The 109,305-nt window shown below is 69.1% G+C and carries 113 protein-coding genes and 1 pseudogene (1 of these 114 only partly in view); 41 read left to right on the top strand and 73 right to left on the bottom strand.

The features are described 5' to 3' along the window. The 4 genes from ACFFII_RS09095 to pheS form a co-directional block, all read right to left on the bottom strand. On the bottom strand, positions 1-864 hold the 5' portion of the coding sequence (locus ACFFII_RS09095; RefSeq protein WP_377698571.1) for a M10 family metallopeptidase. Its footprint begins 735 nt before the window's first position; the window shows 864 of its 1,599 coding nt (coding positions 1-864); its start codon is at positions 862-864; the stop codon falls past the left edge of the window. Positions 865-972: 108 nt separating this feature from the next. Next, positions 973-3,378, bottom strand: coding sequence for a phenylalanine--tRNA ligase subunit beta (gene pheT / locus ACFFII_RS09090; RefSeq protein WP_377698570.1), 2,406 nt, complete (start codon positions 3,376-3,378; stop codon positions 973-975). After that, positions 3,375-4,028: a hypothetical protein gene (locus tag ACFFII_RS09085; RefSeq protein ID WP_377698569.1), complete on the bottom strand. Its 654-nt coding sequence runs from the start codon at positions 4,026-4,028 to the stop codon at positions 3,375-3,377. The genes pheT and ACFFII_RS09085 overlap by 4 nt, the downstream gene beginning before the upstream one ends. A 20-nt stretch (positions 4,029-4,048) precedes the next feature. Beyond that, entirely contained in the window at positions 4,049-5,131 is a 1,083-nt protein-coding gene (gene pheS / locus ACFFII_RS09080) for a phenylalanine--tRNA ligase subunit alpha (RefSeq protein WP_377698568.1), read from the bottom strand. 221 nt (positions 5,132-5,352) lie between these two features. Between pheS and ACFFII_RS09075 the strand changes: the two genes are divergently transcribed. Further along, on the top strand, positions 5,353-6,762 hold the full coding sequence (locus tag ACFFII_RS09075) for an alanine/glycine:cation symporter family protein (RefSeq protein ID WP_377698567.1): 1,410 nt from the start codon (positions 5,353-5,355) through the stop codon (positions 6,760-6,762). Positions 6,763-6,825: 63 nt separating this feature from the next. Here the strand turns inward: ACFFII_RS09075 and rplT are convergent, their stop codons facing one another. From rplT to pyk, 4 genes are all read right to left on the bottom strand, one after another. Then, the gene (gene rplT, locus ACFFII_RS09070) at positions 6,826-7,209 is read right to left on the bottom strand and encodes a 50S ribosomal protein L20 (protein WP_377698566.1); all 384 of its coding nucleotides are present in this window, start codon (positions 7,207-7,209) and stop codon (positions 6,826-6,828) included. A 14-nt stretch (positions 7,210-7,223) separates the two neighbouring features. Beyond that, positions 7,224-7,424, bottom strand: coding sequence for a 50S ribosomal protein L35 (rpmI, locus tag ACFFII_RS09065; protein WP_090751848.1), 201 nt, complete (start codon positions 7,422-7,424; stop codon positions 7,224-7,226). 120 nt (positions 7,425-7,544) lie between these two features. Continuing rightward, positions 7,545-7,769 carry a hypothetical protein gene (locus ACFFII_RS09060; RefSeq protein ID WP_377698565.1) on the bottom strand — a complete coding sequence of 75 codons (225 nt, stop codon included), beginning with the start codon at positions 7,767-7,769 and terminating at the stop codon, positions 7,545-7,547. A 34-nt stretch (positions 7,770-7,803) separates the two neighbouring features. After that, positions 7,804-9,252 (bottom strand): pyruvate kinase, encoded by a 1,449-nt coding sequence (gene pyk, locus ACFFII_RS09055; protein ID WP_377698564.1) that lies wholly within the window; start codon positions 9,250-9,252, stop codon positions 7,804-7,806. A 100-nt stretch (positions 9,253-9,352) separates the two neighbouring features. On the opposite strand from pyk, the gene ACFFII_RS09050 reads away from it, so the two are divergent. Continuing rightward, positions 9,353-10,117, top strand: a complete 765-nt coding sequence (locus tag ACFFII_RS09050) for an N-formylglutamate amidohydrolase (RefSeq protein ID WP_377698563.1) — start codon at positions 9,353-9,355, stop codon at positions 10,115-10,117. 134 nt (positions 10,118-10,251) lie between these two features. Here the strand turns inward: ACFFII_RS09050 and ACFFII_RS09045 are convergent, their stop codons facing one another. The 7 genes from ACFFII_RS09045 to ruvC form a co-directional block, all read right to left on the bottom strand. After that, positions 10,252-12,447, bottom strand: a complete 2,196-nt coding sequence (locus ACFFII_RS09045) for a primosomal protein N' (RefSeq protein ID WP_377698562.1) — start codon at positions 12,445-12,447, stop codon at positions 10,252-10,254. Positions 12,448-12,525: 78 nt separating this feature from the next. After that, a complete protein-coding gene (locus ACFFII_RS09040) occupies positions 12,526-12,681 on the bottom strand; it encodes a hypothetical protein (protein WP_377698560.1) in 156 nt (51 codons plus the stop codon). Beyond that, positions 12,678-13,094 carry a PaaI family thioesterase gene (locus tag ACFFII_RS09035; protein WP_377698559.1) on the bottom strand — a complete coding sequence of 139 codons (417 nt, stop codon included), beginning with the start codon at positions 13,092-13,094 and terminating at the stop codon, positions 12,678-12,680. The genes ACFFII_RS09040 and ACFFII_RS09035 overlap by 4 nt, the downstream gene beginning before the upstream one ends. Beyond that, complete coding sequence (gene ruvB / locus ACFFII_RS09030; protein ID WP_377698558.1) at positions 13,087-14,112, bottom strand: Holliday junction branch migration DNA helicase RuvB; 1,026 nt, start codon at positions 14,110-14,112, stop codon at positions 13,087-13,089. Before ruvB ends, ACFFII_RS09035 begins: the two co-directional genes overlap by 8 nt. After that, complete coding sequence (htpX, locus tag ACFFII_RS09025) at positions 14,109-14,996, bottom strand: zinc metalloprotease HtpX (protein WP_377698557.1); 888 nt, start codon at positions 14,994-14,996, stop codon at positions 14,109-14,111. The genes ruvB and htpX overlap by 4 nt, the downstream gene beginning before the upstream one ends. A 13-nt stretch (positions 14,997-15,009) precedes the next feature. Further along, positions 15,010-15,696, bottom strand: coding sequence for a Holliday junction branch migration protein RuvA (gene ruvA / locus ACFFII_RS09020; RefSeq protein WP_377698556.1), 687 nt, complete (start codon positions 15,694-15,696; stop codon positions 15,010-15,012). Then, positions 15,693-16,187: a crossover junction endodeoxyribonuclease RuvC gene (ruvC, locus tag ACFFII_RS09015; protein ID WP_377698555.1), complete on the bottom strand. Its 495-nt coding sequence runs from the start codon at positions 16,185-16,187 to the stop codon at positions 15,693-15,695. Before ruvC ends, ruvA begins: the two co-directional genes overlap by 4 nt. 124 nt (positions 16,188-16,311) lie before the next feature. On the opposite strand from ruvC, the gene ACFFII_RS09010 reads away from it, so the two are divergent. The 6 genes from ACFFII_RS09010 to ACFFII_RS08985 are packed head-to-tail and all read left to right on the top strand — an operon-like array spanning position 16,312 to position 22,200. Further along, a complete protein-coding gene (locus tag ACFFII_RS09010) occupies positions 16,312-19,140 on the top strand; it encodes a monovalent cation/H+ antiporter subunit A (RefSeq protein ID WP_377698554.1) in 2,829 nt (942 codons plus the stop codon). Between the two features lies 1 nt (position 19,141). Beyond that, positions 19,142-19,489 carry a Na+/H+ antiporter subunit C gene (locus ACFFII_RS09005; protein ID WP_090751871.1) on the top strand — a complete coding sequence of 116 codons (348 nt, stop codon included), beginning with the start codon at positions 19,142-19,144 and terminating at the stop codon, positions 19,487-19,489. Next, on the top strand, positions 19,486-21,039 hold the full coding sequence (locus ACFFII_RS09000) for a monovalent cation/H+ antiporter subunit D (protein WP_377698553.1): 1,554 nt from the start codon (positions 19,486-19,488) through the stop codon (positions 21,037-21,039). The genes ACFFII_RS09005 and ACFFII_RS09000 overlap by 4 nt, the downstream gene beginning before the upstream one ends. Further along, positions 21,036-21,527 carry a Na+/H+ antiporter subunit E gene (locus tag ACFFII_RS08995; RefSeq protein WP_377698552.1) on the top strand — a complete coding sequence of 164 codons (492 nt, stop codon included), beginning with the start codon at positions 21,036-21,038 and terminating at the stop codon, positions 21,525-21,527. Before ACFFII_RS09000 ends, ACFFII_RS08995 begins: the two co-directional genes overlap by 4 nt. Positions 21,528-21,529: 2 nt before the next feature. Beyond that, positions 21,530-21,799 carry a K+/H+ antiporter subunit F gene (locus ACFFII_RS08990; RefSeq protein WP_377698795.1) on the top strand — a complete coding sequence of 90 codons (270 nt, stop codon included), beginning with the start codon at positions 21,530-21,532 and terminating at the stop codon, positions 21,797-21,799. Beyond that, a complete protein-coding gene (locus ACFFII_RS08985) occupies positions 21,796-22,200 on the top strand; it encodes a Na+/H+ antiporter subunit G (RefSeq protein ID WP_377698551.1) in 405 nt (134 codons plus the stop codon). The genes ACFFII_RS08990 and ACFFII_RS08985 overlap by 4 nt, the downstream gene beginning before the upstream one ends. Positions 22,201-22,206: 6 nt before the next feature. On the opposite strand, the gene ACFFII_RS08980 is transcribed toward ACFFII_RS08985, so the two are convergent. From ACFFII_RS08980 to fsa, 3 genes are read right to left on the bottom strand one after another with little or no spacing between them, the layout of a single operon-like run. After that, positions 22,207-23,151 carry a tyrosine recombinase XerC gene (locus tag ACFFII_RS08980; RefSeq protein ID WP_377698550.1) on the bottom strand — a complete coding sequence of 315 codons (945 nt, stop codon included), beginning with the start codon at positions 23,149-23,151 and terminating at the stop codon, positions 22,207-22,209. Continuing rightward, positions 23,148-23,858, bottom strand: a complete 711-nt coding sequence (locus tag ACFFII_RS08975) for a DUF484 family protein (protein WP_377698548.1) — start codon at positions 23,856-23,858, stop codon at positions 23,148-23,150. Before ACFFII_RS08975 ends, ACFFII_RS08980 begins: the two co-directional genes overlap by 4 nt. Then, positions 23,855-24,511 (bottom strand): fructose-6-phosphate aldolase, encoded by a 657-nt coding sequence (gene fsa, locus ACFFII_RS08970; RefSeq protein WP_377698547.1) that lies wholly within the window; start codon positions 24,509-24,511, stop codon positions 23,855-23,857. The genes ACFFII_RS08975 and fsa overlap by 4 nt, the downstream gene beginning before the upstream one ends. 132 nt (positions 24,512-24,643) lie before the next feature. Here fsa and ACFFII_RS08965 point away from each other — a divergent pair, with 132 nt between their 5' ends. Next, entirely contained in the window at positions 24,644-25,171 is a 528-nt protein-coding gene (locus ACFFII_RS08965; RefSeq protein WP_377698546.1) for a TIGR00645 family protein, read from the top strand. 15 nt (positions 25,172-25,186) lie between these two features. Here ACFFII_RS08965 and folD read toward each other — a convergent pair whose 3' ends face one another. Next, positions 25,187-26,065 (bottom strand): bifunctional methylenetetrahydrofolate dehydrogenase/methenyltetrahydrofolate cyclohydrolase FolD, encoded by an 879-nt coding sequence (folD, locus tag ACFFII_RS08960; protein WP_377698545.1) that lies wholly within the window; start codon positions 26,063-26,065, stop codon positions 25,187-25,189. Continuing rightward, positions 26,055-26,363 (bottom strand): chorismate mutase, encoded by a 309-nt coding sequence (locus ACFFII_RS08955; protein WP_377698544.1) that lies wholly within the window; start codon positions 26,361-26,363, stop codon positions 26,055-26,057. The genes folD and ACFFII_RS08955 overlap by 11 nt, the downstream gene beginning before the upstream one ends. Before the next feature lie 115 nt (positions 26,364-26,478). Between ACFFII_RS08955 and ACFFII_RS08950 the strand changes: the two genes are divergently transcribed. After that, positions 26,479-27,675, top strand: a complete 1,197-nt coding sequence (locus tag ACFFII_RS08950) for a methyltransferase domain-containing protein (protein WP_377698543.1) — start codon at positions 26,479-26,481, stop codon at positions 27,673-27,675. Between the two features lie 47 nt (positions 27,676-27,722). Here ACFFII_RS08950 and ftsH read toward each other — a convergent pair whose 3' ends face one another. The 19 genes and pseudogenes from ftsH to ACFFII_RS08855 all read right to left on the bottom strand — a co-directional run bounded on the left by ftsH (position 27,723) and on the right by ACFFII_RS08855 (position 46,958). Beyond that, positions 27,723-29,615 (bottom strand): ATP-dependent zinc metalloprotease FtsH, encoded by a 1,893-nt coding sequence (gene ftsH, locus ACFFII_RS08945; RefSeq protein ID WP_377698542.1) that lies wholly within the window; start codon positions 29,613-29,615, stop codon positions 27,723-27,725. Positions 29,616-29,678: 63 nt separating this feature from the next. Then, entirely contained in the window at positions 29,679-30,938 is a 1,260-nt protein-coding gene (gene tilS / locus ACFFII_RS08940) for a tRNA lysidine(34) synthetase TilS (protein WP_377698541.1), read from the bottom strand. Continuing rightward, positions 30,928-31,806: a tetratricopeptide repeat protein gene (locus tag ACFFII_RS08935; protein ID WP_377698539.1), complete on the bottom strand. Its 879-nt coding sequence runs from the start codon at positions 31,804-31,806 to the stop codon at positions 30,928-30,930. The genes tilS and ACFFII_RS08935 overlap by 11 nt, the downstream gene beginning before the upstream one ends. After that, entirely contained in the window at positions 31,806-32,318 is a 513-nt protein-coding gene (locus ACFFII_RS08930; protein WP_377698538.1) for an OmpA family protein, read from the bottom strand. Before ACFFII_RS08930 ends, ACFFII_RS08935 begins: the two co-directional genes overlap by 1 nt. A gap of 14 nt (positions 32,319-32,332) precedes the next feature. Further along, complete coding sequence (tolB, locus tag ACFFII_RS08925; protein WP_377698537.1) at positions 32,333-33,706, bottom strand: Tol-Pal system beta propeller repeat protein TolB; 1,374 nt, start codon at positions 33,704-33,706, stop codon at positions 32,333-32,335. A gap of 50 nt (positions 33,707-33,756) precedes the next feature. Then, positions 33,757-35,367 (bottom strand): cell envelope integrity protein TolA, encoded by a 1,611-nt coding sequence (tolA, locus tag ACFFII_RS08920; protein ID WP_377698536.1) that lies wholly within the window; start codon positions 35,365-35,367, stop codon positions 33,757-33,759. Then, positions 35,360-35,812 (bottom strand): ExbD/TolR family protein, encoded by a 453-nt coding sequence (locus ACFFII_RS08915; RefSeq protein ID WP_377698535.1) that lies wholly within the window; start codon positions 35,810-35,812, stop codon positions 35,360-35,362. The genes tolA and ACFFII_RS08915 overlap by 8 nt, the downstream gene beginning before the upstream one ends. Beyond that, complete coding sequence (gene tolQ / locus ACFFII_RS08910; RefSeq protein WP_377698534.1) at positions 35,812-36,504, bottom strand: protein TolQ; 693 nt, start codon at positions 36,502-36,504, stop codon at positions 35,812-35,814. The genes ACFFII_RS08915 and tolQ overlap by 1 nt, the downstream gene beginning before the upstream one ends. A gap of 98 nt (positions 36,505-36,602) precedes the next feature. After that, positions 36,603-36,998: a tol-pal system-associated acyl-CoA thioesterase gene (gene ybgC / locus ACFFII_RS08905; RefSeq protein ID WP_377698533.1), complete on the bottom strand. Its 396-nt coding sequence runs from the start codon at positions 36,996-36,998 to the stop codon at positions 36,603-36,605. A gap of 120 nt (positions 36,999-37,118) precedes the next feature. Beyond that, positions 37,119-37,730, bottom strand: a complete 612-nt coding sequence (locus ACFFII_RS08900) for a hypothetical protein (RefSeq protein ID WP_377698532.1) — start codon at positions 37,728-37,730, stop codon at positions 37,119-37,121. A gap of 35 nt (positions 37,731-37,765) precedes the next feature. Continuing rightward, entirely contained in the window at positions 37,766-38,395 is a 630-nt protein-coding gene (locus ACFFII_RS08895; RefSeq protein WP_377698531.1) for a 3-oxoacid CoA-transferase subunit B, read from the bottom strand. Beyond that, on the bottom strand, positions 38,395-39,132 hold the full coding sequence (locus ACFFII_RS08890; RefSeq protein ID WP_377698530.1) for a CoA transferase subunit A: 738 nt from the start codon (positions 39,130-39,132) through the stop codon (positions 38,395-38,397). Before ACFFII_RS08890 ends, ACFFII_RS08895 begins: the two co-directional genes overlap by 1 nt. Positions 39,133-39,357: 225 nt before the next feature. Next, the gene (topA, locus tag ACFFII_RS08885) at positions 39,358-41,964 is read right to left on the bottom strand and encodes a type I DNA topoisomerase (protein WP_377698529.1); all 2,607 of its coding nucleotides are present in this window, start codon (positions 41,962-41,964) and stop codon (positions 39,358-39,360) included. A gap of 147 nt (positions 41,965-42,111) precedes the next feature. After that, the gene (locus tag ACFFII_RS08880; RefSeq protein ID WP_377698528.1) at positions 42,112-42,753 is read right to left on the bottom strand and encodes a DUF4142 domain-containing protein; all 642 of its coding nucleotides are present in this window, start codon (positions 42,751-42,753) and stop codon (positions 42,112-42,114) included. Between the two features lie 81 nt (positions 42,754-42,834). Beyond that, positions 42,835-43,689, bottom strand: a complete 855-nt coding sequence (locus ACFFII_RS08875) for a ferredoxin--NADP reductase (protein WP_377698527.1) — start codon at positions 43,687-43,689, stop codon at positions 42,835-42,837. Between the two features lie 42 nt (positions 43,690-43,731). Further along, the gene (locus tag ACFFII_RS08870; RefSeq protein ID WP_377698794.1) at positions 43,732-44,151 is read right to left on the bottom strand and encodes a DUF934 domain-containing protein; all 420 of its coding nucleotides are present in this window, start codon (positions 44,149-44,151) and stop codon (positions 43,732-43,734) included. A 108-nt stretch (positions 44,152-44,259) separates the two neighbouring features. Next, a pseudogene (locus ACFFII_RS08865) lies at positions 44,260-44,982 on the bottom strand (phosphoadenylyl-sulfate reductase); the annotation flags it as partial. Next, complete coding sequence (locus ACFFII_RS08860; protein ID WP_377698526.1) at positions 44,975-46,639, bottom strand: nitrite/sulfite reductase; 1,665 nt, start codon at positions 46,637-46,639, stop codon at positions 44,975-44,977. The pseudogene ACFFII_RS08865 and the gene ACFFII_RS08860, both read right to left, overlap by 8 nt. Next, a complete protein-coding gene (locus ACFFII_RS08855) occupies positions 46,632-46,958 on the bottom strand; it encodes a DUF2849 domain-containing protein (protein WP_377698525.1) in 327 nt (108 codons plus the stop codon). The genes ACFFII_RS08860 and ACFFII_RS08855 overlap by 8 nt, the downstream gene beginning before the upstream one ends. A 124-nt stretch (positions 46,959-47,082) precedes the next feature. Here ACFFII_RS08855 and ACFFII_RS08850 point away from each other — a divergent pair, with 124 nt between their 5' ends. The 3 genes from ACFFII_RS08850 to ACFFII_RS08840 are packed head-to-tail and all read left to right on the top strand — an operon-like array spanning position 47,083 to position 49,837. After that, positions 47,083-47,571: an Lrp/AsnC family transcriptional regulator gene (locus ACFFII_RS08850; protein ID WP_377698524.1), complete on the top strand. Its 489-nt coding sequence runs from the start codon at positions 47,083-47,085 to the stop codon at positions 47,569-47,571. 39 nt (positions 47,572-47,610) lie between these two features. Next, positions 47,611-48,315, top strand: coding sequence for a CDP-alcohol phosphatidyltransferase family protein (locus ACFFII_RS08845; RefSeq protein WP_377698793.1), 705 nt, complete (start codon positions 47,611-47,613; stop codon positions 48,313-48,315). Between the two features lie 55 nt (positions 48,316-48,370). Further along, on the top strand, positions 48,371-49,837 hold the full coding sequence (locus ACFFII_RS08840) for an ABC transporter substrate-binding protein (RefSeq protein ID WP_377698523.1): 1,467 nt from the start codon (positions 48,371-48,373) through the stop codon (positions 49,835-49,837). A 39-nt stretch (positions 49,838-49,876) separates the two neighbouring features. Here the strand turns inward: ACFFII_RS08840 and ACFFII_RS08835 are convergent, their stop codons facing one another. The 3 genes from ACFFII_RS08835 to ACFFII_RS08825 all read right to left on the bottom strand — a co-directional run bounded on the left by ACFFII_RS08835 (position 49,877) and on the right by ACFFII_RS08825 (position 52,810). Then, complete coding sequence (locus ACFFII_RS08835) at positions 49,877-50,947, bottom strand: transglycosylase SLT domain-containing protein (protein WP_377698522.1); 1,071 nt, start codon at positions 50,945-50,947, stop codon at positions 49,877-49,879. Positions 50,948-51,128: 181 nt separating this feature from the next. Beyond that, positions 51,129-51,860 carry a hypothetical protein gene (locus ACFFII_RS08830; protein WP_377698521.1) on the bottom strand — a complete coding sequence of 244 codons (732 nt, stop codon included), beginning with the start codon at positions 51,858-51,860 and terminating at the stop codon, positions 51,129-51,131. A 146-nt stretch (positions 51,861-52,006) separates the two neighbouring features. Beyond that, positions 52,007-52,810 carry a L,D-transpeptidase gene (locus ACFFII_RS08825; protein WP_377698520.1) on the bottom strand — a complete coding sequence of 268 codons (804 nt, stop codon included), beginning with the start codon at positions 52,808-52,810 and terminating at the stop codon, positions 52,007-52,009. Positions 52,811-53,145: 335 nt separating this feature from the next. Between ACFFII_RS08825 and ACFFII_RS08820 the strand changes: the two genes are divergently transcribed. Continuing rightward, a complete protein-coding gene (locus ACFFII_RS08820) occupies positions 53,146-53,439 on the top strand; it encodes a GlsB/YeaQ/YmgE family stress response membrane protein (RefSeq protein WP_090751951.1) in 294 nt (97 codons plus the stop codon). Between the two features lie 81 nt (positions 53,440-53,520). Here the strand turns inward: ACFFII_RS08820 and ACFFII_RS08815 are convergent, their stop codons facing one another. After that, complete coding sequence (locus tag ACFFII_RS08815) at positions 53,521-53,889, bottom strand: aminopeptidase P family N-terminal domain-containing protein (protein ID WP_377698519.1); 369 nt, start codon at positions 53,887-53,889, stop codon at positions 53,521-53,523. A 104-nt stretch (positions 53,890-53,993) separates the two neighbouring features. Between ACFFII_RS08815 and ACFFII_RS08810 the strand changes: the two genes are divergently transcribed. The 5 genes from ACFFII_RS08810 to ACFFII_RS08790 all read left to right on the top strand — a co-directional run bounded on the left by ACFFII_RS08810 (position 53,994) and on the right by ACFFII_RS08790 (position 59,393). Then, on the top strand, positions 53,994-55,625 hold the full coding sequence (locus ACFFII_RS08810) for an MFS transporter (protein ID WP_377698518.1): 1,632 nt from the start codon (positions 53,994-53,996) through the stop codon (positions 55,623-55,625). 34 nt (positions 55,626-55,659) lie between these two features. After that, a complete protein-coding gene (locus tag ACFFII_RS08805) occupies positions 55,660-56,598 on the top strand; it encodes an ABC transporter permease (RefSeq protein ID WP_377698517.1) in 939 nt (312 codons plus the stop codon). Continuing rightward, positions 56,595-57,425 (top strand): ABC transporter permease, encoded by an 831-nt coding sequence (locus ACFFII_RS08800; RefSeq protein WP_377698516.1) that lies wholly within the window; start codon positions 56,595-56,597, stop codon positions 57,423-57,425. Before ACFFII_RS08805 ends, ACFFII_RS08800 begins: the two co-directional genes overlap by 4 nt. After that, positions 57,422-58,987 (top strand): dipeptide ABC transporter ATP-binding protein, encoded by a 1,566-nt coding sequence (locus ACFFII_RS08795; RefSeq protein WP_377698515.1) that lies wholly within the window; start codon positions 57,422-57,424, stop codon positions 58,985-58,987. The genes ACFFII_RS08800 and ACFFII_RS08795 overlap by 4 nt, the downstream gene beginning before the upstream one ends. A 67-nt stretch (positions 58,988-59,054) precedes the next feature. Further along, a complete protein-coding gene (locus ACFFII_RS08790; RefSeq protein ID WP_377698514.1) occupies positions 59,055-59,393 on the top strand; it encodes a TFIIB-type zinc ribbon-containing protein in 339 nt (112 codons plus the stop codon). Between the two features lie 127 nt (positions 59,394-59,520). On the opposite strand, the gene ACFFII_RS08785 is transcribed toward ACFFII_RS08790, so the two are convergent. Next, on the bottom strand, positions 59,521-60,489 hold the full coding sequence (locus ACFFII_RS08785; RefSeq protein ID WP_377698513.1) for an L-malyl-CoA/beta-methylmalyl-CoA lyase: 969 nt from the start codon (positions 60,487-60,489) through the stop codon (positions 59,521-59,523). Positions 60,490-60,657: 168 nt separating this feature from the next. On the opposite strand from ACFFII_RS08785, the gene ACFFII_RS08780 reads away from it, so the two are divergent. Then, the gene (locus ACFFII_RS08780; RefSeq protein ID WP_377698512.1) at positions 60,658-61,518 is read left to right on the top strand and encodes a D-amino-acid transaminase; all 861 of its coding nucleotides are present in this window, start codon (positions 60,658-60,660) and stop codon (positions 61,516-61,518) included. A gap of 46 nt (positions 61,519-61,564) precedes the next feature. Here the strand turns inward: ACFFII_RS08780 and ACFFII_RS08775 are convergent, their stop codons facing one another. The 19 genes from ACFFII_RS08775 to rplO all read right to left on the bottom strand — a co-directional run bounded on the left by ACFFII_RS08775 (position 61,565) and on the right by rplO (position 78,310). Then, positions 61,565-62,443, bottom strand: coding sequence for a calcium-binding protein (locus ACFFII_RS08775; protein WP_377698511.1), 879 nt, complete (start codon positions 62,441-62,443; stop codon positions 61,565-61,567). Positions 62,444-62,467: 24 nt separating this feature from the next. Further along, the gene (locus ACFFII_RS08770; RefSeq protein WP_217629639.1) at positions 62,468-63,211 is read right to left on the bottom strand and encodes an amino acid ABC transporter ATP-binding protein; all 744 of its coding nucleotides are present in this window, start codon (positions 63,209-63,211) and stop codon (positions 62,468-62,470) included. A gap of 48 nt (positions 63,212-63,259) precedes the next feature. Beyond that, entirely contained in the window at positions 63,260-64,717 is a 1,458-nt protein-coding gene (locus tag ACFFII_RS08765) for an amino acid ABC transporter permease (protein WP_377698510.1), read from the bottom strand. Position 64,718: 1 nt separating this feature from the next. After that, positions 64,719-65,978 (bottom strand): amino acid ABC transporter permease, encoded by a 1,260-nt coding sequence (locus ACFFII_RS08760; protein ID WP_377698508.1) that lies wholly within the window; start codon positions 65,976-65,978, stop codon positions 64,719-64,721. A gap of 119 nt (positions 65,979-66,097) precedes the next feature. Next, complete coding sequence (locus ACFFII_RS08755) at positions 66,098-67,123, bottom strand: amino acid ABC transporter substrate-binding protein (protein WP_377698506.1); 1,026 nt, start codon at positions 67,121-67,123, stop codon at positions 66,098-66,100. A 129-nt stretch (positions 67,124-67,252) separates the two neighbouring features. Beyond that, positions 67,253-68,002 carry an ATP12 family chaperone protein gene (locus ACFFII_RS08750; RefSeq protein ID WP_377698505.1) on the bottom strand — a complete coding sequence of 250 codons (750 nt, stop codon included), beginning with the start codon at positions 68,000-68,002 and terminating at the stop codon, positions 67,253-67,255. Continuing rightward, positions 67,999-68,655 (bottom strand): HAD-IA family hydrolase, encoded by a 657-nt coding sequence (locus tag ACFFII_RS08745; protein WP_377698504.1) that lies wholly within the window; start codon positions 68,653-68,655, stop codon positions 67,999-68,001. The genes ACFFII_RS08750 and ACFFII_RS08745 overlap by 4 nt, the downstream gene beginning before the upstream one ends. Then, positions 68,652-69,689: an RluA family pseudouridine synthase gene (locus ACFFII_RS08740; RefSeq protein ID WP_377698503.1), complete on the bottom strand. Its 1,038-nt coding sequence runs from the start codon at positions 69,687-69,689 to the stop codon at positions 68,652-68,654. Before ACFFII_RS08740 ends, ACFFII_RS08745 begins: the two co-directional genes overlap by 4 nt. Next, positions 69,686-70,051 (bottom strand): fluoride efflux transporter CrcB, encoded by a 366-nt coding sequence (crcB, locus tag ACFFII_RS08735; protein WP_377698502.1) that lies wholly within the window; start codon positions 70,049-70,051, stop codon positions 69,686-69,688. The genes ACFFII_RS08740 and crcB overlap by 4 nt, the downstream gene beginning before the upstream one ends. Positions 70,052-70,082: 31 nt before the next feature. Beyond that, positions 70,083-71,408 (bottom strand): replication-associated recombination protein A, encoded by a 1,326-nt coding sequence (locus ACFFII_RS08730; protein WP_377698501.1) that lies wholly within the window; start codon positions 71,406-71,408, stop codon positions 70,083-70,085. Between the two features lie 57 nt (positions 71,409-71,465). Next, a complete protein-coding gene (locus ACFFII_RS08725) occupies positions 71,466-72,059 on the bottom strand; it encodes an acyl-homoserine-lactone synthase (RefSeq protein WP_090751987.1) in 594 nt (197 codons plus the stop codon). Positions 72,060-72,132: 73 nt separating this feature from the next. Continuing rightward, positions 72,133-72,744: an autoinducer binding domain-containing protein gene (locus tag ACFFII_RS08720; protein ID WP_090751990.1), complete on the bottom strand. Its 612-nt coding sequence runs from the start codon at positions 72,742-72,744 to the stop codon at positions 72,133-72,135. Positions 72,745-72,939: 195 nt separating this feature from the next. Further along, positions 72,940-73,365, bottom strand: a complete 426-nt coding sequence (gene rplQ, locus ACFFII_RS08715; RefSeq protein WP_090751992.1) for a 50S ribosomal protein L17 — start codon at positions 73,363-73,365, stop codon at positions 72,940-72,942. A gap of 161 nt (positions 73,366-73,526) precedes the next feature. Then, a complete protein-coding gene (locus ACFFII_RS08710; RefSeq protein ID WP_377698500.1) occupies positions 73,527-74,543 on the bottom strand; it encodes a DNA-directed RNA polymerase subunit alpha in 1,017 nt (338 codons plus the stop codon). A gap of 118 nt (positions 74,544-74,661) precedes the next feature. Further along, positions 74,662-75,051, bottom strand: coding sequence for a 30S ribosomal protein S11 (gene rpsK / locus ACFFII_RS08705; protein WP_036704563.1), 390 nt, complete (start codon positions 75,049-75,051; stop codon positions 74,662-74,664). Between the two features lie 15 nt (positions 75,052-75,066). Then, the gene (rpsM, locus tag ACFFII_RS08700) at positions 75,067-75,435 is read right to left on the bottom strand and encodes a 30S ribosomal protein S13 (protein ID WP_090751997.1); all 369 of its coding nucleotides are present in this window, start codon (positions 75,433-75,435) and stop codon (positions 75,067-75,069) included. A gap of 151 nt (positions 75,436-75,586) precedes the next feature. Further along, complete coding sequence (locus tag ACFFII_RS08695) at positions 75,587-76,279, bottom strand: adenylate kinase (protein ID WP_377698499.1); 693 nt, start codon at positions 76,277-76,279, stop codon at positions 75,587-75,589. 22 nt (positions 76,280-76,301) lie between these two features. Further along, the gene (secY, locus tag ACFFII_RS08690) at positions 76,302-77,672 is read right to left on the bottom strand and encodes a preprotein translocase subunit SecY (RefSeq protein ID WP_377698498.1); all 1,371 of its coding nucleotides are present in this window, start codon (positions 77,670-77,672) and stop codon (positions 76,302-76,304) included. 146 nt (positions 77,673-77,818) lie between these two features. Further along, a complete protein-coding gene (gene rplO / locus ACFFII_RS08685) occupies positions 77,819-78,310 on the bottom strand; it encodes a 50S ribosomal protein L15 (protein ID WP_377698497.1) in 492 nt (163 codons plus the stop codon). A gap of 197 nt (positions 78,311-78,507) precedes the next feature. Here rplO and ACFFII_RS08680 point away from each other — a divergent pair, with 197 nt between their 5' ends. The 11 genes from ACFFII_RS08680 to napH all read left to right on the top strand — a co-directional run bounded on the left by ACFFII_RS08680 (position 78,508) and on the right by napH (position 87,797). Next, complete coding sequence (locus ACFFII_RS08680) at positions 78,508-79,356, top strand: LysR family transcriptional regulator (RefSeq protein WP_377698496.1); 849 nt, start codon at positions 78,508-78,510, stop codon at positions 79,354-79,356. A 214-nt stretch (positions 79,357-79,570) separates the two neighbouring features. After that, entirely contained in the window at positions 79,571-80,407 is an 837-nt protein-coding gene (locus ACFFII_RS08675) for a methylamine utilization protein MauF (protein ID WP_377698495.1), read from the top strand. Positions 80,408-80,516: 109 nt separating this feature from the next. Next, on the top strand, positions 80,517-81,860 hold the full coding sequence (gene mauB / locus ACFFII_RS08670; RefSeq protein WP_377698494.1) for a methylamine dehydrogenase (amicyanin) large subunit: 1,344 nt from the start codon (positions 80,517-80,519) through the stop codon (positions 81,858-81,860). Positions 81,861-81,865: 5 nt separating this feature from the next. Next, positions 81,866-82,423: a MauE/DoxX family redox-associated membrane protein gene (locus ACFFII_RS08665; protein WP_377698493.1), complete on the top strand. Its 558-nt coding sequence runs from the start codon at positions 81,866-81,868 to the stop codon at positions 82,421-82,423. Between the two features lies 1 nt (position 82,424). Continuing rightward, positions 82,425-83,024, top strand: coding sequence for a methylamine dehydrogenase accessory protein MauD (gene mauD, locus ACFFII_RS08660; RefSeq protein WP_377698492.1), 600 nt, complete (start codon positions 82,425-82,427; stop codon positions 83,022-83,024). Between the two features lie 46 nt (positions 83,025-83,070). After that, a complete protein-coding gene (mauA, locus tag ACFFII_RS08655) occupies positions 83,071-83,640 on the top strand; it encodes a methylamine dehydrogenase (amicyanin) small subunit (protein WP_377698491.1) in 570 nt (189 codons plus the stop codon). A gap of 61 nt (positions 83,641-83,701) precedes the next feature. Then, positions 83,702-84,097, top strand: coding sequence for an amicyanin (locus ACFFII_RS08650; RefSeq protein ID WP_377698490.1), 396 nt, complete (start codon positions 83,702-83,704; stop codon positions 84,095-84,097). An 18-nt stretch (positions 84,098-84,115) separates the two neighbouring features. Further along, entirely contained in the window at positions 84,116-84,991 is an 876-nt protein-coding gene (locus ACFFII_RS08645) for a methylamine utilization protein MauJ (protein WP_377698489.1), read from the top strand. Next, positions 84,985-86,184 (top strand): cytochrome-c peroxidase, encoded by a 1,200-nt coding sequence (locus ACFFII_RS08640; RefSeq protein ID WP_377698488.1) that lies wholly within the window; start codon positions 84,985-84,987, stop codon positions 86,182-86,184. Before ACFFII_RS08645 ends, ACFFII_RS08640 begins: the two co-directional genes overlap by 7 nt. A gap of 27 nt (positions 86,185-86,211) precedes the next feature. Continuing rightward, positions 86,212-86,874, top strand: a complete 663-nt coding sequence (napG, locus tag ACFFII_RS08635) for a ferredoxin-type protein NapG (RefSeq protein ID WP_377698487.1) — start codon at positions 86,212-86,214, stop codon at positions 86,872-86,874. Beyond that, positions 86,871-87,797: a quinol dehydrogenase ferredoxin subunit NapH gene (napH, locus tag ACFFII_RS08630; protein ID WP_377698486.1), complete on the top strand. Its 927-nt coding sequence runs from the start codon at positions 86,871-86,873 to the stop codon at positions 87,795-87,797. Before napG ends, napH begins: the two co-directional genes overlap by 4 nt. Here napH and ACFFII_RS08625 read toward each other — a convergent pair. After that, complete coding sequence (locus ACFFII_RS08625) at positions 87,757-88,572, bottom strand: CoA transferase (RefSeq protein WP_377698485.1); 816 nt, start codon at positions 88,570-88,572, stop codon at positions 87,757-87,759. The two genes, napH and ACFFII_RS08625, sit on opposite strands and share 41 nt — an antisense overlap. Before the next feature lie 120 nt (positions 88,573-88,692). Between ACFFII_RS08625 and ACFFII_RS08620 the strand changes: the two genes are divergently transcribed. Beyond that, positions 88,693-89,442 (top strand): SDR family oxidoreductase, encoded by a 750-nt coding sequence (locus ACFFII_RS08620; RefSeq protein WP_377698484.1) that lies wholly within the window; start codon positions 88,693-88,695, stop codon positions 89,440-89,442. A gap of 1 nt (position 89,443) precedes the next feature. Further along, positions 89,444-90,349 carry a 2-dehydro-3-deoxygalactonokinase gene (locus tag ACFFII_RS08615; protein WP_377698483.1) on the top strand — a complete coding sequence of 302 codons (906 nt, stop codon included), beginning with the start codon at positions 89,444-89,446 and terminating at the stop codon, positions 90,347-90,349. A 190-nt stretch (positions 90,350-90,539) separates the two neighbouring features. On the opposite strand, the gene ACFFII_RS08610 is transcribed toward ACFFII_RS08615, so the two are convergent. The 5 genes from ACFFII_RS08610 to ACFFII_RS08590 form a co-directional block, all read right to left on the bottom strand. Further along, entirely contained in the window at positions 90,540-91,274 is a 735-nt protein-coding gene (locus tag ACFFII_RS08610; protein WP_377698482.1) for an SDR family oxidoreductase, read from the bottom strand. Next, complete coding sequence (locus ACFFII_RS08605; protein ID WP_377698481.1) at positions 91,271-92,035, bottom strand: GntR family transcriptional regulator; 765 nt, start codon at positions 92,033-92,035, stop codon at positions 91,271-91,273. Before ACFFII_RS08605 ends, ACFFII_RS08610 begins: the two co-directional genes overlap by 4 nt. Next, a complete protein-coding gene (gene denD, locus ACFFII_RS08600) occupies positions 92,032-93,003 on the bottom strand; it encodes a D-erythronate dehydrogenase (RefSeq protein WP_377698480.1) in 972 nt (323 codons plus the stop codon). Before denD ends, ACFFII_RS08605 begins: the two co-directional genes overlap by 4 nt. 54 nt (positions 93,004-93,057) lie before the next feature. Then, complete coding sequence (locus ACFFII_RS08595) at positions 93,058-94,200, bottom strand: fumarylacetoacetate hydrolase family protein (RefSeq protein WP_377698479.1); 1,143 nt, start codon at positions 94,198-94,200, stop codon at positions 93,058-93,060. 65 nt (positions 94,201-94,265) lie between these two features. Then, on the bottom strand, positions 94,266-95,513 hold the full coding sequence (locus ACFFII_RS08590) for an SMP-30/gluconolactonase/LRE family protein (protein WP_377698478.1): 1,248 nt from the start codon (positions 95,511-95,513) through the stop codon (positions 94,266-94,268). A 121-nt stretch (positions 95,514-95,634) separates the two neighbouring features. Between ACFFII_RS08590 and ACFFII_RS08585 the strand changes: the two genes are divergently transcribed. The 4 genes from ACFFII_RS08585 (at position 95,635) to ACFFII_RS08570 (ending at position 99,696) form a co-directional block, all read left to right on the top strand. After that, positions 95,635-97,416 carry an IlvD/Edd family dehydratase gene (locus tag ACFFII_RS08585; RefSeq protein ID WP_377698477.1) on the top strand — a complete coding sequence of 594 codons (1,782 nt, stop codon included), beginning with the start codon at positions 95,635-95,637 and terminating at the stop codon, positions 97,414-97,416. 30 nt (positions 97,417-97,446) lie between these two features. Next, positions 97,447-98,181 (top strand): SDR family oxidoreductase, encoded by a 735-nt coding sequence (locus ACFFII_RS08580; protein WP_377698476.1) that lies wholly within the window; start codon positions 97,447-97,449, stop codon positions 98,179-98,181. Then, positions 98,181-98,948 (top strand): SDR family oxidoreductase, encoded by a 768-nt coding sequence (locus ACFFII_RS08575; RefSeq protein ID WP_377698475.1) that lies wholly within the window; start codon positions 98,181-98,183, stop codon positions 98,946-98,948. Before ACFFII_RS08580 ends, ACFFII_RS08575 begins: the two co-directional genes overlap by 1 nt. Positions 98,949-99,030: 82 nt before the next feature. Next, positions 99,031-99,696 (top strand): GntR family transcriptional regulator, encoded by a 666-nt coding sequence (locus ACFFII_RS08570; protein ID WP_377698474.1) that lies wholly within the window; start codon positions 99,031-99,033, stop codon positions 99,694-99,696. 93 nt (positions 99,697-99,789) lie between these two features. Here the strand turns inward: ACFFII_RS08570 and ACFFII_RS08565 are convergent, their stop codons facing one another. From ACFFII_RS08565 to ACFFII_RS08550, 4 genes are all read right to left on the bottom strand, one after another. After that, positions 99,790-100,665, bottom strand: coding sequence for a carbohydrate ABC transporter permease (locus ACFFII_RS08565; protein WP_377698473.1), 876 nt, complete (start codon positions 100,663-100,665; stop codon positions 99,790-99,792). A 10-nt stretch (positions 100,666-100,675) separates the two neighbouring features. Continuing rightward, on the bottom strand, positions 100,676-101,611 hold the full coding sequence (locus ACFFII_RS08560; RefSeq protein ID WP_377698472.1) for a carbohydrate ABC transporter permease: 936 nt from the start codon (positions 101,609-101,611) through the stop codon (positions 100,676-100,678). Positions 101,612-101,664: 53 nt separating this feature from the next. Then, positions 101,665-102,993: an ABC transporter substrate-binding protein gene (locus tag ACFFII_RS08555; RefSeq protein WP_377698471.1), complete on the bottom strand. Its 1,329-nt coding sequence runs from the start codon at positions 102,991-102,993 to the stop codon at positions 101,665-101,667. A gap of 64 nt (positions 102,994-103,057) precedes the next feature. Continuing rightward, on the bottom strand, positions 103,058-104,116 hold the full coding sequence (locus tag ACFFII_RS08550) for an ABC transporter ATP-binding protein (RefSeq protein ID WP_377698470.1): 1,059 nt from the start codon (positions 104,114-104,116) through the stop codon (positions 103,058-103,060). A 254-nt stretch (positions 104,117-104,370) separates the two neighbouring features. Between ACFFII_RS08550 and ACFFII_RS08545 the strand changes: the two genes are divergently transcribed. The 4 genes from ACFFII_RS08545 (at position 104,371) to uvsE (ending at position 109,211) form a co-directional block, all read left to right on the top strand. After that, on the top strand, positions 104,371-106,026 hold the full coding sequence (locus ACFFII_RS08545; protein ID WP_377698469.1) for an alpha/beta hydrolase: 1,656 nt from the start codon (positions 104,371-104,373) through the stop codon (positions 106,024-106,026). Further along, positions 106,023-106,874: a dienelactone hydrolase family protein gene (locus ACFFII_RS08540; protein ID WP_377698468.1), complete on the top strand. Its 852-nt coding sequence runs from the start codon at positions 106,023-106,025 to the stop codon at positions 106,872-106,874. Before ACFFII_RS08545 ends, ACFFII_RS08540 begins: the two co-directional genes overlap by 4 nt. Before the next feature lie 158 nt (positions 106,875-107,032). Continuing rightward, a complete protein-coding gene (locus ACFFII_RS08535) occupies positions 107,033-108,094 on the top strand; it encodes a single-stranded-DNA-specific exonuclease RecJ family protein (protein WP_377698467.1) in 1,062 nt (353 codons plus the stop codon). Beyond that, entirely contained in the window at positions 108,087-109,211 is a 1,125-nt protein-coding gene (gene uvsE / locus ACFFII_RS08530; RefSeq protein WP_377698466.1) for a UV DNA damage repair endonuclease UvsE, read from the top strand. The genes ACFFII_RS08535 and uvsE overlap by 8 nt, the downstream gene beginning before the upstream one ends. The last annotated feature ends 94 nt before the right edge of the window (positions 109,212-109,305 follow it).

Genomic DNA, 109,305 nt, shown 5'->3' with positions numbered 1-109,305 from the left:
GGCCGCGCCATTGCCGACGATCGTGTCCGCGCCAGCGCCACCGGTCGCATCCTCGATCATCGTGTCGGGGGCGATCTGCATGTTGCCCACCGCGCCCATCACGTTGGAAAATGCGCCTGGCGTCAGGTCGATCCGCTGCGCCGCGCTTGTGCCCGAGAAGTTCACCGCGTCCCGCCCGCCGTGGTCGGCGATCAGGAAGGTCGCCCCTGCCCCCAGACGCGCCGCCGCGTCCAGCGAGCCGCCTGCGTTCGAGTTCACGCCATAGGTCGTGTTGCCCATGTGCATGTTCGAGGCGCCATACATCTGCCGCAGCGCCAGATAGTCGGCCAGCATCGGGGTCAGGTGATAGGCCTTGGTCGCGTTGACCCAGGTGTTCTCGTTCTGGTCGAAATAGGACATGATGCTCATCTGCCAACTGTCGTTGGCGATGGCGGACTGCCTGAACTCCTCGACCCGGTCATAATCCTGCGGGTGGCCCAGCCCGAGGGCGTGCAGGGTTTCGTGCACATAGGTGCGGAAGGCAAAGCTGCCGTAACTGTCGCCCGGCTCGACCCGGTCGGCCGCGATCCGCACGGTCGCGTTGTTGATGGTGGTCCCGGAATAGGTCGTGCGCGTGTTGGCGCCCGAGCCCTCGTGGCCATAGGTGATCTTGGCCGAGCCCGCCGTTTCGCGGAAGTTCAGCCCGGTCATCCGGGCGATCTCGGCCAGCGCATTGCGGGCCAGGCTCTGTTCCTGCGCGGTCAGGGCGGTGATGTTGACGGTGATGGCGCCGTCCGAGCCCGGCCGCATGGTGCGGATGGCGCCTTCCCCGTAATTGCTGGTCATCAGGCGTTGAGCGAACTGCTGGGCGGTCAGAACCTGCATGGCTGAATCCTTCCGGTCGTGGCGGACCCAAGCCTAGGCAGGGATGACCCGGCCCGCCAACCTGTGATTGCGATCTTGGTTAATCATCTACCAAGGCGCGAACGACCCTCAGCCGCGCAGGGTTCCTCCTGTGGCCTTGCCCACTTTCTCGACGATCTTCGCCGCAACCGCCTCGATCTCGGCATCCGTCAGGGTCTTGCCCTTCGGCTGCAGGCGGACGGTCAGGGCGATGGACTTCTTGCCGGGGCCCATCTGCGCCTCGGCCCGCTCGCCCTTGAACTCGTCAAAGACGGTGACGCGCTCGACAAGCGCCTTGTCGGCGCCCTGGGCGGCGTTGACCAGCGTCAGGGCCTCGACACGGTTGTCCACGACAAAGGCGAAGTCGCGTTCCACGGCCTGCAGGTCGCTGATTTCCAGCGCCGGGCGCGTGGGGGTCTTGACCTTCGGCAGCGGGATATTGGCGAGGTGGACTGTGAAGGCGACCGCCGGTCCCTTGACGTCCAGCGCCTTGAGGATGCGGGGGTGGACCTCGCCGAATGTCGCTAGCCGCTTCGGCCCCAGCGCGATGTTGCCGGCGCGGCCGGGGTGCCACCAGCCGTCGAGCTTGCGGTCAACCTGCGCGCGGGCGGGCGCGCCGATGGCGGACAGGATCGCCTCGGCATCGGCCTTGGCGTCATAGATGTCCACTGCCCGGCGCGAGCCATGCGGGTCGCGCGCGGCACTGGCGCCGACCAGCAGGCCTGACAGCTGCACTGCCTGCTCGCCCGGCTCGCCGCCGGAAAAGACCGGGCCGACCTCGAAGAGCGCCAGGTCCATGAAGCCGCGCGCCTGGTTGCGCGCCGCCGCGGCCAGAAGGCCGGGCAGCAGGTCGGGACGCAGGTGGGTCATCTCGGACGAGATCGGGTTCTCGATCCTGACCGCGTCCGAGCCGCCGCCGAACAGCGCGGCCGAGGGCTGGTCGATGAAGCTGTAGGTCACGCATTCATTGTAGCCCAGCGCCGCGGCCATCCGCCGGGCGGCGGATTCGCGGCGCTGCAGCGGCGTCAGCACCGGCTGCGGCACACCCGCGCGGGGGCGTGGCAGCGGCTGGCCCTGCAGGCGCGAGAGGCTGGCGATGCGGGCGATTTCCTCGACCAGATCGGCCTCGCCCTGCACGTCGGGGCGCCAGGAGGGCACCTGGGCCATGTCGCCCTCCAGCCGGAAGCCGAGGGCCTCCAGCGTGGCGCGCTGTTCGGCTTCGGGGATCTCAAGGCCAACAAGGCTCTGCGTCCGCGCGGGGTCCAGCCGGTAGGCGCGGGCATGGTCGGGGGCGGCGCCCGCCTCGACCACATGGCTCGGCTCGCCGCCGCAGAGGTCGAGGATCAGCCGCGTCGCCAGTTCCAGCCCGTCACGGGTGAAAGCCGGGTCCACGCCGCGTTCGAAGCGATAGCGGGCGTCCGAGTTGATCTTCAGCGCCCGGCCCGTCGCGGCAATGCCGATGGGCTGCCACCAGGCGCTTTCCAGGAAGACATCGACGGTCTCCTCGGTCACGCCCGAGGCCTCGCCGCCCATGATCCCGGCGAGGCTTTCGGGGCCGTTGTCGTCCGCGATCACCAGGTCGCCCGCGCGCAGGGCATAGGTCTTGCCGTCCAGCGCGAGCAGGCTCTCGCCCTCGGCCGCGCCGCGCACGGTCAGGTCGCCCTGCACTTTCCCCGCGTCGAAGACATGCAGCGGGCGGTTCAGGTCGAAGGTGAAGAGGTTGGTGATATCCACCAGCGCTGAAATCGGCCGCAGACCGATGGCGCGCAGGCGGCTTTGCAGCCAGTCCGGCGAGGGGCCGTTCGTCACGCCCCGGATCAGCCGGCCCGCGAAATGCGGGGCACGGTCCAGCACGTCCGTCTCGATCGTCACGCCGAGGGGGCTGTCGAAGCTGCCCGCGACGGCCTGAACCTCCAGCGGCTTCAGCGTGCCCAAGCCCCGCGCGGCGAGGTCGCGGGCGATCCCCCGCACGCCCAGCGCGTCGGGGCGGTTCGGGGTGATCTTGATGTGGATCATCGGGTCGATCTTTTCCGGCGCGTTCTCGGCCAGCCAGTCGATGAAACGCTGCCCGACCTGACCCGAGGGCAGCTCGATGATGCCGTTGTGCTCGTCCGAAAGCTCAAGCTCGCGTTCCGAAGCCATCATGCCGTGGCTCTCGATCCCGCGGATCTTGCCGACGCCGAGGGTGGTGTCGATGCCCGGCACATAGTCGCCGGGTTTCGCCAGCACGCCGACCAGCCCCGCCCGCGCATTGGGCGCGCCGCAGACGACCTGCTTCTCGCCCTCGTCGGTCGCCACCCGCAGCACCCGCAGCCGGTCGGCGTCGGGATGCGGCTCGGCATGCTCGATCCGGGCGATGGTGAAGGCGGAAAGCTTGCCGGCGGGATCGACGACCTCCTCGACCTCGAGCCCGAGGTCGGTCAGCGCGTCGGTGATCTCGGTCAGACTCGCCGTGGTGTCGAGATGGTCACGGAGCCAGGAGAGGGTGAGTTTCATTTGTCATTCCCACGTTTCACAACAGGCTCCACGCCCCAGTTGTCGCAAAAACCATTTACGGCAGCAGGCAACATAAATTTCCGCGCAGAAAATTCACAGGTTGAGATCGAAAATACCATCATCGCGGCAGAGGTGACCGTCACAAGGCCTCCCAGAGAACTAAACCTATGAAGCCTTTCCTTTACCAAAAGATCGTCCATCAGGTCTTGTTGAAGCTTCAACTGCACATCAAAATCTCGCTTGCCGCCAAATTTGCGCAGAACTTTTCGTAGACTATAATTATCCAGCTGACGCACACCTACAACAGCAGCCGCCAAAAAGATAATTTCGAATGCCAAAAATATTGAGTAAAGCATTGTTCGGGGCGTACCGGCTTCACCGCTCAACGAGGAAAACAAGAACCCAGCAAAAAATGTATGCACAGCAACCATAGCTGCATTCTTGGCTTCAACTTTCTTCAAAGTACCAAGTAATATTTCATGCTCGGCGGGAGTTAAGGGCACAAAAGAGGATAGGGACGAGGAAACTTGCATTGTGCCTTTAGCACGCACATAACCACTCAACCTCATCCTAAGCAACTCATACTTATCTTGCTCAGCGGGGTCTAAGCAGAGCATTAGTAACAGTATTGCCAGAAGAAACCACGCCATCAGAATGAGCGCAAGAATTGTCACTTACTTAACCCACCACTGACACTCGGCACATCCCCCGCCGCAAACCCGTAATGCCGCAGCCAGCGCAGATCGCTCTCGAAGAACGCCCGCAGGTCGGGAATCCCGTATTTCAGCATCGCGATCCGGTCGATGCCCATGCCGAAGGCGAAGCCCTGCCACTCGGATGGGTCGATCCCGCCGGCCTGCAGCACCTTGGGATGGACCATGCCCGAGCCGAGGATTTCCAGCCAGCTTTCCCCCTGCCCGATCTTCAACTGGCCGCCGGACCAGTCGCAGCGGATGTCCACCTCGGCCGAGGGCTCGGTGAAGGGGAAATGCGAGGCGCGGAAGCGCAGCTCGACCTCATCGACCTCGAAGAAGGCACGGCAGAATTCCTCCAGCGTCCATTTCAGGTTGGCCATCGAGATGTCCTTCCCGATCGCCAGCCCCTCAACCTGGTGGAACATGGGCGTGTGGGTCTGGTCCATGTCCATGCGGTAGACGCGGCCGGGGCAGATGATGCGCAGGGGGGCGCCCATCGCCTCCATCGCGCGGATCTGGACGGGCGAGGTATGGGTGCGCAGGACATGGGGCGGGCGGGTGTCTCCTTCCGCGCGGGCCATGAAGAAGGTGTCATGCTCCTGCCGCGCGGGGTGTTCGGGCGGGATGTTCAGGGCGTCGAAGTTGTACCAGTCGGATTCGACCTGCGGGCCCTCGGCCACCGCGAATCCCATGTCGGCGAAGATCGCGGTGACCTCGTCCATGACCTGGGACACGGGGTGGATGGTGCCCTGCGGGCGCGGGCGGCCCGGAAGCGTGACGTCCAGCCACTCGCCCGCAAGCCGCGCCTCCAGCGCCGCGTCCTCCAGCGCCAGCTTGCGGGCGCGCAGGGCGGCGTCGATCTCGTCCTTGACGCGGTTCAGGGCGGCGCCGGTGGTCTGGCGCTCCTCGGGGGTCATGCGGCCCAGCTCGCGCATCATCAGCGCGATCTCGCCCTTCTTGCCGAGGGCCGCCAGGCGGACCTCCTCCAGCGCGGGGGCGTCGGCCGCCTCGGCGACGCGGCCAAGCCAAGTTGAACGCAAGCTGTCGGGATCGGTCATCGGGGGGCCTCGCGGGAATTGCGGGGCGGACCTAGCACGGGGGACGCGCGGTTTCTAGCGCGGCGTGGCGCGCAGCCGGACGCCGCTGTCGGGGCGCAGCGTCAGGATCATCCGCAGCGCAGATCGCCCGGCCCCGCCGTCGTTCGGGGCGTCTGCGCGGTTGCAGCGGCGCCCGCAAGCTGTCACGCCTGCGTGATGGCACCCTTGGGACGGAGAGACCCATGCTCGACCCCATCATCGACGCGATCAACGGCGTTCTGTGGAATTACGTGCTGATCTACGGGCTGATCGCCGTCGGCATCTATTTCACAATCCGCCTGCGCTTCATCCAGTTCGTCCATTTCGGCGAGATGCTGCGCTGCACATTCAGCCGGACCGAAAAGGACGCGGACGGGATCTCGCCCTTCCAGGCGCTGTCGGTCAGCCTCGCCAGCCGGGTCGGCACCGGCAACATCGCGGGCGTGGCGGTGGCGATCACGCTGGGCGGCCCCGGCGCGGTCTTCTGGATGTGGGTCGTGGCGCTGGTCGGCATGGCCACGGCCTATGCGGAATCGGCGCTGGCACAGCTTTACAAGGTGCATGGGCCGCACGGCATGTATCGCGGCGGCCCTGCCTTCTACATCGCCAACGGGCTGAAGCTGCGCTGGCTGGCCGCGCTGTTCGCGGTGGCCCTGCTGATCTCCTTCGGGCTGGTGTTCGAGGCGGTGCAGGCCAATTCCATCGCCGAGGCCTGGGAAACCTTTGGCGTGCCGCGCTGGGTCACCGGCGTGTCGCTGGCCTTCTTCACCGCGATCATCATCTTCGGCGGCATCCCCCAGATCGCCAAGGCGGCCGAACTGATCGTGCCCTTCATGGCCGGGGCCTACCTTCTGGCCGCGGCCTGGATCTTCGCCACCAACATCGCCGAGGTGCCGGGCGTGCTGGCGCATATCTTCCGTCAGGCGCTGGGGCTGGAGCCTGCGGTCGGCGGCGTCGCGGGCGGCATGGCCGCGGCCATGCTGAACGGGGTCAAGCGCGGGCTGTTCTCGAACGAGGCGGGGATGGGCTCGGCCCCGAACATCGCGGCGGTGGCGACGCCCGACCCGCATCACCCCGCGGCGCAGGGCTTCGTGCAGTCGCTGGGGGTCTTCATCGACACGATCCTCGTCTGCACGGCGACGGCGGTGATGATCCTGCTGTCGGGCGCGGTGCCCTCGGCGGAACTGACCGGCGTCGCGCTGACGCAGGCCGCGCTGGGCGAGCATTTCGGACAGACCGGCATCTATTTCGTCGGACTGGCGATCCTGTTCTTCGCCTTCACCTCGATCATCGGCAACTATGCCTATGCCGAGAACGCGCTGGTCTACCTGGGCTTCGGCGACAGGGGCATCTTCGTGCTGCGGCTTGCCGTGCTGGGCATGGTGATCTGGGGCGCGCTGCAGGCGGTCACCACGGTCTTCAACTTCGCGGATGCCTCGATGGGGCTGATGGCGACGATCAACCTGATCGCCATTGTGGCGCTGTCGGGGGTCGTGGCGCGGATCACCCGCGACTATGTCACCCAGCGCCGCATGGGACGGCGGCCCGAGTTCCACCTGTCCGCCCATCCCCAGCTGGCGGATCGCGGGGTGGACAACGACATCTGGCGCTGAGGCTGGAAACGAAAGAACCCGCGCCTCGGCGCGGGTTCGATGCATTCCATCCTGTCCGAAGGATCAGGCGGCGACGGTGGCCGGGGTGTCGGCGGCGGCCTTCGCCTGGGCCACGATGGCGTTGAACGCCTCGGGCTCGTGCACGGCCAAGTCGGCCAGGACCTTGCGGTCCACCTCGATCCCCGCCTTCGACAGGGCGGCGATGAAGCGCGAATAGGTCATCTCGGCATCGACCGCGCGGACGGCGGCGTTGATGCGGGCGATCCACAGCGCGCGGAAGTTCCGCTTGCGGGTCTTGCGGTCGCGGGTCGCATACTGCAGCGCCTTGTCGACAGCCTGGGTGGCGGTGCGGAAGTTGCGCGAACGGTTGCCGTAATAGCCCTTGGCGGCGTCAAGGACCTTCTTGTGGCGGGCGTGGGTGACCTTGCCGGATTTAACGCGGGACATGGTTCAGATCCTTCTCAGCGGTCGTAGGGCATGTATTTCTTGACGATCTTCGCGTCCTGGTCGGACAGGATCATGGTCCCCGTCACGTCCCGGATGAATTTCGTCGAGCGCTTGATCATGCCGTGGCGCTTGCCCGCCGGGCCTGCCTTGACCTTGCCGCTTGCCGTCATCGAGAACCGCTTCTTCGCCGCGGCCTTGGTCTTCATCTTCGGCATTTTCTTCTCCTTGTCAGAGTGAACGCGCGACTCGGCAATGCCAACCGGCCGGCCGCGCGGGACGTGTGGAAGCGCGCCTGATAGCGGCGCGCAGGCAGGATGGCAAGCGGAAGTTGCGGCCTACAGCCGGACCTGACCCGCCAGAAGGCGCTGCCAGGCCTCGCCCAGGTCCTGCACCCGGAAAGGCGTCGGGTCCATCCAGGCGCCCAAGAACAGCGCCGCCGCCCCCAGGACAAAGGCGATGGCCGCGCCGCGCGGCGGCTCGATCCGGGCCAGCGAGACGATCGCCAGGATGACCGACACCGCCATCAGCGCGGTGCCCAGCAGGATAAGGACGTCGGACATGGGATCGAACTCGTGCAGAAGGCGGGCCGCCCCGTCACTCGGGGTCGGTGCTGGATAGCAACAGCTCGTCGCAGGATGCAACGCGAAGAATGTTCGTGGACCCCGCGGTGTTGAAGGGCACGCCCGCGATCACGATGACCTTCTGCGTGCGATCCGCGAAGTCGAACTCCTGCGCGGCGTTCACGGCGTTCAGCACCGCCTGCTTGAAGCGTTCGAGCGCGGGCGTGCCCACGCAATGCGCCCCCCAGACCAGCGCCATGCGCCGCAGCACGGCAGGCTCGGAGCTCATGGCGATGATCGGCACCTTGGGTCGTTCGCGGGCGACCAGCCGCACAGTGGTCGAGGACTGGGTATAGGCGCAGATGGCGGCGATGTCGGTCGTTTCGGCGATCTCGCGCGCGGCCACGGCCATGGAATCGGCCACGCTGGTGCGGTTGTCGGTCCCGCGCGAGCCGTCGATGATGATCCTGTAGGTCGGGTCGCTCTCGACCGAGCGGGCGACGTTGTCCATCGTCGCCACCGCCTCGACCGGATAGCGCCCCGCCGCTGATTCGGCCGACAGCATGACGGCGTCGGCCCCTTCGTAGATAGCGGTCGCCACGTCGCTGACCTCGGCCCGGGTGGGCATGGGGCTTTCGATCATCGATTCCAGCATCTGGGTCGCCACGATCACGGGCTTGGCCGCCTGCCGGCAGGCCCGGACCAGGCGCTTCTGGATCGGCGGCACCGAATGGACCGGCAGTTCCACGCCAAGGTCGCCCCGCGCGACCATGATCCCGTCCGAGACCTTCAGGATGTCGGCAAAGCATTCGACCGCTGCGGGCTTTTCGATCTTGGACAGGATGGCCACGCGGCACTTCGCCAGCTCGCGCGCCTCGATCACGTCCTCGGGGCGCTGAACGAAGGACAGCGCCAGCCAGTCCACGCCCAGTTCGCAGGCGAACTCAAGGTCTGCCCGGTCCTTGTCGGACAGGGCCTTCAGCGGCAGCACCGCGTCAGGGACGTTCACGCCCTTGCGGTTCGAGATGGTGTCCCCCGCCGTCACCACGCAATCCGCGAAGTCCGGCCCGCAGCTTTCGACCCGCAGGCGGATCTTGCCGTCGTTGACCAGCAGCCGCGAGCCGACCTTCAGCGCCGCGAAGATCTCGGGATGGGGCAACTGCACGCGGCGGCTGTCGCCCGGCGCGGGATCGAGGTCGAAGCGGAAGCGGTCGCCCTCCGCCAGCTCATGCGGGCCGTTGGCGAAGGTGCCCACCCGCAGCTTGGGTCCCTGCAGGTCGGCCAGTACGGCGATGGGACGGCCCAGCTCCGCCTCGACCGCGCGGATCGCGTCATAGCGGGCCTTCTGCTCGGCATGGTCGCCGTGGCTCATGTTCAGGCGGAAGACGTCGGCGCCTGCCTGGAACAGCGCGCGGATCGTGGCCAGGTCGCTGGACGAAGGCCCCAGAGTCGCCACGATCTTCACGTTGCGGTGTCGTCTCATCTGCCGGTCCCTTCCCATCATGTTTGCGCTATCGTCTACCTGTCGGCGGCCGCACGGGCAACTGGCGCGGTCCTGTCGCGGGACGTATACCGCCCCCATCATGAACGCGCATGACAGCAATCCGATCGACGCCCCGCCCTTCACCATCGAGGGAGACAACCGCCCCTCGCGCTGGCTGGTCACCTGCGACCATGCCACGAACCGCGTGCCGCCATGGGTGAACGGCGGCGATCTGGGCATCGCCGCGCAAGACATGGCGCGCCACATCGCCTGGGACGTCGGCGCGGCGGGGCTGGCATCCGTGCTGGCCCGCAGGCTGGACGCGCCGATGATCCGGTCGGACTTCTCGCGCCTCGTGATCGACCCCAACCGGGGCGAGGACGACCCGACTCTGCTGATGCGGCTGTACGACGGCACGGTGATCCCGGCGAACCGCAAGGCCGACGCAGCAGAACGGGAACGTCGCCTTGACCGGCTGTATCGTCCCTATCACCGGGCACTGGCGCGGCTGGCCGCCACCCACCCGGCGCGCGCGATCTGCGCGGTCCACAGCTTTACCCCCCAATTGAAGGGGCGCCCGCCGCGGCCATGGCTGGTAGGTATCCTCTACTCGCACCGCGACGAGCGGCTGGGCCCCGCCATGGTCCGCGCCTGCCGCGCCCAAGGGTGGATCACCGGCGACAACGAGCCTTACAGCGGCCACCTGGAGGGCGACTCCATCGACACCCACGCGCTGGCCCATGGCCGGCCCAATGTGCTGGTCGAGGTCCGGAACGACCTGATCCGCGATGCCGAGGGGCAGGAGTTCTGGGCCAGCCGCCTTGCCCCGGTGCTGGAGTCGGTGCTGGCGGAAAGCGGGGCGTAAGGCTGGGCTCTGCCCCGATCGCCACCGCCGTGGCCTTCCTCGCTGAGAACGGTCCACTGGACTGTTTTCCCGGCGCCCGGAAGCCGGCGTGCGGCCAGTGAGGCCTTGCCCTGCTGGAAACGGGCCTCAATGCCTCACAAGAAGCTCTGCGGATCGATGTCCACCGCAAGCCGCAGGTTCGTCGGTGCCTTGGGCGCAGCCGCCAGCCATGCGGCGATGGCCGATTGCAGCGGCGCCTGTCGGGGCGCACGCACCAGCATCCGCACCCGGTAACGCGCGCGGACCCGCGCGATGGGGGCGGGGGCGGGCCCGAACAGTTCGGCCCCGATCTCGGAAAGCGGCGCGGCGCGGCGGGCGAGTTCCTGCGCATAGGCCTCGACCACCGGCTGGTCGGGGTGGGACAGGATGATCCCCGCAAGGCGCGCAAAGGGCGGCATCCGGGCCGCGTGGCGGGATTCGGCCTCGGCGTTCCAGAAGGCCTCGTCGTCGCCCGACAGGATGGCGCGGATCACCGGATGCTCGGGCTGGTGGGTCTGCAGCAGCGCCACGCCGGGGCGGTCGCCCGCCTGACGGCCCGCCCGGCCCGCGACCTGCCGCATCAGCTGGAAGGACCGCTCGGCCGCCCGCAGGTCAGCCCCCTGCAGCCCGAGGTCCGCGTCGATCACCCCGACCAGCGTCAGCGCCGGGAAGTTGTGCCCCTTGGCGACGATCTGGGTGCCGATGATGATGTCGGCCTCGCCAGCCGCGATATTCGCGATCGTCTCCTTCAGCGCGCGGGCCGAGGTATAAAGGTCCGAGGACAGCACCACCGCACGCCTTTCGGGAAAGCGTTCCGCCACCTCCTCGGCCAGCCGCTCGACGCCGGGGCCGATGGCGGCGAGCTTTCCTTCCACCTCGCAGGCCGGGCAGGCGACCGGGATCGGCTTCGTCGCGCCGCACTGGTGGCAGATCAGGCGCCGCTGGAAGCGGTGTTCCACCATCCGCGCGTCGCAGTCGTCGCAGCCGATCTGGTGCCCGCAGGCCCGGCAGGTCGTCACCGGCGCATAGCCTCGGCGGTTGAGGAACAGCAGCGACTGCTCGCCCCGCTCCAGCCGCTCCTCGACCGCCCGGCCGAGGGTGGGCGAGATCCAGCGCCCCGAGGGCAGGTCCTCCTTGCGCTGGTCGATGGCGGCCATCTCGGGCAGTTCCGCCTCGCCATAGCGGGCGCGCAGGTCGACGCGGCGATACTTGCCCGTCGCCGCATTCACCCAGGTTTCCACCGAGGGCGTGGCCGAGGCCAGCACCACCTGCGCCCCCTCGATGCTGGCGCGCAGCACGGCCATGTCACGGGCGCTGTAATGGACCGTCTCGTCCTGCTTGTAGGAACTGTCATGTTCCTCATCGACGACGATCAGCCCGAGGTCGCGGAAGGGCAGGAACAGGGCCGAGCGGGCGCCCACGACCACGCCCACCTCGCCGCGCCCCGCCATGTGCCACAACCGGCGGCGTTCGGTGCGGGTAATGCCGCTGTGCCACTCGCCGGGACGGGCGCCGAAGCGGGCCTCGACGCGGTCGATGAACTCGGCCGACAGCGCGATCTCGGGCAAAAGGACCAGCGCCTGCCGGCCCATGCGCAGGGTCTCGGCCACGGCCTCCAGATAGACCTCGGTCTTGCCCGATCCGGTGACGCCGCGCAGCAGCGTTGTCGCATAGCCGCCGCCCCGCAGGCCCGTCCGCAGCGTCTCGGCCGCCACTGCCTGATCGGGGGCGAGCGGCTTTCCGGGCAGCGAAGGGTCCAGCCGCGGATAGGGCGAGTCCTTCGGGGCCTCTGTCTCGACCAGCGTGCCCGCAGCAACCAGCCCCTTGACGACCGACGTGCCGACGCCCGCCAGTTGCGCCAGTTCCGAGGGCGCGAAGCCCGCGCCGCCATGCTCCTCGATTACCCGCAGGACGGCGGCCCGCGCCTCGGTCATCCGCTCGGGTGCAGGGCCCACGCGATGGACGACGCGCCGGGCGGCGGGCGGCTGGTCGAGGTCGGGCGCGCGCAGCATCATACGCAGCACCACCGGCAGCGGCGTCAGGGTATAGTCGGCGGCGCGCTGAATGAACTCCAGCACCCCCTCGCCGAAGGGGGCCGCGTCCACCAGCCGGGCGACGGGCCGCAGCTTCGACGCGTCGAAGTCGCCCATGCCCTTGCCCCAGACCACGCCCAGCACCCGGCGCGGACCCAGCGGCACGACGACCAGTTGCCCCAGCAGCACGCCCCCCTCGGGCGAGAGGTAGTCGAGCAGGCCCACGGGCTCGGTCGTCAGCACCCCGATGCGGGCACCCTGGGGGAAATGCGTGGTCATGAACTCCTGCGGATGGCGGGCGGCAACACCTACCTAATCATGTCGCCGCGCCCTGTCAGGGGCGAGGTCCCCGAGGCGTCAGATGTCCGACAGGAAGAAGCGCTTGAACACGAAGGCGCAGGCACCGACGCCAATCACGGCCAGCAGCATCTGTCCGGTGCTGAAGGCCCAGATCGTCAGGGCGAAGACGATCGCGGTCACGGCAAAGCGCAGGATCAGGGGCCAGTCGCTCATGGTTCGACCGGGACCATGGTGCCCAGCAGGGTGGCGACGTGCTTGCGGCCCTTCTCGCCTTCCGCGAACACGTCAGACGCCACCGCGACGATGCGGCGGCCGGGGCGGATCACGCGGCCCTCGGCCACGAGGCGGTCGCCCACGGCAGGGGACAGCAGGTTGATCTTCATCTCGACCGTGACGACCTCGGCCCCTTCTGGCAGGACGGACAGCGCCGCATAGCCGGCCGCCGAGTCGCCTATGGCGAAGGCCAGCGCGGCATGGGCAAAGCCTTGCTGCTGCAGCACATGGTCCGCGATGGGGGCGGCGATGCGGGTGCGGCCCTCGGCGGCCTCCTCGAGCTCCGCCCCCAGCGTCTGCATCATCGTCTGCTTCGCAAAGCTGCCCCGCAGCCGCGCTTCCACGTCATTCATCGAACAATCCTGCCTGCGCGGCCTTGGGCATATCCAGCCCCAGGTGCCGCCACCCGAGTTGCCCCAGCATCCGGCCACGGGGCGTGCGCATGATCAAGCCCTGCTGCAGCAGGTAGGGCTCGATCACCTCCTCGATGGCGTCGCGGCTTTCCGACAGCGCGGCCGACAGCGTCTCGACCCCGACCGGGCCGCCGCCGTAATGCTCGGCCATCAGCGTCAGATAGCGCCGGTCGGCCGAGTCGAGCCCGAGGTCGTCCACCCCCAGCCGCGTCAGGGCCATGTCAGCGAGTTCCCGCGTCAGCCGCCCGTCGCCTTCCACCAGCGCGAAGTCCACCACCCGGCGCAGCAGGCGGCCCGCGATGCGGGGGGTGCCGCGGGCGCGGCGGGCGATTTCCTGCGTGCCATCAGGCTCGGCCTTGATGCCCATCAGCCGGGCGCCCCGGGCGACGATCAGGTCCAGTTCATCGACCGTATAGAACTGCAGCCGCGTGGGAATGCCGAAGCGGTCGCGCAAGGGCGTCGTCAGCAGGCCCAGCCGGGTCGTGGCGCCCACCAGCGTGAAGGGCTGAAGCTCGATCCGCACGGTGCGCGCGGCCGGTCCCTCGCCGATCACAAGGTCCAGTTCGAAATCCTCCATCGCTGGATACAGGACTTCCTCGACCGCCGGGTTCATCCGGTGGATCTCGTCGATGAACAGGACGTCGCGCGCCTCGAGGTTCGTCAGGATCGCGGCGAGGTCCCCCGCCCGCGCCAGCACCGGCCCCGAGGTCATCTTGAAGTTCACCCCCAGTTCCCGCGCCATGATCTGCGCGAGCGTCGTCTTGCCGAGGCCCGGAGGCCCATGGAACAGCGTGTGATCCATCGCCTGCCCCCGCATCCGCGCGCTGTCGATGAAGACGCGCAGGTTGGCGCGGGCCTCGGCCTGGCCGATGAATTCCTCCAGCTTCTGTGGGCGAAGGGCGCGGTCCTCGGCCTCGCCTTCCATCCGCTCGCCGCGCAGGGTCGGGTCGGGCGTCATCCGCGGCGCACCGGCGGGACCGAGCTGCGGGTGACGGGCGAGGCCGCGGGCGCCACCTGCATCCGCGCCAGCAGGTCGATGCGTTCCTGCGTCGAAGGGTGGGTCGAAAAGAGCTGATCCATCCGCAGCGCCCCCAGCGGGTTGATGATGAACATGGACGCCGAGGCCGGGTTGCGCTCCGCCGGGATATTGACCGTGCGCCCCGCCGCATTGGCGATCTTGGCCAGCGCCGATGCCAGCGCCATCGGATTGCCGCAGATCTCGGCCCCCGAGCGGTCCGCCACATACTCCCGCGACCGCGAGATCGCCATCTGCACCAGCATCGCCGCCAGGGGCGCGAGGATCATGGCGAGGATGCCTCCCAGTGCCCCGCCGGGCCGGTCCCGGTCGCCCGTGAACAGCATGATGTTGCCCAGCATCGCGATGGCGCCCGCCATGGTGGCGGTTACGGTCATCGTCAGGGTGTCACGGTGCCTGATATGGGCCAGTTCATGCGCGATCACGCCCGCGAGTTCGTCACGGGTGAGGATCCGCAGCAGTCCCTGCGTCACCGCCACGGCCGAGTTCTCGGGATTGCGCCCGGTGGCAAAGGCATTGGGCTGCTCGGTCGCCAGCACATAGACGGCGGGCATCGGCAGCCCCGCGCGGTCGGCCAGCTGCCGGACCATGCGCACGAGGTCGGGTGCCTCGGCCTCGGTCACCGGCATGGCGCCATGCTGGCGAAGCACCGCCTTGTCGCTGTTCCACCAGGCCCAGATGTTGCCCACCCCGGCGACGACCAGCGCAAGGATTGCTCCACCCTGCCCGCCGATCAGCCAGCCCATTCCCATCAGCAGCGCCGTCATTGCCGCCATGAGGAGGAAGGTGCGCGTATTCCCGTGCATCGCCGAAGCCCCCTTATTCCTTGGGCGCCAGTGACTTGAGCGCCGCGCGGATCAACGCGGCCGTGCCGGCGCCGGGTTCCCGGGCCGAGGCCTCGGCCACGGCCGTCGCCGCCTCGGATGGACCGTAGCCCAGGTTCGTCAGCGCCGAGAGCGCATCGGCGGACGCCGCCGCAGAGCTGGGCGCCTTCGCAGGGGCGGGCGCCGGAGCGGCGGCGGGCACGCCGGGTTCGATGCCCGGCTCGTCCGCATCCAGGACCGCGCCCGCGTCCACCGTCAGCGCCCCGCCCATGGCGATGATCCCCGGCGCCTTGTCCTTCAGTTCCAGCACCACCCTTTGCGCCAGCTTCGGCCCCACGCCTGGGGCACGCCGCACCGCCGCCCAGTCGCCCAGCGCGATGGCGCGGCCCAGGCCCTCGGGCCCCAGTGTCCCCAGGATCGCGAGCGACGCCTTCGCCCCGATTCCCTGCACCGAGGTCAGCAGCCGGTGCCATTCCTTTTCCAGCAGCGTCGGAAAGCCGAAAAGCTGCAGCAGGTCCTCGCGCACCAGCAGGTCGGTATAAAGCGCCGCCGCCTGGCCCACGGGGGGCAGGCTGGCGGCTGTGCGCTCGCTCACATGGACGATGTAGCCGACGCCCCGCACGTCGATCAGCACGTGGTCGGCGGCACGGTGCAGGATCAACCCGGCGATGCGCCCGATCATGCGACGACCTTGATGCGCAGGCTGCGGCTTTGCAGGTGGCGCGCGTGGCAGATGGCGATGGCCAGCGCGTCCGCCGCGTCCGGGCCTGCCAGTTCCACGCCGGGCAACTGGAAGCGGACCATGTGCTCGACCTGCTGCTTCTGCGCGTGGCCGACGCCGACGATGGCCTTCTTGACGGCGTTGGGGGCATATTCCCCGACGGCGATCCCCGCCTGTGCGGGCGCCAGCAGCGCGACCCCGCGCGCCTGCCCCAGCTTCAGCGTGCCGACCGCATCCTTGTTGACAAAGGTCTGTTCCACCGCCGCGGCATCCGGCTGATGCGCGGCGATCACCGCGACCAGCCCCCGGTGCAGATCGCACAGCCGCGCGGCGAGGCTTTCGCTGTTGGACCGGATGATCCCGTTCGCCACGTGCCGCAGGCGCGAGCCGTCCGCGACGATGATCCCCCAGCCCATGTTCACCAGGCCGGGATCGATGCCCAGAACCTTCATGCCCGTCCCTTCGGCCCTGTTTTCCCAAGGGCTAGCACGAAGCGCGAACATCGCAAAGCCGGTTTCGTCAATTGCTTGACAGCCGGCGGCCCACTTGGGACACCCCCTCAAATCTGAGGAGCCCATGTCCCCAGCCCTGATCGCCGTTCTTCCGTTCCTGGGTGCCCTGCTGCCCAGCCTCATGGTCCGCTCGGGCCGCAGTTCTGCCGCCATCGCCTGCGCTGCCGTCACTGCCGTCGCGCTTCTGGGATTGCTGCTGCACATCCCGACCGTGCTGGCAGGCGGGATTGTCTCCACGCGCCTGCCCTGGATGCCCCAGATCGGGCTGAACGCGGATTTCATGCTGGACGGCCTTGGGCTGCTGTTCGGGATCCTGATCCTCGGGATTGGGCTGCTGATCATCCTTTATGCCCGCTTCTACCTGTCCGAGAAGGACGCGGCGGGTCCCTTCTTCACCTACCTGATGCTGTTCCAGGGCGCGATGACGGGCATCGTGCTGTCGGACAACATTCTGATGATGCTGGTCTTCTGGGAACTGACATCACTCTCGTCATTCCTGCTGATCGGCTTCTGGAAGCACCTGCCCGAGGGGCGGCAGGGCGCGCGCATGGCGTTGACCGTGACCGCGCTGGGCGGACTGGCCATGATCGCGGGCTGCCTGATGCTGGGGCAGGTCGCGGGGTCCTATCGCCTGTCCGAGATCATCGCCCAGCGCGAGGCCGTCCAGGGCTCGGATCTCTACCTTCCGGCGCTGCTGCTGATCCTGCTGGGGGCCTTCACCAAGTCGGCGCAGTTCCCGTTCCATTTCTGGCTGCCGCGGGCGATGGCCGCGCCGACTCCGGTCAGCGCCTACCTGCACTCGGCCACGATGGTGAAGGCGGGAATCTTCCTGATGGCGCGGCTGTGGCCTGCGCTGTCGGGCACGCCCGAATGGTTCGGGATCGTCGCCACCGCTGGTCTTGTCACCATGCTGGTCGGCGCGCTGATCGCGCTGTTCCAGGACGACCTCAAGGGACTGCTGGCCTATTCCACTGTCAGCCATCTGGGGCTGATTACCATGCTGCTGGGCTTCGGCACCGAAGCCGCCGCCACCGCCGCCATGTTCCACATCACGGCCCATGCCAGCTTCAAGGCCGCGCTGTTCATGGGCGCGGGTATCATCGACCACGGGACGCATACCCGCTCGATCCGCCAGCTTGGCGGCCTCAGGTCCCTGATGCCGCTGACCTTCGGCCTGATTCTGGTCGCCTCGCTGTCGATGGCGGGCATCCCGCCCTTCAACGGCTTCCTGTCCAAGGAGATGATGCTTGAACAGGCCGCGGCCCAGGCCGGCCAGGGCAGGGGCTGGGCCATCGGCGCGCTGGCAACCCTGGCCGCGCTGGCCTCGGTCGCCTATTCGCTGCGGCTGGTGGCGCATGTCTTCCTGGGACCGGCGCGCGATGATTATCCGCACGCGCCCCATGACCCCGGCCCCGGCCTCTGGGCAGGACCGGCGCTGCTGGTGGGGCTGGTCGTGGTCACGGGGCTGTTCCCGAACGCGACGCTGGGCTGGCTGGTCGCCGCCGCTGGCAGCGCCGTCACGCAGACCCCGCAGCATCCGCATTTTGCGCTGTGGCACGGCCTCACCCCGGCGCTGGCGATGTCGGCGCTGGCCATCGGGGGCGGCGTCCTGCTGCTGCGGCGCTGGCACCGGGCGGACAGGCTGCGCCACCACCTGCCCCGGCCCGACGCCAAGCGCGCCTTTGACGCCGTCGAGCGCGCCGTCGCCCGCATCTCGCGCGGCTTCACCGACAGCTTCACCAACGGGTCCATGTCGCGGGCGCTGGCGCTGCTGATGCTGACCTGCGTCATCTGCGGCTTCGCGGCTTGGCACACCGGCCTCACCCGCCCGGACCTGAGGCCCATGCTGCCGGTCACGCCCGTGGCGCTGATGGGCTGGGTGCTGATGCTGGTGGCGACCGGCACAATGGTCGCCCTGCACCGCCGCCGCATCCTGGCGCTGGTGCTGGTCGGCATCGTCGGGCTGATCGTGTCCTGCACCTTTGTCTATTTCTCGGCCCCCGACCTGGCCCTGACCCAGATCACGGTCGAGGTCGTCACGGTCATCCTGATGCTGCTGGCGCTGAACTTCCTGCCCAAGCGCACGGTGCTGGACACCAGCAATGTCAAGCGCGGCGCGGACGCCTTTGTCGCGGCGCTGGCGGGGCTGGGCGTCGGCATCCTGGCCTATGCCATCCTGCGGCGCGACTTCGCCTTCCCCTCGATCTCGGGCTACATGGTCGAGAACAGCTACAAGCTGGGCGGGGGCGACAACGTCGTCAACGTGATCCTTGTCGATTTCCGCGGCTTCGACACCTATGGCGAGATCACCGTCCTGGGCATCGCGGGCCTTGCGATCTTCGCCATGACCCAGGCGCTGCTGGGAGGCCGCGCCTCGGCCCGGCTGCGCGGCTGGATCAGCGAGATGCGCCGCGCGGGCGACCGCCACCCGCTGATGCTGGTGGTGGCGACGCGGGTGCTGATGCCCCTGTCGCTGGTGGTGGGCCTTTACATCTTCCTGCGCGGGCACAACGCGCCGGGCGGCGGCTTCATCGCGGGCCTTGTCGTGTCGGTGGCGCTTGTCATGCAGTACATGGCCTCGGGCTATGCTTGGGCCATGGCGCGGCAGAACATCCCCTATCACGCGCTGATCGGACTGGGCGTGCTGGCCGCCGGCATCACCGGCGCGGGCGCCTGGTTCGCGGGGATGCCCTTCCTGACCTCGGCCTATGGCTATGTCCACCTGTGGGGCGTCGATCCGGTCGAATGGGCCACCGCCATGGGTTTCGACACCGGCGTCTTCCTGGCCGTCGTGGGCGCGGTGATGCTGGCGCTGAACTCGCTGTCGCGCATTGCCCGTGCGGCCGGACAGGAAACCGCCCCTTCCGACACCCCGCAGAAAGGGAGCCGCTGAGATGGAGTTCCTGCTGGCCTCGGCCATCGGCTGCCTGACTGCCGCCGGAGTCTACCTGACCCTGCGCAAGCGCAGCTTCGCCGTCGTCCTCGGCATGACGATGCTGAGCTATGCGACCAACCTGTTCCTTTTCGCGACCGGACGGCTGGTGATCGACCGCCCGCCGATCCTGAGCGAGGCGGCGCAGGGCTATACCGATCCCCTGCCGCAGGCGCTGGTGCTGACGGCCATCGTGATCTCCTTCGGGATGACGGCCCTGGTTGTGATGATGGCGCTGGGGGCATTCGTCGAAGGCGGCGACGACCGCATCGACCTGCCCCGCCGCGACCGCAGGGGGCCGCGCGCATGAACCACTGGCTTGTCGTCCCGGTGGTCCTGCCCGCCTTCGTGGGTCCGCTGATCGTTCTGGGAATGCGGCGCGACCTGCTGCTGCAGCGGGCGTTCAGCACCGCCGCCACCGCCGCGCAGCTTGCTCTGGGCGTCTGGCTGATGGTCCAGGCGCTGGGCGGCGAGGTGCAGGTCTATCGACTGGGCAACTGGGCCGCCCCCTTCGGCATCGTGCTGATGCTGGACCGGCTGGCCGCGCTGATGCTGGTGCTGGCCGCGCTGGTCGGGCTGGCCGTCCAGCTTTACGCCATAGGGTCCGGCTGGGACCGCCGGGGCTGGCATTTCCACGCGCTGTGGCAGTTCCAGCTGATGGGGATCAACGGCGCCTTCCTGACCGGCGACGCCTTCAACCTGTTCGTCTTCTTCGAGATCCTGCTGATCGCCTCCTACGGGCTGATGATCCATTCGGGCGGAGAGCTGCGGCTGCGCGCGGGCGTCCAGTATGTCATCTACAACCTCGCCGGGTCGTCGCTGTTCCTGGCCGCGCTGGGGACGATCTATTCCGCGACCGGCACGCTGAACATGGCGGACCTCGCGCTGCGCGTGGCGCAGATGCCCGCAAGCGACACGGCGATCCTGCGGGTGGGCGCGGTGCTGCTGATGCTGGTCTTCGCGATCAAGGCCGCGCTGGTGCCGCTGCATTTCTGGCTGCCCTCGACCTATGCGCGCGCGCCCGGGCCGGTGGCCGCGCTGTTCGCCATCATGACCAAGGTCGGCATCTACGGGATCATCCGCTTCTTCACCCTGGTCTTCCCGGCCGACAGCGTGATCGAGCGTTTCGCCGCCGACATCCTGCTGCCTGCCGCCCTTGTCACGCTGATCGTGGGACAGCTGGGCGTTCTGGGCTCGCGCCACCTCGGGCGCATGGCGGCATTCGCCGCGCTGGGCTCGGTCGGCACGCTGATGGTCGCGGTCGCGCAGTTCCGCCTGCCGGGGCTGACGGCGGGGATCTGGTACATGGTCCATTCCACGCTGGCCACCGCCGCGCTGTTCCTGGCCGTGGACCTGATCGCCACCCGCAGGCAGGGCGGCAGCCAGTGGCTGCGGGTCGCGCCCCCCATTGTGCAGGCGGGGATCGTGGCGGCGCTGTTCTTCGCGGCGGCCATCGGCATCGCGGGCCTGCCGCCGCTGTCGGGCTTCCTGGGCAAGCTCGCGGTCCTGCAGTCGGTGCGCGACGCCGAAGGGGTGGCGGCGATCTGGGCGATCATCCTGGTCACCTCGCTGCTGGCCATCGCCGGGCTGACGCGGGCGGGCTCGCTGGTCTTCTGGAAGTCCCATGCGACGCAGGACGCCCCGTCTCCGCAGGCCGAGCCGGACGAGCCCCCCCATGACGCCACGCCGGTTTCGGCGCCGCTTGCGCTGGCCGCCACGGCGGCGCTGGTCGCGGGAATGGTGCTGCTGACCGCCTTTGCCGGGCCGATGATGCGCTATGCCGACGCGACCGCGCGCCAGCTGATCGACCCCGAGCCCTATATCGCAGCCGTGCTGCGCGACCAGGAGGGCGTGAAATGATCCGCCGCATCCTGCCCCATCCTGCCCTGTCGCTGGCCGTCGCGCTGATCTGGCTGCTGCTGGTCAACCGCTTCGCCTGGGGATCGCTGGTCTTCGCCCTGGCGCTGGGACTGGTGATCCCGATCGTGACCGAGCCCTACTGGCCGGGCCGTCCCCGCCTGCGCAGCCCGCGCCGCATCCTGGGCTATCTGGGCATCGTCATCCATGACATCGTCAAGGCCAACATCGACGTGGCCCGCATCGTGCTGTTCATGCCCAAGGCCGATCTGCGTCCCTGCTGGCTGGTCGTCCCGCTGGAGCTGACCGCGCCCGAGGCTGTCGCTGTCCTGATGGGCACCATCACCCTGACCCCCGGCACCGTCAGCTGCGACCTGGCCGAGGACGGGTCCGCCCTGCTGGTCCACGCGCTGCACTGCCCCGACCCGACCGCCACCGTGGACGAGATCAAGACCCGCTACGAGGCCCGCCTGAAGGAGATCTTCCGATGAGCATCCTAGACGCCGCCCTGTGGTTCGCCTTCGGCTGCTTCGCGCTGGCGCAGCTTCTGTGCCTTTACCGCGTTGTCCGCGCGCCCGGATTCAGTGACCGGGTGCTGGCGCTGGACACCATGACCATCAACATGATCGCGCTGATCACGCTGTTCGGCATCCAGCGTGGCTCGGGCTTCTATTTCGAGGCGACGATGCTGTTCGCCATGGTGGGCTTCGTGTCCACCGTGGCCTTCGCCAAGTTCATCCTGCGCGGGGACATCATCGAATGATGGCGCTGGCGGACATCCTGATCGCGGCCCTGCTGGTGGCGGGCGGGGTCTTCGGCCTTGTCGGCGCCTGGGGGCTGGTGCGGCTGCCCGACATGATGACGCGCCTGCACGGGCCGACCAAGGCGGCGACGCTGGGGGTGGGCTCGGTCCTGATCGCCTCGATGGCCTTCTTCTGGCTGCACCACGGCCATTTCAGCTGGCACGAGTTGCTGATCGCGATCTTCGTCTTCCTGACCTCGCCCATTACGGGGCTGGTCGTCGCCAAGGCGCACATGCACCTGTCCTGGAAGCCCGAGGAACTGCCGCAGCCCCCCTCGGGCGCCGAATGGGCGACCTGGGGCAAGGGCGCCGAGACGAGCCCCATCGTCACCGTCCCGGATGATGCCCCGGGCCGCGAGTGAAGGCCCTCAGCGCCGCGGATGCGCGGCGCGGTGGACGGCCAGCAGATGCGCGTCGTCCACGCCGGTATAGACCTGCGTCGTGGACAGGCTCGCGTGCCCCAGAAGCTGCTGGATCGTGCGCAGGTCGCCCCCGGCGGCCAGCAGATGCGTGGCGAAGCTGTGGCGCAGCGCATGGGGCGTCGCGGTTTCCGGCAGGCCCAGCGACTGGCGCAGCGAGGCCATGGCGCCCTCGATGGCGCCTGCATAAAGCCGCTTGCCCTTGATCGTGAAGAACAGCGGCCCGTCAGGGGTCAGCGGAAAGGGGCAGATCCGCAGGTAGCCCGCGACCGCCTGGCGTGCGGCGGGCAGGACGGGCACCATCCGCTCGCGCCCGCCCTTGCCGCGGATCACGAGCGAATCTTCCATCGGCCAGTCGCGCCCGTTCAGCGCCAGGGCCTCGCCGATGCGCAGGCCCAGCCCGTAAAGCAGCGTCAGCACCGCCATGTCGCGGGCGGCGATCCAGGGCGTCGGATGCCGATCTCCCGCGAGATCGAGGACGGCGCGCGCCTGTTCCACCGGGATCGGGCGCGGCAGGCTGCGGCGATAACGGGGGCTGCGGGCCGACAGGGCGCGGCTGGCGTCGAAGCCCTCGCGGTCGCTGATCCAGCGCAGGAAGCTGCGGATCGCGGACAGGCGACGGGCAAGGCTGCGGGCCGACAGGCCCCGCGCCCGTTCGGCGGCGGCAAAGGCGCGCAGGTCGGACTGGGTCAGCGCGGCCAGCGCTTTGGGCAGGGCAGGCGTTCCGTGATAGCTGCCCAGGAAGGACAGGAAGGCCAGCAGGTCGCCCTGATAGGCGGTGATCGTATGCTCGGACCGGCCGCGCGTCCCGCGTTCGCTGTCCAGCCAGCGGGCCAGCGCGTCCGACATGGCCGGGGCCAGCGCCAGGGGCGGCACCGGACCCTGCCCGCTCATCCCCGAAGCCAGCCGATCAGGACCAGCCGGAAGACCTGCGCGAAGAAGCGCAAAAGGTCCGTGCCCTGCGCGGGCGAGAACCGCCCCGTGTCGCGCGAGCCCATGACCAGCAGCGCGGGCCTGCGGCCGGGGCCAAGGTCCAGAGGCAGCAGCGCCTCGGACCGGACCTCGGTGCCGTGGACGGCCAGCGTCTCGGGGCTGGCACGGCGCAGCACGATGTCATCGCCGCGCGGGGCCTTGCGGCCCGCCGCGATCAGCCGCCCGATGCTGCCCGCCGGAAGCACCACAAGTGGCCCCGTGTCGGAGGGAGCCGCGTCCTCGGGCGATTCCATCACCAGCTTCAGCGTCTCGACCCGCAGGATCGGGGCCACGTCCGTTTCCAGCGTCTCGAGGAAGCCCGGGAAATCCATCGGCTCAAGCAGCGACAATACCGCCCGATGGATCGTCTGCGTGCCCGCCTGGTTTTCATAGGCCGCCGAGATCACGCTTTCATGCGCCGATTCAAGCCGGTCGAGCCGATGCTCCAGCGCCTGCATGGCGCGGCCCCGGATGTCGATGACATTCTCGCCCAGTTCCGCCTCGCGCGCGGCCACCAGCGCCCGCATCAACTCGCGGTCGCCGAGGATCAGCGCCGGCTCGGCCAGCAGCCGGTCGCGCGTGCCGGGGTCCAGCGCGACCTCGGGCGTCCTGTCCAGGGCCTCGGTCACAGCCCGATCTTCTGGCCGGTCTTGGCCCAGTCGGCGTTGAACTGGTCCAGCCCCTTGTCCGTCAGGACATGGTTCGCCATCGCCTTGATGACGGCGGGCGGCGCCGTGATCACGTCCGCGCCGATACGGGCGCATTCGATGATGTGGTTCACCGACCGGATCGAGGCGGCGAGCAGGTTCGTCTCGTAACCGTAGTTGTCATAGATGCGGCGGATGTCGGCGATCAGCTCCATCCCGTCCAGGCCGATGTCGTCCAGACGGCCGATGAAGGGGCTGATGAAGGTGGCGCCCGCCTTGGCCGCCAGGATCGCCTGCGCGGGCGTGAAGCACAGGGTCACGTTGACCATGTGGCCCTCGTCCGTCAGCGCCTTGCAGGCTTTCAGGCCGTCCCAGGTCAGCGGCACCTTGACGGTGACGTTGGGCGCGATCTGCGCCAGGTGCTTGCCCTCGCGGATCATGCCTTCCGCATCCGAGGCAACGACCTCGGCGCTGACCGGGCCGGGGACCATCTCGCAGATCTCGCGCGTGACCTCGGCGATGTCGCGGCCCGACTTGAGGATCAGCGAAGGGTTGGTCGTGACGCCGTCCACCATGCCCAGTTCGTGCAGTTCGCGGATGGCGGCGATGTCGGCGGTATCGACGAAGAATCTCATGGCGCGGTGGCCTCCTGACCTTTGGGTTGCGCGTGGTGTAGACCAGATCGCCCCAGCCGAAAAGCCCGGCGCGGGCTTGCCTCCGGCGAGGCCCGCCCGTATCTGCCCGCGAAAACCGGGAAAGGGACCCCCATGGAAAAGGCCTTCGAGCGGCTGATCTTCGCCTCGCGCTGGCTTATGGCGCCGATGTATCTGGGGCTGGTCGCCGTGCTGGGAATGATGATGGCGGTGTTCCTGCGCCAGACCTTCTACTATGTTCCGCAGGCGCTGACGATGTCGGCGGAAACGGCGATCCTGGCCGCGCTGTCGCTGATCGACCTGACGCTGGCGGCGAACCTGCTGCTGATCGTGATCTTCTCGGGCTACGAGAACTTCGTCTCGCGTCTCGACGTGGGCGAGGACGCCGAGCGGCCGGGCTGGATGGGCACGGTCGATTTCTCGGGGCTGAAGATGAAGCTGATCGCCTCGATCGTGGCGATCTCGGCCATCGACCTGCTCAAGCGCTTCATGGAACTGGGGCGCCCCGGCATCACGCCGCTGGGCGACCGCGAGCTGCGCTGGCTGGTCATCATCCACGTCGTCTTCGTGGTCTCGGGCCTGCTGATGGCGGCAATGGACTGGCTGATCGCCCGCAGCGGAAAGAAATACGGCGGCCAGTAAGGCCGCCCCCTTTCGTCAGGGTGTCAGGCCTTCGGGTTCCGGCAGGCCGTTCACCCGCGCCGTGGCGGTCAGGGTGTTGGCCAGCAGACAGGCAATGGTCATGGGACCGACCCCGCCCGGAACCGGGGTGACGGCCCCCGCGACCTGGCGCACGGATTCGAAGTCCACGTCGCCGACCAGCCCGTCCTCGGTGCGGTTGATGCCCACGTCGATCACCGTCGCGCCCGGCTTGATCCAGTCGCCCTGCACGAAGCGCGCGCGGCCCACCGCAGCCACGACGATATCGGCGCGGCGGCAGAGGTCGGGCAGATCGCGCGTCCGCGAATGGGCCACGGTCACGGTCGCGTTGTCGGCCAGCAGAAGCTGCGCCATCGGCTTTCCGACGATGTTCGACCGCCCGATCACCAGCGCGTCCTTGCCCGCAAGCGAACCCAGCCGATCCCGCAGCAGCATCAGGCAGCCCAGCGGCGTGCAGGGCACCATCGCTTTCTGCCCCGTGGCGAGCCGCCCGGCGTTCAGCACCGTGAAGCCGTCCACGTCCTTTTCCGGCGCGATGGCGTTGATGACCGCCGCCTCGTCCATGTGCTTCGGCAGGGGAAGCTGCACGAGGATGCCGTTGACCTTCGGATCGTCGTTCAGCTGCGCGATCAGGGCCAGCAGGTCGTCCTGCGACGTTTCAGGGGGCAGGCGGTGCTCGAAGCTTTCCATGCCGACCTCGACGGTGGCCTTGCCCTTGCTGCGGACATAGACCGACGAGGCGGGGTCCTCGCCCACCAGCACCACGGCCAGGCCCGGCGTGACGCCGTGATCGGCCTTCATCGCGGCGACCGCCGTGGCGATGCGGCCGCGAAGGGCGGCGGCAAAGGCCTTTCCGTCGATCAGGTCAGCGCTCATCGGCTTCCCCCAGCTGGCGGGCTTCCTGGGCGATGAAATGCTCCATCATCAGGCGCCACAAGGCTTCGGCCAGGTCGGGGTCGTAGCCCGTCGCCTCGGCGTTCCGGCGGGCCTTGGCGGCGACCTCCTCGACGCGTTCGTCGATGCGGGCAGGCAGGCCGGCCCCGGCCTTGATCTGGGCCGCGCGGTCGATCATGCGCGAGCGCCGGGCGAGAAGGTGCGCAAGCTCCAGGTCAAGCGCGTCAATGGCGGACCGCAGGGCGGTCATGTCGCTCAGATGCATCAGGTCATCGGTCATGCGCCGCCTCATGCCCTCTGCGCGGGAACGGTGCAAGGCCGGCAAGCACGGCCCTTGCATCATGACGGAAATGCGTCACCTTCCTGACGATCAATCTCAGCCGGATGACAGAACCATGACGCTGACAGTGCTGACCGGGGCCGCGGGGGCGGGAAAGACCTCCGAGGTCATCCGCATCATCAACGACCTGCGCGAGCGCAAGCAGAGATCCTTCCTGATCGCCACGCTGGACGGTGGCACGGTGCGGCCCGCGCTTGAAAAATTCGACATGATCAATGCCCGCAACGGGCGCAAGGCGCGCGTGGACTTCAAGGGCCATGCCCCCGAGATCCGGGCCTTCATCGGTGCCCGGACAACCGCCCCCTCGACCTTCGTCTTCGACGAGGCGCAGCGCTTCGGCCACGACTTTGCCGAGGACTGGATCGCCCTGTCCGAAGCAGGGCACCGGATCATCGTCTCGACCCCCTCCGGCCAGCAGCTTGAACGCCTGCGCGCGGCCGGGGCCACCGTCACCCGGATCCGCAAGATCTGCGACCTGATGGCGGACGGCGAGGCCACCACCATCATCCGGCTGCCGGGAGGGGACGGAACCATCTCGGTCTGCCCCCGCTGCGCGGCGCAGCTGCAGGCACAGGCCCGCACCCACCTGCGCGAGCGCCTGATCGCCAGCGCCCCCGGGGCCGGCTCGGTCCAGATCTATCAGCCGATCGACAGCGACTTCCCCGAATTCGCCGGCCTCGAGCCGATCCGCGCCGACAGCGCCACCCGCGCCGGGATCATGGCCGAGTTCGTCGGCAAGCACGTCGACCTGACGGACGCGGGGCAGAAAAGCTACATCGACGTGGGCTGCAACAGCGGCTTCTTCTGCAAGCGGATGGCGGACCTCGGCCTGCGCGCCACGGGCATCGACGTCGCGCCGAACGACATCGAGATGGGCCGGGTGGCGGACAGCTACATCTACAACCGGCATCTGGACCTGCAGGTGCAGAACGCGCTGACCTGGGTGCCCGAAGTGATGGCAGAACACGACGTCGCCTCGACCTTCAGCGTCTACCAGTGGCTCTTCGACAAGCATGATGCCGAGGCGGTCCATCGCTCGCTGCGGGCCCTGATGGCCAAGACCCGCAAGCTGTTCTTCTTCGAGATGGGCTATACCGAGGAAGCGCATTACCGCGACCGCCTGGGACTGCGCATCGACCGCGAATGGTGCCTGGCGCAGATGCGCGAGCACGGCGGCTTTGCCGATATCGTGACTTATGGCGCTGGCTGGAACGGGCTGAAGCGCGACTTCTTCGTCGGCATCAAGCCCTGAAACGAGAAACCCCGGCCGAAGGGCCGGGGTCGGGTCGCGTGACGGGTTCAGGCCGTGGGCACGGGCGCCGGGCCGCTGCTGGCCGGGGGGATGCGCGGCACGGCCGGCACCGCCGGGATGGCCGAGCTCGGCGTGTCGTCGTCGCCGCCCAGCTGCTCGCCCCGGATGACCTTGCCGATCTCCTCGCCGGTCAGGGTCTCGTATTCCAGCAGGCCCTTGGCGAGGCGCTCGAACTCCTGCTCCTTTTCCAGCAGGATGCGGCGGGCGGTCTGGTAGCCTTCCTCGATCAGGTCGCGGACTTCCTGCTCGATCAGCTCCTTGGTCTTGGTGGACACCGAGAAGCCGCCGGTGTTGCCCTGATAGCCCTCATGCGCCTCGGCATAATCCACGGCGCCGACCTTGTCGGACATGCCCCAGCGCATCACCATCGCGCGGGCCAAGGCCGAGGCCTGCTGGATGTCGCCGGCCGGGCCGTTGGACACGCCTTCCTCGCCATACTTGATGATCTCGGCGGCCTTGCCGGCCATGGTCATGGCGATCTTCTGCTTGGCCTCGTCCTTGTGATAGTTCAGCCGGTCCATCTCGGGCAGGCTGACCACCATGCCCAGCGCCCCACCGCGCGGGATGATCGTGGCCTTGTAGACAGGATCGCACTTCGGCAGGGACAGCCCGACGACGGCGTGACCGGCCTCGTGATAGGCGGTCTTTTCCTTCTGCTCGGGCGTCAGGACCATGCTGCGGCGTTCGACACCCAGCATCACCTTGTCCTTGGCGTTCTCGAAATCCTCCATCGTGACAAAGCGGCGGCCGATGCGCGCGGCCATCAGTGCGGCCTCGTTCACGAGGTTCATCAGGTCGGCGCCCGAGAAGCCGGGGGTGCCGCGCGCGATGATCCGCAGGTCCACGTCGGGGCCCTGCGGCACCTTGCGGGCATGGACGTTCAGGATCTTCTCGCGGCCCTTGATGTCGGGGTTCGGCACGTGGATCTGGCGGTCGAAGCGGCCAGGGCGCAGCAGCGCCGGGTCCAGCACGTCCTTGCGGTTCGTGGCGGCGATGATGATGATGCCCTCATTCGCCTCGAAGCCGTCCATTTCCACCAGAAGCTGGTTCAGCGTCTGCTCGCGTTCGTCATTGCCGCCGCCGATGCCGACGCCCCGGGCGCGGCCCACCGCGTCGATCTCGTCGATGAAGACGATGCAGGGGGCGGATTTCTTGGCCTGCTCGAACATGTCGCGCACGCGGCTGGCACCGACGCCCACGAACATCTCGACGAAGTCCGAGCCCGAGATGGTGAAGAAGGGCACGCCCGCCTCGCCCGCGATGGCGCGCGCAAGCAGCGTCTTGCCGGTGCCCGGAGGGCCGACCAGCAGCGCCCCCTTGGGGATCTTGCCGCCGAGGCGCGAGAACTTCTGCGGGTTGCGCAGGAACTCGACGATCTCCTCAAGCTCCTCCTTGGCCTCGTCGATGCCCGCCACGTCGTCGAAGGTGACGCGGCCGTGCTTTTCCGTCAGCAGCTTGGCCTTGGACTTGCCAAAGCCCATGGCCCCTCCCTTTCCGCCGCCCTGCATCCGGTTCATCATGAAGATCCAGACGCCGATCAGCAGGATGAAGGGCAGCCAGACGCCCAGCAGGGACATGAAGCCCGACTGCTGCTGGCGCTCGACCTTCACCTCGACGCCGTTGTCGATCAGCCGGTCGGCCAGGTCCTCGCCCACGGGGCGGACGGTCGAATAGCGGCGGCCGTCGGTGCCGGTCACGATGACGGTCTCGCCATCAATGGTGGCCGCCGTGACCTGGTCGTTCTCGACCCTCTGGATGAAGTCGGAATAAGCGATCTGGGTGCTGTTCATCTGCGCGCTGTTGCCGCCGAAGGCGTTGAACAGGGCCAGGATCATCAGGAACAGGACCACCCAGAAGGCGATGTTGCGCGCGTTGCCCAAGGGCGTTGTCCTCCGAGGGATGGAAGTCTTTCCCCGTGAAAATAGGGGCTGGAGCCCCCTGTATCAATGCGCTCGCAAGATTGCGAGGAAGTCGTCAACTCCGCGCAGCGGCAGGGCGCCGACAGGCGAGGGGTCGAGCAGCGGCAGGATGACCCTTTCGCCAAGGATCACGGCGGGCGAGGAGGCCAGCGCCATGCGCGGCAAACCTGCCGCCCGCCAGTCGCGTCCGGCCAGCGCGGCTTCTCGGGCGGCGGTCACCACCGCATCGTCGGGCAGTCCCGTCAGGCGCCAGCGCCGGTCCCAGAGGACCTCGGATGCATTCCCTTTGACCCGATTACCTTCCGGCCCCGGCCGGGCGCTGCTCCGGGCGGCGGCGGCGGGTTCGCGGATGAACTCGACCATTTCGCCGCGCGTGCGGGCGATCACCCCGTCCAGCGTGCCCTGCCCGCCTGCCGCCATTGCCTCGATCAACCGCGCGACATCCGCGCCGCGCGGCGGATAGTCGGCGCCCGTGATCCAGCGCAGCGCCGCCACGACCAGACGCCGCCTGATCTCGGGGCTTGCTTCCATGACATGCCGGGGCAGGCGCAGCATACCGCGATCCGCCTGCGCGCCCTTGGCGGCGGCCACGGCGGCTTCGGCGAGGGCCGTGCGGGCCTCGGCCAGGTTCCCGGCCGAGCGGGCCAAGGCCTCGATTGGCAGGTTCAGGGCGGCGATCGCCTGACGGACGCGGACACGCTCGTAGGCCCGGTCCTCGTTCGATGGATCCTCCACCCATGCGATGCCGCGCCCCGTCAGCCAGTCCCGCAGGGCCTTCCGCCGCAGCCCCAGCACCGGCCGCAGCCAAAGCGTTCCGTGCTGCTGGCGCAAGGGAGCCATGCCCGACAACCCGTCCAGCCCCGCGCCGCGTCCCAGCCGCATCAGCAGGGTTTCCGCCTGGTCGTCCTGCGTGTGCCCCAGCGCCACCGCCGGAAGGTCCTGCGCCCTGGCCCAGCCTGCCAGCAGGTGCATCCGCGCCCGGCGGGCGGCATCCATGACATTGCCCGCGACACCCTCATGCTGCCAGGTCAGGACGGCATGGGGCAGACCCAACCCCTCGGCCATCCGCCCGACCCACGCCGCCTCGGCGGCGGCTTCGGGCCGCAAGCGATGGTCCACGGTGGCGGCCTCGATCCGCACCCCCCGGGCACGTGCCCATTCATGGGCCATGTGCAGCAGCGCGATCGAGTCGCTGCCCCCCGAGACGGCGATGCCCAGCGCAGGCAGGCCGCCCGCGAGCCGATCGAGCTCAGTGGAAAGGACGTCCTGCGGCTCAGCCGCCATCGGCCTCCGCCGCCTCGCAGCCGGCCGAGACCATGCGGCGCGCGGCCTCCTCGGCCTGTGGCGTGCCGGGAAAGCGCGCGGTCAGTTCGACCAGATAGACGCAACCCTCCGACGGCGGGCGCCCCGCTGCTGATACCCGCGACAGGCCCAGCAGCGTGTCGGGCGCACGCGGGCCGGTCGGCTCGGCGGCAAAGGCCTGCAGCCAAGCGGCGGCGGCGCCCTTGGGATCGTTTGCGCTGTCCAGGGCCGCACCCTTGAGGAACAGCGCCTCGGCCGCGGCGGGGCTGCCGGCATGGGTTTCGGCGAAGCGGCCGAACAGTTCGGCCGCGCGGGTGAAGTCGCCCGCCTGCATCGCCTCGCGCGCGTGGCCCAGGTCGGCCTCTTCCTCGGCGGTCAGCGGCGCATCGGGGGCCACCGGCGCCGGACCGCCCAGCGAGGGCTGCAGCATTCCCCCGGCCGCATCCGCCTCGCCCAGGGTGGGTGTGGTCAGTGCGCCCAGGTCGCAGCCTTCCTCCATCTCGCACAGGCGGAACTCGATGTCGCCGATGCGGTTGGTGCCGTCGCGCACGACGCCGTCGATGCGGTGCTTCAGCCGCTCGGTTTCGCCGGTCAGGCGGGTGATCTCGCGCTCCATCGCGTTCATGCGGTCGATGGCGCTGTCGCCGCCTGCCGCGCGGAAGCCCTCGGCGCCCGAGGCGTTCAGCTCGGCACGCAGCGCGCGCAGCTCGGCCCCGACAGCGCGCAGATCGGCGCGCAGGTCGGCCAGTGTCCGGCCCGAGGGCGCGGCAGCCGCCGGGGGCGCGGCCTCCTGCGCCAGCGCGGGCGCCGCCAGCGCAAGAGCCGCGCCAAGGAGCAATGCGCGCAGCATCAGACGCCCGCCCCCGGTGCGACCACAGTCACCGCGCGGCGGTTCTGAGCCTGGCAGGCAGGGTCCGAGCAGACCTCGATCGGCCGTTCCTTGCCGAAGGAGCTGGTGCGGATGCGCCCCGCCTCGACCCCTTGCGAGATCAGGTATTCCTGCACGGCGCTGGCTCGGCGGGCTCCCAGGGCGAGGTTGTATTCCCGCGTCCCCTGTTCGTCCGAATGACCCTCGACGATCGAGGAGAAGCTGCCGTTCCGCTTGAGCCACTCGGCCTGACGCACCAGCGTCGCCCGCGCGGTGCCGTCCAGCGCCGCGTCGTTTTCGGGGAACAGCACGGTGTCGCCGGCGGTGCGGCGGAAATCCTCGGCCGTGACGCCGGGCAGGCTGCCGCCGGGCAGCGTGCCGGTATAGCGGCTGCCCGCATAGGGGTCCGTGACCACGGCCGGCGGCGGGGCCTGGGTGCAGGCGCCAAGTCCGGCAAGGACAAGGGCGGCAACGGCGATTCGAAGGCCGGTCATCGGGGGCAAGCTCCTCATGGCAAAAGCGGTCCCCAGTCGGGGTCGGAGGCGGCACCCTCGATCGAGAGGGGGCGCATGTTCCGGCCGGTCACGTCCACCGAATGCAGGCGCGGGGTGCCGTCGCCGCCCGGCGTCTGGCGCGTGAACATGACGACGCGGCCATTGGGGGCCCAGGTCGGACCCTCGTCAAGGAAGGATTCCGTCAGCAGCTTTTCCTCGGTCCCGTCAGGCCGCATCACGCCGATGTGGAACTTGTCGCCGTTTCGCTTGGTGAAGGCGATCAGGTCGCTCGTGGGCGACCAGGCAGGGGTGCCGTAGCTGCCCTCGCCGAAGCTGATCCGCGCGGGCTCGGCCGAGCCGTCTGCGGGCATGACATAGATCTGCTGCGTGCCGGACTGGTCGCTTTCAAAGACGATCTGCCGTCCGTCGGGGGAAAAGCTGGGCGAGGTCTCGATGGCCGCCGTTTCCGTCAGCGGGCGCTCGGCCCCGGTGGCCACGTCCATCTGCCAGATGTCGGTGTTGCCGCCCTTTTCGCGCGAATAAACGATCCAGCGGCTGTCGGGCGAGAAGCGGGGCGCGAAGCTCATGGTGCCCGCCTCCTGCTTCAGCGGGCGGGACTGGACGGTGGCCACGTCCATCAGCATGACCTGCGGCATCCCGTTGCCGAAGCTGGTGTACAGAAGCTGCGATCCGTCCGGCGAGAAGCGGGGCGAGACGACCAGCGCGCTGTCGTCCGTCACCCAGATCGGGTTCGCGCCGTCATAGTCCATGATCCCGATGCGCTTGAGCCGCGCATCCTTGGGCCCGGTTTCCGACACAAAGGTCACGCGGCTGTCGAAATACGGCCCCTCGCCCGTGATCCGGGCATAAACCTGGTCGGCCAGCTTGTGGGCGACGCGGCGCCATCCGGCCTCGGGGGCGTCGAACTGCATCCCGTCGCCCAGCGGCTGGCCAGAGAAGACGTCGAACAGCCGGAACCGGGCTGTCACCTGCCCGTCGCGAACCGCCACCGAGCCCAGGATCAGCGCCTCGGCATTGATCGCGCGCCAGTCGGGGTAGGCCACCGGATCGTCGAAGCCCGAAGGCCGCGCCACATGGGCCGAGGCGGGAATTTCGCGGAACAGGTCGGTGCCGGTCAGGTCGGCGGTCACGACCTCCTGGATGCGGGCAGCCATGTCGGCCGCGCCCCCCTCGTCGAAGAAGGGCGCGATGGCGATGGGCATCGCCTCGACTTGCCCGCCCGTGATCTCGATCCGCAGCGGGCCCTCGTCCTCGGCGGCAGGCAGGACCGGGGGCGCGGCCGCATCCTGCGCGGCGGCGGGTCCGGCCAGGACCACGGCGGCGGCAAGGGCAAGCGAAAGGCGGGTGAGAGAGGCGGAGAACGGCATGGTGCGCAAAGCCTAACCTGTTTGGGATGCGATGGAAATGCGGGCCATCTTCACCGGATCGAGGGGCCGCCCTGAGGGCGGAAGTCGATGATCGTGTCACGCCAGCGGCCGTATTTCTCGGCCGGCAGGTTGAAGCCGCCGCCCTGCAGGGCGCAGCGCAGGATCGCGCGGCGTGCGGCCTCGAAGGCCTGCGCGGCGGCCGCGTCCGAGCCGCCGTCGAAGCCGATCATCCGCACGCTGTCGGTTTCGGGCATCCCGTCGGCGGACATCGAGAACTGCACCGAAACCGCCGTCCGCTGCGCTTCGCGCGACAGCGAGCCGATGTTCCAGCAGGCCTCGATCTGCAACCTGAGCCCGTCCTTTTCCCCCTGCGACAGGGGCGGACCCAAGGCGGCGCGACCGCCGCCGCCTTCCTCGACGGCACCGGGCAGGTCCAGCGCCTCGTTCAAGGCCGCCATCAGCGGGTCGGCGTCCTCGGGGGCCTGCCGCGCGGCCTCGGCCTCCTCGCGGGCCTGCGCCTCGGCACGGGCGCGGGCGGCCTCCTCCTCGGCGCGGGCGAGCACCTCGGCGGCCTGGGCAGCGGCGGCTTCCTCCTCGGCGCGGCGGCGCGCCTCCTCGGCCTCGCGCTCTTCGGCAAGGCGGCGGGCCTCGGCGCGCTGGGCTTCCTCGGCCAGCCGCTGCTGCTCGGCCCGGCGGGTGGCGGCCTCGGCACGTTCACGGGCCTCGGCCTCGCGCCGCTCCTGCTCCTGCTCCTGCCGCTCGGCCTCCAAGGCGGCCTGCCGTTCCGCCTCAAGCGCGGCCTGGGCCTCAGCTTGCGCACGAGCAGCTTCCGCGGCAGCGGCCTCGGTTGCGGCGCGCTCGGCCTGCTGCCGCGCGGCGGCCTCGGCGGCGATGCGGGCCTGCTCGGCGGCAAGGCGCTCGGCCTCCAGCGCTTCCTGCGCCTGCCGCTGGGCCTCGGCCTCAGCCTCGGCCTGCCGGGCTGCTTCCTGCCGTGCGGCTTCCTGCCGGGCCGCTTCGGCGGCCGCGATCCGCTCGGCGCGGCGCTGGCGGGCGGCAGGAACGTCGAAGGGCGCGTCCGAGGTCATCAGCACCGGCGGGGGCGGCAGCGCGGCAGGGGCCGCCGCCTCGGCCGCGGGAGAGGAAAGGGGCGGGGCCGCCGCGACCCTCGGCAGTTCGGGCGGCAGGTCCAGCGCTGCCGGGGGCGGCGCCTCGTCCTGTGCCTGCGGGGGCTGCTGCGGCATGGGCGCGACGGTGGCGACAGCCACGGGGGTCTGCGGCACCTGCAGGTCGGACAGGTTCGGCGCGGCCTCGCCTGCGAACTCAGGCGCGGGCAGCGCCTGAGGGTCGGCGTTCGGCGCAGGCGGAGCCATGGCGACAGGTCCGCCCGCAATCGCCTCGGCCGAAGGCGGGCGCGGCTGGGCGGGCGTGACCGCCGCCTCGGCCCCGATGGGACCCGAGCCGCGCGCGGCGGCGGCCATCGATTCGAACTCGGTCGCCGACATGGTTTCCACGGGCGACATCCGCAGCGCGGGTGCCTGCGGCGGGCGGAACAGCGCGCCGCCGACCGCCACCCAGGCAATCAGGGCCGCGTGCGCCACGCCCGAGACCCAGGCGCCGATCCGGCGCTCTCGCGCCTCGGTGGGGGGGAACGGATCAGCCATCCATCCGCGGGCCGCCCGAATCGGTGACCAGCACGATGTCGCGGAAACCGGCCGCGTTCAGCGCGCCCATGACCTCCATCACGCGCGCATAGGCCACGGCCCCGTCGGCGCGCAGGTAGATGCGGCTCGACTGCCGCTCGGCGGCGACGGCGCGCAGGCGGGGGACCAGCTCGCCCGAGGGCACCTCGGTCGTCATCAGGACCAGCGGCCCCTCGGCGGGCAGCGAGATGGTCAGCGGCTCCTCGGGCTCGGCCGTGACGGCCTCGGCCGCCGTGCGGGGCAGTTCCAGTGGCACGCCCACGGTCAGAAGGGGGGCGGCCACCATGAAGATGATCAGCAGCACCAGCATCACGTCCACGAAGGGCGTGACGTTGATTTCCGCCATGGGCGCGTGACGCTGGCGCCCGTGGCGGCTGAGCTTGCGCCGCGCGATCCCGCCCGCCATCACGCGTCCTCGACCTGGCGCGACAGGATGGTGGCGAATTCGTCGGCGAAGGCCTCGTGACCGGCGCTGATGCGCTCGGCATCCGAGGAAAGCTTGTTGTAGAAGATCACGGCCGGGATCGCGGCCAGCAGGCCCAGCGCGGTGGCGACCAGCGCCTCGGCGATGCCGGGGGCCACGACGGCAAGGCTGGTATCCTGGCTCAACGCGATGCCCTCGAAGGCGGTCTTGATGCCCCAGACGGTGCCGAAGAGCCCGATGAAGGGGGCGGTCGATCCGACCGTCGCCAGGAAGGGCAGGCCGCGCGTCAGGCGGTCGCCCTCGCGCCCGATGGCCACGTTCATGGCGCGTTCAACCCGCTGCAGGACGCCCGCGATCAGGCCGCCGTCGTCGCGCTGCGAGCGGCGCCATTCGGTCATGCCGGCGGAAAAGATCCGCTCGGCCGGGCCGCCCGCGCGCCCGTTCATGCGGTCGAAGACGTCGTCCAGGGGCTCGCCCGACCAGAAGCGCCGCTCGAAGCCCGAAGCGTCACGACGGGCCGCGGCATGGACCATCAGCTTCTGGATGATCAGCGCCCAGGACCAGACCGAGGCCAGGACCAGCAGCACCATCACGATCTTGACGGTGAGGCCCGCGCGCAGGAACAGCGCGATCAGCGAGAAATCGGCCGGCGCGCCGATTGCGAGGTTATCCATCGAGACTTGCCTGTTCTTGCGCAGTTCCGCGCGTTTGCCATCATCCTATCGAGGAAGGCCATTCAAAAGGTCAACACAGTTCCGTGCGGCGGCGGCTGTCAGCCGGCCAGCGCGGCCCGGACCGCCGGGGGCAGGCGATGGGGCCGCATGGTCCGCAGATCCACGCAGACCACGGTGACGCGGGCCTGAAACAGCGCCTTTTCGTCGCGTTCCACTGCCTGCAGAACGGTCACGCGCGGTCCCGTGGCCTGTTCCAGCGTGGTCACGACCTCGAGCTGGTCGTCGAAGCGGGCCGGACTGAGGTAGTCGGCCTCGACCCGGCGGACGACAAAGGCCAGGTGCGAGTCCTCCAGCAGGCGCTGCTGGTCCACGCCCGCCGCGCGCAGCCATTCGCTGCGGCCGCGTTCGATGAACTTGAGGTAGTTGGCGTAGTAGACGATCTGCCCGAGGTCGGTGTCCTCGTAATAGACGCGGATCGGGAAACGGTGAGTCATTCGCGGGGCCCCTGCCGGTTTGGGTCAAGGGTCAAGCATGTCCGGCGGCGGAAGGGAACCTCGGGCAGAAGGAAGGGGCTCTGCCCCCGCCGCCCTGCGGACGGCTCCCCCGGGATATTTTCACGAAGAAGAAGGTGCCTGGAGCCGCGCGGCCAGGCGCAGGGCGTGGCTGGGGTCGCGGGCGCAGGCGGGCAGCAGGGGGTCATAGGCCGCGCGGATCAGACCGGCGAGCGGCCGCGAGGGCGTCACCGGATGCGCCCAGGTCAGAAGCGTGTTGACCGCCACGGACTCGGCCAGCTGCGCGGGGTGGGACTGGCCCAAGGGCCCGCCGAGGCGCAGGAACGCAAAGGCGGCGCGGATGCTGCCGTCGGGGTCGAAGCGGAACAGGCGATACTGGTCGGCCCCCTGCCCTGCCAGCCGCTCGGGCAAACCCTGCATCCCCGTCAGGCGGTCGAGGTCGGGCAGTTCCGCCAGTTCGTCCCAGTCGCGGACGGCGAAGACCATGAGGTTTGCGCCCATCTCGGGGTCGGTCTCGGCCATGGGGTAGCGGGCATGGGCGAAGACGGCTGCGATGGCGGCGCGGAAGACGGAAAGCGAGGCGTCGTCCAGCCCGAATACCACGGGGGCGACCGGCCGGCCCCAGCGGGCGCAGAGGAAAGCGCCGCCGGGCGCGGTGAACAGCGCGGCGATCCGGTCAGGGGTCAGCGTCACGCCATCGTCAGCGGGCCGCATGAACGGCCCGCCGAGGGTTGCAGGGGCTATGCCGGTCAGCCGACAATCGTCGCCTCGGTGGCGGCGCGCAGCTCGTCCTCGGTCACGCCATCGGCGACCTCGACGATCTTCAGCCCGCCTGGGACGACGTCCAGGACGCCCAGATTGGTGATGATGCGGTCCACCACGCCCTTGCCGGTCAGCGGCAGGGTGCACTGGCGCAGCACCTTGGATTCGCCGGCCTTGTTGGTGTGGTCCATGACCACCACCACGCGCTTGACGCCCGCGACGAGGTCCATCGCCCCGCCCATGCCCTTGACCAGCTTGCCGGGGATCATCCAGTTCGCGAGATCGCCGTTCTCGGCCACCTCCATCGCGCCCAGGACCGCCATGGCGATCTTGCCGCCACGGATCATGCCGAAGCTGGTGGCGCTGTCGAAATAGGCGGAATGGGGCAGCTCGGTGATCGTCTGCTTGCCGGCGTTGATGAGGTCGGGGTCCTCCTCGCCCTCATAGGGGAAGGGCCCCATGCCGAGCATCCCGTTTTCCGACTGCAGCGTCACGTGGACGCCCTCGGGGATGTAGTTCGACACCAGCGTCGGGATGCCGATGCCGAGGTTGACATACATGCCGTCCTCGAGTTCGCGCGCGGCGCGCGCCGCCATCTGGTTGCGGTCCCAGGCCATCAGGCTTCCTCCCCTTGCGCGGCGGGCGCAGTGTTCTGATCGGCGCGCTTGCGGACGGTGCGCTGCTCGATCCGCTTCTCGTGCTCGCCCTTTATGATGCGGTGGACGTAGATGCCCGGCAGGTGGATGTGGTCCGGGTCGATCGAGCCGGCCGGGACGATCTCCTCGACCTCGACGACGCAGACACGGCCGCAGGTGGCGGCGGGCACGTTGAAGTTGCGCGCGGTCTTGCGGAAGACGAGGTTGCCGGTCTCGTCGGCCTTCCAGGCCTTGACGATGGCGAGGTCGGTCACGATCCCGCGCTCGAGGATGTAGTCCTCGCCGTCGAAATTCTTGACCTCTTTCCCCTCGGCGATGACCGTGCCGACGCCGGTCTTGGTGTAGAAGCCGGGGATGCCCGCGCCACCCGCCCGCATCCGCTCGGCCAGCGTGCCCTGCGGGTTGAACTCCAGCTCGAGCTCGCCCGAGAGATACTGGCGCATGAATTCGGCGTTCTCGCCCACGTAGGAGGACTGCATCTTCCGGATCTGCTTGCTGTCCAGCAGGATGCCCAGGCCGAAGCCGTCGACGCCGCAGTTGTTGGACGCGACCGTCAGGTCCTTGACGCCGGACTTGTGGATGGATGCGATCAGCAATTCCGGGATGCCGCAAAGGCCGAAGCCCCCGGCCGCGATGGACATGCCGTCCTTCAGCAACCCTTCCAGCGCGGCATCCGCGTTGTCGTAAATCTTGCGCATGGTCCCCCCGTGCAAACCTTTCGGGGGGTTCTGCACGGGGGGGGCGCAGGTGTCAACGAACGAGGGGACGCCGGGCAGGTATCACCCCCGAACGGCGAAGGTATGGACGAACGCCGCGCGCGTTGAAAACACGGGCCTTTCTGCGGCCGCGATGACGGGCAGGCCGGCGCATCCGCGCCGGGAGGGTCTGCCGCCTTCGGTGCGCGACCTGCCCGGCAATCAGCCCTAGGCTGCTTCGTCCGGGCCGGCAGCCTTCCGGGCCGAGGCCTTCTTTGTGGCCGTGCCTGCGGCCTTCTTCGCCGTCGGCTTCTTCGCGGCGGCGGGTTTCTTCGGCGCCTTGGACTCGGCTGTCGCCCGCGCGGTCTTCTTGGCCGGCTTGCCCTTCGAGGCCTTGGCCGCGATCAGTTCCAGCGCTTGGTCCATCCTCAGCGACTCGGGTGCCATGTCGCGCGGCAGGGTGGCGTTGATCTTGCCCCATTTCACGTAGGGGCCGAAGCGGCCGCTCAGCACCTGCACGGCGCCGCCATCGGGGTGCTCGCCCAGTTCCGCAAGCGCCGCCGCCGGGGCCGCACGCCCGCGCTGGGGCTTTGCGGCCAGCACCTCGACCGCGCGGTTCATGCCGATGGTGAAGACCTCGTCCACCTCGGGCAGGTTGGCGTATTTTGTCCCGTGCTTGATATAAGGGCCGTAGCGGCCGATCCCGGCCTCGATGGTCACGCCGTCCTCTGGGTGCGGCCCAATCTCGCGCGGCAGGTTCAGCAGCATCAGCGCCTTTTCCAAGTCCATCGACGCAGCGTTCCAGCCCTTGGGGATGGAGGCGCGCGGGGGCTTGGGCTGTTCCGCCGTCGCTTCGCCGCGCTGGACGTAAGGCCCGAAGCGGCCGTTCTTCAGGCTGATCTCGATTCCCTCGGGGTCCAGGCCTAGGATGGCATCGCCCATGGCCTCGCCTTCCGCGCCGGAAATCGGGCGGGTGTAGCGGCAGTCGGGATAGTTGTTGCAGCCAATGAAGGCCCCGCCCGAGCGCGCGGTCTTGAGGTTCAGCCGCCCCTTGCCGCAGAGCGGGCATTCCCGCGGATCGCCCCCGTCGGCGCGCGCCGGGTAGAGATGCGGAGCCAGCGCTTCGTCAATCGCCTCCAGCACCTCGGTGATGCGAAGCTCGCTCGTGCCCTCCAGCGCGGCGGTGAAGTCGCGCCAGAAGCGGCGCAGGACCTCGCGGTACTCCCGCTCGCCCGAGGAGATGTCGTCGAGCTCGCCTTCGAGGTCGGCGGTGAAGTCGTAGCTGACGTAGCGCGGGAAGTATTTCACCAGGAAGGCCGTCACCAGCCGCCCCTTGTCCTCGGGGATCAGGCGGTTCTTGTCCTTGCGGACATATTCGCGGTCCTGGATCGTCGTGACAATGCTGGCATAGGTCGAGGGCCGGCCGATGCCGAGTTCTTCCATCCGCTTGACCAGCGTGGCCTCGGTATAGCGGGGCGGCGGCTGGGTGAAATGCTGTTCCGGCACGACGGCGCGCTTGGCGGCGGGCTCTCCTTCCGCGATCTGCGGCAGGCGGGCGCTGTCCTCGCCCTCGTCATCGTCGGTGCCCTGGTCATAGACCCGCAGGAAGCCGTCGAACAGCATCACCTGCCCCGTCGCGCGCAGGCCCACCTGCCCGTCGGCCGAGCCGATCTCGACGGTGGTCCGCTCCATCCGCGCGGCCTCCATCTGCGAGGCCAAGGTGCGCTTCCAGATCAGGTCGTAGAGCTTCCTCTGCTCGGGCTCGACGTTCAGCTTGTCGGGCGACAGCATCATGTCGGTCGGCCGGATGCACTCGTGGGCTTCCTGCGCGTTCTTGGCCTTGTTCTTGTACATGCGCGGCGACTTCGGCACGTAATCCGCCCCGAAGCGCGCCTTGATCGCGTCGCGCGCCGCCATCACGGCCTCGGGCGCCATGTCGATGCCGTCGGTCCGCATGTAGGTGATGTAGCCCGCCTCGTAGAGCCTCTGCGCCGCCGACATGCAGGCGCGGGCGCCTAGGCCCAGCTTGCGGCTGGCCTCCTGCTGCAGGGTCGAGGTCATGAAGGGCGGCCAGGGGTTGCGGCTGGCGGGCTTGGATGTGACCGAGGTCACCTTGAGGTCGCGGCTTTCCACCGCCTTCACGGCCAGCCGCGCAGCTTCCTCGTTGGCAAGGTCGTAGCGTTCCAGCTTTTTCCCTGCATAGGTGACAAGCTGAGCGCGGTATTCGTCGCCCTTGGGTGTCGCCAGCGTCGCATGGACGGTCCAGTATTCGCGGGCGCGGAAGGCCTCGATCTCCATCTCGCGGTCGACGATGATCCGCAGGGCGACCGACTGGACGCGGCCCGCGGACTTGGCGCCCGGCAGCTTGCGCCACAGGACGGGCGAGAGGTTGAAGCCCACGAGATAGTCCAGCGCCCGGCGCGCCAGATAGGCGTCCACCAGCGGCTGGTCGATCTCGCGGGGGTTCGCCATCGCCTCGGTCACGGCGTTCTTCGTGATCGCGTTGAAGGTGACGCGACTGACCTGCGCCTTCTTCAGCGAGGACGCTAGCGCCTCGCGCAGGTGCCAACTGATCGCCTCGCCCTCGCGGTCGGGGTCGGTCGCAAGGATCAGGTTCGGGTCGGACGCCAGCGCATCCTTGATCGCCTTGACGTGCTTCTTCGATTCCGCCGCGACTTCCCATTTCATGGCGAAATCTGCGTCGGTATCGACCGAGCCGTCCTTGGGCGGCAGGTCGCGGACATGGCCGAAGGACGCGAGAACGGTGTAGTCGTCGCCCAGATACTTGTTGATTGTCTTGGCCTTGGCCGGGGATTCGACGACGACGACGGGCATGACACGACCTTTGGCAGATTCGGGGCGGCAACATGGGTGCCCCGAGGGGCGGAGTCAACGCGGGGCAATCCCTGCCCGAACGTGGCACAAGGACGCGAAAGGGCGCCGGGCGACTGGCCACGGCGCGCCTTGGATGATCCGGGCCGCTCAGTCGGCGCGGATCTTTTCCAGCGTCTCCTGGTGGGTGCGGATGTGCTGGACGGCCTTCTGCGCCAGGGCGGCCATGTCGGTGTCGTCCGTCTGCTCGGCCCAGGGCTCGAACAGCGCGATGGCCTCGGCATGGGCCTGCGCCTGATGGTCGAGGTAGGTGCGGTCGAAGCTGTCGCCCTCGGCCCCCGTCACGGCCTCCATGTGCTGCGCCGGGGGTCCGGCGATCTCGGCCGGAACGGTCAGCCCCTTGGCGGCGGCCATGGCCTTGAGCTGCTCGTTCAGCTCGCCATGGTCCCGGATCATCATCCGGGCGAAGTCCTTGACCTCGTCGCTGCCGGCGCGCTCCAGCGCAAGCTCGCTCGACTGGACCTCGAACATGCCGCTGCTGGCAGCCTGGTTGACGAAATCCTGCGGCGTGGCGGCAGGGGTGGCCGAGGCGGCGGCGGGGGCCGTCGCAGGCTCGGGCGCCGCCTCGGAATGGGGCATCACCACCGGGTTCTGCGACGCGGCCACGCCGGTCGCCTCGCCAGACGGCATGGTGCCGGTCACGGTGGAGTCGGTCGGCGGGGTGGCCGTCTGCGCCAGAAGCGCGGCGGGCGCGGCCATTCCCAGGAAGGCGGCAAGAGCTGCAAGTTTCATGGTCGTCTCCGGCTTTGCGTGGATCCTGTCACCGAACAGGGCCACCAAAGCCGGAGTTCCGCCCAGGGGCTCACGGTCGGGTCAGACGCCCTCGCCCACGAAGGCCTTCTCGACCACGAACTCGCGCGGCTCGCTGTTGGCGCCCTCGTTCAGGCCGAAGCTTTCCAGCACCGCCTTGACGTCCACGTTGAAGGCCAGGCTGCCGCAGACCATGGCGCGGTCCTCGGCGGGGTTCATGGGCGGCAGGCCGAGGTCGGCGAAGACCTTGCCGCCGGCCAGGTTGTCGGTGATCCGCCCCATGAAGGGCGACTCTTCGCGCGTGGTCGTGGGATAGTAGACCAGCCGGTCGGTGAAGTCGTCGCCGTGGATCTCGCTCAGCAGCGGGTCGTGGCGCAGGTTCTCGACCAGTTCGCGGCCGTATTCCAGTTCCGCCTTCGTGCGGCAGGTGTGCATCATGATCACCTGCTCGTAGCGCTCGAAGGTCTCGGGGTCGCGCATCAGCGAGGCAAAGGGCGCGATGCCGGTGCCGGTCGCCAGGAACCACAGCCGCTTGCCGGGCAGCAGCGCGTCGAGGACCAGCGTGCCCACGGGCTTGGGGCGCAGGATGATCTGGTCGCCGGGCTTGATGTGCTGAAGCTTCGAGGTCAGCGGCCCGTCCGGCACCTTGATCGAATAGAACTCCAGCTCCTCGTCCCAGTTGGGCGAGGCGATGGAATAGGCGCGCAGGATCGGCTTGCCGTTGTCCCCGAGCAGGCCGATCATCACGAACTCGCCCGACCGGAAGCGCAGGCTGGCGGGCCGGGTGACCCGGAAGGAGAACAGCCCGTCCGTCCAGTGCCGGACCGCCGTGACGGTCTGCGCGTCGGGCAGGATGCCGGCGGTCGATTTGGGCTGGGTGACGTGGGGATCGTCTGCCAAGGGAATATCCAGGGTCATGTCGGGTGTCCGCAATAATCTAGGGGGAAAGCCGGCCGGGGACTAGCCCGCCAGCCGCGACCTGTGGTCCCACTCGCGCCAGTCGGCCCGGGCGAGCCACTGGTCCGCCGGCTGCCGCCGGGCAAGGGCCGCAGGGATCTGCACCTCGTCGATGCCGACGCGGCGGGCCATCGCATACTGGTCGGCGATCAGAGCGCCGGTCGCCCGGATGCGGCCCTTGTAGCCAAGCTCCCGCAGCAGCCGCGCCAGCGTAAGGCCGCGCCCGTCCGTCATGGCCGGGAACTCGACGGCGATCATTGCCGCGCCGAGGTGATCCGACAGCGTGTCAGGGTCGGTGTCCGAGGGCAGGCTGACGTCGGGCTGCCCTTCCAGCGGGTGGAAGCCGTCGTCACGGACCAGCACCGGCGCGTCCGCCCCGGTCGAGGCGGAAGTGGAGGCTTGGGTCAGGTCGGCGGTCGTCATGTCGGTGTCCTTGCTTGCAGCGGGGCGTTCCATGACCGGCGTCACTACGTGCAGATGGGCAACGGGGGCAACCCGCGCAACCTCGGGCTCGGGCTGGGGTTCGGGCGCAATGGGGCCGCGCACGATCTTGCCGCCGATGAAATGGATGCCGCATTCGGTCTTGGCCGAGCCGCGCCAGCGGCCCGAGCGCGGGTCCTCGCCCGGTTTCACTGGCGAGGTGCAGGGCGCGCAGCCGATGGACGGATAGCCTCGCGCCACCAGCGGATGCCGGGGCAGCGCGTTCTCGTCCATGTAGTCGATGATGTCCTGCGGTCGCCAATGGGCCAGCGGGTTCACCCGCAGCCGCAGCGGGGGCTCGGGCTCGAAGAAGTCCAGCTCCTTCCGCTCGCCGCCCTGGAAGCGCTTGCGGCCGGTGATCCAGGCGTCGAACTGCGACAGCGCCCGCTCCAGCGGCACGACCTTGCGGACGTTGCAGCAGGAATCCGTGTCACGCTGGTGCAGCGTGCCGTCGGGGTCCACCGCCGCGATCTCCTCGGCCGAGGCGCGGATCACGCGGACGTCGGTCAGGGGCAGGCGCGCGGCGATCTCGCGCTGGTAGTCCAGGGTTTCGGGGAACAGCATCTCGGTGTCGATGAACAGCACCGGCGTGTCGGGCGAGGCGATCGACAGCATGTGCAGCAGCACGACCGACTCCGCCCCGAAGGAGGACACCAGCGCCACCCGTCCCAGGTCGGGGTCGGACAGCGCATGGCGCAGCACCTGCACCGCCGCGTGGTTGCGATAGCGCGCGTTCAGCGTCGCGGCGCGGCTGTCGAGGTTCGCGTCAAGCATCGCGCGCCTCGGCCGGATACAGCGCCGCCTTGAAGGGCGCAGGCCCCAGCCGCCGCAGGGCGTCGATGAAGCGTTCCTCGGGCGATTCCCGAACCTCAAGGTAGGCGTCGATCAGGCGGCCGATGGCGGGCACGACCTGGTCATAGGGGAAACCCGCGCCGGCCCGCTCGCCGATGGCCGGCATCTCGTAGCCGTCGCCGCCCAGCGTGATCTGGTAGTTCTCGACCCCCGCCCGGTCCAGCCCGAGGATGCCGACATGGCCCAGATGGTGATGGCCGCAGGCGTTGATGCAGCCCGAGATGCGGACGTCGAACTTGCCGATCTCGTCGTCGAGGTCGCGGGCGCGGACGTAATCCGCCAGCTCCTGCGCGATCGGGACCGAGCGCGCAGTCGCCAGCGTGCAGAAGTCCATGCCAGGGCAGGAAATGATGTCGGTAATATGCCCCGCGTTGGCGGTCGCCAGCCCCGCCTCGCGCAAGCTGGCGTAAAGCGCGGGCAGTTCCGACTTGGGCACATGCGGCAGGACGATGTTCTGGTCATGCGCGATGCGGATGTCGCCATGGGCGTGACGCTCGGCCAGTTCCGCGATCAGGCGCATCTGCGCGGACGTGCAGTCGCCCGGCACCGCGCCCGGCGCCTTCAGCGTGACGGTCACGCTGGCATAACCCGGCACGCGGTGTTCTGACAGGTTGGTGTCGATCCAGGACCGGAAGGCCCCGCTCGCCGCACGGGCGGCGTGGAAGCCGGTCTCGTCCACCTCGCGGAAGACGGGCGCGGCGAAGCGGTCGCGCAGACGGGCCAGCAGCTCCTCGTCATGGCCGCGGAAGACGGCGCGGCGGCGCTGGAACTCTTCCTCGATCTCCTCGCGCAGCACGTCGAGGCCACGTTCGGCCACGGTGATCTTGAGCCGCGCCTTGTACTTGTTGTCGCGCCGGCCACTGAGGTTGTAGGCGGCCAGAATCCCCTCGACATAGGGAAGCAGGTCCTCGGCGGGCAGGAACTCGCGCACGACCTTGCCGATCATGGGCGTGCGGCCCAAGCCGCCGCCGATCCAGACCTGGAAGCCCAGCTTGCCATCCTGGCGGCGCAGGCGCAGGCCAATGTCATGGGCGGCGATCACCGCGCGATCGCGCTTGCCGCCCGAGATGGCGATCTTGAACTTGCGCGGCAGGAACTGGAACTCGGCATGGTCGGTGGACCAGAAGCGCAGAAGCTCGGCCCAGGGGCGCGGGTCCTCGATCTCGTCGGCGGCGGCACCGGCGAAGGCGTCGGTCGTCACGTTGCGGACGGTGTTGCCCGAAGTCTGGATGGCGTGCAGGCCCACGTCGGCCAGCGCGTCCAGCATGTCGGGGATGTCCACGAGCTTCGCCCAGTTGAACTGGATGTTCTGCCGCGTGGTGAAATGGCCGTAACCCCGGTCCCAGCGGTCGGCGATGTCGGCCAGGCCGCGGATCTGGTTCGGGCTGATTGTGCCATAGGGGATCGCCACCCGCAGCATGTAGGCATGCAATTGCAGATAGACGCCGTTCATCAGGCGCAGGGGGCGGAACTCGTCCTCGGTCAGGCTGCCGTCCAGCCGCCGCGCGACCTGGGCGCGGAACTGCTGGGCGCGGTGCTGCAGATAGGCGCGGCCGTCGTCGTTGGTGGCGTCAAGCATGGGCAGCCTCGGAAATGGCGGTGGCTCTGGTTTCGACCGAGGGGCCTGCCTGGCGGAAGGCCTCGCGGAAATGGACGGGGATCGGCAGGCCCTCGGCGTCTCGGCCGGATTCGACCAGATAAGGGCCGACCACGATATCGGGCTGCGCCTGCGCGGCCAGCAGCGCCGTCTCGGCGGTGGCCGCGTCCTCGTAAAGCGTGGCGGCGCGGGGGTCCGTCGTCCAGCCGCGCGCCGACATCCAGACGGACAGGCCGTCCAGCAGGTTGTTGGCGGTCAGCACGGCGGGCGTGCGGGGCGAGGGGACGAAGGTCTTGGACATGAATGGCGGCCTGCTGAAGAATTCCCTTCCAAAATAGGAAAAACATGTTGCCAAAAGCCAGAGAGGCAAGGAAATAAGGACATATTCACGGCCTGACCGGCCCATTACAGGAAGAATTATCCAGATGGCTGAGGAAAGGCAGACGCAGGTCCGGCTGGACGAACTGGACCGCAAGATACTGTCCCTGCTGCAAGGGGACGCGAGCCTGCCGCTGGAGGAGATCGCCAGCCGCGTCGGCGCCTCGCGCACGCCCGTCTGGAACCGGATTCGGCGCATGCGCGAGCAGGGCGTGATCCGCGCGCAGGTCGCGCTGCTGGACGCCGAGGCGCTGGGGCTGGAAGCCTGCTTCTTCGTGCTGATCCGCACGACGGAACATGACGCGGACTGGGCCGCCCGCTTCCTTGCCGCCGTGCGTGCCCGCCCCGAGGTGATCGAGGCGCACCGGCTGGCCGGCGACATCGACTATATCCTGAAGGTCATGGTGCGGAACGCGCGCGCCTATGACCGCTTCTACCAGTCGCTGATCTCGGAAGTGCGCATCCAGAACGTCACCGCGCTTCTGTCGATGGAGGAGATGAAGGCGACCTCGGCCTTGCCGATCCCGCCCGCCTGACCCGGTTGCATGGCCCGCGCGGCGGTGCGAGAAAGCCGCATGATGCTGCGTCTCAAGGCCCTCGGGGTCCATCTCTTCACCGCCACGGGCGCCATCTGGGCCGTGCTGGCGCTGCTGGCCGCCGTGGACGGGGACTGGTCCACCATGTTCGTCTGGCTGATCGTGGCGATGGTGGTGGACGGCATCGACGGGCCGCTGGCGCGCCGCTACGGGGTCAAGCAGAACTGGCCGACCTATGACGGCGTGGCAATGGACCTGATGGTGGACTACATCACGTGGATCTTCATCCCCGCATTTGCGCTGTTCAAGTCGGGGCTGCTGCCGGGCTGGACGGGCTGGGTCTGCACCATCGCCATCGTCTTCGGCTCGATCCTGTACATGGCCGACACGCGGATGAAGACAAAGGACAACAGCTTCGCGGGCTTTCCGGCCTGCTGGAACATGCTGGTGCTGGTGCTCTTCGCGCTCAAGCCCTCGTACTGGGTGATCCTGGCGCTGGTGATCCCGCTGACGGGGGCGATGTTCCTGCCGGTCAAGTTCATCCACCCTGTCCGCACCGAACGCTGGCGCGCGCTGTCGCTGCCGATGATGGGGGCCTGGGTGGTCTTCGCACTCTGGGCCATCGCGGTGGACTTCCATCCGCAAAGCTGGGCGCTGTGGGGACTGGTCGTCAGCTCGATCTGGCTGCTGCTGGCGGGACCGTTGCAGCAGATGATCCCGCCCAAGGGGCGACAGCGCGCTTGATCGCACGGCGGCAAGCCCCTTAGTGTCCCGCGAAATTCGTCACAGGGGAACGTCCATGCTCGACCGCCTGCTGCCCGCCGCCCTGGCGCTGATCGCCGCGCCCGCGCTGGCCGCCACCGATACGATCCGGCTGGGCATGGTGCTCGAACCGCCGGGCCTCGACCCCACCGCCAACGCCGCCGCCGCCATCGACGAAGTGGTCTATGCCAACCTTTTCGAGGGGCTGACCCGCTTCGCCCCCGACGGCACGATCGTCCCCGGCCTCGCCTCGGAATGGCAGGCCAGCGAGAACGGGTCGGTCTATGAATTCAGGCTGCGGCAGGGCGTGACCTTCCACGACGGCGCGGGTTTCGACGCCTCGGACGTGGTCTTCTCGCTGGACCGGGCGCGGGCCGAGGATTCGACCAACGCGCAGAAGCAGCTCTTTGCCGGGATCACGGCGGTCGAGGCGGTGGCCCCTGACCTCGTGCGCGTCACGCTGGACGGCCCGGACGGCAGCTTCCCCTGGAAGATGGCCTGGGGCGACGCGGTGATCCTGGACCCGGCCTCGGCCGCGCAGGCTGCGACCGCGCCCGTGGGAACCGGCCCCTTCCGCTTCGGCGAGTGGACCCAGGGCGACCACATCACGCTTGAGGCCTTCGACGGCTACTGGGGCGAGAAGCCCGCGCTGCGCTCGGCCACCTTCCGCTTCATCCCTGACCCGACGGCGGCCTTTGCCGCAATGATGGCGGGCGACGTGGACGCCTTCCCGATCTATCCCGCGCCGGAAACGCTGCCGCAACTCGAGGCCGATCCCCGCTTCAAGGTGATCGTGGGCACGACCGAGGGCGAGACGATCCTGTCCATGAACAACCGCCATGCGCCCCTGAACGACCCGCGCGTGCGCAAGGCCATCGCCCTGGCCGTGGACCGGCAGGCCATCATCGACGGCGCGATGTTCGGCCAGGGCACCCCCATCGGCAGCCATTTCGCCCCCCACCATCCCGACTACACGGACCTGCTGGACCGCTCGCCCCACGACCCGGAAAAGGCCCGGGCCCTGCTGGCCGAGGCGGGCGTGTCGAACCTCAGCCTGCGGCTCGCGCTGCCGCCCCCGCCTTACGCCCGGCGCGGCGGCGAGATCGTGGCGGCGCAGCTGCGCGCGGTCGGGATCGAAACCGCCATCACCAACATGGAATGGGCGCAGTGGCTGGAAACGGTCTTCCGCGGCGCCGACTTCGACCTGACCATCATCAGCCATGTCGAGCCGCTGGACATCGATATCTACGCCCGCGACGGCTATTACATCGGTTACGACAACCCCGCCTTCCGCGACCTGATCGCGCGCTTCACCGCCTCTACCGACGCGGGCGAGCGCAGCGAGCTGCTGCGCGAGGCGCAAACGATGCTGGCCGAGGACAGTCCCGCCGCCTTCCTGTTCCAGTTGGCCAAGATCGGCGTGGCCGACGCCCGGATCGAGGGACTGTGGGAAAACGCCCCCACCCCCGCGAACGACCTGACCAAGGTGCGCTGGACCGAGTGAGGGAGTGGCAATGCGGCGTGCAAGGCACGCAGCATTGCCTCAGTTCTTCAGCACGATGCAGCGGCCGCCGATGGCGCGGAACTGGCTGCAGAAGGCATTGGCCTCGCCGCGCGAGGAATAGCCGACCTGCGCGGTATAGACGCGCCGGCCGCTGCCCGAGAGCGTCTTGCGGACATAGGTGATCTGCTTGCCGCCCAGGATCGGCCGCAACTGGCGGTTCAGCCGGCTGACCTGCTGCTGCGCGCCCGACTGCTTGGGATGCGAGGCCAGGATCACGCCCCACGGGAAGCTGCGCTGCGGGGACTTGAATTCCTTCAGCTTGCGGTTCGCGGCCAACTGCACGCAGGCCTCGCCGAAGGGCTTGTCCTTGTCCAGCCGCACGTCGATCTGCCCGGGCGGGTCATCGCGCCATTTCCAGGCGTTGTGGCCGGTGATCGCCTCGACATAGTCCTGCGTCTCGAAGGGCAGGACATTGCCGCCCTTGTTGAAGGTTTCGGCCCGCCGCTCGCCGCCGTTATAGGCCACGGCCGCCAGTCCCATGTTGCCGAAGCCGTCGATCAGATAGCGCAGGTAGTCGGCCGAGGCATGGATCGCCTTGGCCGGGTTGAAGGGATCGTCGAGCTTCCGCATCCGCGCCGTGTCCGGCATGAACTGCGCAATGCCCAGCGCCCCTGCGGGGGACACCGCCTCGGGCTCGAACAGGCTTTCCTTCCACAGCAGCCGCGCGAGGAAGTTGGGGTCGAGCCGGTTCTCGGTCGCCGCGCGCTCGATGGTGGAACAGACATCCGCCACATAGGAGGCCACGGTGATGCAGCTGCGTCCGTCCGCTGTGCAGCGCCGCTCCCTGCTGTCGGCGGCGGGCCTGGTTTCGTTGGCCGAAGCGGCGGCTTCCGTCGCAGTTGCGGGTTGAGCGGGCCGGGCCGTCGCTGCGGGGGCTCCAGACGCCGGAGCAGACGGTTCCTGCGGAGGCGGGGTGGCCGCGTTCAGCGGGGCCTGAGCCTGCGCGTCGGCAGCCGCAACAATGGCAGAGGCCGGGGGCACGCCTGCGTCCTGCGCAAGGCCGGGGGTCGCGGCCAGTGCCGCAAGGACGACGATCTGGAAACGGCGCACGGGGAATCCCTCGTCATGTAACGGATCCGCGATAACAAAACCCCGCGCCGAAGTGAACGGTGGCGCGGGGTTTCCCATGAACCTGCATCCTGTTCTGGGCGGACTGCTGCCAGCCTCCGCCCGGCGCAAGGGACTGCGGGAGCGCGAGGGCCGGTCATGCCCTTGAACGCAAGTGCCCTGCTCAGGAGGCCGCGCTGTCTCCGGGGCCCTTTCCGGCCTTTCTTCCGGCCTTCTCGGCCTCTTTCCGGGCCTTGCGCGCCGCCTTCTCCTCGGCCTTCTCGGCCTCCTTGACACGCTTGCGCTCGGCCTTTTCGGCCTCCTTGCGAGCCTTCTTCTCGGCCTTGTCCTCGCGGGCACCGCCGGTGTCCGCCGTCCGCGCGGGTGGCGGGGTCATGCCGCCCGCCCGGCGCGCCCCTCCGGCGGGTGCTTCGGGCGCAGGGGCGCCAGCCTCGGCCCGGCTCATCTTCGGTGCGCGGACGGGCTCCGCCGCGGTGTCCCCTGCGGGCTCACCCGGCGGCTCGGCCCGCTGCGGCTTGGGCACCTTGCGGGCGCCCGGGCGGCCCGTCCGGATCCCGGGCGAGCGCGGCGCCCGGGCGCCCCCCGCCCCTGCCGTCTCTGCCGCCCCGGTCGGGACCGGCTCCTGGTCGCCGGCCTCCTCGTCGGAGGCGGCCTCGCCACGCCGCGCGATCTCGGCCCGCACCCGCCGGAGCGCCGCGCCCAGGTCCTTGATCCCCTGCTCGTCGCCGCCCTGCGCACGCGTCTCGTCACGCAAGGCCCTGATCTTGCGGGCCAGTGCGCCCAGCGCCCGGTCGGCCTGCCGGCCAAGGGCAGGCTGCCGCGACCTGGCGATCAGCGTTTCGGCATCATCCGAGCCGCCACCACCGGCTTCATCGGGTTTCGCAACTTTCGCCATGCTCGTCCTTGCCGTCCTTCATGGGGAGCGGATCGCCCGCAAACATCTGTTTTACCCCGAAGTTCGCTCAAGAATCGCAACGTTGCAACGCAAAAACGCCCGGAACGGGTGCCGGGCGCCTGCAGCGATGCCATCTGATCAGCCGTTCAGTAGGCGGGAACCGCGCTTTCGACCAGGGCGACGTTCTGTACGGGGGCGCCCGCCGCGGCGACGGTCTGCACCGGCGCGCCTGCCGGTTCCAGATAGCCGTCCGGGGTCTGAAGCAGCGGGCCTTCCAACATCCGCGATTCCGCCTCGGTGCGGACCTTCACGGTCGTGCCGTTGGGGATGCGCTCATACAGGTCCATGATGTCCTGGTTGAACAGCCGGATGCACCCCGCCGAGGTCGCCTTTCCGACCGACGAAGGGTCCATCGTGCCGTGGATGCGGTACATCGTGTCCCTGTTGCCCTCGTAGAGGTACAGGGCACGCGACCCCAGGGGGTTGCTGAGGCCGCCCGGCACGCCGTTGCGGAACTGGGCATAAAGCTCGGGCTCGGTCGCCACCATGTTCGAGGTGGGCGTCCAGGACGGCCAGCGGGCCTTGCGCTTGATGGTCGCCGTACCCGCGTAGCCCACGCCCGCCCGGCCCACCGCGATGCCGACGCGCGTCGCCATGCCGCCGTCCTCGACCAGGTAAAGGAAGCGGGCATAGGGATCGACAACCACGGTGCCGGGCGCATCTGGGCCGTTGTAGGGAACGCGGGCGCGCACGTTGCGGTCGCGCAGGTAGGCGGGCTTGATCGCGGGAATCGGCAGCGCCTCGCCGTTCGGGCCCTGGTCGACGCGGGCCTGGTAGATCTCGGGGACGAAGTTGTTGGTCTGGGGCGCCTGCTCGACAGGCGGGGTGCTGGGGCCGCAGGCGGCAAGGCCCAGGGCGCAAGCCAGAAGGGCAGCAGAGGCGAGACGCATCCGAGGTTTTTCCTTCAAGATGGGCAGCACGCGGGCAAGCCGTGCGCCGCTCAAAGGGTGGCAGAATGGACAGCACGAATCGCAGGGCAGGCTGCGGGCCGGTCCGATCAGCCCATAGGCCGACGAACCGAAGGCATCGTCAAGAATCCGTCCGGTGCCCAGAGGACCGCGTGACAAATTTGCCGCGCGCGCGGCTTTTTGAACACGACGTGATCTGTTGCCGATATGGCGCAGCTTCCCGGAACGGTGCCAGCGCCGGAACCGGCCTGCTTCCTCGACGTTCGAACCACATCCGGCAGTCACACATGGCCTGCTGCAACTGCAAAGGACCGAACATGGGCTTCATCATCTCGATCATCATCGGCGCCATCGCCGGCTGGCTGGCCGGCCTGATCGTCAAGGGCGACGGACAGGGCGTCTTCATGAACATCATCGTGGGCGTTCTGGGCGCCGTGCTGGCAAGCTGGCTGTTCCCGAGCCTCGGCTGGAACCTGGGGGCCGCCCCTGCCGTTCCCGGCGCAACCGTCCGGGGCACGAGTTTCCTGGGCTCGATCGTCTTCTCGACCATCGGCGCAGTGATCCTGCTGCTGATCGTGTCGCTGTTCACAGGCCGCCGCCGTCGCGGCTGATCCGCCCTGCTGCCCGGCGGCCGTCTCCTCCCTCCGGCCGCCGCTCCAGGTCCCCGCCGTCTGCCCGGCGGGGGCCTGCGATCATCTGCCCCCGACCTGACGGGCGATCTCGGCGGCAAGGTCCAACACCCGGCGCGGGCCGAGAGCCTGCACCAGGACCGCCAGTTCCTCGGCTGCCGCATTCTCATGGCCCAGCGCGCAGCCCCCGGGCAGCAGCGCCGCCGCCCGCTCCCATCCCCCGGTCTGCAGCAGAAGGGCCTCGCGCGCGGTGATGACCAGCAGCGCGCCCCCGGGTGCCGCAAGGCCCCCGTAATGGGCAAGGCTGCGGGGGCGGGAAAGGATCACCGCATCGACCCCGCGCCCGTCCATGATCGCCCGCAGCGCAAGGCGGCGCGGGGCGAAGCCGTCGCGGGGCAAGGGAACGGGCGGCATCGGAACCTCGGCGCTCAAGGGAAAGGGGCAGAGTGGCCCTTTCGCCCCGGCGGTCAAGACATCCCGCCCCGGCAGGCCCGCGCCGGATTGCCCTTCCCGCCGGGGCCGCTAGTCTGGCCGGGATGTCGCGCCCTTCTGCCCTTGCCCCTTTCCGCCACAAGGCGTTCCGCACCCTTTGGGCGGCGACGCTGGTGTCGAACTTCGGCGGGCTGGTGCAGGCGGTGGGCGCGGCCTGGATGATGACGCAGCTGACCGACAGCGCGACGCTTGTGGCGCTGGTGCAGGCCTCGAACACCCTGCCGATCATGCTGTTCGCGCTGCTGTCCGGCGCGCTGGCCGATATCTTCGAGCGCAAGCGGCTGCTGCTGATCGCGCTGGGCGTCATGGCCAGCGTCTCGCTGTTTCTGGCGGTGGTGGCGGGCTATGGCTGGCTCGACCCCTACAGCCTGCTGGCGCTGACCTTCCTGATCGGGATGGGGCAGGCGCTCTACAACCCGCCCTGGCAGGCCAGCATGGGCGACCTGGTCCCGCGCGAGGACCTGCCGGCGGCGGTCACGCTGAATTCGGTCGGCTTCAACCTGATGCGATCCGTGGGACCGGCGGCGGGCGGACTGATCGTGGCGGCCTATGGCGCGGCCGCGGCCTTTGCGGTCAACGCCTTCAGCTATGTGCCGCTGATCTTCGCGCTGACCCGCTGGAAGCCGCCCCCTCGCAAGCGCGATGTCCCGCCCGAGCCCCTGGCCCCTGCCATCGCCGCGGGCCTGCGCTATGTCGTGCTGTCGCCGAACCTGGTGCGGGTGCTGGCGCGCGGCGCGCTGTTCGGCCTGTCGGCGGTCGCGGTGCTGGCCCTGCTGCCCCTGATCGCCACCGAGCACCCCGAGGGCGGATCGCTGACCCTGGGCCTGCTGCTGGGCTGCTATGGCTTCGGCGCGATCATGGGCGCCGCCGCCAACGGCCGCATCCGCGAACGGATGAACAACGAGAGCGTCGTGCGCGTCGCCTTCATGGGCTTCGCGGCCTCCTGCCTGATCCTGTCGGCCAGCGACAACGTCCTTGTCCAAGGGATGGCGCTTCTGCCCGCCGGGGCCTCTTGGGTGCTGGCGCTGTCGCTGTTCAACGTCACCGTCCAGTTGTCCACGCCGCGCTGGGTCGTGGCGCGGGCGCTCGCGCTTTACCAGACCGCGACCTTCGGGGGGATGGCGGCGGGAAGCTGGCTCTGGGGGATGGTCGCCGACCTTCAGGGGCTGGACGCGGCGCTCGCCTGGGCGGCGGGGCTGCTGATCTTCGGGGCGGTGATCGGGCACTGGTTCAGCCAGCCCGAGTTCGGCAAGCTCGACCTTGACCCCATCGGCCGCTTCCGCGCCCCCGAGCTTGCGCTGGACCTGCGCGGGCGGTCGGGGCCGATCATGGTGATGGTGGACTACGTCATCGACATCAGCGACACGCCCGAGTTCCTGCGCCTGATGGCCCGGCGCCGCGCCATCCGCCGCCGTGACGGAGCGCGCAACTGGGCGCTGCTGCGCGACCTGGAAAACCCTCGCCATTGGTCGGAAAGCTATCACATCGCCACCTGGGACGAATACGTGCGCCACAACCTGCGCCGCACCCGCTCGGACGACGAGGTGATCCTGGCCCTGCGTGCCCTGCACCGGGGCGAGGGGGACCCCCATGTCCACCGCATGATCGAGCGCCACAGCGTCAGCCCCGGCGACGACCTGCCGCTGATCGGCAAGATCGAGGTGCCGGGCTCATGAGCGCCCCCGCCCCTGCCCCCAAGGGCCGCCCCGGATGAGGATGCTGGCGCGGCGGCTCGCGCTTCTCGGTCTGGCGCTGGTCGTCGCCTCGGCGGTGATCTTCGCGGTGGTGGACCTGGTGCCGGGGGACCCGGCGGTCTTCGTGCTGGGCACCGGGGCGCGGCCCGATACGGTGGCCGCGCTGCGCGAGCAACTGGGCCTGGACCTGCCCTGGCCCGTCCGCTACGCGCAGTGGCTCGGGGGCGTGCTGACGGGCGACATGGGCACGAGCCTTGCCTACAGGACGCCGGTCGCGGGCATGATCCTGGACCGGCTGCAGGTGTCGCTGCCCCTGGCCCTGATGGCGCTGGCGCTGGCCGTCGCAGTGGCGCTGCCGGTGGGGATGCTGGCGGCCTCGCGGCGCGGGCGCCCGGCGGATGCTCTGGCGATGGGGGCCGCGCAGGTGGGAATCGCGCTGCCGAACTTCTGGTTCGCCATGCTTCTGGTGCTGGTCTTCGCCGTGAAGCTGCGCTGGCTTCCGGCCGGGGGCTTTCCCGGCTGGTCCGATCCCTTGACGGCCCTGCGCGCCCTGATCCTGCCCGCTTTCGCGCTGGCGCTGCCGCAGGCCGCGATCCTTGCGCGCGTGCTGCGATCGGCCCTGATCGAGACGCTGGGCCAGGACTATATCCGCAGCGCCCGCGCCAAGGGCCTGAGCCGGGCGCAGGTCCTGCGCCGCCATGCCCTGCGGAACGCCCTCATCCCGGTGCTGACGATCCTGGGGATGCAGTTCTCGTTCCTGCTGGCGGGCGCGATCATCATCGAGAACGTCTTCTACCTGCCGGGCCTTGGCCGGCTGATCTTCCAGGCGATCAGCCAGCGCGACCTCGTGGTCGTCCAGTCGGCAGTGCTGGTGCTGGTCGCGGCCGTGATCCTTGTCACCTTCCTGGTGGACCTGGCCTATGCCGCCGTGGACCCGAGGCTGAGGGGCCGATGATCCCCGGACGCCATCGCGTGGGGCTGGTCACGGGCGCGGCGCTGGCAGGGATCGCGCTGGCGATGGCGCTGGTCTCGGCCGTCTGGACCCCCTTCGACGTGACGGGGGTCGATGTCGCGCAGCGCCTGCGGCCTCCCGGGGGCGCCCATCCGCTGGGCACCGACCACCTGGGCCGCGACCTGCTGTCAATGGTGATGATCGGGGCGCGGACCTCGCTGTCGGTGGCGCTGCTGGCGGTGGGGATCGGCGCGGGCATCGGCGTGCCGCTGGGGCTGGCGGCGGCGGCCTCGCGCGGGGGATGGCTCGACGAGGCGATCATGCGCGCGGGCGACCTGGTCTTTGCCTTCCCGGCACTGGTGACGGCGATCCTGATCACGGCGGCGCTGGGCCCTTCGGCCATGAACGCCATGCTGGCGATCGGCATCTTCAACATCCCGGTCTTCGCCCGCGTGACCCGCGCAGGCGCGCTGCCGCTGTGGACGCTCGACTATATCCGTGCGGCCGAGATCGCGGGCAAGGGCCCGGCCCGCATCAGCGCCGAACACATCCTGCCCAACGTGGGAAGCCTGCTGATCGTGCAGGGCACCATCCAGTTCGCGCTGGGCATCCTGGCCGAGGCCGGGCTGTCCTATGTGGGCCTGGGCGCGCAGCCCCCCACGCCCAGCTGGGGCCGGATGCTGGCCGAGGCGCAGACGATGGTGACGCTGGCGCCCCATGTGGCGATCGTGCCGGGGCTGGCGATCGTGCTGACGGTGCTGGGGCTGAACCTGCTGGGCGACGGCTTGCGCGACGCGCTGGACCCCCGGCTCAGGGCGCGGCTGGCATGATCGCGCTGAGGGATCTGTCCATCACCATCGCAGGGCGCCGGGTGGTGTCGGACGTCACGCTGCCGCTGGCGCCGGGACAGGTCACGGCGCTTGTGGGCGAAAGCGGCTCGGGCAAGTCGATGACGGCGCTGGCGGCCATCGGCCTTCTGCCCGAGGGCGCGCGCGCCAGCGGCCGGGTGGACCTGGACGGGTGCAACCTGCTGGACCTGCCCGACCGCGCCATGGACGGGCTGCGGGGCCGCCGCATGGGCATGATCTTCCAGGAACCGATGACCGCGCTGAACCCGCTGATGACCATCGGCGATCAGGTGGCCGAAGGGCTGCGCCGTCACCGCGACCTCGGCCGGGCGCAGGCGCTGGCCCGCGCGCGCGAAAGGCTGGACCGCGTGGGCCTGCCCGCCGCGCGCTTTCCGCTGGGGCTTTATCCGCACCAGCTGTCGGGTGGCCAGCGCCAGCGCGTGGCCATCGCCATGGCCATCGCCGCGGCCCCCGACCTGCTGATCGCCGACGAGCCCACGACCGCGCTGGACGTGACCACGCAGGCCCAGATCCTTGACCTGCTGCGCGGGCTGGTGCGGGACGAAGGAATGGCGCTGTGGCTCATCACCCATGACCTAGCGGTGGTCTCGGGCGTTGCCGACCAAGTGGCCGTCATGCAGCAGGGCCGCATCGTCGAGGCGGGACCCACGGCGCAGGTCTTCCGTGCCCAGGCCCATCCCTATACCCGGGCGCTCTTCGCGGCCGCTCGCCATGTTCCCCCCGCCTCGCCCGCGCGCCTGCCCGGCCCCGCCCTGTTGCGGGTTGAAGGAGCGCTGCGCGAACACCGCCTGCCGCGCCCCGCCCCCTTTGCCCGCCGCCCGGTCCTGCGGGCGGTGGACGGGGTCAGCCTGACCATTGCACAGGGCGAGTCGGTCGGGCTGGTGGGTGAATCCGGCTGCGGGAAATCAACGCTCGCCCGCGCGATCCTGGGGCTGGATGCCTTGCAAGGCGGCGCGATCCGGCTGGACGGCGCCGGGGTCGGCCCCGGGATGCCGAAGGATCAGCGGGCGCAGGTGCAGGCGGTCTTCCAGGACCCCTTCGCCAGCTTCGACCCGCGCTGGCGGGTGGACCGGCTGGTGGCCGAGCCCTTCCACCTGACCGGCCGTCCGGCCGACTGGCGCGACCGCGTGGCCGAGGCGCTGGCCGAGGTCGAGATCGGCGCCGACGCGATGTCGCGTCATATCCACGAATTCTCAGGCGGCCAGCGCCAGCGCATCGCCATTGCCCGCGCGCTGATCATCCGCCCGCGCCTGATCCTGCTGGACGAGGCGGTCAGCGCGCTGGACGTGCAGGTGCGCGCGCGCGTCCTCGACCTGCTGGCGCGGCTCAGGCGCCAGCACGGGCTCGCCTGGCTCTTCATCAGCCACGACCTGTCGGTGGTCCGCGCCATCACCGACCGGGTGCTGGTCATGGACGCGGGCCGCATCGTCGAGGAAGGCCCGACCGGCCGCATCCTGTCCCAGCCGCTCCATCCCGTCACCCGGCGGCTTGTCGCCGCCGCGCCGATCCTGCCCCCCGCCTGATGCCCCGGGCCCTTGCACCCCGGCCCGCGCGCCCTACCTGTCAGTCGGCACAACAAGGGAGCGGCCAATGAAATGTCCGGTTGACGGCGAAACGCTGGTGATGACCGACCGCAGCGGCGTCGAGATCGACTATTGCCCGAAATGCCGGGGCGTCTGGCTGGACCGGGGCGAGTTGGACAAGATCATCGACCGCGCCGGGGCGGGCGCGCAGCCGACCCCCGCGGCCTTTGCCGCACCCGCCGCGCCGCCCACTGCCGCGCCCCACCTGCAGGGCCGCCCGCAGTTCGAGGATCGGGGCCGCGGCGACGAGCGCTATCGCGACCGCCACGACGATGAGGACGACTATCACCGTCACGGCAAGAAGAAGCGGCGCGAGTCCTTCCTGGGCGATCTGTTCGATTTCTGAAGGAGCGGCGGTTCCGGAAAGCGGGGGCAGCCCCTGAAACAGAGACAGGCCCCGCAAGGGACGGGGCCTGTCGCTCCTCCCCCGGAACGGCTGGCCTCCCCGCCGCGCCGTCCGGGTATACATTGCGTCAGCGGGCTGCCTCTGCCGCGATCAACTCTGCCTGCCGCACGATCACTTGTGCCTGACGAATCGACGCGATGTCAACCAGTCGACCTTTGTATACCGCGGCACCGGCGCCTGACCGCTGAGCCTCCTCCATCGCGGCTAGGATCTCGCGCGCCTCGGCCACGGCCTTCTCACCGGGCGAGAAGATCTCGTTCGCAAGCGCGACCTGACTGGGATGGATCGCCCATTTGCCGACCATGCCCAGCGTGGCCGAGCGCAGCGCCTGGGCGCGGAAGCCCTCGGCGTCGCTGAAGTCGCCGAAGGGGCCATCCACCGGCAGGACGCCATGGGTCCGGCAGGCCGCGACGATCGCCGCCTGCGCCCAGTGCCAGGGATCGGACCAGTATTTCTGGCCCTCGCGCGCCATGTAGTAGTTTTCCTGCGTCCCGCCGATGCCGGTGGTCGCCATCCCCATGCTGGCGGCGAAGTCAGCCGCGCCCAGGCTCATGGCCTGCAGGCGGGGGCTCGCGGCGGCGATCTCCTCGACATGGGAGATGCCGGCTGCAGATTCGATGATGACCTCGAAGGCGATGAGCTTGGTGCGGCCCTTGGCGCGCTCCACGGCCGTCACCAGCGCATCCACTGCGTAGATGTCCGAAGCGTTGCCGACCTTCGGGATCATGATCGAATCCAGCCGGTCCGAGGCCTGTTCCAGCAGGTCCACCACGTCGCGGTACCAATAGGGCGTGTCCAGCCCGTTGATGCGCACGGACAGCGTCTTGTTGCCCCAGTCGATGTCGCCGATCGCCTGGATGACGTTCCGCCGCGCCTGCTCCTTGTCATCGGGCGCGACCGAGTCCTCGAGGTCGAGGTTGATCACGTCGGCGGGCGAACCCGCCATCTTCTCGAACAGCTGGGTGCGGGAGCCGGGACCGAAGAGCTGACAGCGGTTCAGACGGGCGGGCGCGGGGGGTTGCAGGCGGAAGGACATGGGACCTCGGGCAAGGTTGTTGCGTCTGGCGGCGCCAAGTTGAAGGATCATTGCTGCGCTTGCAACCATGCTTTCTGCACCTGCACGCGGCACATCCGGCGGACAGCCCATTGAACGGCCGCCTGCCTTGGCGCAAAACCCAGGGCGCGCGCATTCCAGGAGAACCCCATGACCCGCATCGTCCATGTCAACGGCCGCTACCTGCCCGAGGACCAGGCCACCGTCTCGATCTTCGACCGGGGCTTCCTCATGGCCGACGGGGTCTACGAGGTCGTCAGCGTGCTGGACGGCCGGCTGCTGGACTTCGAGGGCCACATGAAGCGGCTGTCGCGCTCGCTGGACGAGCTGGGCATGACCCACCCGATGACCGACGCGGAATGGCTCGAGGCGCACCGCCGCCTGATCGCGGAAAACGACATCACCGACGGGCTGGTCTACCTGCAGGTCACGCGCGGCAATCCCGGCGACCGAGACTTCGCCTATCCGCCCAAGGACACGCCGCCGACGGTGGTGATGTTCACGCAGTCCAAGCCCGGTCTGGCCGAGAACCCGCAGGCGGACAGCGGGCTGCGCATCTGCACCCTGCCTGACCTGCGCTGGGCGCGCCGCGACATCAAGACGGTGCAGTTGCTTTACCCGTCCATGGCCAAGATGGAGGCCAAGGCCCGCGGCTGCGACGACGCCTGGATGGTCGAGGATGGGCTGGTGACCGAGGGCACCTCGAACAACGCCTATATCGTCAAGGACGGCACCATCATCACGCGCCAGTTGTCCAGCGACATCCTGCACGGCATCACCCGCGCCTCGGTCCTGCGGCTGGCGCAAGAGGCGCAACTGGCCGTCGAGGAACGCAGCTTCACCGTCGAGGAGGCCAAGGCCGCCGACGAGGCCTTTGTCACCTCGGCCTCGGCCTTCGTGATGCCGGTCGTGGCCATCGACGAAGCGCCGGTGGGCACCGGCGCCCCCGGTCCCGTCGCGCGGCGCCTGCGCGAGATCTACCTGGACGAGATGCGCCGCACGGCCATCTGAAAAGCCAAGGGCCGGTCCAAAGACCAGGAAGACAGGGATCAGGATCTCATGCAGGCTGGCCGGCCGAGCTGGCCCGGGCCACGAGGTCGATGTTCCCGACTTCATCCGCATCGGTGTCCTGCAACACGGCCACGACCCGGCCGTCCACCACCAGATGAGCATCCGCGCCGGACTGGACCACATCCACCTCGGGCGGGTTGTCGGGGCTGCCGACGTAACTCACCACGATCTCGTCGTTGTCGCGGTTCCAGTCCACGATCCGCGCGGCGCTTTCCAGCTCCGCGTCCATGACAAAGCGGTCGTCGCCGTCGCCGCCGTCGCCAGTGTCGCCCGCGCCCAGCGTCAGCTCGTCATCGCCGTCGCCGCCGTAAAGCACATCGACCACCGAGGGGTCGCCCGAGCCGCCGTCGTTCGCAGCCAGCGTGTCGTCGCCGTCCCCGCCGCGCAGCGTCACCTGCCCGCCCTCGGCCGTCAGCAGGTCGTCGCCTTCCTCGTCATCGTCGGAATCGTCGCCCCAGACCTCGTGGTTGCCGCCATTGACGGTGATGGTGTCGTCGCCGCTGCCACCCTCGATCCAGTCGTTGCCTTCGTCGATGCCGCTGCCGGGCGCGCCATAGACGTCATCGCCCGAACCCAAAAAGACGCGGTCGTCGCCCGCGTCGGCGATCACCGAATCGTCGCCTGTACCGGCATAGATCCAGTCATCGCCCGCGCCGCCGTCGATCGTGTCGCGCCCCTCGAAGCCGCGGATGATCTCGGCTCCGTCGGTGCCCGTGATCTCCTCGCTGCTGTCGTCGCCATCGGTGATCGGCAGGTCGGGGATATCCTCGCCCGTGTCGAATTCCTCGTCGTCGTCGCTGGACATGAGGCTGCCCAGCGCGGCGATCCCCAGCGCCCCAAGCAGCAGAAGATACATCTGACTCATCCGATCACCCCCTTCTTTTGTCCCTCAATGCCCCAGAATCTGACTGAGGAACAGCTTGGTGCGATCGGACTTCGGATTGTTGAAGAACTCCTGTGGCGTGTTCTCCTCGACGATCTGGCCCTGGTCCATGAAGATCACCCGGTGCGCGACCGCCTGGGCGAAGCCCATCTCGTGCGTGACGCAGATCATCGTCATGCCGCCTTCGGCCAGCTCGATCATGGTGTCCAAGACCTCCTTGATCATCTCGGGGTCCAGCGCGCTGGTGGGTTCATCGAAGAGCATGATCTTGGGCTTCATGCAGAGCGAGCGGGCGATGGCCACGCGCTGCTGCTGGCCGCCCGACAGCTGTCCCGGATACTTGTGCGCCTGGTCGGGGATGCGGACCTCGCGCAGGAAATGCATGGCCGTCTCCTCAGCCTCGCGCCGGGGGATCTTGCGGACCCAGATGGGGGCGAGGGTGCAGTTCTCCAGCACGGTCAGGTGGGGGAACAGGTTGAAGTGCTGGAACACCATCCCGACCTCGGACCGGATCTTGTCGATGTTCTTGATGTCGTTGGTCAGCTCGATCCCGTCCACGGTGATGCGGCCGGACTGGTGTTCCTCGAGCTGGTTGATGCAGCGGATCAGCGTCGATTTCCCCGATCCCGAGGGACCGGCGATCACGATCCGCTCGCCCCGCCGCACGGTCAGGTCGATGTCGCGCAGCACGTGGAAGCTGCCGTACCACTTGTTCAGCTTCTCGATGCGGACGGCGATCTCGGACCCCATCGCGGGGGCCGGCCGAGGTTGGGTGTTCAGGTCGGTCATGTCAGCCCCTCAGCGGTGGTCGGTCTTGAGCCGCCGTTCCAGGTACATCGCGTACCGGGACATGGCGAAGCACAGGATGAAGAAGATGGCGCCGGTGAAGACGTAAGGTTCCCAATAGGCGCCCTTCCAGGCGAAGGTCGCGCGGATCGTGTCGGCCATCTGCTTGAGCGGGTCGAAGAGGCCCACGAAGGTGACCAGCGTGGTGTCCTTGAAGACCCCGATGAAGGTGCCGACGATGCCGGGGATCGAGATCTTCAGCGCCTGCGGCAGGATGATCAGCCGCTGCGCCTGCCAGTAGGTCAGCCCCAGCGAATCCGCGCCCTCGTACTGCCCGCGCGGCAGGGCGGCGAGGCCGCCCCGGATCACCTCGGCCATGTAGGCGGCCGCGAACAGCGTCACCATGATGATGACCCGCAGGATGATGTCGAAATTCGTGCCCGGCGGCAGGAAGTAGTTCAGCAGGATCGAGGCCACGAACAGCAGCGTGATCAGCGGCACGCCGCGGATGAACTCGATGAACATGACGGCCAGCGTCCGCACCACCGGCAGGTTCGACTGCCGCGCCAGCGCCAGGATGATGCCCAGAGGCAGCGACATGACGATCCCCGAGACGCCGATGGTCAGCGCCAGAAGGAAACCGCCGAAGGACCGCGATTCGACTGGCGCCAGCGCCAGCGGAATCAGGCCCTGCAGGCCGGCCGCAACACGCGGCCCCAGCGCCGCCCACCACCAGACGGCCGCCACGACGCCCAGGGCAAGCCCCAGCAGTCCCACGCCGAGGCGCGCGCCCAGGCGCCAGACCACCAGCGCCAGGGCGAAGCCCGCCAGCACGGAAACCGGACTCCAGATCGAACCGCCCCACAGCATCCAGACGGCAAGGAAGGGATAAAGGACGCTGAAGCCCAAGGCCCGGCGAGGCGCGTATTCGATCAAAGCCGCCAGCGCCACGAAGCCCGCGCCCACGGCCAGCAGCGCGCGGCCGGGCGCGCCCAGCGCCACGCAGGCGGCAAAGCTTGTGACCGCGCTGACCGCCAGCACCGTCCAGCGCAGGCGGCGGCTTTCGGAAAACAGGATCGGCGCCACCGCGAACATCATCAGCCCGAAAACGGCGGTCGGGCGCCAGTAATGCTCGGCCGGGTAGAAGCCGAAGATGAACTGGTTCCAGCGCTCGCGGATGATGGCGAAACAGGCGCCGGTCGTGCCCTCGCCGTGGCGCTCGGCGATGATCTGGCGGCATTCGCCGATGCTGGAGGCGTTCCAGACGGCATTGGCGAACCAGGGCCACAGGTGCGAGACAATCCCCCAGACGGCGGCCAGCCCGGCCAGCGTCAGCAGGATGTTCAGCGGCCCCGAAAACAGGTTCTCGCGCAGCCACAGCACCACGCCCGACTGCCGCGCGGGCGGGGCCGCGGGCGGCAGCATCGTGTCGCGAACGAAGGGGACGGTTTCGGCATGGACCTCGCTCATCTCAGCGCTCCTTCAGCCGGACACGGGAATTGTAGAGGTTCATGATCGCCGAGACGATCAGGCTGATGGCAAGGTAGATGCCCATCATCAGGATCATCGACTCCATCTCGCGCCCCGTCTGGTTCAGCGTCGTGCCGCCCAGCGTCGCCCGCAGGTCGGGATAGCCGACCGCGATCGCCAGCGAGCTGTTCTTGGTCAGGTTCAGGAACTGCGAGATCAGCGGCGGGATGATGACCCGCAGCGCCTGCGGCAGCACCACCAGCGCCATGATGGGGCGCGGACGCAGGCCCAGGGCGGCTGCCGCCTCGGTCTGGCCGCGGCTGACGGCCAGGATGCCCGCGCGCACGATCTCGGCGATGAAGGCGCCGGTATAAAGCGACAACGCCAGCAGCAGCACCACGAAGCCGTTGTCGAGATTCATGCCGCCCGCGAAGTTGAAGCCCCGCAGCTCCGGCGCGACCAGGTGGATGCCGAAAAGCTGCATCAGCCCCAAGATGGGCAGCAGATACAGCAGGACCGAGATCCACAAGGTCGTCGGCCGCCGCCCGGTGCTGTCCTGCCGTTCCTGCGCCCAGGCGCGCAGCCAGCGATGGATCATCCAGGCGGTCAGCAGCGCCAGGGCGAAGGCCACCACCATCGCGTCGATCTGCAGCCCCAGCACCGACACGGGGCCGGGATCATGTTCCGCCACGATGGCGGGGACGGCGGTATAACGGTTGGTGGGGGCGATGGTGCCGAACAGGATCATCTCGGCCCCGGCTGTCCCGTCCTCGGCCACGCGGTAGTCGCGGGGGGCGGGCATCACCTCGGTGAACAGCGCGAGGATCACCAGGATCCACAGCAGCAGGGGCACGTTGCGGAAGATCTCGACATAGACCGTCATCAGCCGTGCCACGAGCCAGTTCCGCGACAGGCGAAGCACGCCCGCGAAAACGCCCAGGATCGTGGCGAAAAGGCAGCCCAGCGCCGACACCAGCAGCGTGTTTAGAAGCCCCACCATCGCCGCGCGGAGGTGGGTCGAGTTCGAATCGTAGGGGATCAGGCTGAAGGGGATGTCATAGCCCGAGCGATTGGTCAGGAAGCCGAAATCGAAGGTCTTGCCCATGCGGGCGAGGTTCTGGACCGTGTTGTTCACCAGCCAGGCCGCGACCGACATGACAAGGATGAAGACCAGCGCCTGGATCAGCAGGGCGCGGTAATGGCGGTCGTGGATCAGCATGGACAGCCGGAACGGCTGCCCTGCCCCGGGTGCAGGCGCCATGAGCGTATTTCTCCCAGTTGGGCCGGGCAGATCTTTGCGTCCACCTCGGCCGGGCCGTGTCGTTCAGCCGGAACGAAGCGCCCCGCCGCGCAGGTCAGCGGGGCGGGGCGTCAGGGTTCTCAGCGGAAGGGCATCGCGTACATCAGGCCGCCTTGGGTCCACAGCGCATTCAGCCCGCGCGGCAGCCCGATGGGGGTCTGCTCGCCGATGTTGGCGGCGAAGATCTCGCCGTAGTTGCCCGAGGCGGCGATGGCGCGCTTGGCCCATTCCTTGTCCAGCCCCAGCATCGCGCCGTAGTCGTCGGTCGCGCCCAGCATCCGCTGCACGTCCGGGTTGGTCGAGGACCGCGACAGTTCCTCGAGGTTGGCCGAGGTGACGCCGTATTCCTCGGCCGAGATCAGCGCGTAAAGCGTCCAGCGGACGATGTCGCCCCAGTTGTTGTCGCCGTGGCGGACCGCCGGCCCGAGCGGCTCCTTCGAGATGATCTCGGGCAGGATGACGTGGTTGTCGGGATCGGCGAAGGCCGCCCGCGTCGCGGCCAAGCCCGAGGCGTCGGTGGTGTAGGCGTCGCAGGCGCCGGCCATGTACTGCTGCTCGCCTTCGGCGTTCGAATCGATGTTGACCGGCTGGTAGGTCATGTTGTTGGCCTTGAACCAGTCGGCGAGGTTCAGTTCCGTCGAGGTGCCGGTCTGGATGCAGATGGTCGCGCCGTCCAGTTCCGTGGCCGAGCTGACCCCCAGGTCCTTGCGGACCATGAAGCCCTGCCCGTCGTAGTAGTTGACGCCCGCGAAATCCATCTTGAGGTCGGTGTCGCGCTGGAAGGTCCAGGTCGAGTTCCGGGCCAGCAGGTCCACCTCGCCCGAGGTCAGCGCGGTGAAGCGGGTCTGCCCGGTGGTGGGCACGTATTTCACCTTGGAAGGATCGCCCAGCACGGCGGCAGCGACCGCCTTGCAGACGGCGATGTCGAAGCCCGACCAGTTGCCGTTCGCATCCGGCGCGGCAAAGCCCACAAGGCCGGTGTTCACGCCGCAGTTCAGCACGCCGCGCTGCTTGACCTGCGCGAGGGTGTCCCCCTCGGCCGCAAGCGCCACGCCCGCGGTCAGCGCCGAAGCCGCCACCGTGGCCAGGAAAGCCGTATAACGCATGAAAGTCCTCTCTGCTGTCGGCCGGATCTGCGCCCGGCGCGGTTCCGCGGGTCGGCGCCCCGGCCCGGCCCCGGGCCGCACCTCGGCGCGCCCCGCCTGACCCTCATACTGCCGGTCGGATCGCGTCCGTCAAGCGTCAGGCTTGGCCGCGCTTTCGGACCCTGCGTCCGCAGGGGCGAGAAGCGCAAGCAGCCGCGCGGCGTTGCGCAGGGCCTGCAGCCGGTCCCCGGCGGCGATGTCGGCTTCCTCGTCGCGGCCCCAGATCTCGGCCTGGTGCTCCTCGTCGATGCGCGACAGGCGATGCGCGGCCTCGGCGTCCAGCCGGCCTTCCAGCACGGCCAGCCCCAGCACCAGCGAGCCGGACAGCGTCACCAGGTCATGCAGCGCGGTCAGTTGCCAGGGCGTGAGCCCCCCCAGCCGCGCCCGCAGCCGATCCAGCGCGGCCTGTTCCTGCGTGACCGGGATCACCCCCTGCGTGACCCGCAGGGCCGCCCCCAGATCGTCGCGCGCCCAGTCCAGCCAGGGGTTCCAGCCTTCGGCCTGGCGCACGACCAGTTCGACCGGGTGCTCGGCGCGATAGCACAGAAGATCGGTGCCGCCGTATTCGGCCAGCATGTCGGCCACGGCGTCGAACTGCGGCGCGACCCGCTCGATGGCCGAGTTCGCGGCGCGCGTCAGAGGCATCGCGCCGGGGTCGATCGCGTCGGTCTGCGCGTCCCATTCGGCGGCTACCGCCTGCGCCAACGCAAGGGTCGGCATCACAAGGGGCAGCTTGCCCGGCGTGCGGACCGGGCGGCCGTCCAGCCGGACCTCGTAGCCGCCCTCGACGGCCGCGACCTCGGCCTGCGTCCAGAACCGGCGCGCCTTCCATTCGCTCATGCTGCCCACTCCTCGATCAGATCGGAAAGCTCGGGAAAGTCGCGGGCCACGGCCAGGGCGCCCGCCTGCGCCAATTCCTCGGCCGGATGATGCCCCCAGGCGACGCCGAAGGATGCAATGCCGGCGTTCCCCGCCATGAGGATGTCGAAGCTGGTGTCGCCTATCATCACCGCGCGATCCGCATGGGCGCCGCTGTCGTTCAGGCAGGACAGGATCATTCCCGGCGCGGGCTTCGAGGGATGGCCATCGGCGCAATGGGTGGCCACGAAATAGCGCCCGAGGTCATGGGCGGCCAGCAGCGCGTCCAGCCCCCGGCGCGACTTGCCCGTGGCGACCGCCATCAGCAGGTCGTCCCGCGCGGCCAGCCGGTCGAGGCAATCCCGCGCGCCGGGAAACAGGGGCGATTCGCCTTCGCCCCGCGCGGCGCCATAGTGGCTGCGATAGCCCTCGACCACGGCATGACGGGTCGCCGGGTCATGATCCGGCAGCAGGGTTTCCACCGCCACCCGCAGCGACAGGCCCACGATGCCGCTGACGGTGCGATCCGGCAGGGGGGCCAGTCCGGCAGCGGCCATGCCGGCGGCCATCGAGTCCATGATCATCGCATGGCTGTCCACCAGCGTGCCGTCGATGTCCCAGATGACAAGCTTCATTCTTCCTCGAACGGGTCTGCGGGCACGTCGCGTTCCGACCAGCCCAGGGTCTTCCAGGTCCGCGCCATGTGCTCGGGCAGGGGCGCGGTCAGGGTGATGCGCTTGCCCGTGATCGGGTGGTCGAAGCTGATCGAGCGCGCGTGCAGGTGCAGCTTGCGGCTAATCTCGCCGCCCAGCTGCGCGCCCCAGCCGTCGCCCAGGTTTTCCTGCCCCGAGCCGCCATACTTGCCGTCGCCGATGATCGGGTGGCCGAGTTCGGCCATATGCGCCCGCAACTGGTGCGTCCGCCCGGTGACGGGAACCAGCGCGGCCCAGGAGACGCGGGTGCCGAGGCTGTCCAGCACGGCGTAATCGGTCGTCGCGCGCTTGGCGCCCTCGGTCTGGTCGACCTTGGCGGGGTGGACGCAGATCATCTTCTCGCCCTCGCCGCCGCGCCCGTGACCCGGCGCCTTGACCAGCCCGAAGCGGACGGTGCCCATCTTCGGCGAGGGCACGCCCGCGACGGCGGCCCAGTAGATCTTGCGGGTGGTGCGCGCCCGGAAGGCCTCGGACAGGCGCCGCGCCACACGGTCGGTGCGCGCCAGCAGCAGGACCCCCGAGGTATCCTTGTCCAGCCGGTGCACCAGCTTGGGCTTTTCCTTGTAGCCGAACATCAGCGCGGGCGTCAGGCCGTCCACGTGACGCTCGCCCTGCCCCGAGCCGCCCTGGCTGGGCAGGCCCGGCGGCTTGTTGATCGCGATGATATGCTCGTCGCGCCAAAGGACCGCCGCTTGGATCATCTCGGCATCGCTTTCCCGCAGGCGCGGGGCGGCAGGGGCCGGCGCGGCGTCGGGCAAGGGCGGGACGCGCACCTCCTGCCCCGGCTCGATGCGGGTTGCGGGCTTGACCCGGCCTGCATCGACGCGGATCTGGCCGGTGCGGCACAGCTTCTCGATGGCGATCTGGTTCAGTTGCGGAAAGCGCTTCTTCAGCCAGCGGTCGAGCCGCTGCTCGCCCTCGTCATCGCCCACGCGGATGGTCTGGACGCCGCTCATGCCACACGCCCCAGGACAAGCCCCGCCACCAGCGCGGCGAGCGACAGGATGACGCTGGCGCCGACATAAAGGGCGGCAATGCCCCCCTGCCCCTTCTGCCACAGCGCAACCGCGTCCAGCGAAAAGGCGGAAAAGGTGGTGAAGCCGCCCAGCAGCCCCGTCAGTAGGAAGGGCGCCCAGGCGCCGTCGCGTCCCAGAGCCGCCACCAGCAGCCCCATCAGGAACGAGCCCGCGACGTTCACCGCCAGCGTCGCCCAAGGGAAGGCAGGCCCGAACATGCGCGCCGCGCCGAGGTTCACGCCATAGCGCGCCGAGGCGCCGAGGGCGCCGCCCAGCGCCACCTGAAATACCGGAGTCATCATCCCGCTGACCTGTAGGCGCGCCTGCGCAAAGTCAACCGCCGCGCTTGAGCCGCTGGCTCACGAACCAGTCGAGCCGCTTCTTCAACTCGCGCTCGAATCCCCGCTCGACCGGCGTGTAGAGGACGGGGCGCTTCATGCCCTCGGGGAAATAGTTCTGGCCCGAGAAGCCGTCCTCGGCGTCGTGGTCATAGGCATAGCCCGCGCCATAGCCCTGTTCCTTCATCAGCCGGGTTGGCGCGTTCAGGATATGGGCGGGAGGCATCAGGCTGCCCGTGCGTTTTGCTTCGGCCCGCGCGGCCTTGTAGGCGGCATAGCCCGCGTTCGATTTGGGCGCGAGCGCGAGATAGATCACCGCCTGCGCCAGCGCGAGTTCCCCCTCGGGCGAGCCTAGCCGCTCATACAGCGCCCAGGCGTCGAGGCAGTGGCGCTGGGCGGCAGGGTCCGCGAGGCCGATGTCCTCGACCGCCATGCGGGTAATGCGGCGAGCGAGATAGCGGGGGTCCTCGCCGCCTTCCAGCATCCGGGCAAGCCAGTAGAGCGCGGCATCCGGGTCCGAGCCGCGGACGGATTTGTGCAGGGCCGAGATCAGGTTGTAATGCTCGTCCCCCGACTTGTCGTATTTCGCCGCCCGCCGCATCAGGCGGCGCGACAGCTCGTCGGGACCGAGAGGGCGGTCGACCTTCCAAGCCATGACCTGCTCGATCAGGTTCAGGGCAGCGCGGCCGTCGCCGTCGGCCATGGCCAGCAGCGCCTCGCGCGCCTCGCCGGTCAGGGGCAGCGCCCGGCCCATCTCGCGCTCGGCCCGCTGGGCGAGCAGTTCGAGGTCGGAAAGCTCCAGCCGCTTCAGCACGATCACCTGGGCGCGGCTGAGAAGGGCGGCGTTCAGTTCGAAGGAGGGGTTCTCGGTCGTGGCGCCCACCAGAAGGATCGTGCCGTCCTCCATATGGGGCAGGAAGCTGTCCTGCTGCGCCTTGTTGAAGCGGTGGATCTCGTCCACGAACAGCAGCGTCCCCCGCCCCCGGCGATGCAGCATCCGGGCGGTGTCAAAGACCTTCCGCAGTTCGGCGACACCCGAGAAGATCGCCGAGATCTGCACGAAATCCCGGTCGGTCTGGTCGGCCAGCAGCCGTGCGATGGTGGTCTTGCCGACCCCCGGTGGCCCCCAGAGGATCAGCGACGACAGGCTGCCTGCCGCCAGCATCGCCCCCAGAGGGCCGTCCGGGCCCAGCACCTCGCCCTGGCCGATGACTTCGGCCAGCCGCCGCGGGCGGATGCGGTCCGCCAGCGGCCGATGCGCCGAGGGCGCGGTGCCCGGCTCGGGGTCGTCGGGCATGAGATTGTCGAAAAGATCGGCCATGGCGGGCAGATTACGCTGCCCGCCACGCGGTGGGTATCCCCCACCCTTGCCGGGGCATCAGTGCATCTTCGGAACAAGGTTGATCGACACGCACTGGTTTTCTTCGCCTTCAATCAACATGACCCGGCCGATCGCCTCGGCATCGAGCCCGCAGCGCCCGTACCAGCGCGGCCAGGTGGCGCCGGTCAGGGCGATCAGCCGCGTGGCGCCCAGTTCGCGCGCCGTCTTCGTCATCGCGCCGGCCATGGCCATGTGGACCTTGCGGCGGATCGCCATGGGGGTCGAATGGTTGACGAAGACGCGGGTGCATTCCCACACCTGCGGATCGACGGGCGCTTCTTCATACAGCAGGTCCTGCGGGATGGTGCCGCCCAGGACACCCCGCTGCGCGTCGCGGATCATGTAGGAATAAACACCGCACTGCGCCGTGGTGGGCGTCAGGCGGAAGCCACCCAGCACCTGGTCGGCACCGTCGTGGACCGCGACCCAGCGGCTGGCCGGGGTGTCATACTGATCAAATTCCATTCCATCCGCCTGCGGCAGATCCCAGTTCTTCTGGACGATGAAGCTCTGGCGGCGGGCGCGGAACAGGTTGGCAAACAGTTCGCCGTGGTTGTGAAGATTGCTGAAGGAAAGGGTGGTGGTCTGCATGGTCTTCTCCGTGGGTTGAGGGATTTGGCCCCCCGGAGCGACCGCGGTTGAAGTTTGTCTTGGGCGAGCGTTCCTATAGCAGCCGGTAATCCTTGGCTCGTTGCAGTGCCTCGGCCGTAGTCTTGGCCATCAGCCGTTCGCGGGCCGAGATCAGACGGGCCTTGAACGCACTTTCCGTGATGCCGAGCTTGGCAGCCGCTGCCGCGTGGCGATCGCCCTCCGCGATACATCGAAGGGCCTCTTGCTGAGCCTTCGTCAGGCTCTCCGGCGGCTCGGTGATGTCGTGGAGCCGTCGTACCATCGTCGAGATCGTCTCGATCTCGTCATCCTTGAATTCGCGCGTGCCGTTGGCAAAGCTCGCGATGGTGCGCGACTTGATGGGCCCGCAGGACAGCGTCAGCCCGTAGGTCAGCCCGTGACTGGCGGCGTCCGCCAGGATGCCGAAGGGGTCGGGGATCGGCATGGCCGACCAGCGGACCGCGCCCGTTGTCGAAAACCCCCAGGCGATCGTGGGATCCCGCAGCGCATAGGCGTTGCTGGAATAGCGTTCCGCCCAGGTTTCCGGATAGGTCTGGAACTGCATGATGGGCGCGGCGAAGCGAATGTGCAGGCCGATGTAATAGCCCTTGGGCGCCAGCTTCTGCAGACGGGCCAGGGTGGCGGAAATTTCAGCTCTGGATGACATATCTTTTTAGACAAATTGCAACCAACAAGGTCAACAGAGATTATATGGATGCAAGGCGCCCGACTTGCCACGCACTCCTATGGTCTAACGGGCGACTGGTTAGTTTTCGGTAAACGGTGGTGCAAAATAACCCGCGCAGCGGTGCTGCGCGGGTTATTGAATGACGCAACGTCAAGGTGACGTAAAGGGGTGGCCTCAGGCCGGGAAGTCGGCGTCCGCCTCGGCTTCCAGGCGGGCGCGGTCGGCGGCACCCTTGGCCGAGGTGTCACGATCGACGAACTCGATGATTGCCATCGGCGCCATGTCGCCATAACGGAAGCCGGCCTTCAGCACGCGGACATAGCCGCCCTGACGGTTGGCATAGCGCGGGCCGAGGATCTCGAACAGGCGCGCGACATGCTGGTCCTGCTTGAGCTGGGCGGCCGCCTGGCGGCGGGCGTGCAGGTCGCCGCGCTTGGCCAGCGTGATCAGCTTTTCGATGATCGGGCGCAGTTCCTTGGCCTTGGGCAGGGTGGTCTTGATCTGCTCGTGCTCGATCAGCGAGCCGGCCATGTTGGCGAACAGCGCCTTGCGGTGTTCGTGGGTGCGGTTCAGGCGGCGGTAGCCACGGGCGTGACGCATGATGAATCTCCGTTTACGTCTTTTGCTTTGTCCGGCAGCCCATGCGTGCGGGCCGCTCTCCTTGGGGCAGGAATGCCCGGTCTTGCGGGGGCACAGGGCCTGCACAACTCATGCACACTTGATGCACAGGTGATGCAGACGGGGCCGCGCCCCCGAATTTCTCAGAACTGGTCGTCGAAGCGCTTGGCGAGGTCCTCGATGTTCTCCGGCGGCCAGTCGACCACGTCCATGCCAAGATGCAGGCCCATGCCCGACAGCACTTCCTTGATCTCGTTCAGCGACTTGCGGCCGAAGTTCGGGGTCCGCAGCATCTCGGCCTCGGTCTTCTGGATCAGGTCGCCGATATAGACGATGTTGTCGTTCTTGAGGCAGTTGGCCGAACGGACCGACAGCTCGAGCTCGTCCACCTTCTTGAGCAGGCGCGGGTCGAACTCCAGACCGTCCTCGGCGTCCTGGCTGCGGGCCGACTCGGGTTCCTCGAAGTTCACGAAGACCGACAACTGATCCTGCAGGATGCGCGCGGCATAGGCCACGGCGTCCTCGGGAGTCAGCGAGCCGTCGGTTTCCACGCGCATGGTCAGCTTGTCATAGTCCAGCACCTGGCCCTCGCGGGTGGGCGTAACCTCGTAGGAGACGCGCTTGACCGGCGAGAAGATGGCGTCGATCGGGATCAGGCCGATGGGCGCGTCCTCGGGGCGGTTCTTGTCGGCGGCGACATAGCCTTTGCCGATGGCGACCGTCAGTTCCATGTTCAGCTCGGCGCCCTCGTCGAGGTGGCAGATCACATGGTCGCGGTTCAGCACGGTGATGCCGGCGGTTTCGGTGATCTGGCCGGCCTTGACCTCGCCCGGGCCCTTGGCGGAAAGCGTCAGGCGCTTGGGCCCGTCCACGTCCATGCGGAGCGTGACGCCCTTGAGGTTCAGCACGATGTCGGTCACGTCCTCGCGCACGCCCGGCACCGAGGAGAACTCGTGCAGGACGTTGTCGATCTGCACGCTGGTGATGGCCGCGCCCTGCAGCGAGGACATCAGCACGCGGCGCAGCGCGTTGCCCAGGGTCAGGCCGAAGCCCCGCTCCAGCGGCTCGGCGACCAGGGTGGCCACGCGGGCCGAGTCGCCGCCCGCGCGGATGTCGAGCTGCGCGGGCTTGATCAGCTCGGCCCAGTTCTTGTGGATCATGCGATTTCCTCCATTCCTGTTTCCGGCCCCATGACCAGCCGCCGGAAACGCCCGAGGCAAAATGCGAAAGCCGTCCCGCGCCGATCGATGCGGCGCGGGACGGGTCAATGTGGTGTCGTCAGACGCGCCGGCGCTTGGGCGGGCGGACGCCGTTGTGGGCGATCGGCGTCACGTCGCGGATCGCGGTGATGTTGAAGCCGACGGCGGCCAGCGCGCGCAGCGCCGATTCGCGGCCCGAGCCGGGGCCCTGGACCTCGACCTCGATGGTGCGCATGCCGTGTTCCTGGGCCTTCTTGCCGGCATCTTCGGCGGCCATCTGGGCGGCATAGGGGGTCGACTTGCGCGAGCCCTTGAAGCCCATGGTGCCGGCCGAGGACCAGGCGATGGCGTTGCCCTGCACGTCCGAGATCAGGATCTTGGTGTTGTTGAACGACGAGTTCACATGCGCCACGCCGGTGGCGATGTTCTTGCGTTCCTTGCGCTTCATGCGCGTCTTGTCGCGTGCCATGACTCTCGCCCTCCCTTACTTCTTCTTGCCGGCGATGGGTTTCGCCGGGCCCTTGCGGGTGCGGGCGTTGGTGTGGGTGCGCTGGCCGCGCACGGGCAGGCCGCGGCGGTGGCGCAGGCCACGGTAGGAACCGAGATCCATCAGGCGCTTGATGTTCATCTGCGTTTCGCGGCGCAGGTCGCCTTCGACGGTCAGGTTGGCGTCGATGTATTCGCGGATCTGCAGGACTTCGGCGTCCGACAGCTCGTTCACGCGGCGCGCGCGGTCGATGCCGACCGCCTCGCAGATCTGTTCGGCATTCAGCGGGCCGATGCCGTGGATATATTGCAGCGCGATGGGAACGCGCTTCCCGGTCGGGATGTTGACGCCAGCGATACGGGCCAAGTCCGTTCTTCCTTTACGTTGCGCTTCCGTAATCCCGGAAGCTTTTTTCACAACCAATGGCCCGCGGCGTCGTGCCGTCGGGCCATCGCTTCACCCCGGATGGGTGATTCTCGAATGAGATGACTGCGGTTAATGGATCACGGGCGGCCCGTCAACCGCCGGCCGATCGGACCTTGCCCGCCGTGCCGGACCCGAGGCCGTCCATGATGGCCGCGACCTGGGTGCCCACCTCTTCCATGGAGGCCATGCCGTCCACGGGCGCCAGTGTCTTCTTGGCGTAATAGTAGCCGACCAGTGGCGAGGTCTTCTTGTAGTATTCCATCAGCCGCGTCTTGAGGCTTTCGGCATTGTCATCTGCCCGGCGGCGCAGGTCGGTCGAGCCGCAGACGTCGCAGCTGCCCTCTTTCGCGGTGGGCTTGGTCCGGTCGTGATAAACCTCGCCGCAGCTGCCGCAGGTGAAGCGGCCGCTGATGCGGTCCACCAGCGCCTCGTCATCGACCTGCATCTCGATCACCGCGTCGATCCTGCGGCCCATGCCCGACAGAAGCTCCTCCAGCGCGTCGGCCTGGGGCAGCGTGCGGGGAAAGCCGTCGAAGATGAAGCCGGGGGCGTCCACCGTGTCCAGCTTCTCGCGGATCAGGCCGATGACGATCTCGTCGGTGACGAGCTGGCCGCGGTCCATCACGTCGGCCACGACGCGGCCCATCTCGGTGCCCGAGCTGCGCGCCTCGCGCAGCATGTCGCCGGTGGACAGCTGGACGAGGCCCCGTTCCTCGACCAGCGTGCGGGCCTGGGTGCCCTTGCCCGCGCCGGGCGGCCCCAGCAGGATGATGTTGATCGTCACGCGTCCCCCCCTCGGTGGCTGATCAGCGGCGGGCGGGCAGGCGACGGGGCTTGGGTTCCCCGGCCTTGCGCTTGCCGCGCAGCTGCGACCGTTCGATCAAAGCCTCATACTGATGGGCAAGCAAGTGGCTTTGAACCTGGTTGATGGTGTCCATCGTGACCGAGACGATGATCAGCACCGAGGTGCCGCCGAAGTAGAAGGGCACCGAGAACCAGTCGCGCACAACCTCGGGCAGAAGGCAGACCAGCGCGAGATAGAGCGAGCCGATCACCAGCACCCGGTTGACCACGTAGTCGAGGTATTCCTCGGTCCGCTTGCCCGGGCGGATGCCGGGAATGAAGCCACCCTGGTTCTTGAGGTTCTCGGCGACGTCGTCCGACTTGAAGGCCACGTTCTGGGTATAGAAGTAGCTGAAGAAGATGATCATCGCCGCGAAGAACAGCAGGTAGAGCGGCTGTCCGGGTCCGAAATAGGCCAGGATCGTGGACATCACGGGCCCGGTCTGGTTGCCCGAGAAGGTCGAGATCGTCACCGGCAGAAGCAGCAGCGAGCTGGCGAAGATCGCCGGGATGACGCCCGCCGGGTTCACCTTCAGCGGCAGGTGGCTCGACTGGCCGTCATAGATCTTCATGCCGACCTGGCGGCGGGGATACTGGATGCGGATCTTGCGCAGCGCGCGTTCCATGAAGACCACGAAGGCCATGACCGCGATCACAAGGGCGATGATGCCCAGGATCACCGGGGTCGAGATCGCGCCCGAGCGCCCCTGGGCGAAGAACTGCGCCAGGTGGCCGGGGATCTCGGCCAGGATGCCGACATAGATGATGAGGCTGATGCCGTTGCCGATGCCGCGGGCGGTGATCTGCTCGCCCAGCCACATCAGGAACATGGTGCCGCCGACCAGCGTGATGATGACGGCCGCGCGGAAGAACCAGCCCGGATCATGGGCCATGCCGCCCGCCTCCAGGCTGAGCGCGATGCCATAGGCCTGGAACAGCGCCAGGACCACCGTGCCGTAACGGGTGTACTGGTTGATCTTCTTGCGGCCCTGCTCGCCTTCCTTCTTCAGCTGTTCCAGCGAGGGAACCATCGCCGTCAGAAGCTGCACGATGATCGAGGCCGAGATATAGGGCATGATGCCCAGGGCGAAGACGCCCATGCGGCCCAGCGCGCCGCCCGTGAACATCGACAGGATGCCCCCGATGCCGGCCTGCGCCTGCTCCATGAAGGTGCGCAGCGCGCCGCCGTCGATGCCGGGGACCGGGATATAGGTGCCGAGCCGGTAGATGATCAGCAGACCGATGGTGAACCAGATGCGGCTCCGAAGCTCGGTCGCGCGGCCCAGCTGTCCCCAGCTGAGGTTCGCGGCCATCTGTTCTGCGGCTGACGCCATGAGTGCCCTCGTCTATCGCCCACCCGCAAAAGGGGGGACCGGATTTGGCAGCGCCGCCGGACCGTTTCCGGTGCGGCGGCGCCTTTGGAAAAACTCACCGCTATCTAGGCGGCGCGCCGCACCGCTTCAACAGCTTATTCGGCCGCTCACTCGGCGGTGGCGTCGTCCTGCGCGGCCGCGGGACGGGTCAGCACCAGCGAGCCACCGGCAGCCTGCACGGCCGCGGCGGCCGAGCCCGAGGCGCCCGACAGCGTCAGGTTCAGCGCGGTGGTCAGCTGGCCCTTGCCCAGCAGGCGGATGCCGTCGCGCTTGCGCTTGGTGGCGCCGGCCGCGATCAGCGCGTCCTCGTCCACCGAGGCGCCGGCCGTCAGCTTGCCCGCGTCCACCATGGCCTGCAGCTGGCCCAGGTTGACCACGGCGAATTCCAGCCGGTTCGGCTTGGTGAAGCCGCGCTTCGGCAGGCGGCGGTACAGCGGCATCTGGCCGCCTTCGTAGCCGTTCAGCGCCACGCCCGAACGCGAGGTCTGGCCCTTGATGCCGCGGCCGGCGGTCTTGCCCTTGCCCGAACCCGGGCCGCGCGCCACGCGCTTCTTCTTGCGGGCGGCGCCTTCGTTGTCGCGCAGTTCATGCAGTTTCATGTCGCTATCTCCCTTGCCGGAAGCACCCCAACAGCGACAAAGGGGCGCACGCGGCGTGATGAATCGAAGAATCGCCGCGAAAACCCCAAGGGGCCGGCGACCGCATGCATCTACAGCCCGCGCGCGCCCGGCGCAAGACCGGACTGTTCGCGGGCCGCGCGCCTGGGGTATCACGCCCTGCGAAAACGGGGGGCGCGATGAACTGGGACGACCTGCGCGTGGTGGCCACGATCAACCGCACCGGCTCGTTCACGCGCGCCGCGGCCCTGCTGGAGGTGGACGAGACGACGATCTCGCGGCGGCTGGCCCGAATCGAGGCGACGCTGGGGATCACGCTCTTTGCCGCCAGCCACGGGCGGCGCGAGCCGACCGAGGACTGCCGCCGCATCCTGCGCCACCTCGCGGTGATGGAGCAGGCGAGCGAGGAGATCGGCGCGATCCTGACCGCCCCCAGTGCCGCCCAGCGCCGGCTGCGGCTGTCCACCATCGGCGCCATCGCGCATTTCTACCTGGCCCCGGCCCTGCCCGAACTGCTGGAAGCCGAGGGGGAACTGGCCCTGTCCATCGACATCTCGGACCACAACATCGCCATGTCGCGCTGGGAGGCTGACTTCGCCCTGCGCCTGGGGCGTCCGAGCCGGGGCGATTTCACCGTCCGCCGCATCGGGATGCTGCAATTCGCGCTGGTCCGGCCCAGCGATCCCGACGTCAGTCCCCTGCTCGTTGCCTATCCCGAGGTGCTGATGGAAACGCCCGAGATGCAGGCGCTGCGGTCGCTTCTGGGCGATATCCGGCCCCGGCTGGAAACCTCGGACCTGGGGCTCACGCGGCGCTTCCTGGCTTCGGGGCGCGGCATCGGCGTCGTGCCGGACCGGCTGGCCCGGACGCTTGCCGGGAACCCCGCCCTCGAGATCGAGCCGCTGGAGGTCACGCGCGATGTCTGGCTGCTGTCGCAGCCGCATCTGCGCGACGATTCCCTCGCCCGGAGCGTGTCCGAATGGTGCACCCGGCAGTTCGCATCCATGCCGCCTCAGTCAAAGGTCTGATCCGGCAGGCCTCTGCCGGGGCGCCGATCAAAGCACAGTATGCAAATGAATACAGGGGGTTGGGGAGATACGACCGCGATCCTGCAGAAACGCAGCCCCTCACTGCGGAAATACACGTTTACGATGTGCGACCTTACGTCACAGTTGCCTGAGAATTAGGCAGCGGACGGGTAAGGAGGATGCCCCCCGCTGCCGGAGAGAGGGAGGGCGCAGCGTGGCTTTGATCGACAGGTTCCCTGAAATGGTGGAAGGGCAGTCGGGGGTTCCCGACTGCCAGGTCTTCGCCGAAGGGTTTTCCGGCACGGCACGGGCGGCGATCCTGGGGGCCTCGGCCATTGCGGGGGCGGCGGGCGGCCTGGCCATGGCCGGCGCCCCCGACATCCGCGCGGCGGTCTGGGGAGTGCTGGGCGTCTCGGCCATCGCGGGGGGTGTGCTCTCCACCTGGTCGCCCTGCGGCTATTCCTCGATCTCGCTGCTGCGGCCCACCGGGCGCGGGGCGAAAGCGGTGGCCGACTGGCTGCCGACCTTTGCCATGCACGGTGCGGGTTATGCGCTGGGGGCGCTGATCCTGGGCACCGCGCTGGGCGGCATCGGGGCGATCCTGGGCTTTGCGGGCTTCGGCACGGCGGCGCTGGTGATGCTGGCGCTGGTCGGGCTGATCTACGGCGCGCATCAGCTGGACTTCCTGCGCGTGCCCTATCCGCAGCGCCGGGCGCAGGTGCCCCATGACGCGCGGGTGCGGTTTTCCAAGCCGGTCGTCGGCGGCCTTTACGGGCTGGCGCTGGGGCTGGACTACATGACCTATGTGCAGACGCCGCTGCTGTACCTGATCACGCTGGCGGCGGTCCTGACCGGCAACATCCCCGAGGCCATCGCGCTGATCGCGCTGTTCAACCTCGGCCGCTACCTGCCGGTCGCGGCCAGCGCCCTGCCGGTCAACGACTACCAGATCCAGGCCTGGCTGGCCCGCAACCAGGAACGCGCCGCCATGGCCGACGGGGCGATCCTCGTCGCGCTGGGCGCCGCCTTCGCGGTGGCCGCGCTGGCCTGATTTCCACCGGATTCATGAAACCGGACTGCGCGGCCCACCCGCGCAGCCAGCACCACGCTGCCATCAATGGGAGGACAGGATGGTCGAAGCAGGCCAAAAGCCGCGGATCTTGCGCGCATCTTTCGTCGGGGCGGGGCTGACCTGCTCGCTTCTCGCCCTCAGCGCGGCCTGGGCCCAGACGCCCGCCCCCGCCGAAGGCCAGCCGCCGGCGGCCGAGGCTCCTGCCGCCCCGGCGCCCGCGGCTGACGCCGCCCGCGCTGCGACCGGCGCAGCCGCTGCCGATGCGGCCGCGACCTCTGCCACCCCGGCCGAGGGCCAGACCCACGGCCAGCGCGCCGCCGCCGAGGCTGCCGCCGCCCTTGCCGCCGGCGAGGACGACGAGCCGGTGATCCTGGAAGCGCCCGCGCCGAACGCCCGCCGGGTCTATGTCAACGACTCGGCGCATTTCGCCTCGCTCACCCAGCAGTTCGTGATCGACACGGAAGAAGGCCGGGTCATCGCCATGACCGACAGCGGCTTCCTGCCGAACCCGGTCGTCTCGGACGACGGCTCGGTCTATGCGCAGGTCAGCACCACCTATTCGCGCATCTCGCGGGGCGAGCGCGAGGATTACGTCGAGGTCTTCGACCCCGTCACCTTCAATCCCGTCGCCGACATCACCCTGCCGGTCGAGGCGCACCGCTTCCTCGTCGGCACCTATCCCTGGATGTCGGCGCTGACGCCCGACAACAAGACGCTGCTTTACTACCAGTTCTCGCCCGCCCCCGCCGTCGGCGTGGTGGACCTGGAAGGCAAGGCCTTCCGCCGGATGCTGGAAGTGCCGGACTGCTACCACATCTTCCCGACCGCGGCCGACAACTTCTTCATGCACTGCCGCGACGGGAGCCTGGCGCGGGTGCAGTTCGACGCCGCTTCCGACGCCGAGCCGCAGGTCACCCACAGCGCGGTCTTCCACCCCGAGGACGAGTATCTGATCAACCACCCGGCCTATTCGCAGAAGACCGGGCGGCTGGTCTGGCCGACCTACGAGGGCAAGATCTACCAGTTCGACCTCTCCTCGGGCGAGCCGCAGGCGCTGAACACCATCGACGGGCTGACCCAGGAGGAGCGCGCGGACAACTGGCGGCCGGGCGGCTGGCAGATCGTGGCCTATCACCGGCCGTCGAACCAGATCTACATGCTGGTCGACCAGCGCGCGGAATGGACCCACAAGACCCCCAGCCGCCATGTCGTCGTCATCAACGCCGAGACGGGCGAGCGCGTCGCCAGGCACGAGCTTGGTCATGACATCGACTCGGTCGCGGTCAGCCAGGACGACGATCCGCTGCTCTACGGTCTCTCGACCGGGGCCAAGACCCTCTACATCTACGACGCCGAAACGGGCGAGGAGCTGCGTTCCGTGAACCAGCTGGGCCACGGCCCGACCGTCATCAGCCTTTCGGACATGGGCTGAGGCGCATGCTGCACGAGCTTCTTGCCAATCCCGCGGCTCTGCTGGCGATCCGCGTCTTCCTGGCGCTGGTCTTCGCCACGGCCGCGCTGTCCAAGCTGGGCCACGCCGAGGAATTCCATGGCGTCGTCCGCAACTTCCGCATCCTGCCCGACGGGGCGTCCCGCGTGACCGCGCTGGTGCTGCCGGTGGTGGAACTCGCCGTGGCGGCGGGCCTGCTGATCGGGGCGACGGCGGTGCCTGCCGCCATCGCCGCGGCGGCGCTGCTGGCGGTCTTCGGGGCGGCCATCGCGGTCAACGTGCTGCGCGGGCGGACCTGGATCGACTGCGGCTGCTTCCGCAACGGGCTGAAGCAGCAGGTCGGCTGGGCGCTGGTTGGGCGCAATGCGCTGATGGCCGCGGCGGCGCTGGCGGTGGCGGGGCTTCTGCCCGCCGCCCCCGGTCCGATGCTGGCCGAGGCGCTGGTCGGCCTGATGGCCGGGCTGACCGCCATGATGCTCTACCTCAGCGCCACGGCGCTGGGGGGCCTGCGGGCCGCGCAAACCACGACGTCGAAAGGACGCTGACATGACCAATCTTCTGATCGTTTCCAACGTCCTGCTGTGGGTGGCCTTCCTGGGCGTCACGGTGGTGATGCTGGGTCTGATGCGCCAGGTCGGGCTGCTGCACGAGCGTTCGTCCCCGATGGGCGCGATGATCACCGACCACGGGCCCGACATCGGCGACAAGGCACCGGAACTGGACCTCAAGGACTTCGCGGGCCGCGCCGTCAAGATCGGCGGCCCTTCGGCCGACGGGCGCCAGACCCTGCTGATGTTCACCGCGCCGACCTGCCCTGTCTGCGACAAGCTCTTCCCGATCATCAAGTCGATCGCGCGGGCGGAAAAGATCTCGGTCGTGATGATCTCGGACGGCGCGCCGGAAGAACACCGCCGCTTCCTCGACAGCCACGACCTGGGAGAGATCCGCTATGTCGTCTCGGCCGAGGCGGGAATGGCCTTCCAGGTCGGCAAGATCCCCTACGGCGTCCTTCTGGACCCGCAGGGCGTCATCCGCGCCAAGGGCCTGACCAACACGCGCGAGCATCTGGAAAGCCTGCTGGAGGCCGACAAGACCGGCTTCGCCTCGCTGCAGCAGTACATCGCCAGCCGGAAGAAGGCGGCCTGACCGGCTGCCATCCGCAACCCCGCAAGGAACAAGGGAGGAGACTTCGATGCTGGGGAACTTCAGGTTCGACGACATGGTCGAGAAGATGTCGCGGCGCGTGGCAGGACGGACCAGCCGCCGCGGCGCCATCGGCAAGCTGGGCACCGTCATGCTGGGCATCGGCCTGGTGCCGCTCTTGCCGGTGGACCGCCGCGGGCGCGTCAGCCGGGCGAACGCCGCCACCCCCGAGCCGGGCGCGCCGAGCCCCCGCCAGGGCTTCACGCCGCAGGACCATGACATCCAGGCCTGCGACTACTGGCGCCACTGCTCGATCGACGGCAACGTCTGCGACTGCTCGGGCGGCTCGCTGACCAGCTGCCCGCCGGGCACCAAGCTGGCGACGGCGTCCTGGGTGGCCAGCTGCTACAACCCGACCGACGGGCAGAGCTACCTGATCGCCTATCGCGACTGCTGCGGCGCCAACGTCTCGGGCCGCTGCCCCTGCTTCAACACGGAAGGCGAGCTGCCCGTCTATCGCCCGGAATTCGGCAACGACATCATCTGGTGCTTCGGGGCCGAGGACGACGCGATGACCTATCACTGCACCATCTCTCCGATCGTCGGCCGCGCCGGCTGATCGAGAGCGCCGGAGGGGCGGCTCCCCTGCCCTTCCGGCCCCTGAACCCAACGGAGCCATCATGACCCTCGCCACCAAGACCCGCACCCTGCTGACCGCCCTCGCGCTGACCGGCTTCGGCACGCAGATGGCGCTGGCCGACAAGATCTCGGTCCTGACCGAAGCCCCGGCTCCCGCCGCCGAGGCCCCCGCCGACGCAGTCGTCGTGAACATCGCCAAGATGAAATACGAACAGCCCGAGGTGACCATCAAGCCCGGCCAGACCGTCACCTGGATCAACACCGAGGCCATGCCCCACAACGTCGCCTTCAAGGCGGGCGTGGTCGGCGAGGCCAAGATGGACGGGGCGATGATGAAAAAGGACCAGTCCTATTCCATCACCTTCAACGAGGCGGGCACCTATGATTACCACTGCACGCCCCACCCCTTCATGAAGGCCAAGGTCATCGTCGAGTGAGGTGAGGAGCCAGCGTCGATGTGGATCCCCTATGACATCAGCGGATCGCTGAAGGCAGCCAGCGCGCCCGAGACGATCCGGCAGTCGCGCGCCGACCTGTCGCCGCGGGTGTTCCTGGTGGGCTTCCTGCTGCGCAACCCGGTGACGCAGGCATGGGAGCTGGACCTGGTCGCGGACCCGGCCGGGACCGACCTGACCGAGGGCGACCTGCACCTGACCCTGCATGGCAACGAGGCCGGCAAGCTGGCCGAGGTGATCGTCCGCGTGACGGCCACCTCGGCCAGTGCCGCGCTGGAACGCGCCCATGCGGCGATGACCCGGCGGCTGCTGCGCTATGTGGTGGAAACCGGGCGCGGCATGGCCATCGCGGGCTGGCGGGTCGCCGACATGGCCCATGACGCCCGCTGGCGCTGCACCCCCTTCCGGCCCAGCGCGCTGACGCTGGACCATGCAAGCCTTGCGCCGATGCCGGACGACCTCGCGCCACTGGCCGAGCTGTTCCAGTCGGCCCGCGCCGCGACCGAACCCGGCGCGAGGCTGCTGGCGGCCTTCGCCCTGCTGCACGCGGCGCAGGACGGCCACCCGGCGCTGGCCCGCGCCGATGCCGCGGGCTTCCGCGTAACGACCGAGATGCTGGTCCATGCGGGCGCCGACGATACATCGCTGGCAGGGCTGGACCTGCCCGGCCTGCTGGCCGCGCTGCGCCCCTTCCACGACCGGCTGGTCGGGCCGGACGGTGTGCGGCTTCCGCTTTGCGACGACCTGCCCGCGCGGCAGCGGCTGTCGCGCATGGCGAACCTTGCCGATCTCGCCGCGCACCGGCTGCTGGCCGCCGAGATCAGGGCGCGCGGGCAGGATGCCCAGCAGCCCGCACTGGAGCCCGCGCCATGCTGAGGGCGTCGCTCGGTCTCGGCGTGCTGGTCGCGGCAGGCTGGGCCGCAGTTGCGCTGGCCGCCATCGCCGAGCCGCTCGAGAGGCGCCAGCCCGATCCCGCCCGTCTTGCCGCGCTGGGCGAGCGGCTGTTCTTCGAAACCGCGCTGTCGATGAACGGCACGCAGTCCTGCGCGACCTGCCACGATCCCGCCCGCGCCTTCACCGACCCGCGCGAGGGCCGCGCGGGCCTGGCCGTCTCGGTCGGGGACGACGGTGAGTCGCACGGCGACCGGAACACGCCGACGCTGGCTTACGCGAGCTTCAGCCCCGAGTTTCACCAGACCGCATCCGGCGACTGGAAAGGCGGGCAGTTCTGGGACGGCCGCGCCGCGAACCTGCGCGAGCAGGCGGGCCAGCCCATGCTGAACCCGGTCGAGATGGCGATGCCCGACAAGCAGACCGTGGCCGCCCGCCTTTCCGCCGATCCCGGCTACCCGGCCGAGTTCGAGGCCCTTTGGGGTCCCGGCACGCTGGACGACCCCGCCCGCGCCTTCGAGGCCGTGGCCGAGGCGCTCGCCGCCTATCAGCAGACCGAGGAATTCGCGCCCTTCGATTCCCGCTATGACCGCTGGCTGCGCGGCGAGGAGACGTTCACCGCGCAGGAGGAATTCGGCCATACCGTCTTCATCACCTGGAACTGCCGGCTTTGCCACATGAACCGCAAGCAGGGGGTGGCCGAGAACGAGACCTTCACCAACTTTGAATATCACAACATCGGCGTGCCGGTGAATCCCGCCGCGCGGGACGCAAGCGGGCTAGGCCCCGATCACGTGGACCTCGGGTTGTCCGCCCATCCCGGCATCGACGATCCCGCGCAGGACGGCCGCTTCAAGGTGCCGACCCTGCGGAACGTGGCCGTGACCGGGCCCTACATGCACAACGGGGCGTTCCAAGACCTGCGCACGGCCATCGTCTTCTACAACAAGTACACGAGCCGCCGGAAACACGCGGGTATCAACCCCGAGACGGGCGAGGATTGGGGGCCGCCCGAGGTGGACGCGAATCTCTCGCTGACCGAGCTTGAATCGGGACTGATGGTGGATGACGCGCGGGTCGATGCGCTCGTCGCCTTCCTGGAAACGCTGACCGACCGCCGCTACGAGCCGCTGCTGGCCGAGCAGAAGGCTGCCCGCGCGACCGCGCAAGAGGATTGAACCGGCGAAACCTTGGGGAGGGTGACGATGGCCGGACCACGCAGGATCACCCGCCGCGCCGCCCTGGGCGAGGTCGCCCGCGCAGGCGGCGCGGCTTGCCTGGCCGGGCTGTCGCTGACGGCGCTGGTCAGCATGGCCAGCCGCGCCGATGCCCGGGCCCTGCGGCCCCCCGGCGCGCTGCCGGAAGACGACTTCCTCTCGGCCTGCGTCCGCTGCGGCCTTTGTGTCGAGGCCTGCCCTTATGACACGCTGTCCCTGGCCGAGTGGGGCGACGAGGCCGCCGTGGGCACCCCCTTCTTCACCCCGCGCGACGTCCCCTGCTTCATGTGCCGCGACGTGCCCTGTGCGCGGGCCTGTCCCACCGGCGCGCTCGACCGCGAGATCCCGGACATCAGGCATGCCGACATGGGCGTGGCTGTGCTGGTGGGGCACGAGACCTGCCTGAACTACAAGGGCCTCAACTGCAGCATCTGCCACCGCGTCTGCCCCATCCGCAACGAGGCGATCACGCTGGAAAAGGGCGAGATCGACGGCCGCGCCGTGGTCCTGCCGGTGGTCCATTCCGACAAGTGCACCGGCTGCGGCACCTGCGAGAAGCATTGCGTCACCGGCCATGCTTCGATCCGCGTGCTGCCGCGCGACCTCGGGCTGGGAGGCGAGGGCCGCAACCGCGCCGGGCGGGCCACATGATCGGGCGGCTCGACCTCGACGCGCGGCGGCAATCAGTCGCGGCGCGGGGCTGGTGGCGGTCTCACAAGTGGTGGCTGCTGCGGCGGACGAGCCAGGTCGCCGTGATGGCGGTCTTCATGCTGGGGCCGTGGCTGGGCATCTGGCTGGTGCGGGGCAACTTCGCGTCCAGCGATATCATGGGCGTGCTGCCGCTGTCGGATCCCTACATCCTGCTGCAATCCCTCGCTGCGGGGCATGGGCTGGCGCTGACGGCGCTGGTCGGGGCAGGGCTGATCGTCGCGCTCTACGTGGTGGTCGGGGGCCGCGCCTATTGCAGCTGGGTCTGCCCGGTCAATGTCGTGACCGACAGCGCCCATTGGCTGCGGGAGAAGACGGGCCTCACGCGGGACCGCAAGCTCGGCCGCCGGACACGGGTGGTGATCCTGCTAGCCACGCTGCTGGCCGCCCTGCTCACCGGGCGGATCGCGTGGGAGTTCGTGAACCCTGTCAGCATGATGCAGCGGGGGCTGATCACCGGCGTGGGCCTCGGCTGGGGACTGGTGGGGGCGGTCTTCCTGCTGGATCTGTTCGTCGCGCGCCGGGCCTGGTGCAGCCATCTCTGCCCGGTGGGCGCCTTCTATGGGCAGATCGGGCGCTTTTCGCTGACCCGCGTGGCCGCGACCCGGCGCGCGGCCTGCACCGACTGCGCGGCCTGCTTCAACATCTGCCCCGAGCCGCATGTGATCGCGCCTGCCCTGAAGGGCACAGGCAGCCCGGTGATCCGATCCGGCGACTGCCTGAACTGCGGGGCCTGCATCGATTCCTGCCCCGTGGACGTTTTCCGCATGACCCACCGCTTCGCGGGGGTCGAGGAAGGCGCAACCCCGGCGCCGCGGAGAGCGGTCACACCGAGAACGGCTCCAGCGGCAGGTCCCGTTCAGTAGCCAGCGCGCGGCATTCCTCGGCGGTCAGCCCGGCGAAGAAGCCGGGGATGTCATCCCCCGCAACCTCGGCCAGTCGCGCCGAGAAGTGCGGCTCCAAGGCAGCGCAGGCGACCAGCCCGTCGCGAAGGCGATGGATGGCGTAATCCGGCAAGGCGCCGGAGAGAAGCCCGCCATCGACGGTGATCCCATGGCGCACCGGCGCGGCGAAGCGTTCCGCTGCCTGCCGCAGCCCGACGACGGCATGGCGCTGGGGGCGGCCCCGTTCGCGCGCCAGCAGCAGGATGACGGCGGCGCGGGCGGCGGCCTCGGCCCCGGCCATGTCGGCGATCACCGTGCGCGGCATCCGCCCGTCCAGCAGCCCGGCCGAGGCTTGGTAGGTCAAGTCGTGGCCGGGCACGTCCGGGGCCTCCTCGTCGCCCACGATCTCGACCCAGGCGAGGCGCGGGTTGACCTGCGCCAGCGCCGCTTCGGTGATCCCCAGCCGCCCAAGGGCCGAGCGGCGGTGGCTGGAGATCAGCAGGTCCGCGCCCTCCAGCAGCGCGCGGAACCGCGCCTGCCCTGCGTCGGAGCGCAGGTCCACCGTTTCGGTCCGGGCGGCGCGGTTCAGCTCGGCATACCATTGCGGCATCGCATGGCCCGTCATGTCGCCCGAGGGCGGCTCGATCTTGATCACCGCCATGCCCTGTGCCGCCAGCAGCGCGGCCGCAGCCGGGCCGGGCACGTTGGCGGCCATGCAGACGGCGGTCAGGCCGGACAGCGGCAGGTCGTCGGACATGGAAGCGGGCCTTTCCTTGCTTGGCCGCAGCTTGTCACGCCACCGGGGCGCAAGGCAACCAAGGTCGCCCTTGCGCCGCGGTGGCAACGGTGCATCCTTCGGCGCAAACAGGGGGACGGCATGGCAGGACGGCTGGAAGGCAAGCGGATTCTCATCACGGCGGCGGGCCAGGGGATGGGCCGGGCAGCGGCGATCGCCTGCGCGGCGGAAGGCGCGCGGGTGCTGGCGACCGACCGTGACGCAGGCCTGCTGGAGGATCTGGCCGCGCAGGGGATCGAGACGGCCGCGCTGGACGTCACCGACGCCGGAGCCGTGCGGGCGGTGGTCGGGGGTGCGGGCGACCTGGACGGGCTGTTCAACTGCGCAGGGATCGTGGTGAACGGCACGCTGGCCGACACCGCCGAGGCCGAGTGGCACCAAAGCTTCGACGTGAACATCCATGCCATGTTCCACGTCACGCGCGCGGCGCTGCCGGGACTGTTGCGGCGGGCCGAAGCGACGGGCGCGGCCTCGGTGGTCAACATGGCCTCGATGGCGTCCAGCGTGAAGGGATTCGCCAACCGCTGCGCCTATGGGACAACCAAGGCGGCGGTGATCGGCTTCACCAAGTCGATCGCCGCCGATTACGTCCGGGCGGGGCTGCGGGCCAATGCGCTGTGCCCCGGCACGGTGGACACGCCTTCGCTGCGGGGCCGGATCGCGGCGGCGGCGGACCCTGTCCAGGCCGAGCGCGACTTCATCGCCCGCCAGCCGATGGGGCGGCTGGCCCATGTGGACGACCTCGCCCCGATGGTGGTCTATCTTCTGTCCGACGAAAGCCGTTTCATGAGCGGCCAGGCGGTGCTGGTCGACGGCGGGGTCACGATCTGAGATGGACAGGCCCGACTGGATCGCCGTCGACTGGGGTACGAGCCGACTGCGCGCCTGGGCCATGGGCGCAGACGGCCGCCCCCTGGCGCAGGCGGACTCCGCCCAGGGCATGGGCGGGCTGGCCCCGGACGCCTTCGAGCCCGCGCTGCTGGCGCTGGTCGAGCCCTGGCTCGACCCCGACCGGGTCACGCCCGTGGTGGCCTGCGGCATGGTCGGCGCGCGTCAGGGCTGGGTCGAGGCCGCCTATCGCGCGGTTCCCTGCCCACCGCTGGGCCCGCCCCTGGCGCAGGCACCCGCGCGCGACGGGCGCATCGCAGTTTCCATCGTGCCGGGACTGTCGCAGACCCACCCCTCGGCCGACGTGATGCGGGGCGAGGAAACCCAGATCGCCGGCGTCATGGCCGCCGCCCCCGACTGGGACGGCGTCATCTGCCTGCCCGGCACGCACAGCAAATGGGCCGAGGTCTCGGCGGGCGAGGTCGTCAGCTTCCGCAGCTTCCTGACGGGCGAGCTGTTCGCCTGGCTGTCCACGGGCTCGGTCCTGCGGCACGGGATGGCGGGGGAAGGCTGGGACGAGGCCGCCTTCGACGGCGGGGTTTCGGACGGCATGTCCCGCCCCGAGTGGCTGACCGCGCGGCTGTTCACCCTGCGGGCCGAGGGGCTGCTGGCCGGACTGCCGCCGGACGCCGCGCGGGCGCGGCTGTCGGGCCTGCTGATCGGCACGGAACTGGCGGCGGCCAGGGCCTGGTGGCTGGGGCGCGACGTGGTGATCCTGGGCGAGGGCACGCTGGCCGGGCTTTATGCGCGGGCGCTGGGCGCGCAGGGAGCCGCCGCACGGCAGGTCCCGGCCGAGGACGCCGTGCTGGCGGGACTGGCCCGCGCCCGGGCGCTTGCGGGCCGGGCCTGAACTGCAACCTCATCGGCAAGGGCGCCGGTCAATGCCATGGCCGGGGCTGATGCCTCGAACCCTACCGAATGGACAGGGCAGGCTTCGGGGTCGGCGGTGTCCTTTCCCGTCGTGGCCAGACGCCCGAGCAGGGGGCAAGGGCGGCGGCCGGGATCGCCGCCGCTCATGACTCCGCGATGGCGGGGCGCGCTCAGTAGGTCGCGCGTCCCCCCGACAGGTCGAAGACCGCGCCGGTCGAGAAGGCGCAGTCCCCGGACGACAGCCAGGCGACCATGGCCGCCGCCTCGGCCGGTTCCAGAAAGCGCTTCATCGGGATCTTCGACAGCATGTAGTCGATATGCTCCTGGCTCATCTGGTCGAAGATGGGGGTGCGCGCGGCCGCCGGGGTCACGCAGTTCACCAGCACGCCGGTTTCCGCCAGTTCCTTGCCCAGCGACTTGGTCAGCGCGATCACCCCGGCCTTGGAGGCCGAGTAATGCGCGGCATTGGGGTTGCCTTCCTTGCCCGCGACCGAGGCGATGTTGACGATGCGGCCATAGCCCCGCCCGATCATGCCAGGCACCAGCGCGCGGCAGACCACGAAGGGCGCGGTCAGGTTCACCTCCATCACCTGCCGCCAGACGGCGGGGTCCAGCTGCCAGGTGGGCGCATTGCCCCCGGTGATGCCGGCGTTGTTGACGAGGATGTCCACCGCGCCCACCGCCTCGGCCGCACGCGCCACGACATCGTCGTCGCACAGATCGACCACCCGGGCGCTGACCGCACTGCCGATCTCGGCTGCCACGGCCTGGGCGGGGCCATCCTGGATGTCCCAGATCTCGACGGTGGCGCCGCTGGCGGCCAGCCGCTCGGTGATGGCGCGGCCCAGGCCCTGGGCGCCCCCGGTCACGACGGCGCGGCGGCCCGTCAGGTCGATGCGGTTCATGTCAGCTCCTTGTCGGACGGAAGAATGGGCAGGACCGGCGGCTCGGCCGGGGACAGCACGCGGTGCAGCAGGGCCAGCTGCACCCGGTCGGCGCGTGCCCGATGCGCGAGATGCCCCGCGTGGGCCGCGGCCACGTCGCCCGACAGCACGGCGTCCAGGATCACCCGGTGCTCGGTATCCGAGGCCGCCGGCAGCGGCCGGTGCGTCAGGATCAGGCGGCGGCCGCGATATTGCAGCCCCCAGTATTCGCCGATGGTGCGCTGCAGGCGCGGGTTGCCGCACAGCCCCACCAGCGTGGAATGGAAATCGTCGTCGAGGTCCGACCAGCGGGCGATGTCGCCCTCGGCCGTGGCGCGTTCCATCTTCTGGACAAGCTGCACCAGCGCCTCGCGCGCGGCAGGCTCGACCGGGCGCGAGGCGGCCAGCGCCACCGCCCGCACCTCGAGCGCCGAGAACACGTCCAGGATGTCGCGGAAATCCACAAGCGTCAGGTCCACGACCGTGACGCCATGGCGGGGGCGGATGCTGACCAGCCCTTCCTCGGCCAGCCGGATCGCGGCCTCGCGCACGGGGGTGCGCGACAGGCCCAGAAGCGCCGCCAGTTCCGTTTCCAGCAGCGTCGTGCCGGGCGCGAGCCGCCCGGTCAGGATGCGGTAGCGCAGGTCGTGATAGGCCCGGTCGCGCGCGTTCAGCCCCGTGGCCTGCGAGGGCACCGGGCGCGGCCGGGCGGCGCGGCTGATGGCGGGGCCGCCCGGTGTCATCCGGCGGCCGCGGTGTCGCGGATATGGGCGCGGATGATGTCCTGGAAGCTCGCGTCGGCCGTGAAGCCGAGTTCGCGCGCGCGGGCCGGCTCGAAGTTGCGCGGCCACCCGGCGACGATGCCCCGGATGGTGGCGTCGGGCTCGCGCCGGATCAGGGACACGGCCTCGGGGCCCGCGACCTCGCCCAGCGCCTCGATCATCTCGCCCACGGTGACGGACAGCCCCGGCATGGTCAGGTTGCGCCGCGCGCCCAAGGTCGAGGTGTCCATAGTCGCCGCGTGCAGAAGGAATCCCGTGGCGGCGGCGGGGCTCGCAACCCAGTGGCGCACGTCGTCATCCACCGGCAGAACCGCCTCGACCCCCGCCAGCGGTTCGCGGATGATGCCCGAGAAGAAGCCCGAGGCCGCCTTGTTGGGCTTGCCGGGGCGCACGACGATGGTGGGCAGGCGGATGCCCACGCCGTCGAAGATGCCGCGCCGCGAATAATCGTTGAGCAGCAGTTCCCCGATCATCTTCTGGGTGCCGTAGCTGGTCATGGGCGCGTTCAGGAACTCGTCCCCGATCGCCTCGGGGAAGGGCGCGCCGAAGACCGCGATGGATGATGTATACACCACGCGCGGATGATAATCGTTCAAGGCGCGGATCGCCTCAAACAGGTGGCGGGTGCCGTCGAGGTTGATGCGGTAGCCCTTGTCGAAATCCGCCTCGGCCTCGCCCGAGACGATGGCGGCAAGATGAAAGATGACCTCGGGGCGATCCGCCACCAGTGCCTGGACGGTGGCGGCGTCCGAGATGTCGCCCGCCGTGACATGCACCTTCGTGCGCTCGGTCCCGCGAAGTTCGGCGGGCACGACGTCGAACAGCGTCAGCGCCTCGACGGGCCTGCCGCCGAGTTCACCATCCGCCAGCAGCCGCGCCGCCAGGTTGCGGCCGACCATGCCCGCCCCGCCCAGGATCAGAACCTTCATGCGCTTCCTCCACGCCCCTCGCTCGTGTATACATTACGAGAGGCGCGGCGGGTTTCAAGCGCCGAGAAGGCCCCGCGCGGCCAAGTTGCGCATCAGCGCCGCCGCGCCGAAGTCCCAGGGCGCGCAATCGGTGGACAGGCGCACCGTGTTGACCAGCGCGCCCAGGGCGGGCTCGGCGATGGTCACCACGTCGCCCGCGTGATGGGTAAAGCCCTGACCCGGCGCGTCCCGGTCCTGCGTCGGCGCGAAGAGCGTGCCCAGATACAGCATGAAGCCGTCGGGATACTGATGATGCCGCCCGATGGCCTGCGCCACCAGATCCGCCGGATCGCGGCTGATCTGCGCCATGGACGAGGCGCCTTCCAGCACGAAGCCATCCTGCCCTTCCACCCGCAGCGTCAGTTCGGCCCGGCGCACGTCGTCCAGGCCGTAGCTGCCATCGAACAGCCGGATGAAGGGGCCGATGGCGGCCGAGGCGTTGTTGTCCTTGGCCTTGCCCAGCAGCAGGGCCGAACGCCCCTCGACGTCGCGCAGGTTCACGTCGTTGCCAAGCGTCGCGCCCTTGATGCGTCCCTGGCTGTCCACGGCCAGCACGATCTCGGGTTCCGGGTTGTTCCAGCGGCTGATCGGATGCAGCCCCACGTCCGCGCCCCAGCCGACCGAGGCCATGGGCTGGCACTTGGTGAAGATCTCGGCGTCGGGGCCGATCCCCACTTCCAGATACTGCGACCACAGGCCCTCGGCCTTGAGAATGCGCGCGACCTCGGCTGCCCGATCCGATCCCGGCACGATCCCGCGCAGGTTGGCGCCGATGGCCTCGCCGATGCGGGCGCGGATGCCGGCGGCAAGGTCGGGATTGCCCGCCGCCTGCTCCTCGATCACCCGTTCCACCATCGAGGCGGCGAAGGTCACGCCGCTGGCCTTGATCGCCTGAAGGTCCGCGGGCGACAGCAGCCGCGCCGCATCATCCGAGGCGCCGGTGGCGGCGAAATCCGCCAGCGAGCCAAGATCGCGGCCCGCCTGCGCGTCCAGCCAGCCCAGCGGATCGTCCAGTTCCAGCAGGTCGCGCATCGTCGGCACCTCGGCCGTCGTCACATCGACCAGCCGGTCCCCGCGCCGTTCCACCAGCACCGGGCCCATGCCCGGCAGCCATGCGCGTCCGACGAAGCGGCCCTCCTCGGGCAATCCGAATTCCATGACCGCTTCCTCCCTCGCGTGTTCCGGCGCGGATGCTAGTGCAGCCGCGCGCGGTGGCAAGCGGATCAGGAGGGGCCGGCGCCTTGGGTGGCGGTGTGGACGGCATAAAGCGACTGGCTGGCCGCCATGAACAGCACGTTCCGCTTGGGCCCGCCGAAGCAGAGGTTCCCGCAGACTTCGGGCAGGCGGATGCGGCCCAGCAGTTGCGCCTCGGGCGACCAGACCGTCACGCCGTTGTAGCCCACGGCGCGGCCCGCGTTGCTGGACGCCCAAAGATTGCCGTTCACGTCGCAGCGCAGCCCGTCGGGGGCGCATTTCACCCCGTCCACCATGCAGTCGGAAAAGACGCGCGGGTTCGACAGCACGCCATCCGCCACGTCATAGACGAAGATCTCGCCCGTGCCGCCCTGCCCGTTGTCGCCCGGTCCGGCGCCGGTGCTGGCGACGTAAAGCCGCGTGTGGTCGGGCGAGAAGCACAGCCCGTTCGGGTTCGCCACCTGGTCCTGGGTGCCCACGCGGGTGATCGCGCCGTCCGGGGCGACGCGGTAGATGCCGTGGTCCATCTCGCGCACGGCCTCGCCGATCTCGGGCGGCTGGCCCAGGCGGTTGTTCAGAAGCCCGTCCGGGTTCGACCGGCCGCCGGGCGCATCGGGGGCGCCTTCGTAAAGCTGGCCGCCATAGGGCGGGTCGGTGAACCACACGCTGCCGTCGCTATGCTCCACCACGTCATTGGGGGAATTGAAGCGCTTGCCCTCGAAGCGGTCGGCCAGGATCGTGACCGAGCCGTCCAGTTCATAGCGGACGACCCGCCGCGTCAGGTGCTCGCAGGACAGCTGCCGCCCTTGCCGGTCGAAGCTGTTGCCGTTCGAGTTGTTGGAGGGCGCCCGGAACACGCTGACATGGCCGTCGTCGTCCAGCCAGCGCATCTGGCGGTTGTTCGGGATGTCCGACCAGACAAGGAACTTGCCGACCCCGTTCCAGGCCGGGCCTTCCACCCAGAGCGCGCCGGTCCACAATCGCCGGATCGGGGCATTGGGCTGGGCAAGGCCATTGAAGGACGGATCGACTGCGATCACGTCGGGGTCCCAGAAATACACGTTCGGGGCCGCATCGGGGGCAAAGCTGCGCGGCGGCGTGGTGACGGTGCTGGGGGGCTCGGGCGTCTGCGCCGCCTGCGCCAGCACCATCTGCGGCGCAACCATCGCCGCCGCGGCGCCAAGGCCGATGCTGCGCAGCGATTGGCGCCGGCTCATCCCCTGCGATGGCGGGACCGGCGTGGCATCGGGCAGGGCAGGATCGTTCTGGATCAGCATCGTCACCTCCTCGTCGAGTCATGCGGTGCCGGGTGGCCCGCTTTACAGGGCTTTCGGAAATGGTATACCAGAATCATGCCCCGGTAAATCGCAAGGGCGATCCACCAGCCAGGAGACGCTCATGGGCGACACGCGCGCCAACAAACGCTTCCGCAGCCAGGAATGGTTCGACAATCCGAACAACCCCGGCATGACGGCGCTGTATCTGGAACGCTACCAGAACAGCACCTTCACCCGCGAAGAGCTGACCGCCGAGCGCCCGATCATCGGCATCGCCCAGACGGGCAGCGACATTTCCCCCTGCAACAAGATCCATGTCTTCCTGATGGACCGGATCAAGGCGGGCATCCGGGACGCGGGGGGCATCCCGATGGAGTTTCCGGTCCACCCGATCCAGGAAACCGGCAAGCGCCCCACCGCGGCGCTGGATCGCAATCTCGCCTATCTGAGCCTCGTCGAGGTGCTGCACGGCTATCCCATCGACGGCGTCGTGCTGACCACTGGCTGCGACAAGACCACCCCCGCGATGCTGATGGGGGCGGCCACCGTGGACATTCCCGCGATCACGCTGAACGGGGGGCCGATGCTGGACGGCTGGTGGCAGGGCCGCCGCGCAGGCTCGGGCACCATCGTCTGGGAAAGCCGCCGCCTGCTGGCCGAAGGCAAGATCGACTACCCCGAGTTCATCGAGCGCGTCTGCGCCTCGGCCCCGAGCCTGGGCCATTGCAACACCATGGGCACGGCCTCGACCATGAACGCCATGGCCGAGGCCCTTGGCATGTCTCTGCCCGGCTGTTCCGCCATCCCCGCGCCCTTCCGCGAGCGGATGAGCATGGCCTACCAGACGGGCCGCCGGATCGTGCAGATGGTGCTGGATGACCTGAAACCTTCGGACATCCTGACGCGCGAGGCTTTCGAGAACGCGATCCGCGTCAACACCGCCATCGGCGGGTCCACCAACGCGCCGCCGCACCTGCAGGCCATCGCGCGCCACGCGGGTGTCGATCTGGACGTCAAGGACTGGGAAACCGTCGGCTTCGACCTGCCGCTGCTGGTCAACATGCAGCCTGCCGGGGAATACCTGGGCGAAAGCTTCTTCCATGCGGGCGGCGTCGCGGCCGTCATGGGCGAGCTGCAGGAAGCGGGCCTTCTGCACGAAGGCGCCATGACCGTGACCGGCAGGCCCGTGGGCGAGAATGTCGCGAGATACCGGTCCACCGACCACAAGGTGATCCGTCCCGTCAGCCAGCCGATGCGGGAAAAGGCGGGCTTCCTTGTCCTCTCGGGCAACCTCTTCGACAGCGCGCTGATGAAGACCAGCGTGATTTCCAGGGACTTCCACGACCGCTTCCTGTCGGACCAGGGCCGCGAGGGCATCCACGAGGCGCGCGCCATCGTCTTCGAAGGCCCCGAGGATTACCACGAGCGCATCAATGACCCAGCGCTGGCGATCGACGACCGCTGCATGCTGTTCATCCGCAACGTGGGCTGCGTCGGCTATCCGGGCTCGGCCGAGGTGGTGAACATGCAGCCGCCGGACGCGGTGCTGAAGGCCGGGATCAACCACCTGCCCACGGTGGGCGATGGGCGGCAGTCGGGAACCTCGGAAAGCCCCTCGATCCTGAACGCCACGCCCGAGGCGGTGGTCGGCGGCGGCCTTGCCCTGCTGCAGACGGGCGACCGGGTGCGGCTGGACCTGAACGCGCGCCGGCTGGACGCTCTGGTGGACGAGGCTGAATGGCAGGCCCGGCGCGACGCCTGGACGCCGCCCGAGCTGGTCAACCAGACCCCTTGGCAGGAGATCTATCGCAAGACCGTGGGCCAGCTGGCGCAGGGCGGCTGCATCGAGCTTGCCACCGCCTATCGCCGCGTGGCGCAGTCGCTGCCGCGCGACAACCACTAGGCGGCACTTCAACAAGAAAAGGGACAGGGCATGGACAGGACCATCCTCATCACCGGGGCCGGCAGCGGCATCGGCCGGGTCACGGCGCGGACCTTTCTGGACGCCGGCTGGCGCGTGGGCCTGATCGGCCGACGCGAGGACGCCCTGCGCGAGACGGCGGGCGACAGCGCCGCGCTGGTCCTGCCCTGCGACGTCTGCGACGCCGATGCAGTGGACGCGGCCTTCGACCGGGCCGTGGCCGAATGGGGCCGGGTGGACGTGCTGTTCAACAACGCGGGCACGGGCCTTGTCCCCCAGACCCCTGACGAGATCCCGGCCGACGAATTCCGCCGTGTGATCGACGTCAACGTCAACGGCGTCTTCATCTGCGCCCGCGCGGCCTTCCGGGTGATGCGGGCACAGGACCCGCAGGGCGGGCGGATCATCAACAACGGCTCGGTTTCGGCCCATGCGCCGCGTCCGGGGTCCATCGGCTACACCGCCTCGAAGCACGCGGTGACGGGGATCACGCGCTCGATTTCTCTGGACGGGCGGCCCTTCAACATCGCCTGCGGTCAGATCGACATCGGCAATGCCCTGACCGACATGGCGGTGGCGATGACCAGGGGGGTTCCGCAGGCGGACGGCTCGACCAAGGTGGAACCCGTGATGGACGCGCAGGTGGTGGCCGACACGGTGCTGCACATGGCCTCCCTTCCTGACGGCGCGAATGTCCAGTTCGTCACCGTGATGGCGACCAACATGCCCTTCATCGGGCGCGGGTGATGTCGCTGAAGCTCTTCGACCTGACAGGCCGGCGCGCGCTGGTCACGGGCTCGTCCCAGGGGATCGGCTTGGCGCTGGCCCGCGGCCTTGCCGGAGCGGGCGCGGCACCCGTGCTGAACGGGCGCGATCCGGCAAGGCTGGACGCAGCGGCCAAGGCGCTGCAAGCCGAGGGCTTCAATGTCGATACCCTCCCCTTCGACGTGACCGACCACGCCGCCGCCCGCGCGGCGGTGGACCGCTTCGAGGCCGAGACCGGCCCCATCGATATCCTGATCAACAACGCGGGCATCCAGCACCGCGCCCCGCTGGAGGAGTTTCCCGCCGACGCCTTCCAGCGCCTTTTGCAGACCAACGTCGCCAGCGTCTTCAACGTGGCGCAGGCCTGCGCGCGGCACATGATCGCGCGGGGACGCGGGCATATCGTCAACATCTGCTCGGTGCAAAGCGCATTGGCCCGCCCCGGCATCGCGCCCTACACGGCGACCAAGGGCGCGGTGGCGAACCTGACCAAGGGGATGGCCACCGACTGGGCGCGCCACGGGCTGAACTGCAACGGCCTCGCTCCCGGCTATTTCGACACGCCCCTGAATGCCGCGCTGGTAGCGGACCCGGCCTTCAGCGACTGGCTGTGCCGCCGCACGCCCGCGGGCCGCTGGGGCCGGGTCGACGAACTGGTCGGCGCCGCGATCTTCCTGTCCTCGGACGCGGCATCCTTCGTGAACGGCACCGTCGTCTATGTGGACGGCGGCATCACCGCCTCGCTGTGAAAGGGATTGCCATGCGGGACCTGAAGCGGCGGAACCTTCAGGCGGTGCCGTCGGACCGGCCCGCCCTGATCGCGGTCAACTGATGTCTGACCCTGCGCCCGAGACCGCCACCTTTCCGGCCGCCATCGCGGCGCGGCTCCGGCGCGAGATCCTGACGGGCGTCCTGCCTCCCGGCAGCCCGATCAAGGAACGCGACCATGCCGAGCGGCTGGGCGTCAGCCGCACGCCGCTGCGCGAGGCGGTCCGCATCTTGGCAAAGGAGGGGCTGGTCACGCTGCGCCCCCTGCGCAGCCCGCTGGTGGCCGATCCCACCCGCGACGAGGCCCTGGACGAGGTCGCCGTGCTGCGCCAGCTGGAACTGTTCGGCGCCGACCTTGCCTGCCGGAACGCCACCGGCGACGAGATCGCCGCCATCGCCCGCCTCAGCGAGACGGTCGAGCGCAACCATGCGGGCGGCGACGCGGTCGAGGTCTTCGACCTGGACATGCAGATGCACCGGCTGATCGTGGCGGCCGGGCACAATGCGGCGCTGGCCCGGACACATGGCGAATACCTCGCGCGCCTGTGGCGCATCCGCTTCATGTCGGCGCGGCAGCGCACGGATGCCGACCGCGTGCTGGCCGACCATCGCGGCATGGTCGCGGCGCTGGCGGCCCGGGACGCCGGGGCGATGCGGCGGCACATGGAAAGCCACCTCGACGGGCTGGTGCGCAATGTCGAACGCCACTTTGCCGAAGCCCGCCCCTAGACCTCGATCCGTGCGCCCCCGCCCCGATCACCCGCCGGGTGACGCCATGGCCCGCGCACAGGACGGCAAGAGCGGCCCCCTTGGGGAACACCGCTATTCCTTGACCGCCCCCGTCATGGACGAGACGTAGTAGTCCACGAAGAAGGAATACAGGATCACCACCGGCAGGGATCCCAGCAGCGCTCCGCTCATCAGCGCGCCCCATTCGTAGATGTCGCCCCGCACCAGTTCCGTCAGCACGCCCACGGGCACGGTCTTGTTTTCGGAACTGGAGATGAAGGTCAGCGCATAGATGAACTCGTTCCAGGACAGCGTGAAGGCGAAGATCCCGGCCGAGATCAGCCCCGGCACCGCCAGCGGCAGGACGATCTTTGTCAGGATCTGCCAGCGGCTCGCCCCGTCCACCAGCGCGGATTCCTCCAGCTCGTAGGGGATCGACCGGAAATAGCCCATCAGCAGCCAGGTGCAGAAGGGGATCAGGAAGGTCGGATAGGTCAGGATCAGCGCCAGGCGCGAATCGAAGATGCCGACCTGGAAGACAATAAAGGCCAGGGGGATGAACAGGATCGAGGGCGGCACCAGATAGGCCAGGAAGATCATCAGCCCCGTGATCCGCGAGCCCTTGAAGCGCAGCCGCTCGATCGCGTAGGCCGCGAAGACCGAGGCCACCAGCGAGATCGCCGTCGAGGCGACCGAGACGATGATCGTGTTCCACATCCAGCGCGGATAGGTCGTCTCGAACAGCAGGTAGCGCATGTGGTCCAGCGTCGGCCCCACGACCCAGAAGGGACTGTGGTTGGCATAGTCCGTCAGCTGGTTGTCCGGCTTCACCGCCGTGATCGCCATCCAGTAGAACGGGAACAGCAGCACGAAGACAAAGACGAACAGCGGCAGCCAGACGGTCAGGATGCGCCGGGGCAGGCTTTCGTATTGGTCAAGGCCGACGGCATTGTCTTCGGTTTGCGCCATTTTGGCCTCCTCAATCGTTGCCCTGCTGCCAGCGGCGGCGCTGCAGCCCGAAGAAGCTGAACAGGATCGCCGCCAGCAGGAAGGGGATCATCGCCACCGCGATCGCCGCGCCCTCGCCCAGCTGACCGCCGGGGATCGCCCGCTGGAAGCTGAGGGTGGCCATCAGGTGGGTGGCGTTCACCGGGCCGCCGCGCGTCAGCACGTAGATCAGCTGGAAGTCGGTGAAGGTGAACAGCACCGAGAAGGTCATCACCACCGCGATGATCGGCGTCAGCAGCGGCAGCGTGACCTTGGTGAAACGCTGCCAGCTTGTCGCGCCGTCGATGGCCGCGGCCTCGTTCAGCGACTGCGGGATGGTCTGCAGCCCCGCCAGCAGCGAGATCGCCACGAAGGGGATGCCGCGCCAGATGTTGGCCGCGATCACCGACCAGCGCGCGTTCCACGGGTCGCCCAGGAAGTTGATGGGCTGGTTGATGATCCCCAGCTGCATCAGCGTCCAGGAGATGATCGAGAACTGGCTGTCGAAGATCCACCAGAAGGCCATGGCCGACAGCACCGTGGGCACGACCCAGGGCAGCAGGATGATGGCACGGAAGAAGTTCTTGAACGGCAGGTGCCGGTTCAAGAGCAGCGCGAGCCAGAGGCCCAGCGCGAATTTCGCGATCGAGGCAAAGGCCGTGTAGAAGATCGTGTTGAACACCGCCAGCCAGAAGACCGGATCGTCGAAGAGCCACTGGTAATTTTCCAGGCCCACAAAGATGCCGGGCTGCCCGATCTTGGTGTCGGTGAAGCCCAGCCAGACCCCCAGTCCCAGCGGATAGGTCAGGAAGAACAGCAGGAAGATCGCCGCAGGCAGCATGAACAGGAAGCCCAGGCCATTGCGGCTTTCGGACAGGCGGCCGAGTCGGCGCCTGCGGGGCGCCTGTGTTTCGAGCGTGGCGGTCATGGTCCCTCCTGAAAGGAAGGAGCCGGCGGCTCAGGCCCGCCGGCCCCGGGGGATCAGCGGTAGTAGCGCTGCAGGCGCCGTTCGGCGTTGGCGATGGCGTCCTCGGTCGAGCGCTGGCCTGTCACGGCCTCGGCGAACATGTCCACCAGCACATAGTCGGCCATGGCCCCTGCCGATGCCGGCCCCAGCGGCCCGGCATAGCCGTTCACCCGCAGCGACTGCGACGCCTTGGCATAGGGCGCGTGGATCGGGTTCGAGGTCCAGACCGGGTTCGCCTCGAACTCGCGCAGCGACTGGCAGCAGTAGGCACTGGCCGCCTCCAGCCAGCGGTTCATGTTCTCGGACCGGAACATGAATTCCAGATAGGCCTTGGCCGCGTTCGGGAACTTGCAGTGGTTGAAGATCGAGATCGTCGAGGTCTGGTGCAGCTCGACTGACTGCCCCACAGGACCGATGGGCAGGTTCACCGTGCGGATGTCCTGCGCGATCTCGGCCATCGCCGGGTCCTTCATCGCGGCGTAATACAGCGAAACGCCGTTGGCGGTCAGGGACACCTCTCCGGCCAGGAAGGCGCGGTTGTTGTTGATGTCCAGCCAGCTTTCCGTGCCGGGGATGAAGGTCGCGTAAAGCTGCTTGGCATATTCGATCGCGGCCGCCGTCTCGGGGCTGTTGATGACGACCTCGCCCGCCTCGTTGACCGTCTGCCCGCCATGCGACCACAGCAGCCAGTGGGCATAGTTGTTGCCGTCGCCCACCGCCTTGCCATGCGGGAAGCCCGCGGGGGTGCCCTTTTCCTTCAGCGCCTGGCAGAGCTTCAGGAAGCCGTCGGTGTCGGTCGGGAACTCGTTGAAGCCCACGGCCTTCATGTGGCTGTCGCGGTAGCAGATCGCGTTGCCGATGGCGCAAAGGGGGGTCGAGATCCACTTGCCGTCCTGCTGGCCATAGGCCGCAAGCCCCTCGTAGAAGCCGCCGTGGCGTTCCGACAGCATGGTGCAGAGATCGGTGACGTCCACCAGCTTGTCGGGATACTGGAAGGGGTCGTCGAACCAGCTCATCACCATGTCGGGGCCGGTGCCCACGTTGGCGGCCACGGCGGCCTTCGGGCGCACGTCCTCCCAGCTTTCCTGATCGATGGTGACTTGCACACCGGTCGCCTCGGTGAAGGCCTGGGTGTTGGCGTTCCAGGCGTCCTCCTCGCCCTTGACGAAGGGCACCCAGCGCAGCAGGCGCAGGGACGCGCCCTCCTCGGGGGTGAACATGGCGGCGCTGGCTGGGGCCGCGGCCTGGGCCGCCGCGCGGCGGGCGCCGAAGGGGCCGATCAGGGCGCCGGCGGCAGCCATCGCGGCCGTGCCCTTGAGCAGCGTTCTGCGGTCGATGGTCATTCACTCTCCTCCTCTGTCTTCCCCTTGGCGCAGGCTCCTCTTCCGGCGCGGCGGGGTTGTTATGTCAGGCGGTCAGGCGCTGCCCTCCCTCGGCGTCGAACAGGTGGACGGCGGCAGGGTCGATGGCGATATCGAGCGTCCCGCCCGGAGCCACGCTGATGCGGTCGCGGAAGACGCCGGTGATCGGGGTGCCGCCCATGCGGCCGACGACATGGGTCTCGGCCCCCGTGGGCTCTGTCACCTCGACGGTCAGGGGCACGGACCCGCCCAGCCGCATCGCCTCGGGGCGGACGCCGTAGATCAGGGGCTGGCCCGCGCGCGCGCGGCCCGTGTCGGCCACGGGCAGGCGGGTGCCGTCGGCGGCTGCGAAACTGCCGTCAGGGGCAAGCGTGCCGCGGATCATGCTCATGGCCGGGCTGCCGATGAAGCCCGCGACGAACAGGTTGGCGGGGCGGTCGTAAAGCTCCAGCGGCGCGCCGATCTGTTCCACCCGACCGTCGTGCATGACGACGATCTTGTCGGCCATGGTCATCGCCTCGATCTGGTCATGGGTGACATAGACGGTCGTCGTGCGCAGCCGCTGGTGCAGGTTCTTGATCTCGGTCCGCATGGTCACGCGCAGCTTGGCGTCCAGGTTCGACAGCGGCTCGTCGAACAGGAACACCTGCGGGTCGCGGACGATGGCGCGGCCCATCGCCACGCGCTGGCGCTGGCCGCCGGACAGCATCCGGGGATAGCGGTCCAGCAGATGCGCAAGCCCCAGGATCTCGGCCGCGGGGCGCACCTTGTCGGCGATCGCCGCGCGCGAGGCACCCGCGAGCTTCAGCGAGAAGCCCATGTTCTCGGCCACGGTCAGGTGGGGGTAGAGCGCGTAGTTCTGGAACACCATGGCGATGTCGCGGTCCTTGGGCGGCAGGTCGTTGACCACCCGCCCGCCGATCAGGATGCGTCCGGCGGTGATATGTTCCAGCCCCGCCAGCATCCGCAGCAGCGTGGACTTGCCGCAACCCGAAGGGCCGACCAAGACGACGAACTCGCCTTCCTCGATGCCGATGTCGACGCCGTGCAGGACCTCGTGCGAGCCATAGGACTTGCGAACGCCGTCGATCGTCACCGAAGCCATGCACACCCCCTCCCAAAGGTATTCATTGCAAGGATGCTAGGCGCGGAGACTTCCGGCTGGCAAGAGTTTTGTTGGTCTGCACAGGCGTGCTGCCGCTTGCACATCAATGTATACAAAAGCGCCACAGCCTTCCGGTGGCGCCATGCCGAGGCCCAGGCGACACGGGCCTGCCCTGCCACGGTCGCGTGATCTTGCGCTGTCATCGGCGCGGAAAGCTGCCAAACCTGAGGGCGACCGAAGCACAGGCGGACCGAATGCACCGGCGGCGATTTCTCGACGTATCCCATTTCCCGCTTTATCTGGGGCTGGCCTTTTTCGCAGCCTCGCTCACGCCTTCGCTGATCCCGCGCGGCTGGCTCGTGCAGGGTGTGCTGGGCGGGCTGGTGGCGGCGCTGGGCTACATGCTCGGGCGCCTGCTGGTGACGCTGTGGCGCGCGCTGGACCTGCCCGCCCCGGGCGGCCGCGCCGCGACGGCCGCGCATCTGCTGGCCGGGGTCCCGGCGCTCACGCTGCTGGTCTTCTGCCTGGCGCGGGCGCGGGACTGGCAGAACGGCATCCGCAGCCGCATGGGGATGGAGCTGCTCGACAGCGTGGACGTTCCGAACATGGCCGTGGTGGCGCTGCTGGTCTTCGCGGTTCTGATGCTGATGGGGGCGCTGGTGCGCTGGGCCTTCGACCGGCTGCGGGCATGGCTTTACCGGCACATGCCGCGGCGGACGGCGGATGTCTCGGGGCTGCTGCTGGTGACGCTGGCGCTTGCGGTCATCACCCGCGACGGCGTGCTGGACCGCGTGATCCGCGGGCTGGACCAGTCCTATACCGCCGCGCAGGAGCTGTTCGACACCGCGCCCCCGCCGCCCGGCGATGCCCGGGTGCCGGGCAGCGCGGCCTCGCTGATCGACTGGGGCGCAATGGGCCAGCCGGGGCGGAACTTCGTCACCCAGGGGCCGGATGCCCGTGCCATCGCGGCCTTCGCGGGACGGCCCGCCCTTGACCCGATCCGGGTCTACGTGGGCTTGGCCGAGGCCGACAGCGCACAGGGTCGCGCCGAGCGCGCCCTGGCCGAACTGCTGCGCCTCGGCGCCTTCGAGCGCGAGGTTATGATCGTGGCCATGCCCACGGGGACCGGCTGGCTGGACCCGGGCAGCTTCGATGTGGTCGAATACATGCATGGCGGCGACATCGCGACGGTGGCTGTCCAGTATTCCTACCTGCAGTCGCCGATGGCGCTGCTGCTGGAAACGCGCGCGGGCCTCGACCAGGCGCGGGCGCTGATCGGCACGATCCACCGCCACTGGCGCAGCCTGCCGCGCGACCGCCGGCCGCGCCTGTATGTCCACGGGCTGAGCCTCGGGGCCTGGGCCTCAATGTATGGCACGGATCTCTTCGCGCTGCTCGACGACCCCATCGACGGCGCGCTGTGGGCGGGGCCGCCCTTCCCCTCGGCCCGCTGGAACGAGGCCATGGCCGAGCGCCGCCCCGGCAGCCCCTATGTCGCGCCCCGTGTGGGCGAAGGACGGCTGATCCGTTTCGCCAGCCATACGCAGGATGCGGGCGGCCCGCAGGGCTGGGGCGACATGCGGCTGATGTTCCTGCAATATTCCAGCGACCCCATCGTCTTCTACGAGCCCGCCTCGCTGTGGCGCGCGCCCGCCTGGATGCGCGAGCCCCCGGCGCCCGACGTGTCGCCCGACCTCAGCTTCACCCCCGTGGTGACGCAGTTCCAGCTGGTCGTGGACATGATCCTGGCGACCAGCGCCCCGGAAGGCCACGGCCATTCCTATTACGCCCGCGACTATATCGGCCCCTGGGTGGCCGTGACCGACCCCGAGGGCTGGACCGCCGAAGACAGCGCCCGGCTGGCCGTCCGCTGTGACAAGGGGTTCCAGCAGGGATGCGACAACGGATGAGAAGGGCGCTGCTGATCGCCGCCGCGCTGGCGGTCCTGATCCTGGCGGGGCTGGGCGCCAACACGGCGCGGCACTGGGCCGGGCTGGCCGGCCCGACCGAGGCCCCTGCCCTGCGCCGGGCGGAACTTGCGCCCTTTTGGCGCGTCGTGGCACCTTTCCCGCGCGCAGCCGAGACCGGGGGCGCGGTGCTGCTGTCGGGCTGCGACGGCGTCCACGACAACATGGACTTCTGGGCCGGCCGCCTGGCCGCACAGGGATACCGGGCGCTGATCCTGGACAGCCACCGTCCGCGCGGGCTCGACCGCTTCGAGGCCTGGCGGCTGGTCTGCGCGGGGCAGGCGCTGCCGGGGGCCGAGCGGGCGGGCGACCTGGCTGTCGCGCTGGCCGACCCGGCACTGCCCCAGGGCGGCAGGGTCGTGCTGGGAGCCTCGCATGGCGGATGGACGGCGACGGAATTCCTGCGCCTTGCCCTGACCGGGCAGGCCCCGCCGGGGCTGGGGGGCTGGCCCTCGCATCCCAAAGGGCTGCTGCGCGGGCTCGACGGGGTCATCCTGCTTTACCCTTATTGCGGGCTGCTGAACGGCGCGGACGAGGGCGACTGGAACGCCGCCCCGCCGATCCTGATGATCCTGGCCGCCGAGGACCGCATCATCAGCACCCCAACCTGCGAGGAGATGGCCGACCGCCTGCGCGAGAGGGGCGCGCGCATCCGGGTCGAGGTCCTGCCCGGCGCCGACCACGGCTTTGACCAGCGCGAGCGCTCGGCCCTGTCCCCCCTCAGCTTCGACGCGGCCCTGCGGGACCGCACGGCCCGCGAGGTTGAGGAGTTTCTGGAAAGCCTGGACTGAAGGGTGGCGGGATTGTGCCCTTGCCTTGGTGGGACCAGGGGCAGTGCGGGGATGCGGCCCACCGTTCGTCGGAAAGAGCTTTGCCGCGGACGATGCCCGGAACGCCATCAACGACCATCAGGACATGAAACCTCCTGCGGCCTGCACCGTTGAGGACCATGCCCTGCCCGCCCGTCCAGACCCCCGCCGATGCAAGCGCCGCCTTTAGGGCCGCGCTGGAACGCTTCGCCCCGGATCGGCGCCCGCTGATCCTGGGCCATTTCGACGCGGACGGGCTGTCGGCCACGGCAATCCTGTCGCGGACGCTGGAACATGCAGGCCAGCCCGCCGACATCCGCATCCTGGGCAAGGGCGAGAACCCATGGTCGCCCCCGCTTCAGGGCGAACTCGAAGCGCGCCGCCCCGGCGGGCTGATCGTCACGGACCTCGGCGTGGGCGAGGGCGAGATCCTGCGGGGGACGCCGACCGTGCTGATCGACCACCACGTGCCCCGGGGCACCCCCGGCGAGGCGGTGGTGATCACCGGAAACGGCCGGCGGCCCGAGCCGACCTCGTCGCTGCTGGCCTGGTGGTGCGTGCAGGCGCTGGATCCGCCCGGTGACCTGCTGTGGCTTGCGGCGCTGGGGCTGGTCGGCGACATGGCCGAAGGGGATTTCCCCGAACTGACCGAGGCGCAGGGGCGCTACGGCAAGACCGCGCTGCGCGATGCCGCCTCGCTGGTCAACGCGCCGCGCCGCACCGCCTTGGCCGACCCTGCGCCCGCGCTGGCGCTGCTGCTGAGATGCAGTTCGCCCAAGGAACTGCTGAAGGGCGGACATCCCGAGACTGACCAGTTGCTTGCCGCCAAGGCCGAGGTCGCGGCGGCGCTGGAAGGCGCGCGGCGCGTGCCGCCCAAGGTGCGGGGCGACGTGGCGCTGATCCGCTTTTCCTCGCCCTGCCAGATCCATCCGCTGGTCGCGCAGTCCTGGCGCTGGCGGCTGAAGGACAAGATCGTGCTGGCCGCCAACACCGGCTATCGCCCCGGCTGGGTCCATTTCGCCGCCCGCAGCGCCACGGGCACCGACCTCATCCGCTTCCTGGCCGGGCACCGACCCGCGGGCGCCGGCCCCGAATACGGCGGCGGCCATGCCCAGGCCACGGGCGGGGCCCTGCGTCCCGCCGACTGGAACGACTTCGCCGCCCGGATCGGCTTTCCCGAGGAGACCCTGCCCCATGAGTGACCGCCCCCTGCGCCTGGGCTTTCCCGTCAAGGTGATGGGCAGGCCCGGCCTGAAAAGCAACGACACGCGGCGCTGGCGGCAGAACCCGCATCTCAGGACCTCGCTGGAATACCTGGACGCGATCTTCGACTATCTCGTGCAGATGGGCATCGACATGTACCGCATGTCCTCGGACCTTGCGCCTTACGCGACGCACCCCGACATGCCGCAGTTCCACGACATGGTGGCCGAAAGCGATGCCGAGCTGGCGGCGCTCGGGCGGCGGGCGCGTGAGCTCGACATCCGGCTGTCCTTCCACCCGTCGCAATTCGTGCTGCTGAACAGCCCCGATCCCTCGCTGACGGCGAAAAGCATCTGGGACCTCGCCTCGCAGGCCGAGATGCTGGACCGCATGGGCATGGGCCCCGAAGGCGTCCTCGTCACCCATGTCGGCGGCGTTTATGGCGACCGCGAGGAAAGCCGCGCCCGCTGGATCAAGGGCTACGAGCAATGCCCCGACCATGTCCGCCGCCGTCTGGTGCTGGAAAACGACGACATCCGCTTTTCCGCCGCCGACGTGCTGTGGATCCACGAGCGCTGCGGCGTGCCGCTGATCTTCGACTATCAGCATCACTGGTGCCTGAACCCCGAAGGGCTGGCGCTGCGCCCCACGCTGGAGCGTGTCCTGCGATCCTGGCCCGAGGGCGTGCGGCCCAAGATCCATTTCTCCTCTCCGCGCACCGAGATGCGCGAGATCAAGCGCAAGGTGACCGACAAGGAGCGCGAGGCGGCAAAGAGCGCGAGCCCCCGCAAGGGCGCGCTGACAAGGGGCGTGGTGAAGCCCACCTCGCGCATCAAGACGGTGCTGCTGCCGCCGGTCTGGACCGGCCACGCGGATTTCACCAACCCCTTCGAATTCGCGACCTTCATGCGCGAGGCCGAGGGGCTGGAGTTCGACGTCATGCTGGAGGCCAAGACCAAGGACCTGTCGCTTCTCAGGCTGAGATCGGACCTGTCGCGCTATGCCCCCGACGTGGCCGCCCGCTTCGGCGCGGGCCCGGCAGGCGCCGCCGTTCTGGCCGAGGAGATGCTCGACCAGGGGATGGAGGCCGAAACGGTCGGGGACGAGGACGGCTAGCGGCGGCGGGGCCTTGGCGCCGCGATCCACCCCCAGATCACCATGGCCACATAGCCCAGGCACAGCACGATCAGCGTCAGCCAGGCGAAGCTGA

The organism is Paracoccus niistensis (assembly GCF_042432925.1).
Lineage (GTDB): Bacteria > Pseudomonadota > Alphaproteobacteria > Rhodobacterales > Rhodobacteraceae > Paracoccus > Paracoccus niistensis.
Note: the sequence above shows the minus strand (reverse complement) of the source record. Positions and strands in the feature narration are given on the sequence as shown.

Coding starts and splice junctions, on each gene's coding strand:
- ACFFII_RS08680 (WP_377698496.1), top strand. CDS start 78,508: ATGAACTGGGACGACCTGCGCGTGGTGGCCACGATCAACCGCACCGGC.
- napH (WP_377698486.1), top strand. CDS start 86,871: ATGATCGGGCGGCTCGACCTCGACGCGCGGCGGCAATCAGTCGCGGCG.
- ACFFII_RS08565 (WP_377698473.1), bottom strand. CDS start 100,665: ATGGCGCAAACCGAAGACAATGCCGTCGGCCTTGACCAATACGAAAGC.
- ACFFII_RS08900 (WP_377698532.1), bottom strand. CDS start 37,730: ATGCGGCCCGCTGACGATGGCGTGACGCTGACCCCTGACCGGATCGCC.
- ybgC (WP_377698533.1), bottom strand. CDS start 36,998: ATGACTCACCGTTTCCCGATCCGCGTCTATTACGAGGACACCGACCTC.
- ACFFII_RS08830 (WP_377698521.1), bottom strand. CDS start 51,860: ATGGCGAAAGTTGCGAAACCCGATGAAGCCGGTGGTGGCGGCTCGGAT.
- ACFFII_RS08640 (WP_377698488.1), top strand. CDS start 84,985: ATGCTGAGGGCGTCGCTCGGTCTCGGCGTGCTGGTCGCGGCAGGCTGG.
- ACFFII_RS08955 (WP_377698544.1), bottom strand. CDS start 26,363: ATGACCGATGACCTGATGCATCTGAGCGACATGACCGCCCTGCGGTCC.
- ACFFII_RS08615 (WP_377698483.1), top strand. CDS start 89,444: ATGGACAGGCCCGACTGGATCGCCGTCGACTGGGGTACGAGCCGACTG.
- ACFFII_RS08710 (WP_377698500.1), bottom strand. CDS start 74,543: ATGATCCACAAGAACTGGGCCGAGCTGATCAAGCCCGCGCAGCTCGAC.
- ACFFII_RS08855 (WP_377698525.1), bottom strand. CDS start 46,958: ATGTCCAAGACCTTCGTCCCCTCGCCCCGCACGCCCGCCGTGCTGACC.
- napG (WP_377698487.1), top strand. CDS start 86,212: ATGGCCGGACCACGCAGGATCACCCGCCGCGCCGCCCTGGGCGAGGTC.
- ACFFII_RS08780 (WP_377698512.1), top strand. CDS start 60,658: ATGACCCGCATCGTCCATGTCAACGGCCGCTACCTGCCCGAGGACCAG.
- ACFFII_RS08875 (WP_377698527.1), bottom strand. CDS start 43,689: ATGACCCTGGATATTCCCTTGGCAGACGATCCCCACGTCACCCAGCCC.
- ACFFII_RS08720 (WP_090751990.1), bottom strand. CDS start 72,744: ATGTCATCCAGAGCTGAAATTTCCGCCACCCTGGCCCGTCTGCAGAAG.
- ACFFII_RS08625 (WP_377698485.1), bottom strand. CDS start 88,572: ATGTCCGACGACCTGCCGCTGTCCGGCCTGACCGCCGTCTGCATGGCC.
- ACFFII_RS08985 (WP_377698551.1), top strand. CDS start 21,796: ATGATGGCGCTGGCGGACATCCTGATCGCGGCCCTGCTGGTGGCGGGC.
- ACFFII_RS08550 (WP_377698470.1), bottom strand. CDS start 104,116: ATGGCTTCGGTGACGATCGACGGCGTTCGCAAGTCCTATGGCTCGCAC.
- topA (WP_377698529.1), bottom strand. CDS start 41,964: ATGCCCGTCGTCGTCGTCGAATCCCCGGCCAAGGCCAAGACAATCAAC.
- ACFFII_RS08935 (WP_377698539.1), bottom strand. CDS start 31,806: ATGCTGCGCGCATTGCTCCTTGGCGCGGCTCTTGCGCTGGCGGCGCCC.
- ACFFII_RS08775 (WP_377698511.1), bottom strand. CDS start 62,443: ATGAGTCAGATGTATCTTCTGCTGCTTGGGGCGCTGGGGATCGCCGCG.
- ACFFII_RS08540 (WP_377698468.1), top strand. CDS start 106,023: ATGAGAAGGGCGCTGCTGATCGCCGCCGCGCTGGCGGTCCTGATCCTG.
- ACFFII_RS08610 (WP_377698482.1), bottom strand. CDS start 91,274: ATGAACCGCATCGACCTGACGGGCCGCCGCGCCGTCGTGACCGGGGGC.
- ACFFII_RS08965 (WP_377698546.1), top strand. CDS start 24,644: ATGGAAAAGGCCTTCGAGCGGCTGATCTTCGCCTCGCGCTGGCTTATG.
- tilS (WP_377698541.1), bottom strand. CDS start 30,938: ATGGCGGCTGAGCCGCAGGACGTCCTTTCCACTGAGCTCGATCGGCTC.
- ACFFII_RS08790 (WP_377698514.1), top strand. CDS start 59,055: ATGAAATGTCCGGTTGACGGCGAAACGCTGGTGATGACCGACCGCAGC.
- mauA (WP_377698491.1), top strand. CDS start 83,071: ATGCTGGGGAACTTCAGGTTCGACGACATGGTCGAGAAGATGTCGCGG.
- tolA (WP_377698536.1), bottom strand. CDS start 35,367: ATGGCTGATCCGTTCCCCCCCACCGAGGCGCGAGAGCGCCGGATCGGC.
- ACFFII_RS08840 (WP_377698523.1), top strand. CDS start 48,371: ATGCTCGACCGCCTGCTGCCCGCCGCCCTGGCGCTGATCGCCGCGCCC.
- ACFFII_RS08605 (WP_377698481.1), bottom strand. CDS start 92,035: ATGACACCGGGCGGCCCCGCCATCAGCCGCGCCGCCCGGCCGCGCCCG.
- pyk (WP_377698564.1), bottom strand. CDS start 9,252: ATGAGACGACACCGCAACGTGAAGATCGTGGCGACTCTGGGGCCTTCG.
- ACFFII_RS09085 (WP_377698569.1), bottom strand. CDS start 4,028: ATGGCGTGGTTTCTTCTGGCAATACTGTTACTAATGCTCTGCTTAGAC.
- ACFFII_RS08545 (WP_377698469.1), top strand. CDS start 104,371: ATGCACCGGCGGCGATTTCTCGACGTATCCCATTTCCCGCTTTATCTG.
- ACFFII_RS08755 (WP_377698506.1), bottom strand. CDS start 67,123: ATGCGTTATACGGCTTTCCTGGCCACGGTGGCGGCTTCGGCGCTGACC.
- ruvA (WP_377698556.1), bottom strand. CDS start 15,696: ATGATCGGGCGCATCGCCGGGTTGATCCTGCACCGTGCCGCCGACCAC.
- rpsK (WP_036704563.1), bottom strand. CDS start 75,051: ATGGCACGCGACAAGACGCGCATGAAGCGCAAGGAACGCAAGAACATC.
- ACFFII_RS08590 (WP_377698478.1), bottom strand. CDS start 95,513: ATGCTGATCCAGAACGATCCTGCCCTGCCCGATGCCACGCCGGTCCCG.
- ACFFII_RS08760 (WP_377698508.1), bottom strand. CDS start 65,978: ATGGCGCCTGCACCCGGGGCAGGGCAGCCGTTCCGGCTGTCCATGCTG.
- ACFFII_RS08740 (WP_377698503.1), bottom strand. CDS start 69,689: ATGAGCGGCGTCCAGACCATCCGCGTGGGCGATGACGAGGGCGAGCAG.
- ACFFII_RS08795 (WP_377698515.1), top strand. CDS start 57,422: ATGATCGCGCTGAGGGATCTGTCCATCACCATCGCAGGGCGCCGGGTG.
- ACFFII_RS08980 (WP_377698550.1), bottom strand. CDS start 23,151: ATGAGCGGGCAGGGTCCGGTGCCGCCCCTGGCGCTGGCCCCGGCCATG.
- ACFFII_RS09000 (WP_377698553.1), top strand. CDS start 19,486: ATGAACCACTGGCTTGTCGTCCCGGTGGTCCTGCCCGCCTTCGTGGGT.
- ACFFII_RS08535 (WP_377698467.1), top strand. CDS start 107,033: ATGCCCTGCCCGCCCGTCCAGACCCCCGCCGATGCAAGCGCCGCCTTT.
- ACFFII_RS08805 (WP_377698517.1), top strand. CDS start 55,660: ATGAGGATGCTGGCGCGGCGGCTCGCGCTTCTCGGTCTGGCGCTGGTC.
- ACFFII_RS08860 (WP_377698526.1), bottom strand. CDS start 46,639: ATGCTTGACGCCACCAACGACGACGGCCGCGCCTATCTGCAGCACCGC.
- ACFFII_RS08665 (WP_377698493.1), top strand. CDS start 81,866: ATGCTGCACGAGCTTCTTGCCAATCCCGCGGCTCTGCTGGCGATCCGC.
- secY (WP_377698498.1), bottom strand. CDS start 77,672: ATGGCGTCAGCCGCAGAACAGATGGCCGCGAACCTCAGCTGGGGACAG.
- ACFFII_RS09005 (WP_090751871.1), top strand. CDS start 19,142: ATGGAGTTCCTGCTGGCCTCGGCCATCGGCTGCCTGACTGCCGCCGGA.
- ACFFII_RS08650 (WP_377698490.1), top strand. CDS start 83,702: ATGACCCTCGCCACCAAGACCCGCACCCTGCTGACCGCCCTCGCGCTG.
- ACFFII_RS08785 (WP_377698513.1), bottom strand. CDS start 60,489: ATGTCCTTCCGCCTGCAACCCCCCGCGCCCGCCCGTCTGAACCGCTGT.
- mauD (WP_377698492.1), top strand. CDS start 82,425: ATGACCAATCTTCTGATCGTTTCCAACGTCCTGCTGTGGGTGGCCTTC.
- ACFFII_RS08770 (WP_217629639.1), bottom strand. CDS start 63,211: ATGGGGTCCGAGATCGCCGTCCGCATCGAGAAGCTGAACAAGTGGTAC.
- ACFFII_RS08645 (WP_377698489.1), top strand. CDS start 84,116: ATGTGGATCCCCTATGACATCAGCGGATCGCTGAAGGCAGCCAGCGCG.
- ACFFII_RS08890 (WP_377698530.1), bottom strand. CDS start 39,132: ATGCGCAAGATTTACGACAACGCGGATGCCGCGCTGGAAGGGTTGCTG.
- ACFFII_RS08730 (WP_377698501.1), bottom strand. CDS start 71,408: ATGGCCGATCTTTTCGACAATCTCATGCCCGACGACCCCGAGCCGGGC.
- ACFFII_RS08580 (WP_377698476.1), top strand. CDS start 97,447: ATGGACAGGACCATCCTCATCACCGGGGCCGGCAGCGGCATCGGCCGG.
- rpmI (WP_090751848.1), bottom strand. CDS start 7,424: ATGCCGAAGATGAAGACCAAGGCCGCGGCGAAGAAGCGGTTCTCGATG.
- ACFFII_RS08870 (WP_377698794.1), bottom strand. CDS start 44,151: ATGACGACCGCCGACCTGACCCAAGCCTCCACTTCCGCCTCGACCGGG.
- ACFFII_RS08850 (WP_377698524.1), top strand. CDS start 47,083: ATGGCTGAGGAAAGGCAGACGCAGGTCCGGCTGGACGAACTGGACCGC.
- ACFFII_RS09040 (WP_377698560.1), bottom strand. CDS start 12,681: ATGAGCGACTGGCCCCTGATCCTGCGCTTTGCCGTGACCGCGATCGTC.
- ACFFII_RS08930 (WP_377698538.1), bottom strand. CDS start 32,318: ATGACCGGCCTTCGAATCGCCGTTGCCGCCCTTGTCCTTGCCGGACTT.
- ACFFII_RS08950 (WP_377698543.1), top strand. CDS start 26,479: ATGACGCTGACAGTGCTGACCGGGGCCGCGGGGGCGGGAAAGACCTCC.
- ACFFII_RS09050 (WP_377698563.1), top strand. CDS start 9,353: ATGAACGCGCATGACAGCAATCCGATCGACGCCCCGCCCTTCACCATC.
- uvsE (WP_377698466.1), top strand. CDS start 108,087: ATGAGTGACCGCCCCCTGCGCCTGGGCTTTCCCGTCAAGGTGATGGGC.
- rplO (WP_377698497.1), bottom strand. CDS start 78,310: ATGAAACTGCATGAACTGCGCGACAACGAAGGCGCCGCCCGCAAGAAG.
- ACFFII_RS09075 (WP_377698567.1), top strand. CDS start 5,353: ATGCTCGACCCCATCATCGACGCGATCAACGGCGTTCTGTGGAATTAC.
- ACFFII_RS08995 (WP_377698552.1), top strand. CDS start 21,036: ATGATCCGCCGCATCCTGCCCCATCCTGCCCTGTCGCTGGCCGTCGCG.
- ACFFII_RS09010 (WP_377698554.1), top strand. CDS start 16,312: ATGTCCCCAGCCCTGATCGCCGTTCTTCCGTTCCTGGGTGCCCTGCTG.
- ACFFII_RS08880 (WP_377698528.1), bottom strand. CDS start 42,753: ATGAAACTTGCAGCTCTTGCCGCCTTCCTGGGAATGGCCGCGCCCGCC.
- pheS (WP_377698568.1), bottom strand. CDS start 5,131: ATGACCGATCCCGACAGCTTGCGTTCAACTTGGCTTGGCCGCGTCGCC.
- denD (WP_377698480.1), bottom strand. CDS start 93,003: ATGAAGGTTCTGATCCTGGGCGGGGCGGGCATGGTCGGCCGCAACCTG.
- ACFFII_RS08725 (WP_090751987.1), bottom strand. CDS start 72,059: ATGCAGACCACCACCCTTTCCTTCAGCAATCTTCACAACCACGGCGAA.
- folD (WP_377698545.1), bottom strand. CDS start 26,065: ATGAGCGCTGACCTGATCGACGGAAAGGCCTTTGCCGCCGCCCTTCGC.
- ACFFII_RS08560 (WP_377698472.1), bottom strand. CDS start 101,611: ATGACCGCCACGCTCGAAACACAGGCGCCCCGCAGGCGCCGACTCGGC.
- pheT (WP_377698570.1), bottom strand. CDS start 3,378: ATGAAACTCACCCTCTCCTGGCTCCGTGACCATCTCGACACCACGGCG.
- ruvC (WP_377698555.1), bottom strand. CDS start 16,187: ATGAAGGTTCTGGGCATCGATCCCGGCCTGGTGAACATGGGCTGGGGG.
- ACFFII_RS08620 (WP_377698484.1), top strand. CDS start 88,693: ATGGCAGGACGGCTGGAAGGCAAGCGGATTCTCATCACGGCGGCGGGC.
- ACFFII_RS08750 (WP_377698505.1), bottom strand. CDS start 68,002: ATGAGCGAATGGAAGGCGCGCCGGTTCTGGACGCAGGCCGAGGTCGCG.
- crcB (WP_377698502.1), bottom strand. CDS start 70,051: ATGATGACTCCGGTATTTCAGGTGGCGCTGGGCGGCGCCCTCGGCGCC.
- ACFFII_RS08555 (WP_377698471.1), bottom strand. CDS start 102,993: ATGACCATCGACCGCAGAACGCTGCTCAAGGGCACGGCCGCGATGGCT.
- ACFFII_RS08745 (WP_377698504.1), bottom strand. CDS start 68,655: ATGAAGCTTGTCATCTGGGACATCGACGGCACGCTGGTGGACAGCCAT.
- ACFFII_RS08825 (WP_377698520.1), bottom strand. CDS start 52,810: ATGCGTCTCGCCTCTGCTGCCCTTCTGGCTTGCGCCCTGGGCCTTGCC.
- ACFFII_RS09060 (WP_377698565.1), bottom strand. CDS start 7,769: ATGTCCGACGTCCTTATCCTGCTGGGCACCGCGCTGATGGCGGTGTCG.
- ACFFII_RS08915 (WP_377698535.1), bottom strand. CDS start 35,812: ATGGCGGGCGGGATCGCGCGGCGCAAGCTCAGCCGCCACGGGCGCCAG.
- fsa (WP_377698547.1), bottom strand. CDS start 24,511: ATGAGATTCTTCGTCGATACCGCCGACATCGCCGCCATCCGCGAACTG.
- ACFFII_RS09035 (WP_377698559.1), bottom strand. CDS start 13,094: ATGAATGACGTGGAAGCGCGGCTGCGGGGCAGCTTTGCGAAGCAGACG.
- rplT (WP_377698566.1), bottom strand. CDS start 7,209: ATGTCCCGCGTTAAATCCGGCAAGGTCACCCACGCCCGCCACAAGAAG.
- ACFFII_RS08585 (WP_377698477.1), top strand. CDS start 95,635: ATGGGCGACACGCGCGCCAACAAACGCTTCCGCAGCCAGGAATGGTTC.
- ACFFII_RS08765 (WP_377698510.1), bottom strand. CDS start 64,717: ATGAGCGAGGTCCATGCCGAAACCGTCCCCTTCGTTCGCGACACGATG.
- ACFFII_RS08800 (WP_377698516.1), top strand. CDS start 56,595: ATGATCCCCGGACGCCATCGCGTGGGGCTGGTCACGGGCGCGGCGCTG.
- ACFFII_RS08570 (WP_377698474.1), top strand. CDS start 99,031: ATGTCTGACCCTGCGCCCGAGACCGCCACCTTTCCGGCCGCCATCGCG.
- ruvB (WP_377698558.1), bottom strand. CDS start 14,112: ATGACGCCCGACCCGACCCTGCGCGGCGAGCGGATGGAAGGCGAGGCC.
- ACFFII_RS08595 (WP_377698479.1), bottom strand. CDS start 94,200: ATGGAATTCGGATTGCCCGAGGAGGGCCGCTTCGTCGGACGCGCATGG.
- ACFFII_RS08810 (WP_377698518.1), top strand. CDS start 53,994: ATGTCGCGCCCTTCTGCCCTTGCCCCTTTCCGCCACAAGGCGTTCCGC.
- ACFFII_RS08820 (WP_090751951.1), top strand. CDS start 53,146: ATGGGCTTCATCATCTCGATCATCATCGGCGCCATCGCCGGCTGGCTG.
- ACFFII_RS08575 (WP_377698475.1), top strand. CDS start 98,181: ATGTCGCTGAAGCTCTTCGACCTGACAGGCCGGCGCGCGCTGGTCACG.
- ACFFII_RS09045 (WP_377698562.1), bottom strand. CDS start 12,447: ATGACCACGCATTTCCCCCAGGGTGCCCGCATCGGGGTGCTGACGACC.
- ACFFII_RS08895 (WP_377698531.1), bottom strand. CDS start 38,395: ATGGCCTGGGACCGCAACCAGATGGCGGCGCGCGCCGCGCGCGAACTC.
- htpX (WP_377698557.1), bottom strand. CDS start 14,996: ATGCACGGGAATACGCGCACCTTCCTCCTCATGGCGGCAATGACGGCG.
- rplQ (WP_090751992.1), bottom strand. CDS start 73,365: ATGCGTCACGCCCGTGGCTACCGCCGCCTGAACCGCACCCACGAACAC.
- tolQ (WP_377698534.1), bottom strand. CDS start 36,504: ATGGATAACCTCGCAATCGGCGCGCCGGCCGATTTCTCGCTGATCGCG.
- ACFFII_RS08845 (WP_377698793.1), top strand. CDS start 47,611: ATGATGCTGCGTCTCAAGGCCCTCGGGGTCCATCTCTTCACCGCCACG.
- tolB (WP_377698537.1), bottom strand. CDS start 33,706: ATGCCGTTCTCCGCCTCTCTCACCCGCCTTTCGCTTGCCCTTGCCGCC.